Below are 111,196 nucleotides of genomic sequence, written 5' to 3' on the forward strand. Positions count from 1 at the left end.
AGTTCAGCACCGCAACCGACATGGGCGTCTACTTCTGCGACCCCGCCAGCCCCTGGCAGCGAGGATCCAACGAGAACACGAACGGCCTGCTCCGCCAGTACTTCCCCAAGGGCACCGACCTGACCTGCCACACCGCCGAGGACCTGGCCGCCGTCGCAGCCGAACTCAACAGCCGCCCACGCAAAACGCTCGGCTGGGAGACCCCAGCCGAGCGCCTCGCTACGCTTCTAGCAACTGCCAGTTGACCAACCCGTGTTGCGACGACTCCTGGAATTCGCCTACACGGGGGGCGGGGCTTCCGCGCACACTGATGATCATGTGATGGTGCAGGTCACAGGTAAACCCTTCGCGTTCTGTCACACCCCGGCGGCAGACTCGCCTCATGCTCCGCTCCCCCCTCAGCCTGCTCCGTTCCACCCTCCCCGCCCGGCGGGAAGCGCGCAGGATGCTGCTCGGCACGCTGCTGTCCACCGTGGCCCGTGGCCTCACCCTGCCGTTCCTCTTCGTCTACCTGAATGAGGTCCGCGGGCTGTCCGCCACGACCGTGAGCTTCGCCGTGGGCTGGATGGGCGTGCTCACCCTGCTGCTCGCCCCGATCGGCGGCACGCTGATCGACCGGTTCGGCGCGCGCAAGGTGCTGCTGCCCGGTTTCCTGATCGAGGCTGTCGGCACGGGGTCGATCGCGCTGGTCACCGAGCCGTGGCACGCGGTGCTGTCGATGACGGGCGTGGCGCTCGGCGGTGCGGTGCTGTGGTCGGCCGGCAGCACGGTGATGACCAGCCTGACGAGCGAGGGGGAGCGGCAGAAGACGTTCGGGCTGAACTTCACCCTGATCAACCTGGGGATCGGCATCGGCGGCCTGGTCTCCGGTTTCATCGTGGACACCGCGCGCCCCGGCACGTTCGAGCTGGTCTACCTGCTCAGCGGCATCGGCAACCTGGTCCCGATGTTCATCCTGCTGTCCATGCCGCACGTGGGGCACCGGATCGCCAAGGAGGAAGAGGTCAAGGAGTCCGGCGGGTACCTCACGGTGCTGCGGGACCGGCCGTTCCGTCGGCTGATCGTGCTGAGCCTGGTGCTGTCGGTCTGCGGGTACGCGCAGATGGAGATCGGCTTCACGGCCTTCGCCACCAAGGTGTCCGACGTGACGCCGGGCGTGATCGGCGCTTCCTTCGCGGCGAACTCGCTGACCATCGTGACCGTCCAGCTGTTCGTGCTGCGCTGGCTGGAGGGGAAGAGCCGGGCGCTGGGCCTGGCAGGTACCGGCCTGTTGTTCACCGCGTCCTGGGTGGTGCTCGGCGCGACCGGGTTGTCGGCCCCGGCCACCACGGTCGCGATGGCTGGCGTGCTGGCCTGCATGGTCATCTTCTCGCTCGGCGAGACCATGATGTCCCCCGTGATGCCGGCCCTGACGAACGCGCTGGCGAAGCCGGAGCTGCGCGGGCGGTACAACGCGATGGGCTCGATGGTCTTCGGGGTGAGCGGCATCGTCGGCCCGGTGACCGCCGGTCCGCTGATCGGCAACGGGCACGGCGGGGTCTGGGTGGCGCTGGTGATCGGTGGTTCGCTGCTCGCCTCCCTGCTGGCGGTGTCGCTGCGCCGCCTGCTGTCCGACGAGCAGGACGGCCGCCGTGCTCAGGACAGTTCCCCGGAGGGACTGGCTACAGTCGGCGCATGACACGACGCGAGGCGCGCGTCCGGGCTCCGCAGCTGCGGGGCCGGGGCTGGCTGAACACCGGTGGTAAGGAGCTCGGCCTCGCCGACCTCCGCGGCAAGATCGTCCTGCTGGACTTCTGGACGTTCTGCTGCATCAACTGCCTGCACGTCCTGGACGAGCTGCGCCCGCTGGAGGAGAAGTACGCCGACGTGCTCGCCGTGATCGGCGTGCACTCCCCGAAGTTCGAGCACGAGAAGGATCCGGAGGCGCTGGCGGCCGCGACCGAGCGGTACGGTGTCGCGCATCCCGTCCTCGACGACCCCGAGCTGGTCACCTGGCAGAACTACGCTGCCCGGGCCTGGCCGACGCTGGCCGTTGTCGACCCCGAGGGGTACCTGGTCGCGTCGATGGCCGGTGAGGGCCACGCCGAGGGGCTGGACCGGCTGCTGGCCGAGCTGGTCGCCGAGCACGAGGAGAAGGGCACCCTCCACCGGGGTACCGGCCCGTACGTTGCCCCGCCAGCCCCGGAGACCGCGCTGCGCTTCCCGGGCAAGGTGATCGAGCTGCCCGCCTCGCGTACCGGCAGGGAGGCAGCCACGCTGCTCGTCTCCGACTCCGCCAGCCACTCTCTCGTGGAGCTGGCCGCCGACGGGGAGACCGTGCTCCGGCGGATCGGTTCCGGGCAGCGCGGGCGGCTCGACGCGCCTGTGCAGTTCAACGAGCCGCAGGGCCTGTGCCTGCTGCCGGAGCACGAGGCGGGCATCGCTGGCTTCGACGTCGTCGTCGCCGACACGGTGAACCACCTGCTCCGTGGCGTACGGCTGGCTGACGGTGCCGTGACCACCATCGCCGGTACGGGACGGCAGTGGCGGGGCACGCTCGACTACCACGCCCACGACGCCCGGTCCGCCGACCTGTCGTCGCCGTGGGACGTGGCCTGGTACGAGGGCAAGGTCGTCATCGCGATGGCCGGCACGCACACCCTGTGGTGGTACGACCCGGTGAAGCGGACGGCCGGCTGCTACGCGGGTACCACTGTGGAGGCTCTGCGGGACGGCGCGCTCGACCAGGCGTGGTTCGCCCAGCCGTCAGGCCTGTCGGTGAGCCCGGACGGGCGGCGGCTGTGGCTGGCGGACTCGGAGACGTCCGCGCTCCGGTACATCGAGGGCGGCGTGCTGCACACCGCCGTCGGGCAGGGGCTCTTCGACTTCGGGCACGTGGACGGGCCTGCCGCCGAGGCGCTCTTCCAGCATCCGCTCGGCGTGGCCGCGCTGCCGGACGGCACGGTGGCCGTGGCCGACACGTACAACGGCGCGGTCCGGCAGTACGACCCGGTGTCGGGGACGGTCCGCACGCTCGCCGTCGACCTGGCGGAGCCGAGCGATGTGCTCCTTCTCGGTGACGAGCTGGTCGTGGTCGAGTCGGCCGCGCACCGGCTGGTCCGGCCGCTGGTCGGCGGGCTGGAGGTGTCCGGCTCCCGGCTGAGGGTCGAGCGCCCGGTCACCGAGCTGGCCCCGGGCGAGGTGGAGCTGCGGATCGTGTTCGAGCCGGCTCCCGGCCAGAAGCTCGACGAGACCTATGGCCCGTCGACCCGCCTCGACGTCTCCGCCTCACCGACTGAGCTGCTGCTGGAGGGCAGCGGCGTCACGACGGACCTGACCCGCCGGCTCGTCCTCGCAGAGGGCACCGGCGTGCTCCAGGTGGTCGCCCAGGCCGCGACCTGCGATGCCGAGGCGGAGAACCCGGCCTGCCACCTGACCCGCCAGGACTGGGGCGTCCCGATCAGCGTGGCCCCGGGAGGCGCGACGACGCTCACCCTGGTACTAAGGGGCCTTGATTAAGATCTTGATCTTGATCTGAGGCGAGGTGGGTCGGCACACGTTGCGGGAGAAACCTACGGTTCCGTAACCTGGCAAGGTGACGACGACCCAGGTCAGTGGGCAGCGTGAGCTGTACATCTTCCCCAAGCCGCGAGCCCGTGGCTGGCTGCACGTCTATGCGTTCGGCGTGGCGATCGTGTGCGGGATCGTGCTGTCCTCGCTGGCCGCCGCGCGGCCGGGCTGGGCGCCGTTCGTGTCCACTGTGATCTACTGCGTCACGATCTGCGGGCTGTTCGGGGTCAGCGCGCTCTATCACCGCCGCTGGTGGACACACCGGGGCTGGAAGATGATGCGCCGGCTCGACCACTCCATGATCTTCGTGTTCATCGCCGGCACGTACACGCCGTTCAGTGTGCTGCTGCTCCCGGCGGACACCGCGAAGGTGATCCTGTCGGTCGTCTGGGGCGGTGCCCTGGGCGGCGTGGCGCTGAAGATGGCCTGGCCGAACTCGCCGCGCTGGCTGGCCGTCCCGTTGTACATCGCGCTCGGCTGGGTGGCGGTGTTCGCGCTGCCGGCGTTCCTGACGGCCGGCGGGGTGACCCTGCTCGTGCTGCTCGCGGTGGGCGGCGTGGCCTACAGCGTCGGCGGCGTGCTGTACGCGGTGAAGCGGCCGAACCCGTGGCCGGAGACCTTCGGGCACCACGAGTTCTTCCACGCGTGCACCCTTGTGGCCGCGCTCTGCCACTACATCGCCGTCTACTTCGCCCTGTACGCCTAGGCTGGAGGGCATGACGCGCCTGCTCGTCCTCCTCCGGCACGCGAAGGCCGAAGAGCCGTACAACGGCCAGCCGGACAAACAGCGCCCGCTGACGGCCAGGGGCCTGGCCGACGCCACGGCGGCCGGTGCGTGGCTGGCGAGCCAGGATCTCGTACCGGAGCTGGTGCTCTGCTCAGCCGCCCGCCGGACGAAGCAGACCTGGGAGCAGGCCTCGGCGGCGTTGCCCGGGGCCGGCGAGGTCCGGCATCTCGACGAGCTGTACGGCGCGGGCCCGCTGGAGCTGCTGGAGCTCGTCCGGGCCGCCGATCCCCGGATCGGCACGCTTCTCGTGGTCGGGCACAACCCGACGATGGAGCTGATGGCGGCGCTGCTGGACCCGGAGCGGGGCGGCCGGATGAAGACCGCCCAGCTCAGCGTGCACTCCCAGGCTGGTACGTGGGACGGGCTCGCCGCGCGTTCCGCTCCGCAGGTCGCCTCGCACGTGGCGCGAGGGTAGGGACTGCTCAGCCCATCGACTTCTGGCCGTCGAGGGCCTCACGGATGATGTCGGCGTGCCCCGCGTGCTGCGAGATCTCGGCGATCAGGTGCAGGATGGTCCGCCGCGCCGACCAGCGGGCACCGGGCTCGAACCACGGCGCCGCCGGGAGCGGCTGCGAGGCGTCCAGGTCCGTCGTCGCGATGATCTCGTCGGTGCGCCGGGCGACCTCCTCGTACCAGGACAGCATGCCTTCCAGGCTCTCGCCGTCGAGCAGCTGGAACTGGAGTGCCCAGGACGCGTAGTCCGGCTCGCCGGTCTCCGGGCCCTCGAGGATGAAGCGGACCCAGTCCAGCTCGCCGTGGATCACGTGCTTGACCAGGCCGGCCAGGGTCAGCTCGCTGACGGTCGTGCGGCGGGTGGCCTGCTCGTCGGTGAGGCCCTGCACGGTGTGCCGGAGGAAGTGCCGGTGCTTGTTGATCGTCTCCAGCAGGTCGGCGCGCTCGACGCTGAGGGTAGCCCGGGTGAGGGTGGCGGTGGCGGTCATGACGGCCTTCTTTCTGTCCGGCTCGGCTTGATGACCTCACGCTATCGGCCATTCCGGCCAGTTCCTGACCTCAATCCGGCCGCGGGTGCGAAAAAGCCCGGACCGTTTCCGATCCGGGCTTCCTCTTCGGTACCTGTGTCAGTGACCTTGACCGCCGGCACCTGGTCCGTGACCTGCTGGCAGGGCCTAGAAGGCGTCCTCCGGCAGGTCCATCAGGTCGAGGTTCGCGTTCTCGATGATCTTGCGGTCGCCGGTCAGGCGGGGCAGGATCTCGCGGGCGAAGAACCGGGCCGCGGCGACCTTGCCCAGGTAGAAGGCGTCGTCCGGGGTCTCGGTGAGCTTGACCAGCGCGATCTCGGCCTGCCGCTGGAGCAGCCAGCCGACGATGAGGTCACCGACGGCCAGGAGTACCCGGCGGGAGTGCAGGCCGACCTTGTACAGCTCGCGGGCGTCCTCACGGGAGCCGGCCAGGTACGAGCCGACCACCGCGACCATGCCCTGCACGTCACCGGCGGCCTTGGCCAGGGCGGCGCGCTCTTCCTTGAGCTGGCCGTTGGCGGCGGCTGCTTCCAGGTACGCCTGGATCTCGCCGGCCACGGTGGCCAGGGCGACGCCGCCGTCCTTGACGACCTTGCGGAAGATCAGGTCGAGGGACTGGATGGCGGTGGTGCCCTCGTACAGGGTGTCGATCTTCGAGTCGCGGACGTACTGCTCCAGGGGGTAGTCCTGGAGGAAGCCGGAGCCGCCGAAGATCTGGAGCGACTCGTGGCCGAGCAGCTCGTAGGCCCGCTCGGAGCCGCAGCCCTTGACCAGCGGGAGGAGGAGGTCGTTGACCCGGGCGGCCAGCTCGGCTGCCTCGGCGTCGCCGGTCTCCTCGGCCAGCTTGGCCTTGTCCTGCCACTGCGCGGTGTAGAAGACCAGGGCGCGCAGGCCCTCGGCGTACGCCTTCTGCATCATCAGCGAGCGGCGGACGTCGGGGTGGTTGGTGATGACGACCCGCGGCGCGTCCTTGGCCGGGTTGGTCAGGTCAGCACCCTGGACACGCTGCTTGGCGTAGTCGAGGGCGTTGAGGTAACCCGACGACAGGGTCGCGATGGCCTTGGTGCCGACCATCATGCGGGCGTACTCGATGATGAGGAACATCTGGCGGATGCCGTCGTGGATCTCGCCCATCAGCCAGCCCTTGGCCGGGATGGTCTCGCCGAGGGTGAGCTCGCAGGTCGTGGAGACCTTGAGGCCCATCTTGTGCTCGACGTTGGTCACGAAGGCACCGTTGCGCTCGCCCAGCTCGCCGGTGGCCGGGTCGAACTGGTACTTCGGCACGACGAACAGCGACAGGCCCTTGGTACCCGGGCCGCCCTTGCCCTCCACGCCGACCGGGCGGGCCAGGACGTAGTGGATGATGTTGTCGGTCAGGTCGTGCTCACCGGACGTGATGAACCGCTTCACGCCCTCCAGGTGCCACGAGCCGTCGGGCTGCTGGTAGGCCTTCGTCCGGCCGGCGCCGACATCCGAGCCGGCGTCGGGCTCGGTGAGGACCATCGTGGCGCCCCACTGCTTCTCGACGAAGAGCTTGGCCCACTCCTTCTGCTCGTCCGTGCCCTCGCGGAAGAGGGTGTGGGCGAAGCTCGGGCCGGCCGCGTACATCCAGATCGCCGGGTTGGAACCCAGGACCAGCTCGGCGAGCGCCCACCACAGCGAGCGCGGGGCGCTGGTGCCGCCCAGGCCCTCGGGCAGGTCGAGCCGCCAGAACTCGGAGTCCATCATGGCCTTGAAGGACTTCTTGAAGGACTCCGGCAGCTTCGCGGAGTGGGTCGCCGGGTCGTAGACCGGCGGGTTGCGGTCGCCGTCGGTGAAGCTGGCCGCGAGGTCCTCGCGAGCCAGGCGGTCCACCTCGGACAGGATGCTGTGTGCCGTGTCCTTGTCCAGGTCGGCGTAGGGGCCGGTCCCGAGCACGTCGCCCAGGCCGAACACGTCGAAGAGGTTGAACTCGAGGTCTCGCAAGTTGCTCTTGTAATGCGTCATTGGGCCGCGCTCCCGGGACATCGAAATCTTGTTACCTGCCGGTAACTTAAGTATATTACCTGGGAGTAGGTCGTGCCTGGGGCTTTCGGATGTGATGCAGGTCATATTTTAAGCTGCCCAGTGACGGTAAGCCGACACACCGTCACCCATTGACATCGGTGCTCGTTTGGAACTGCAAACGCTAAGACTGAGGTCGATCGGGAGGGCGCGATGTTGACCAGCCTGCTGCGCATTCTGACCGGGCGCTACCGCTATATCGGACGGCACCGGTCCACGCTGTAGTACTTGTACGGGGGACCTGTAGTTCCAGCCTCACCCCTCGCCGCCGGGCGTCACCCGGCGGCGAGTTCCATTTTCCGGGCATCAGCTTTCTTTCCGGAAATCCGATCAGGTGTACGTAGCATGGCCGTGAAGCCATGCCAGGCCTGACGGAGGAGACCCGATGAGCAAGGCGAGGACCAAGGACACCCGGCCGGCCGAGGCGCACGTCGCCGACAGCCACGACCTGATCCGGGTGCACGGGGCGCGCGAGAACAACCTCAAGGACGTCAGTATCGAGCTGCCGAAGCGGCGGCTGACCGTGTTCACCGGGGTGTCCGGCTCCGGGAAGAGCTCACTGGTGTTCGGCACGATCGCCGCGGAGTCGCAGCGGCTGATCAACGAGACGTACAGCGCGTTCGTGCAGGGGTTCATGCCGACGTTGTCGCGGCCGGAGGTGGACGTCCTCGAAGGACTGACGACGGCGATCATCGTCGACCAGGAGCGGATGGGTGCCAACCCGCGCTCGACGGTCGGTACGGCGACGGATGCGAACGCGATGCTGCGGATCCTGTTCAGCAGGCTCGGGACGCCGCACATCGGCTCGCCGAACGCCTACTCGTTCAACGTGCCGTCCGTGCGGGCCAGTGGTTCCGTGACGGTCGAGAAGAGCTCGGGGAAGAAGGCCGAGAAGGTCACCTTCAACCGGCTCGGCGGCATGTGCCCGCGGTGCGAGGGCCGGGGCTCGGTCAACGACATCGACCTGACCCAGCTGTACGACGACAGCAAGTCGCTGAACGAGGGGGCGCTGACGATCCCCGGGTACAGCATGGACGGCTGGTACGGGCGGATCTTCAGCGGTTGCGGGTTCTTCGACCCGGACAAGCCGATCCGCAGGTTCACCAAGAAGGAACTGCACGACCTGCTGTACAAGGAGCCGACGAAGATCAAGGTCGACGGGATCAACCTGACATACGAGGGCCTGATCCCGAAGCTGCAGAAGTCGATGCTGTCGAAGGACATCGACGCGCTCCAGCCGCACATCCGGGCCTTCGTCGAGCGGGTGGCCACGTTCACGACCTGCCCGGAGTGCGAGGGTACCCGGCTGACGGAGGCGGCCAGGTCCTCGAAGATCAAGGGTGTCAGCATCGCGGACGCCTGTGCCATGCAGATCAGTGACCTGGCGGCGTGGGTGGGCGGGCTCAAGGAGCCGTCCGTGGCGCCGCTGCTGGAGGCGTTGAAGGCGACGCTGGACTCGTTCGTGGAGATCGGCCTGGGGTACCTGTCGCTGAGCCGCCCCTCCGGCACGCTGTCCGGCGGCGAGGCGCAGCGGACGAAGATGATCCGGCACCTCGGGTCCTCGCTGACCGACACGACGTACGTGTTCGACGAGCCGACGATCGGGCTCCACCCGCACGACATCCAGCGCATGAACGACCTGCTGCTCCGGCTGCGCGACAAGGGCAACACGGTGCTGGTGGTCGAGCACAAGCCCGAGATGATCGCGATCGCCGACCACGTGGTCGACCTCGGCCCGGGTGCCGGTACGGCCGGCGGGACGGTCTGCTTCGAGGGCACAGTGGACGGTCTGCGCGGCAGCAGGACCGTCACCGGGCGCCACCTCGACGACCGGTCGGTGGTGAAGGAGAAGGTCCGGACCCCGGACGGCAGCCTCCAGATCCGTGGCGCGAAGTCCAACAACCTCCAGGACGTGGACGTCGACATCCCGCTCGGCGTGCTGGTGGTCGTGACCGGTGTCGCCGGGTCGGGGAAGAGTTCCCTGATCCACAGCTCGATCCCGGCCGGCGCGGGTGTCGTGTCGATCGACCAGAGCGGCATCCGGGGCTCGCGGCGAAGCAACCCGGCGACCTACACGGGCCTGCTGGAGCCGATCCGTAAGGCCTTCGCGAAGGCCAACGGCGTGAAGCCCGCCCTGTTCAGCGCGAACTCGGAGGGCGCGTGCCCCGGCTGCAACGGGGCCGGCGTGATCTACACCGACCTCGGCATGATGGCCGGGGTCACCAGCACGTGCGAGGAGTGCGAGGGCAAGCGCTTCGACGCCTCGGTGCTGGAGTACCACCTGGGCGGCAAGGACATCAGCGAGGTACTGGCCATGCCGGTCACCGAGGCGCTGGAGTTCTTCAAGGACGGCGAGGCCAGGACCCCGGCCGCGCACACCATCCTCGGCAGGCTCGCCGACGTCGGGCTCGGGTACATCAGCCTGGGGCAGCCGCTCACGACGCTGTCCGGCGGCGAGCGGCAGCGGCTCAAGCTGGCGACGGAGATGGCGGAGAAGGGCGGGGTCTACGTCCTCGACGAGCCGACGGCCGGGCTGCACCTGGCCGACGTCGAGCAGCTGCTCGGGCTGCTCGACCGGCTGGTCGACTCCGGCAAGTCGGTGATCGTGATCGAGCACCACCAGGCGGTCATGGCGCACGCCGACTGGATCATCGACCTCGGGCCGGGGGCCGGGCACGACGGCGGGCGGGTCGTCTTCGAGGGGACTCCGGCCGACCTGGTCGCCGGGCGCTCGACACTGACGGGCAAGCACCTGGCGGAGTACGTCGGGGACTAGTTCTCCCCGACGGCCCAGGACGGGGTGGCCGGCTCGACCGGCGGGCGGGTAGCGGTGTACTCGAGCAGCACCATGGCGATGTCGTCATCGAGTACACCGTGGACCCAGTCGAGCAGGGCGCTCTCCAGCGAGGCCAGGCCGTCGCCGACCGTGCCGTGCCCGAGCAGGCCCCAGGCGCGCTCCTGGATCGGGAAGAACTCGCCGGCCCGGCGGGCCTCGGTCAGGCCGTCGGTGTAGAGCAGCAGCCGGTCACCGGGCTCCAGGCGTTCCACCCGGGGCGGCGGGGTCGGCATGAAGCCCAGCGGCGGGGCCGGGGCTGGCGGGTCGAGCGGGATGACCTTGCCCCGGCGGAGCAGCAGCGGCGGCGGGTGGCCGCAGTTGACCACGGTCAGCGTCCCGCCCCGCTCCTCGATCACGGCCGCGGTGACGAAGTCCTCGTAGCCGACGGAGCGCGACACCGCCCGGTCGAGGTCGGCGACGACGGCCCGCAGGTCGGCGCGCTCGTAGGCCACGTGCCGGTACGAGCCGAGGACGCCGCTGGCGAGGCGGACGGCTTCGAGGCCCTTGCCGCGCACGTCGCCGATCAGCAGGCGGGTGCCGTAGGGGGTGTCGAGAGCCTCGTACAGGTCACCGCCGATGTCGGCCTCGGCGCTGGCGGAGACGTACCGGCCGGCGATCGCCAGGTTGCCGGCCTGCCCGCCGATCGGGCGCAGCACGGCCTGCTGGGCCACCGAGGCCAGGTGCGTGAGGGTCGCGAGGTGTTCGAGCTGGTGGCTGCGGAGCTTGGCGACCCCGATCGCGATGGCGGTACTGGCCGCCACAGCGACCAGCTGGAGCACGATCGCGAGGGTCCAGCCGTCGGAGTGGGCGAACGCGAACGCCAGCCCGGCCAGGATGCTCGTGGCGCCAGCGCACAGCACCGAGCGCCACGGCACGAAGGCCGCCGCCAGGAGTGGCGGGAGGGCGAGCAGGCCGAGATAGTTCGGCCGCCCGCCACCGTCGGCGATCTCCAGCCCGATGATCAGAAAAAGCAGCACAAACGCCGCACCCAGACCGGCACGTGACTCCGGTCTGGGTGTACGACGGCGCTGTTGCTGGGCCATGACCTCTCCGGGGCGATGACGACTGTCTCAGCATGCCTCGCGGAAGCGGGCACCGGGAGAGCTTTCCGGTCAGACCCGTCCGCCGTTCAGCCCAAAATCTCCCACTTGGCGGCCTTGATGACACCCTGAGATGCCGGCGCGATGGCCTGGAAGGCCCCCGCGGAGAGGTCGAGGCACCGGCTGCCGGAGTACGGGCCGCGGTCGTTGATGCGGACGATCACCGACTTGCCGTTGGCGGGGTTGGTCACCCGGACCTGGGTACCGAACTTGAGCGTCCGGTGCGCCGCGGTCATCGCGCTCGCGTTGAAGATCTCGCCGCTGGCGGTGCGCTGGCCGTCGAAGCCGTCGCCGTTGCCGTAGTTGGAGATCTCGCAGACCCCGGCGCCGGTCACATTGGACGGTACCGGCGCGGCGGGCTTGGTGGTCTTCGGCGGTGCCGGGGGCCTCGTGGTGGCCGGCGGCGGAGGCGGCGTCGTGGGAGCCGCTGACGGGCTGGCGCTCGGCGACGCGGAGGGCGAGGGGGAAGCCGAGGGGCTGGCCGACGGCGAGGGGCTGGCGCTCGGCCGTACCGCGCGGTCGGCGCGGTCGGAGACATCCCGGGTGAGGGAGGTGTTCCTGGTGTCCGGGGCGCTCAACTGGACCGAGGCGTAACCGACGCCGGCCAGGATGCCGAGGACAGCTGCTCCGGCGATGATCGGGATCTTCCGCGACCGGGCTGCCGGTGCCCTGTGGGTGGCCGGTCCGCTGATCGCGCCAGCCGCACTGTCGTGACTATCGGGTGTTGCGGGAGTTTCTTCGGGGGTAGCGTCTTCTACGGCTTGGTTGCCGGACAAGAGCGAACCCTTTCTCTAGGCGACAGGACAGGCTGGTGCCGGCAGGGCAGGCACGGGCCAACGGGGACCGTAGGCAGACGGGACCCAGATACTCAACTCGGATTGCCATGATTTGGTAGCGATGTCGGGTTATTCAGTCGACTGAGCCCCCTGACGCCTCGGATGATCGGCCCAAAATTTACTACTTATGGTTGTCTTTAGTGCACAATCTGCAACGTGCGGGAAAGACGGCTGTACAGGACCTTCGCGGTTACCGGTGCTTCTGCGCTTCTTCTCACCGGGGTCTCCGCCTCGGCTGCCGAGGACGGGGGCGGCCCGCTGGCGCGGTACAACATCGATGTCGCCCGGACCACTGCGGACGGTGCGGCGATCGCGGTGCCGGACTCCAGCGGACGCGGTCATGACCTGTGGGTGAAGACCTCCGGCGGCGGGGAGCTGACCGTGCTGCGCGACGGCGGCCGCCCCAGGCTCCGCTTCCCAGACCCCTGCGACGACCAGGAGGAGGACTGCCCGCACGCCATCCTCCAGGGCGCGAACGCCGCGGAACTCAATCCCGGTTCGGAACGGCTGCGCTACGGCGCGACGGTCCGGATGACGGAGGACGAGACGTCGGAGGGTTCCAACATCCTGCAGAAGGGTTACTCGATGCAGGGAAGCCAGTACAAGCTTCAGGTCGACGGCGCGGAGGGCAAGCCGAGTTGCGTCCTCGTCGGGCACGGCCCGATCTGGCTCGTGCTGTCGCGGGCCGGTATCGCGGACGGCGCATGGCACACCGTGGAATGCGCACGTGACGGCCGCGTCCTGACCATCAGCGTGGACGGCAGGGAAACGGGCCGGATCGCCGTGCCGTCGAGCCTCTCCATCGAGAACAACGAGCCCCTGCGCCTGGGCGGCAAGGGCACAGCCCCGAACAACGACCAGTATTTCGGCGAGCTGTCCGAGGCGTTCGTCGCTATCGGGTAGTCAGCTTCCGGTGCTCCAGGTCCGCCAGCTGCGGTAAGAACGCGAAGGCGTCGGGCCGCGCTGGCCCTGGTAGCGGGAGCCGTAGACCTCGGAGCCGTACGGGTGCTCGGCCGGCGAGGACAGCCGGAAGATGCACAGCTGGCCGATCTTCATGCCCGGCCAGAGCTTGATCGGCAGGTTCGCGACGTTCGACAGCTCCAGGGTCACGTGACCGGAGAAGCCCGGGTCGATGAAGCCGGCCGTCGAGTGGGTGAGCAGGCCCAGCCGGCCGAGGCTCGACTTGCCCTCCAGCCGCCCGGCCAGGTCGTCGGGCAGCGTGACCGTCTCCAGCGTGCTGGCCAGCACGAACTCGCCCGGGTGCAGCACGAACGGCTTCCCGTCCTCCACCTCGACCAGCTCGGTCAGCTCGTCCTGCTGGATCGCCGGGTCGATGTGGGTGTACTTGTGGTTGTTGAACACCCGGAACAGGCGGTCCAGCCGCACGTCGATGCTCGACGGCTGGACGAGGGCCGGCTCGAACGGATCAAGGCCCAGGCGGCCCGACTTGAGCTCGGATACCAGGTCGCGGTCGGAGAGCAGCATGGCAGTCAGGGTAGCCCGCCCTGATGGTCGAACACGTGTTCGATATGATGCCGGGATGGCAACGTGGTCCCAGTTCGCCGAGTCCGAGCCGCTGCTGGCCGCTTCGATCCAGGCGCTGATGCATCAGTACGGGCCGGGGATGGCCTATCTCGCCACCGTCCGCCCCGACGGCGGCCCCCGGCTGCACCCCGTCTCCCCGGTCATCGCCGGCGACGGGCTGTACTGCTTTCTCGTCGACTCCCCGAAACGCCGCGACCTCGAACGCGACGGGCGCTACGCCCTGCACAGCTACCCCTCGGAGGAGGTCGACGACGAGGCGTACCTGACGGGGCTCGCGATCCCCGTCCCGCCCGGGCCCGAGCGCGACCGGATCGCCGCGGCGTATTCGGCGGCGCCCCAGGCCGGCTGGAAGCTGTTCGAGTTCACTGTCGAGACTGCGATGCACGCCCGGTACCAGCGGGGGTGGCCGCCGGAGTACCAGACGTGGCGGGTGCCGGCCGGCATGGTCGTGGCGGATCGGGTACAGTAGAGCCCGCTTGGCGTATGTTCTTCGGCGCCGTTCGCGGGTGTAGCTCAATGGTAGAGTTTCTGCTTCCCAAGCAGACGGCGCGGGTTCGATTCCCGTCACCCGCTCTTCCGCTCGAAACGTGAGAACCGGTCCTGGTCAGGGCCGGTTTTTTTATTTGCGTACCCATCCGCCGTCGCTGATCGTGAGCTGCGGCTCCAGCCACGGCAGGTAGCGGTACTCCAGAGCGAGCTTCGCGGCGCGGGCTGTGCGCGGCCAGCCGGCCCGGCTCACGGGCTCACCGGTCACGTGGTCGGGGTGGTCGTAGCAGACGGTGTGGACGCGCCGAAGGCTGGGCATCGCCTGGAAAAGGTGCACGACCGCGCGGAAGTGGTACCAGCGGAGGATCGCCGTCGCCGTCGTGGGCGCACCGAGGCGGGCTGCGATCAGCGGGGCGGCGAACAGCGCATTGTCCACAGTGTTCTGTGAGCGGTCCTCGATGACGAGGTCAGTGTCGGGTACTCCGGCTTCGCGGAGCGCGGCGGCGTGCGCCCGAGCCTCGTTGTGCCCGGCCAGCGTCCGGCTCTCGCCTCCAGTGAGGACGATGGCCGGGACGAGACCCGAGTGGTAGAGCCGGGCGGCGTGCACGACCGGGTCCGCCTGCCGGTTACCGAAGACGATCGCGAAGTCGGCCGGGCCCTCGGCTGGGGTCGCAGCGTCGAGGGCCCGCGTGATGGCAGCGTCAGTGGTCACGTCACCGGCTGCGTGACAGAAGCTCGGCGAGGCCGTTCGGGTACAGCGGGAGGTGCGGGCCGAAGGAACTCAGCGGCTTCCACGAGACCGGTGAGCCGTCGTCGGACACGACACCGACCTCGTCCCGCTCGTACAGCGACGCGTCGGCGAGGCGGCAGCCGAACACGAAGACGACCTCGTGGCCTTCCACGCCGTCCCGGTCGAAGATGTTCTCCAGGACGCCGAGCAGCGTGACGTCGGCCAGCTCGGCGCCGATCTCCTCGTTCAGCTCACGGTGCACGGCCTCCAGCGCCGTCTCGCCGTACTCGATGCCACCGCCGAGGGGACGGCAGAAGGTGTGGCCGTTGCTCCGGTACGAGTACTGGAAGACCAGCACGTCCTCGCCGCGCATGGGCACGGCGAGGGCGACCGGGCGAATCCTGCTCAGCTTCATGCCGGGCTCATGGACGGGCCGACAACGGCGTTGAGTACGTCATCCAAGGTCACTATCCCCAGTGGACTGCCGGCGTCACCCACCAGCACGATGTGCCGGTGATCCCGGCGCATCGACAAGAGTAGGTCGGCGAGCGTCCGCGTGGGGGGCACCGTGGGCAGCGGGCGGAGCATCGGCGGCTGAGACGTACCGAGGACGTCCTTGACGTGCACGAAACCGAGCACCCGCCCGCCGTCCACCACCGGGAAGCGCGAGCGCCTGGCCCGGGTGGCCAGAGCCTCCAGCTCGGCGGCTGTGATGCCGGGGCGGACGGTGACGACCTGCGACCAGGTACGCATCGCGTCGGCTGCGGTCCGCTGGTGCAGGGCCAGCGCGCCGGTGATCCGGGCGTGTTCCTCCTCGTCGAGCAGGCCCTCTGTCCGTGACTCGGCGACCAGGCCAGCCAGTTCCTCAGCGGTGTAGATCGTCTTCACCTCGTCGGTGGTCTCGATCCGCCACAGCCGCAGCACCTGCTTCGCCGCCCATTTCAGCGCGATCAGCAGCGGCTTGAACGCCGTGCAGAACGCCAGCATCGGCGGCCCCAGCCACAGCACGGCCTGCTCCGGCCCGGCGAGCGTGATGTTCTTCGGCACCATCTCGCCCAGCACCGTGTGCAGGAAGACGATCACGGCGAGCGCGATGATCAGCGCGACCGGATGCACCATCGCCCCGGGCAGCTTCGCCGCCTCGAACACCGGCTCCAGCAGGTGCGCCAGCGCCGGCTCCGCGATGGCGCCCAGGCCGAGAGAGCAGATGGTGATACCGAGCTGAGCGCCCGCGATCATCAGCGGGAGCTGACGCATCGCGGCGAGCGCGCCCCTGGCCCGGCGTGACTCGGCGGCCAGCGGCTCGATGAGCGTGGCCCGCGAGGCGATCAGCGCGAACTCCGCGCCGACGAAGAACGCGTTGCCGAGCAGCAGCACGATCGTGACCAGCAGGCTCATGACTCGGCGTCCTCGTCGGCGGACGGCGGGGCAACGACCTTGACCTGCTCGATCCGGTGCTTGTCCATGTCGGTGACCGTGAACTCCCAGCCCTCGTGCTCGACCCGCTCGCCGACCTCCGGGATGTGGCCGAGCTGGGCGAGCAGGAAACCGGCCAGGGTCTCGTACGGGCCCTCCGGCAGCGTGAAGCCGGTCTGCTCCAGCACCTCGTCCTCGCGGAGCACGCCGGAGACGGTCTCACTGACGACCGGGGCGGCCAGCTCGCGGCGGTCGTGCTCGTCGACGATCTCGCCGACCAGTTCCTCCACGAGGTCCTCGATGGTGACGACACCGTCGGTGCCGCCGTACTCGTCGATGACGATCGCGAGGTCGGAACCGCCGCGCCGCAGGGCTTCCAGCACGTTGTCGAGGTCGAGGGACTCCGGGACGAAGACGGGCTCCTTGGCGACGGCCCGGACCCGCACGCGTACCCGTTCGTCCGGGTCCACGGACAGCGCGTCGTTGACCGTGGCCACCCCGATCACCTGGTCGAGGGTGTCCACATAGATCGGGAAACGGCTGCGGCCCGTCTCCCGTACCAGCTTGATCAGGTCTGCGACCCTCGCGTCGGCGGGCAGGGCCACGACGTCGACGCGGGGCGTCATCGCCTCGGCCGCGCGCTTGTCGCCGAACCGGATCGTCCGGCGCAGCAGCGCTGCCGTCTCGGCGTCCATCGCGCCGGCCTTCGCCGACATGGCTGCCAGCAGGCCCAGCTCCTCGGGAGAGCGCGCGCTGGCCAGTTCTTCCTGGGGCTCGATGCCGAGCCGGCGGACCAGCCAGTTCGCCGAGCCGTTCAGCAGCTTGATCAGCCAGCCGAAGAACGTGGAGAACGCGCGCTGCCCGTTGGCAGTGGCCCGCGCGATCGGCATCGGCCTGGCCAGCGCGGCGTTCTTCGGCACGAGCTCGCCGAACAGCATCGAGAACAGGGTCGCGATGCCCAGGGCGACACCTGTCGCGAAGCCCTCGCTCTTGATGACCGGGGCCAGCAGGCTCGCGATGGCGGGCTTGGCCAGATACCCGCTGAGCAGTGCCGTCAGCGTGATGCCGAGCTGGGCGCCAGACAGCTGGAACGACAGGGTGCGCAGGGCTTTCTGGACGGTACCCGACCGGCGGTCACCGGCGGCCACCTGCTGATCGATGGCGGCCCGGTCCACGGTGACCAGGGAGAACTCCGCGGCGACAAAAAAGGCAGAAGCAGCCGTCAGCAGCACGAACACCGCCAACGGCAATAGATCACTCACTGTGATAATCACCCCTCGGCCGCCCATCTTACTGGGCTGGCTGGGGTTGGACGGGCTGGCTGGGCTAGCTGGGGTTGGATGGGCTGGCCGCTTCAGCAGGTTCCCTTTGCGCTCCGGCCCAGGGGGCCTCCGCGCAAAGCGAACCGCGGCCAGCCCATCCAACCCGTGCCCGGGCGCCGTTACCCTTGCGACGTCTGCCGGCGCTTCACGGTCAGACCAGTAGCGAGCGGTCAGCCCCGTAGCGGGGCACCGCAGAGGCGAATACGGACAGTTACGTACAGGCGAAGGCGGGCTTTACTTCGTGACGACGAAGGTCTGGGCCGCCGACTCCGTGATCGTGGTGCCGTTGATCGTGAACAGCCGGAGGGTGTGCTCGCCGGCCGGGAGTACCCCGTCCGTCCGGCCCACCATCCGGCAGCCCTTGAGGTCGGTGAGCGCGGCGTAGTCGAGCTTGCCCCGGGCCGCGCTGACCTTCTTGTTCGCGTCCATCGTCAGCTGCTCGGCGTCGATCGCCACGATGTACTGCCCGACCGGCCCGGTGACGGCCCACTCGATGTCGTCACCGGACGGGACCTGCTTCTCGCGGACGTGGACGGCCAGCTTGTCGCAGCTGGCCTCCGGCGCCCAGTTCCGGCCGGCCTTGAGCCAGAGCACGGCACCGATGCCGAGCAGCAGCAGGGCGAACATGATGACGTACTTCGGCTTGCGCAGCCGGGACCAGATCATGAGGCCGGTGCCCCCTCGGACGGCTTGATCGAGCGGAGCAGGACGGTCGCCACGTCCACGACCTCGACGGCCTCGGCAGCCTCACCGGCGGCCTTCTTGCCGGTCACGCCGTCGCCGAGCATCGTGAAGCAGAACGGGCAGCCGACGGCGATGGTCTGCGCGCCGGTGCCGATGGCTTCCTCGACCCGGTCGACGTTGATCCGCTTGCCGATCGTCTCTTCCATGAACATCCGGGCGCCGCCGGCCCCGCAGCAGAACGAGCGCTCCGAGTTACGCGGCATCTCGGTGAGCGGGGCGATCGAGCCCAGCACCTCGCGCGGCGGGGCGAAGACCCGGTTGTGCCGGCCGAGGTAGCACGGGTCGTGGTAGGTGAGCCCGCCCTCGATCGGGACGACCGGGGTGAGCTTGCCGGTGGAGACGAGGTGGCTGAGCAGCTCGGTGTGGTGGACGACCTCGTACTTGCCGCCCAGCTCCGGGTACTCGTTGCCGATCGTGTTGAAGCAGTGCGGGCAGGTGGCGACGATCTTCTTGACGCCGGCCTCGTTGAGCGTCTCGACGTTCTGCTGGGCGAGCATCTGGTACAGGAACTCGTTGCCGATCCGGCGGGCCGGGTCACCCGTGCAGCCCTCGCCGTTGCCGAGGATCGCGAAGGACACGCCGGCCTCGTGGAGCAGGGTCGCTACGGCGCGGGTCGTCTTCTTGGCCTTGTCCTCCAGCGCGCCGGCGCAGCCGACCCAGAAGAGGTACTCGAACTCGGTCTCGCCGTCGACGCGGGGTACCTCGAAGTCGAGGCCCTTCGTCCAGTCCTCGCGGGAGTTGGGGTTGGCGCCCCACGGGTTGCCCTTGTTCTCCAGGTTCTTGAGCATGACGCCGGCTTCGCTGGGGAAGTTCGACTCGATCATGACCTGGTACCGGCGCATGTCGACGATGTGGTCGACGTGCTCGATGTCGACGGGGCACTGCTCGACGCACGCGCCGCACGTGGTGCACGACCACAGCACGTCGGGGTCGATCACGCCCATGACGTCCTCGCCGCCGATCAGCGGGCGGTCGGCCTCGGCGAGCGCGAGCACGTTGACGCCTGCCAGCTGTTCGGCGGTGCCCTGCTCCTCGCCCATCAGGTCCTTGCCGCCGCCGGCCAGCAGGTACGGAGCCTTGGCGTACGCGTGGTCGCGGAGGGAGGTGATGAGCAGCTTCGGGGACAGCGGCTTGCCGGTGTTCCAGGCGGGGCACTGCGACTGGCAGCGGCCGCACTCGGTACAGGTGGAGAAGTCGAGCAGGCCCTTCCAGGTGAAGTCCTCGACCCGGCCGACGCCGAACAGGTCCTTCTCCGGGTCTGCCTCCTCGAAGTCGAGGACCTTGCCGCCGGACATGACGGGCTTGAGCGCGCCGAGCGCGACGCCGCCGTCGGCCTTCTTCTTGAAGAAGATGTTGAAGAACGCGGCGAACCGGTGCCAGGCCACGCCCATCGTCAGGTTCTTCGAGATGACGATGAAGAAGATCCACGACACCAGGAGCTTGATCAGCGCGATGATCGTGACCATCGTCAGCGCGCCCTTGGACGGCAGGATCGCGCCGAGGCCGTGGGAGATCGGCGCGGACCAGGTCGGGTACGGGAAGTGGCCTGCCGCGTCCTTGAAGCCACGGATCAGCAGGATGCAGACGCCGATCATGGTGATGGTGAACTCGACGTAGTACGCCTGGCCCATCGCCGAGCCACGGAACCGCGACTGGGCCTTGCGCCGGTTGACCTGGCGGACCACGGTCAGGGCGACGATGCAGATGATCAGGGCGGTCGCGATGAACTCCATCGCCAGCCCGTACGGAGCCCAGCCGCCGATGATCGGCAGCTCGAACTCGGGGTTGACCACCTCGCCCATCGCCTCGGCCACCGTGAAGGCGAGCGAGAAGAAGCCGACGAAGACGAACCAGTGTGCGACGCCGATCCACGTCCACTTGAGCATCCTGGTGTGCCCGAGGGTCTCGCGCAGCGTCGTGGCGACGCGCTGCGGGATCGAGTCCGTCCTGGTCGGATCGGGCTGGCCGAGCCTGACGATCTTGATCATCGACCCGACGGCGCGGGCGAACATCACGATTGCCACCACGGTCACGCCAATCGCGATACTCGTGGCCACGATCTGTACGGCACCCATCGCCCCACACCCTCCTCGCCTTGTTACTAGCGAGTAATGTTACGTCCTCCGCAGTCACCATAGCCGCCGCCCGGCCGTTAATTTCTCCGGACGCTCCCACCGGGGGCTGGCTGAGGGGGATCGGCCGTGCGGGTTCACTGTGTGCTGCTGACCGCGGCGCTGGTGCTCATCGGCCCAGCGCCTGCCCTGGCCAGGCCGGATGCCGTCACCGGGCTGGTTTTCCAGGATCTCGACTTCGACGGTGTACGCGACAATGCTGACCCACCGTTACCCGGCCTCACCGTCACCGCCGCCAACCGCGAGGGCCACCGGGTAGCCACGGCGCAGACCGGGCCGGACGGCCGTTTCACGTTCACGGCGCGCGGCCCGCTGCGGGTGCTGTTCGGGCCACCGCCACGCGGGTTCCACCCGGGGCCGCTCGGGCCGGACAACGGCGGTGAGCTGCAGTTCGTCAGCTCCGGTACCGAGATCAGGTACGCGGTGGCCGACCCCGGGACCTTCTGCCAGGGCGGAGCGCCCGTCGCGCGGGCGTGTGCGGGGAAGCCGTGGCTGATCGGGGACGCGGCTGGCAGCCGGTACGCGAAAAGTGAGATCGGGCCCGTCCGCCACCTGGCGTGGGCGGCGGACCGCAAGAAACTGATCAGCGCTTCCCCGGCTTTTCCGGGTCTCGTGCACGAGACCGATCCCGTGACCGGGGTCAGCACGGTGCTGGCCAGGCTGACCGGGCCGGTCGGCGGGCTGGCGGTGACCCCGGAGAACGAGATCTTCGTGATCGAGGGCCGCAGGCTGGTGGTCCTGGGCGCCGGGCAGCCCGCGCGGGTGCCGATCCCCGACCCGGGTTGCGCCGGCGCGAGCCCCCGGCCGGGCAGTATCGCCATCCGGCGGGCGGAAGTGCTGGTCACGATGCTGTGCGGCGGCCTGAACCCGGCCAGCTACGTCTACATCTTCGATCCGGTCACCCGGACCTTCGACAGCACACCGCTGTCCGGCAAGCTCCCGGCGCTGAGCGCGGTGACCAGCCTGCTCGACCGGCCGGAGCTGCCGTCGGTGCCGATGTGCGCCGCCGCTCCGGTGGAGATCGGTAACCGCGTGTGGTGGGACCGGGACGGCGACGGCGTGCAGGACGCCGGAGAGCCCGGCGTACCCGGCCTGACCATCACCCTGCGTAACGGAAACCAGTCGGCGAAGACGCAGACCGACGCCGAGGGCCGGTACCTGTTCAGGGACCGCGACCTGCCCGCCGGGCTGGCCCGGCGCGCCACGTACAAGCTGACGGTCGAGTACACCCCGGCGCTCGCCGGTGCCGGGCTCGCGCCGCGCGGTGTGTCGGGCGGGCAGGCCGACTCGGTCGGAGAGCTGCCGGTACCGGGATTCATCGAGGCCGGCAACGCCCCCTTTGTTCACGTCAAAACTGGGCATTCAGGGCTGGCGATCCATCGGTACGACATCGGCATCGTCCCGCCGGGGCCGACCACGGCACCTGCGCCGGTCCCGACGTCGGCGGTGGAACTGAGCCCGGCGGCCGCAGCGTCCGAGCCGGTACGCCACAAGGAGCCGATCATCCTGACCGTCGGGGCGGCCATGCTGGCCCTCGGCTACCTGGCACTCACCCTCGTCCAGAAACGCCGTCACCCACAGTGATCTGAGCCGTTGTACCTGACAGGTCTTTTGGCCTTCTGCGGATCAGGAGCGACCCGGAATCAGGTGTGAGACATCCATGGATCAGTTCAGCAAGACCGTCCTGCCGGCCGCGGCGGAGTCCAACATCCCCAGCGTCACGCTGACCCGGCACATGCCGGCCTTCCGCCGCTGCGTCCACCCCTCGGACAGCGTCGTGCTGCTGGCGCCCTGCCGCAGGCCCGAGTACTCGCTGACCGGTGACTACCTGCTGTTGCTCACCAGGACGCGGCTGCTGGTGACCCGGCAGTCCCGGCTCTCCGGCAAGGTCACCCTGCACCTGGAGGCGCCGATCAGCGATCTCGACGACGTGGTCTGGCGTACCAACTCCAGCCGCTCGTCCGTCGAGTTCGCCGCCATGATCGGCGACACCCGGCACCGGTTCTGGATCTCCCGGCCGCGCTCCCGGCAGCTGTGGCGGGTCGACGCCCAGTTCAGCGGCCTGTTCCGGCCGGTACCGGTCGCCGCCTGAACCTGCCAGGGCGGCCCTCCGCACAGTCTTTAACCGGATCCTGACACGGCGCGGCGATCATTCCGAACTTTTTCCGGACAGTCGCGTTACAGGAATCGCGTGCCAATCAGGCACCATGAGTCAATGGGTAACGACACTCCAGGTAAAGGACTCGTGCTCGTCGTTGACGACGAGCGGCCGATTGCTGACCTGGTGCGTCTGTACCTGACTCGCGAGGGCTTCGGCGTCCACACCGAGTACGAGGGCGAGGCCGCGCTGGCCGCAGCCCGCCGGATGCGCCCCATCGCCATCGTGCTGGACATCGGCCTGCCCGGGCTCGACGGGCTGGAGATCTGCCGCAGGCTGCGCGAGGACGGCGACTGGACACCCGTCCTGTTCCTCACGGCCCGCGACGACGAGGTCGACCGGGTCGTCGGCCTGGAGCTGGGCGGCGACGACTACATCACCAAGCCGTTCAGCCCGCGTGAGCTGGTCGCCCGGATCCGTACCGTGCTGCGCCGCACCGAGGGCCCGCCGAGCGCCGACAAGGTCCGCCAGGTCGGCACGATCCGGCTCGACAACGAGCAACGGCGCGTCTACTCCGGCGGGCAGGAGATCGCGCTGACCCCGACGGAGTTCGAGCTGCTGTCCCGGCTGATGAGCAGGCCGGGCCGGGTGTTCAGCCGGGAGGAGCTGCTCGCTTCCGTGTGGGGGTACGCGGCGCTGGCCGGCACCCGCACCGTCGACGTGCACGTGGCGCAGGTCCGCGGCAAGCTGGGCGACGCCAGCCCGATCCGTACCGTGCGGGGTGTCGGTTACTCGGTCGAGGCGACCCCACCGGAGCCCGCTGAGCGGTGAGTGAGCGGTGAGGTGGTCGGGATCGGGTCTGACGGCGCGAGCGCTGCTCGCGACGTTCAGCGTTGCCCTCGTCTCGATCCTGATGACCGCCATCGTCGCTATGCCGATCGGGTTGCGCGTGGCGCAGACCGAGGCCAAGAAGGTCCTGATGGCCAAGACCGAGATCGCCATGTCGTTCATCCAGAACGCGCCGATGCCCGGCCAGGGCCAGGGAGCCGGTACCGGCCCGGGAACAGGTGACGGCAGCGGCCCGGGTGTCGGCGGCACGGCACCGGGCACGGGATCGGGCACCGGCCCAGGTACCGGGCAGACCGCGGGGCCCGGCACCCGCCCGGGAGGCGGTCAGAGCCCCCGCCCCGGCGCAGGCCAGGCCACGTCACCCGGAGCGGGCCGTACACCTGGCCCGGCGGCCAGCCCGGGTACGGGTGGGAGTCCCAGCCCTGGCGCTGGGTCCGGCGTCGGCCAGATGCGGGAACGGAACCTGAAGCTGGGCCACCGGCTGCGGCTCACCGGCCTTGAGGTCGTCATGATCACGAACGGCGAGCCGGACACGACGGGCCTGCCGAAGAACATGATCCGCAAGGTGGCCAGCGGCGGGACGGTGGACTGCGAGACCGTCACGTTCCTCGACCGGCGCATGATCGCCGAGGGCCGCCCGCTGGAGACTCCCGGCGACGGGATCATCATCCTGGAGAAGGCCGTCAGCGGTACCTCGCCAGAGGTCTGGGACCGGCTCTGGCTCGCCCTCGTGGCCGGCCTGGCCGCGAGCCTGGTGGCCGGGCTGCTGCTCGCCCGCAGGCAGGCCAAGCCGATCAGCGAGGCAGCCGCCGCCGCCCGGCGGATGTCCGGCGGTGACCGCACGGTCCGCCTGCCGGTCAAGCCGCCGAACGAGGTCGCCGACCTGGCCAGGGCGCTCAACGACCTCGCGGCGGCACTGTCCACAAGCGAGGGGCGGCAGCGCGAGTTCCTGCTGGGCGTCTCCCACGAGCTGCGGACGCCGCTGACGACGATCCGCGGGTACGCCGAGGCGCTGTCGGACGGCGTGATCACCGCCGACGACACCCCGGGCGCCGGCCGGACCATCCTCGGCGAGGCCGACCGGCTCGACCGCCTGGTGTCCGACCTGCTCTCCCTGGCGAGGCTGGAAGCCGCCGACTTCCCGGTGGAACTGGTGGCGGTCGAGCTCGGTTCCCTGATCACGGCGGCGGCGGAGGCCTGGCGGCCCCGGTGCGTCGACGCGGGGCTGGACCTGCGGGTCGAGACGCCCGACAGCCCGGTACTGGTCCGCACCGACCCTGGCCGCCTCCGCCAGGTCGTCGACATCCTGATCTCCAACGCTGTCCGGGCACTGCCGGACGGCGCCCCGCTCGTCCTGGCCGTCCGGCCCGGCACGCTGGAGGTCCGCGACGGCGGGCCGGGGCTGGCCGACGAGGACCTGGCGGTCGCGTTCGAGCAGGGTGTGCTCCAGGAGAAGTACCGCGACGTGCGCCAGACCGGCTCGGGCATCGGGCTGGCGCTGGCCGCCCGGCTGGTCCGCCGGATGGGCGCGGAGATCGAGGCTGGTCACGCGGCCGAGGGCGGCGCACGCTTCACGATCCGGTTCTGACCCTGGCATCAACATGGCCCGTGTACGTACAATTTCTTGTACGTATGTGAGGGGGTGTGGCGTGAAGACGATGACCTACAGCGAGTCACGCAAAAACTATGCGGAAACGCTCAACTCGGTCGTAGAGGATCGGGAAGAGGTCGTCATTACCCGTGCAGGACATGAACCAGTCGTCATCGTGTCCCTGGACGACTACCAGGCACTCAAAGAGCAGGCTTACCTCCTGCGCAGTCCGGCCAACGCCCGCCGTCTCATTGCGGCGATCGACAACCTTGAGCACGGTGGAGGCATCGTCCGGGAGCTGTCGGAGTGAAGCTGGTCTGGGATGAGCGTGCCTGGGACGACTATGTCTGGTGGCAGGAGCAGGACCGCAAGCTTGTCAGGCGGACCAACACTCTGATCAAGGACGTCGAGCGCAACGGCAATGAAGGCATCGGCAAGCCAGAGCCGCTGAAGCATGGCTTTCACGGCTACTGGTCGAGGCGGATCACAGACGAACATCGTCTCGTCTACAAGGTGGAGGGTGACGAGATTCGTATCGCCCAGTGCAGGTACCACTACGAATGAGTACTGAGCCCGCCGCATAGCGACGGGCTCAGATTCAGCAGACAGTACGGTCAGTACACCCTGGATCCGATGAAGTCGGAGTGGTTGTAGCCGGCCGGGTTCGGGAAGTTGCGGGTCTCCGTGTTCCAGGTCTGGGCCCCGGTGCAGGGCGTGAGCCTGGCGTGGGAGCCGGCCGTCGCGCTGGAGAAGGCGACGCACAGGTCGGACCGGCTGGCCGGGTGCAGGCCGGCCGCGTCGAGCGTCCACTTCTGGTTCGCCCCGCCATGGCAGTCCCAGAGGATCACCTTGGTGCCGCTGGCGATGCCGCCCGAGGCGTCGACGCACCGGTCGTGGTTCAGCTCGACGTGCAGCGACGTGCGGGTGGTGTCGTACCAGAAGCCCTGGTTGCGCCCGCCGTGACAGCCCCACGAGAGCAGCTGGGTGGCGTAGCGCGAGTTGTACGCCTCGCTGTCCAGGCACAGCCCGCCCTGCGTGAGCTGCTTGAACTCCATCAGCCCCGGAGTGATCAGGCCGTGGCCGGTGCTGGCCGGGTCGGCGCAGGTCGCGACCTGGAGGCCGGAGTTGTAGAAGGCGCTCATGCACTCGGCGAAGGCGCCGTGGCCACGGGCGTTGGGATGCGCCGACTGCCGGGCGGCGTTCTCGTCGAAGATGTTGCCGTTCTCGATGTACACGCCGAGCGCCCAGGTGTTCTCCGTGCACACCTCGTGACCGTGGAAGAGCCGGCTGGCGTCGAGGTACATGACGCCGGTGTTCATGGCCGCCTTACGCTCGGCGGTCTCGAACATCGGGACGGCCTTGTTCCGGCCGAACGCGGCGTCGGCGAGGTAGATCGTGCAGCCGCCCGCGTACCAGCCGGGGAAGTTCGGGTTGTCCTCGACGTCGGGGCTGATCGGGCTCGGGTACCCCATGAGGGAGATCTTGAAGTCCGACGGCAGGTAGCCGGCGTTGGTCATGGTCTGCTTGATGCTGTTGACCGCCCACTCCACCTCCTGCTGGGTGTGCTCGGCGCGCGTCTTCCACACGTCGGTGTACGTCGGCCAGCACGTGCCCTGGAAGAAGATCCGGCGCTTGACGCAGTCGGTGGCGACCGGCCCGAACTCGATGTTGCCGGCCCCGTTGGCCCCGACGACGACCCAGATCAGCTTGACCCTGGTGTTGCGGGCCTTGATCGCGAGGTTCTCGCCCTGGTTCAGCTCGTTCCACTGGTGCGAGCCCGAGCCGTAGACCAGGTCGGCCGGCGAGCCGCCGGAGCAGGCGATGTTGTACCGCACGTCGACCGGGATGGTCAGCCGCCAGACGGCCTGGTCCCTGGACCGGTCGCACCAGTTGCCCTCCTGGTGGGTACCCGGCTCGTAGTTCCCGGCGCCCTCACCGGAGATCTCGCTGTCCCCCATCGTGAGCACACTGGACTTCCGCTGCTCGATGGGCTTGATCTCCGGGCTGCCGTACAGCGCGGTGGCCTCCGCCGCGCGCTGCTGCTCCAGGTTCGCTGGTAGCGGGGTGATGCCGGGGCGCGCGGGTGCTGCGCTGCCTGGCGCCGCGAGCGCGGCCGCTGCCAGGAAGCCGACCGCGATCGCGGCGAGGGGTGGCTTGAAGCGCATCGACGTACTCCTCTCCACATAGGCGTGTTACCGCACGGTAGTGGCCGCAGAGAGGAATGTGAATACTTCTCAGTATCGATGGCACGGGGATGGCCGTGAACGAAGGAAGGGCACCGGGTGCGCCCGGTGCCCTTCCTCCACTGTGTACCCGCGCTGCGGTTACTTGACGATCTCCCAGAGCGTCTCGTGCTTCGCCCGGAAGAGAAGGGTCTGCTGGCCGGCGGCCGTGGTCACCACGACCTCCAGGTCGGCACCCTTGGCCTGCTGGCTGACGATGCCGGTGATCGCGCCAGCGCCGGGGAGCTCGTTCATGCCGGTCGCGACGACCTCCCAGCCGGCCAGGTAGTTGCCGTCGATGCCGTCGGTGCCGAGCCGGACCGCGTAGACGCTGGTGCGCGCCTCGGCCGGGTACTTCTCGGAGGTCCGGCTGACGGTCACGAAGGCGATCCCGTTGCTGGCCTGGGTCACCGAGCCGACGGAGTACTGGAAGGTACGCTCCCCGTTCCGGTCCGTGTTGAACAGGCTGGTCATGTCCTGGCCGGTGCCGTTGACGAACTGGACCCTGGCCGGAGCGCACCGACTGCTCTGGCACCCCAGGCTGAGGCTCGTGTTGCGGAAGTCGACCTTGTCGATGGCCGTCGGCGGCGCCGGGAAGCCCGCAGGACCGGAGACCTGGCGGAAGGCGCCGTTGTCGTAGCGGTACCCGCGTGCCTGCTTGAACGACCAGGCGCCGTTGGTCGAGTAGTGCCCGAGGATGCTGACCTCGACGGTCCGGGCCGACACCCGCAGGTCCTCGGAGTCCAGCGCCAGTGCCCTGCCGTTCTGGGCCGGGACGACCGGGCCGAGCGTGTTCAGCTTCTTGTCCGCGGTCGGCTTGAGGCCGAGCAGGAAGACGGGGTGGAAGGACCCGGCACCGGTGCAGGTGACCCTGACCAGGATCTCGTCACCCGGCTGCCCGTCGAGCTCGGCGTAGACCGGCGTGCCGAGCACGTAGGTGAAGTCGTCCCAGGTGGTCTGCTTGGCGATCAGCGCGCTGCCGTCCTTGAACGTGTACGGCCCGGCCTTGCAGGTGTCCGTGATCTGCGCGCCGCCCGGCCACACCGGCATCGTGATCGTCGCCGACTTCAGGTCGACGGACCGCGGGTCCGGCGGCGGGACCTGCGATACCGGCGGCTGGGAGCTGGCCGAAGCCGTCGGGGCCGGCTGGGGGGAGTACTCGGGGGTGTTGTCCGGCTCCGGTACAGCAGAAGCAGTGATGTTCTGAGCCGGGGGTGCGTGTGGCTCGCCGGTGTCGAGTGTGGCGAACGCAGCGGCCGGAGCGGCCACCATGATCATGGCCAGCGCGCTCAGGGCGATGTTGCGGACCTTGCGCTGGTGCCGGACGGTGCTCTGCACGGCGGTCATGCCCGCCGGGGTGACCTCTTCGATGCTCTCGCTGCGGAACGCGGCGAACAGGCCGTGCAGCTCGGCTTCCTTGTCGAAGTCAGACATTGTTCTGCTCCTTGTCGATGAGCTGGGCAGCGAGGGCGATGCGCCCCCGGTGCAGCCAGGACTTGACCGTGTTCTCGGTGGACCCGAGCTCGCGGGCGATGTCGCTGATCGGGAGGTCGGCCAGGTAGTGCAGGACGACAGCCTTGCGCTGGTTGCCCGGCAGGGCCTTCAGCGCGTTGGCGAGAGCCACCCGATCGGGGCTGGGCGAGGACACGTGCTCCTCCCGCTGCCCGCGGAGGAAGTTCGTCGCGGTTCTCGCCCGCCGCCAGCGGCTGGTGGCGAGGTTCCACGCGACTTTGCGGACCCAGGCCACCGGGTCCTCGTACTCGGCGATCTTCTTCCACCGGCTGTACGCCCGGCAGAACGCCTCCTGGACAACCTCCTGCGCGTGGCCCATGTCGCCGGTGTAGGCGTAGAGCTGCACGGTCAGGGAGTGGAAGTGAGCCGCGTACAGCTCTTCGAACCCCCGTGCCGCCACCTGAGCCGGTGGCGACTCCTGCACCATCATCTGACGTTGTCTCCCCTGGTCTTCACCGGCGCTCCGCCGGTCGAACGACAGCAACACGCCCTTGCCCGCGGCAGGGTTGCAGTCAGCTAGTTTGAAAAATATGGACGACATCGACCGGCGGATCATCACCGCGCTCAGTGAGGATGCCCGGCAGTCGTACGCGGAGATCGGGGCGCTGGTCGCGCTGTCAGCCCCGGCCGTGAAACGCCGGGTCGACCGGCTGCGGGCCACCGGGGTGGTGAAGGGTTTCACGGCGCTGGTGGACCCGGCGGCGCTCGGCTGGACGACGGAGGCCTTCGTCGAGCTGTTCTGCACGGGGCGGACCACCCCGGCGCAGCTCGCCGAGGCGGTCAAACGGCATCCCGAAGTGGTCGGCGCCTACACGGTGTCCGGTGAGGCCGACGCTCTGGTCCACATCCGGGCTGCGGACATCGCGCACCTGGAGCAGACCCTCGAACGGCTGCGCGGCGAGCAGTTCATCACGCAGACCCGGTCGATGATCGTGCTCAGCCGGCTGGTCGACTCTCTCTAGAACTCTTTACAGGTACATCCCGGTGCGTTCCTCGCCCTGCGGCTTGCGGTGCGGGACGTCGCCCTCGCCGAAGAAGCGCTTCCCGCCGAACTCGCCGTGCAGCCGGTCGTCGAGCTCGTCGGCCAGGCCCATCATCACCTGCACGGCGAGCATGAGGTGGGTGGCCTGGAAGTCGCGGCCGAAGACGGGTACCGAGGCCCAGACGGTGTGGTCGGTGCAGTAGAGCCTGCCGATCGGCATCCGGCGGGTCAGCTCGGCGAGCCGCTCGTGCAGCTTCGCGTCGGGGCTGATCTCGGTGAGGATCGGCGAGTACACGTCGACGACGGCCGGGTTGTCGTGCACGCGGACGAACACCATCGCCGAGCCAGCCCGGACCCCGATCTCGCCCTCCTCGTCGATTTCCAGCTTGTCGGGAGTGGTCTTCAGGAGGGCCGCCACGACGGTACGGACCTTCTCGGCCAATGGCAGGGCGGCGGTGGCTTCGAGGGCCTTGGTCAGCACGCCTTCCTGGGCCGTCGCCGGTACCTCGGGGACGGTCGGGGCTGGCCGGGCGCCGCCCAGCGGGGCCGGGCCGGCTTCGACCTCCCGCCCAGCCTCCCGTGCCGCCTCGATCTCCTCGGCGAGCGGGCGGACGGTGTAGGTGAGGAACGCCGGGTGCGGCGCGCCGTACACGTCCCGCATGGTCCGGCTCAGCAGCCCGGCGAGCTGCTCGGCCTCCTCCGGCTTCGCGTGGAGCCCGAAGTTGGCCCCGGAACCCTCGACGACGCCGGGCGGCGACCAGCCCAGCTCGATCATGTTGCCCACGGCGACCCGGTCGAGGCGGAAGCCCTCGGGGAGGCTGGCGTTGCCCACCGCGTACCCGGCGAGCCCGTCCGGGCCGGTGATCACGTTGATCTCGTAGATGGCCTCCCCGGTACCCGAGGCTGTCGGGTCGAGAGTGAGGTCGAGCCGGACCCCCGCGGGCAGGGTGGGCAGCGCCCGGGCGAGGGCCCGGGTGAACTCCTGCCACGCGGTCGTGACCTTGGCCTTGAGGTCAACGTTGTCAGCGTCGTCGTAGAGCATGGCGACAACCCTAACCGAGCAGTAGCGGGCTGTTCGGCTCCATCCGCCACTGGTACCGGTTGCGCGGGTCCGCCCGGGCGGCACCAGTACGCTCGCAGGCATGGCGAAGAAGGCTCCCGCGAACGATCCCGGTGACCGTGACCTGCGGGTTGGCCCGCCGAAGGACGTCGCGGCCGGTGTGCCGGGCGTCGTGGCCGGCCTGAAGGCCGCGTACGCGGAGATGGGGGTCCGGCGGACGGCGCTGACCCTGGCCCGCGTGAACCAGAAGCACGGATTCGACTGCCCTGGGTGCGCGTGGCCGGAGAGTGGCGGCCACCGGTCCCCGGCGGAGTTCTGTGAGAACGGCGCGAAGGCCGTCGCCGAGGAGGCGACCCTGCGCCGGGTGACGCGGGAGTTCTTCGAGCAGCACTCCCTCGACGACCTGGCCGGCAAGTCGGACTACTGGCTGGGCCAGCAGGGCCGGATCACCCGGCCGATGGTCAAGCGGCCCGGCGCCTCGCACTACACGCCGATCGCGTGGGACGAGGCGTTCAGCCTGCTGGCCTCGGTACTGAACAAGCTTGAAAGCCCTGACCAGGCCGCTTTCTACACGTCGGGCCGGACCAGCAACGAAGCCGCTTTCCTGTACCAGCTCTTCGCCCGGGCCTTTGGCACCAACAATCTGCCGGACTGCTCGAACATGTGCCACGAGTCCTCGGGCAGCGCGCTGAACGCGACGATCGGGATCGGCAAGGGCAGTGTGTCCCTTGAGGACATCCACCGGGCCGGGCTGATCGTGGTCGTCGGGCAGAACCCCGGCACCAACCATCCCCGGATGCTGTCCGCGCTGGAGATCGCGAAGCGGAACGGCGCGAAGATCATTTCGGTGAACCCGCTACCGGAGGCCGGGCTGATCCGCTTCAAGAACCCGCAGCACACGGGCGGCGTGGTGGGCGCGGGCACCGCCCTGTCCGACGTGTACCTCCAGATCAAGGTGGGCGGGGACCTGGCGTTGTTCCAGGCGATCGGGTCGCTGCTGCTGGAGCACGCCGACCGGGAGTTCATCGAGCGGCACACGACCGGTTTCGAGTCCTACGCGGCGAACGTCCGCGAGGTGGACTGGGCGAAGGTCGAGCACGCGACCGGGCTGGGCCGCGCGCAGATCGAGGACGTTGCCCGGATGTTCGCGGAGAGCGAGGCCACGATCGCCTGCTGGGCGATGGGCCTCACGCAGCACAAGGACGCGGTCGCGACGATCCAGGAGGTCGTCAACGTCCAGCTCCTGCGCGGCATGATCGGCAAGCCGGGTGCCGGCCTCTGCCCGGTGCGCGGCCACTCCAACGTCCAGGGCGACCGCACGATGGGCGTCTGGGAGCGGGTGCCGGCCTGGGGTCCGGCTCTGGGCAAGGAGTTCGATTTCCCGGTACCCGCGGAGACCGGCCACGACACTGTGGACACCATCCGGGCGATGCGCGACGGCCGCGTGAAGGTGTTCGTGGGGATGGGCGGCAACTTCGCCTCCGCCACGCCGGACACCGAGCTCACCGAGGCGGCTCTGCGGTCGTGCACCCTGACGGCCCACATCTCGACGAAGCTCAACCGCTCGCACGTGGTGACCGGTGAGACCGCGCTGATCCTGCCCTGCCTGGGCCGTACCGAGGCCGACCCGGCAGGCTTCGTGACCGTCGAGGACTCGATGAGCTGCGTGCACGCCTCGCGGGGACGCCTCAAGCCCGCCTCCGACCTGCTGCTGTCCGAGGTCGCGATCGTGTCCCGGCTCGGGGCGGCCACCCTCGGCGACCACATTCCGTGGCGGGAGTTCGAGCACGACTACCGGGAGGTCAGGGCGCGGATCGCCCGCGTGATCCCCGGCTTCGAGAACTACGAGGAACGGCTCGACGGGGCCGGCTTCACCCTCCCGCACCCGCCGCGCGACTCGCGGTCGTTCAACACGCCGGACGGGCGGGCGCAGTTCACGACGTCACCGATGACGGTCATCGACGTACCGGAGGGGCGGCTGCTGCTCCAGACGCTGCGGAGCCACGACCAGTACAACACCACGATCTACGGGCTCGACGACAGGTACCGGGGCATCAAGGGCGGCAGGCGGGTCGTGTTCGCCCACACGGAGGACCTGGCCTCGTTCGGGGTCGCGGACGGGTCCCTTGTGGACATCGTGTCGGAGTGGCCGGACGGGGAACGGCGAGCCGAGTCGTTCCGGGCCGTCGCGTACCCGACGCCGCGCGGATGCGCAGCCGCGTACTTCCCGGAGGCCAACGTCCTCGTGCCACTGGACTCGGTGGCGACAGGGTCGAACACTCCTACGTCGAAGGCGATCGTGATCCGGCTCGAGGCGCGCTGACCCCTTCGGGTTCCAGGCCGTGTTCGGGTGCCGGCCTGTGCTCGCGTTCTGGGTTTCGGTCTTCAGAGCCAGGCTTGTCCGCGTGCCGGGTCTGGTTCGGCGGATGTGGTGCGGGCCCCCGAGCGGGCAGGTGTGACGCCGATGCTTGCCTTGGCGGGCCGGGGTGCCCGAGGCTGGCGGGAGGGGAACGCGGGGGCTGCTCAGGGTTACCCGGGGTCACGAGGGGTCACCGGGGCCGGTGGCGCCGGGCTGTTCCTGTCAGCGTGGCCGGGAGTGTCCGGCCTGGTCGGGCGTACTTTTCCCGGCCGGTGACAGTACGTGTCACCGGGTGGGTATCAGGCTTCTTCCGACTAGCCGTAGGGAAAAACTTAGGCTAGGCTCGCCTCGCCAGGCGGCCGAAGGAGGTGCAGGTGTCTGAGTCTCTGGCCTCTTTGCTGGGTGGCCGGTCTGGTGCGGTGGACGCGACCATCCCGCCGCTGGCCTTCGCGGCCGGCTGGCTGCTGACCGGCAACTCCATCGGCTGGGGTGCCCTCACGGCACTGGCCGCAGCCGGCGGCGTCGCGCTGTGGCGGCTGCGGCAGGGCGCCAAGCCCCGGGCGGTGCTGATCGGGGCCTTCGCCGTCTGCGTGTCGGCGCTGATCGCCCTGTACACCGGCCGGGCCTCCGACTTCTTCCTCATCCAGATCGCGTCGAACGCGGCCAGCGCGCTCGGCTGGACGATCAGCATCGTGATCCGCTGGCCGCTGCTCGGCGTGATCGCGGGCGCGGCCCTCGGCCAGAAGACCAGGTGGAGGCGGGATCCCGCGCTGCTGCGGGCCTACTCGCGGGCCAGCTGGGTGTGGGTCGGGCAGTACGTGCTGCGGCTGCTGGTGTTCGTGCCACTGTGGGCGGCCGACCAGCTGGTGGCGCTCACGGCCGCCCGGGTGATCCTCACGTGGCCGCTGATCGCGGTGTGCCTGGCCGTGAGCTGGTGGGTACTGCGCAAGGCACTTCCATCCGGGCATCCGGGCATCCGCCATCCGGAACTCCTGGAGGCACCGTGAGCCCTGCCTGTTCGCCACTGATCCCGTGTCCGGCCGGTGCTGAGGAGTCGACGTGACCAACCCGTTCTCGCCCGAGATCATCGCCGCCGTGCAGCGGCACATGAACGCCGATCACGCCGAGGACTCGGTGCTGATCTGCCGGGCGCTGGGCGGCGTGCCCGAGGCGGCAAGGGCCGAGATGACCGGCCTCGACGGCGAGGGCATCGACTTCGAGGTGACCACCGGCGACGCGACCGTCGCGGTCCGGATCCCGTGGGCGCACACCCTCACGGAACGGCCCGAGATCCGCACCGAGGTGACCCGGATGTACCACGAGGCGTGCCGCCAGCTCGGCGTGCCGGCCAGGGGCGAAGGGGAGCACTGAGCTTTCCGGCGGCCATGCGAGCCGGCTGGTCGGACAGAGTCCGGAGCCTTACCGACAAGTTGTCGGGAAAACCTTGACAGGCTGGGGCATACCCCCACAGACTCGGATTACCCCTTCGTAAGGAGCAATCCGATGTTCTCCGCTGATCTGCGCGCCGCGACCTGGTCCGACCACCAGAAGGCCGAAAGCACGGCCTACCTCGAAGCGCTGATGCGCGGCCAGCTCAGCCTCGGGCAGTACGCGGAGATGGTGGCCCAGCACTACTTCGCGTACGTGGTCCTGGAAGAAGCCGCTGCCGTGATGCGCCGCGACCCGGTCGCCAGCGTCTTCGCGGTACCGGAGCTGGACCGGCTTCCCGCGCTCGAAGCCGACCTCGCGTACCTGCTCGGCGACGGCTGGGCCGGCCAGATCACGGCGAGCGCGTCGACGGAGCGGTACTGTGCCCGGCTGCGGGAGGTCTGCTTCGGCTGGCCCGGGGGGTTCGTCGCGCACCACTACACGCGGTACCTCGGGGACCTGTCGGGCGGCCAGTTCATCCGCAAGTCCGTGGCCAGGACCTACGGGCTCACCACCGGCGGCGTGGCCTTCTACGACTTCCCGGAGATCGGCGACCTCAAGGCATTCAAGATCCAGTACCGGGACGCGCTCGACGCCGCGCCGTGGACGGCCGAGGAGCAGCAGCGGATCATCACCGAGACCGCGCTGGCCTACGAGCTGAACACGGACGTGCTGGCCGAGCTCGGTACCGGGCTGCCGGGCAGCGACCTGGCGGCCTAGCCGCCAGAAGTACCAGCAGCCGTATCACCAGAAGCTTCAGCGAGCCGGCGGCACAGTGCGAGCTGTTCCGGTGTGTCGCAGTCGAGCCAGGGCGGCGGATAGGCGGCGCTCCGGATCGTGTTGTGCCGCAAGCCGCTGAGAATCGGCCGGAGTGCCGCGTTCTCGGACGGGGACGCGGAGACCGCTGCACGGAGTGCGGTCACACGCCACACGCCACACAACCACTGCGGATTGCCGTTGTCGTCGGCGTAGATCGCGCCGTCGAATCCGCTGGCGGCCTCCGCCAGTACATCCAAGGATTTTCTGGTCAGGAATGGCTGGTCCACCGCGACGACAGCGACCAGATCGCCGCCCTGGGCATTACTGGGGGAAGTATCTGGGGAAAGCCGGCGCAGGCCGGACTCGATAGCGGCGACGGGGCCGCCCTGCTGCTCAGGGCCGACGATGACCGGGAAAGCGTGCCCGCAGGCAGTCAGGACCCGCTCCAGCAGCGTCCGGCCGCCGACCACCAGCGCGGCCTTGTCCTGGCCCCCCAGCCGCCGGCCCGAGCCACCGGCCAGCACCACCACGGCAGATATCGTTCCCACATGGGCAGGGTGACAGATCGGCGGCCAGTGGTCCGCATCGACAACGGGAAAACCAGCAGGCGGCCAGACACACTCAGCGTCGAGGAACCCCTGGAAATCCGCGTCGACGGCTCCCCGCTCGCCGTCACCATGCGCACACCAGGCGACGACGTCGACCTCGCACACGGATTCCTGCTGACGGAAGGAATCATCACGAGCGGCGCCGACGTGGCGGGCGCGAAACACTGCATGGACACCAATCTCAATGTCCTCGAGGTAAGCCTCCGGGCCGGTGTCCCAGCACCCGTCACCGACCCGACCCGGCATTTCTACATGTCCAGCTCCTGCGGCACCTGCGGAAAGGCCAGCATCGACGCGGTGAGAATCGCTTCCGTGTACCCGGTCGAGAAAGACCAGCTGACCGTCACCCCGGAAACACTGAGCAGCCTCCCCGACCGGCTCCGCGAGCGGCAGAAAGCATTCGACCGCACCGGAGGCCTCCACGCGGCCGGCCTCTTCACCGCCAGCGGTGAACTCCTCTGCGTCCGTGAGGACGTGGGCAGGCACAACGCCGTCGACAAGGTACTGGGCTGGGCGCTCCGCTCCGGCCACGTGCCCCTGACCAGCCACATCCTCATGGTCAGCGGCCGGGCCAGCTTCGAGCTGACCCAGAAGGCCGCGCTCGCCGGCATCCCGCTCCTGGCTGCTGTCTCGGCGCCCAGCACCCTCGCCGTCGACCTCGCGAACGAACTCGGGCTGACCCTCGTGGGATTCCTCCGCGGGACGTCGATGAACGTTTACTCCCGGGCTGATCGGATCGCGGGAGGAGAGGAGTAGGGGTACTGCGGGTTTACCGGGAGCGGTGGCTTGGGAAGTTGCGTGTGAGAGGAAGCGGGAACGCGTGTTAGCGGGCGCCTGAGGAGCCCCGCAGCCGGGCGCGCTGGTCAGTGCCGGAACGACTTTCCGGCCTTGTGGATAACTTTTCCCAGGTCAACGGGAAGCGGCACCAGTTATCCACAGTACAAAATGGACCACTTCCAGCGAACCGAAAACCCCGCCACTCTGGTACCCATGCTTCGAGTCAACCAACCCGGCGAACTACTCGCAGCCGTGCCCTACATGCTCGGCTTCCACCCGTCCGACAGCCTCGTCGTGATCGGCGTGAAGGACGGTCACCTCCAGTTCGCGGCACGAGCCGACCTGCCAGCCTGCGAACACGAAGCACTGGCCAGCCTCGCGGCAGTCACCGCCCGGCAGCATCCCGACACGACGATCCTGATCGGCTACGGCACCGAAGCCGCCGTCACGCCGCGGCTCGCCACGGCACGCGAAGCACTGGCCGGCCGCAAGATCCCCGTACTGGAAGCCCTCCGGCTGACCGACGGCCGCTACTACTCGTACGACTGCCCGGAAGCCAGCTGCTGTCCACCGGAAGGGCGGGTACACGAGCCCGACACGACGGTCGCGGCCGCCGAGGCCACGCTGGCCGGGCAGGTCGCACTCGCCAGCCGGGCGGAGCTGGAGGCAAGCGTCGAGCCAGTACCGGAGCCAGGCATGAAAGAAGCTTCCGGCACTGCGGAGACGCGCATGATCGCCCGGCTCGCCAAACCAGGCGGGCGCAAGGGACTGATCATGGAAGGGGCCGCGCTTCTCGAAGTGGCGCTGAGCCGGTACTACACCGGTGGAACGCTCACCACCGACGAAACGGCCTGGCTGCTCGGGTTGCTCCTGTTCACCGAGATCCGCGACGCGGCCTGGCGCCTCATAGAGCTGCGTCCACAGGATCAGCACCTACCACTCTGGGCCGATGTGACGCGCCGGGCCGAGCGCGGCAGAGGGGCACCGGCGGCGACGCTGCTGGCCTATGCGGCGTACACGGCAGGCCAGGGATCACTAGCGGTCGTGGCGCTCGACCGCGCACTGGCCGACGATCCCGAATACGCCCTGGCGGACCTGCTTGGGCAGGCCATCGCCAGCGGCATTCCGCCCAGGAAACTGCGGACACCGAGGGCACGAAGGATCAAGGGAAAGCGGCGGATCCGGCGGCGCGAAACGCGGGCGTGAGGCGGGACGGTGGTGCGAGGGCAGATGTGAGGAGTGGATGAGGGAGGCATAAGCAGCCGGGCGCTGATTGCCTGGATGAGCGGCTTAACGATGAGCCTGGATAACCAGGGACCGGGCTGGCCTGTGGTGGCGGGACCGTCAGGTGTGGTGGCGGAGGGTGCCATCGGTGTGGGCTGACTGGAGTGATGCCTGGGCTCGCGGGTAGGTGATACCTATCCCGGCGGGTCAGCTGCGGACGCGCCCCAGGCCGGCCGGAGCGCGAAACACAGGGGGAGGAGGGGTGGGGGGNGGGGCCCCTTCCCCCGGCGACATCACATCACCAGCGAACAGCCCACATCACCACGGAAACAAACAAGCCCCAAAACCCCGAACCCTCAACTCACCTAACCTCACCGAGCATCCCCCAAAGCCCCCACAGCCCTCTCATACCTCCCCAGCTCCCGCCGCACCGGCGCCACCACCCGCATCTCCGCGACCCGGTCGACAGCTTCCGCGATCTCTCTCAGGACCCGGTGCCGCACCCGCCTAGCCCCCACCCGCAGCAATGGCCGGGCCAATACATTCACCAGCACCCCGGCAACAAAGCATCCACCAACCAGCCACAATGGATTACGCACCGCCGGTACATCCACATAAATCCAGGCCAAGAACCAGCAGATCCCACCCAGCACACCCAGAGTGAAGAGCCATTGCAGTCCACCGGCCAGCCGCCACCACACTGGCGTACGCTCGACCGGCTCAAAAGAAGAAACCGCACGATCAAGCGCGTCCGGCAGTTCCGCTTCCTCCGACTGGGCTGCCTTCAGTACAGCCTCAGGCCAAGGCGCAGGCATCTCAGCTGCAGCGTCAGCAGCCAATTCCCGCATAGCCAGCGTCGCACTGGCCCGCCGGGCTTTCGAGGGCTCAGGCAAAGAACTCCGCCCAGCTCCTCTTTCTCCCTCTGCTCTCCCTGCCCTCAACCCCAGCCGCTTCAACGGATCACGGCCTCTCACGCGAAACGGCGGCCATCCCACCATTCTCAGCCCACGCCGGTGATAGGACTCCGCCACCGCATGCGCGACCGTCTCAGCTCCCGCCGTAGCCGCAAGCGCAGAATTCAAACGTCGCACCAGAAAATCGTCGACATCCCTGACCGGCCCACCCACCAGGTCGCTCAGTTCAGCCACAACACCGTCGACATCGGCGGCGATCCTGGCCTGTGCCGACCGCTTGGCAGCAACAGCCTTCTCCAGCAACCCGCGCAGCTCCGGCAGTCCGTTCTTGTTCCGCGTAGAAACGGCAATCACCGGAACGCCGGCACCCAGCCCATCGTTCTCCAGCAACCCCCGCAGGTCACCGACAACCCGCCCGACCGCCTCCGAATGGAGAGTGTCCACCTTGTTCAAAGCGACAACTACAACATCCCGATGCTGAGCAAACCGCGCCAGATACTTCTGGTGCAGCACAGTGTCCGCGTATTTCTGCGGATCGAGTACCCACACCACCAGATCAGTCTTTGCCAGCAGTCGCTCGGCTTCTTCTCTGTGCTCGTCTTCCACGGAATCGAAATCGGGCAGATCCAGCAGAATCAAACCACGCAATGCCGCCTGCTCTTCGGCGTCCAGCACGGTCTCCCGTGCGTGCCACACCGGAATTCTCAGCCATTCCAGCAGTTCACCCGAGCCGTCCGGCCCCCACACGACAGCACTGGTTCGCGACGTCGTCGGCCGCCGTACGCCCACATCGGACAACTCCAATCCAGCAATCGCGTTGAACATGCTGGACTTTCCGCTACCCGTAGCCCCGGCCAGCGCCACCACAGTGTGTTCTTTGGACATGTCGAGCCGCTGCCCGGCCCGTTCCAGGAGTTCTTTCGCTCCCGCCAGCCGCTCGTCCGGCACGCGCCCTTCGACCAGGCCACAGAAAGTGCCCAGTGCGGTCAGCCGCGCCGCCAGCTGCGTGGGTCTCGGCCTCGGCTTCATTTTCCGGTACCCCAAGCGAGCCGCGCCTCTTCCACCGCGCCCCCAGCCTTCCGCAGCACCTCGGCCCCCACGACCGGCGATTCCACCACGTACGGCTTCTTCCTCGCCTCGTACAGTTCGCGGATCCGCCGGAGCAGGTCCTCCCGGGCCTTCCCCGCCAGTTGCCGTACGGCCTGGTCCCCGAAGATGGCTTCGAGCAGCTTCTGCCCGACAACCGTCGTGCCGGCCGCCACTCCGATCTCCGCGCCGGTCGGGATGAACGCGGTAGCCGTGAAGACTGCGATCATCACCAGCAGCCCGGTCGCGTTCACCGTGTAGGCAGCCACCCGGGCCATGCCCCGCTTGCTGGCACCTTCCTTGCGTACCAGCTCCAGCACAGTCCCCTGCCAGTCCCGCACCACGCGCTCCGCGTGCGCCGCGGTGACCGGAGCCGGAGCCTGTTCCGACGACAAAAGCCCCCGCAGCTCGTCCTCAGCCTCCGCGGCACCCGCGATGATCATTGCCGCCACGCCGCTGGTCAGCGCCTCCCGCAGCGGCTCGCCGCTCACCGGTTTCCCCGTGAACGCGCCCGTCACCCGGTCACGCCACCGGCCCACCCGGGCCTGCACAGCCCTCAGCAGCTCCCCGGTACCGACGATCTCCTGCCACCGCGCCAGCACCTCGCCGCGCAGCACGGTCCCGGCCTCCACATCGCGCCGGATCCCCTCCACAGCCTCCGCGTAGGCCGCGTCCACCCGGGCGTTCGTCTTCTCGGCGTACGCGAGCTGCCCCCCGGCGGCCACCGCCAGCGCCTCGACCTTCCCAGGTACTGCCCGCAGCGTCCCGTCCAGCGTCCGCCGCACGACGGCCGCCCGCCCCCGGGCATCCAGCGCGAGCTGCGTGAACCACTCCTTGACCGGCCGGACGACGTCCTCGCTCAGCAGCCCGTGGTTGTCCAGCCTGGACTCGGGCAGCGCGAAGAACTGTTCCTCGCCGAGTCCCTTCTCCGCCAGCATTTCCCGCAGGTGCGCGCTCACTTCCTCCATCGCTTCGGCTGGTACGCGGTCGAGCACGATGGCCAGCGCGACGTTCCGCTCCACGGCCTCCCGCAGGAACCCCCACGGAATCGCGTCGGCGTACCGGGCCGCCGTGGTCACGAACAGCCACAGGTCGGCGGCCGCGAACAACTGACCGGCCAGCTGCCGGTTGCTGTCCACCAGCGAGTCGATATCGGGCGCGTCGATGAAGGCGAGCCCGGGCGTGAGCCCCGTCGCCGTGACGAGGTGGATCTGAGCCGCCGGATTCGGCCGCTCGTCCTCGTCCCTGATCGCGCGGAACATGGCCGTGTCCATTCCGGTCGCCCGCGACATGCCCGGCAGGATGTTGATCCCCCGGAACCAGCGGCTGTCCGCAGGGTGGCTGACCAGCACAGGTGCCCGGGTGGTCGGCCGGAGCACACCGGCAGCGCTCACCGGGGCCCGCACCAGGCTGTTGATCAGGGTCGACTTGCCGGCTCCCGTCGAGCCGCCCACCACCACCAGCAACGGCGCGTCCAGCCGCTTCAGCCTCGGCAGCAGGTAGTCGTCCACCTGTTCCCGGAGTGCCCGGGTGCTCTCGGCAGCCTCGCCGGCCCCGTCCACCGGTAGCGGAAACCGGACGTTCCTCAGGACCGCGCGCAACTCTGCCAGCGCCCCGATCAGCGCTTCGGCGTTCTCTGCGGCCCCCGTCACAGCACCCATCTTCCGCGTCGAGATGCAGGTCTGACAGCAGGTTTGACCGAAATCACGGTACTGGATCTTGAAAACTTGCGCCCATGTGACTCAACTCTGGTTTGACAGTCCGCGATCGTCTGGCAATATTGAGCGAGGTCCACTCAACTTGGGAGGCAAGCGAAGATGGCACGTGCGGTCGGTATCGACCTCGGGACGACAAACTCCTGCATGTCTGTGCTGGAGGGCGGCGAGCCCACCGTGATCGCCAACGCGGAAGGGTCGCGGACGACCCCGTCCATCGTGGCGTTCGCGAAGAACGGTGAGGTTCTCGTCGGCGAGGTCGCCAAGCGGCAGGCAGTAACCAACCCGGACCGGACGATCCGGTCCGTGAAGCGGCACGTCGGCACCGACTGGACAGTCGACATCGACGGCAAGCCGTACACCTCGCAGGAGATCTCCGCGCGGGTGCTCATGAAGCTCAAGCGCGACGCCGAGGCGTACCTGGGCGAGCCGGTCACCGACGCGGTGATCACCGTCCCGGCGTACTTCAACGACGCGCAGCGCCAGGCCACCAAGGAGGCCGGTGAGATCGCCGGCTTCAACGTGCTGCGGATCGTCAACGAGCCGACCGCCGCGGCCCTGGCGTACGGCATGGACAAGCACGACGAGGTCATCCTGGTCTTCGACCTGGGCGGCGGCACCTTCGACGTGTCGCTCCTCGAGGTCGGCGACGGCGTGGTCGAGGTCAAGTCCACGGCCGGCGACAACCACCTCGGTGGCGACGACTGGGACGAGCGGATCATCGCTCACCTGATCAAGACCTTCCAGGGTCAGCACGGCATCGACCTGGGCAAGGACAAGATGGCCATGCAGCGGCTCAAGGAAGCCGCGGAGAAGGCCAAGATCGAGCTGTCGGCCACCCCGCAGACCGGCATCAACCTGCCGTACATCACGGCTGGCCCCGACGGCCCGCTGCACCTGGACGTGACCCTGACCCGGGCCGAGTTCCAGCGGATGACGCAGGACCTGCTCGACCGGTGCAAGGCGCCGTTCCACCAGGCGATCAAGGACGCGGGCATCCCGCTGTCCGGCATCGACCACGTGATCCTGGTCGGCGGTTCCACCCGGATGCCCGCCGTGACCGACCTGGTCAAGGAGCTGACCGGCGGCAAGGAGCCCAACAAGGGCGTCAACCCGGACGAGGTCGTCGCCGTCGGCGCAGCCCTGCAGGCCGGTGTGCTCAAGGGTGAGGTGAAGGACGTCCTGCTGCTCGACGTGACCCCGCTGTCGCTGGGCATCGAGACCAAGGGCGGCATCTTCACCAAGCTGATCGAGCGCAACACCACGATCCCGACCAAGCGCTCGGAGATCTTCACGACCGCCGCCGACAACCAGCCGTCGGTGCTGATCCAGGTCTTCCAGGGCGAGCGGGAGATCGCGGCGTACAACAAGGCGCTCGGCACGTTCGAGCTGACCGGCCTGCCGCCGGCCCCGCGGGGCATCCCGCAGGTCGAGGTCACGTTCGACATCGACGCCAACGGCATCGTGAACGTGCACGCCAAGGACCTGGGCACGGGCAAGGAGCAGAAGATGACCATCACCGGCGGCTCCGCGCTGCCGAAGGATGACATCGAGCGCATGATGCGCGACGCCCAGGAGCACGCCGAGGACGACAAGAAGCGCCGCGACGACGCCGAGACCCGTAACCTGGCCGACTCGCTGGTGTTCCAGACCGAGAAGTTCATCGCGGAGAACGGCGACAAGGTCCCCGAGGACAAGAAGTCGGAGATCAACGACGCCCTCGGTGAGCTGCGCGGCGTGCTGGGCGGCACCGACATCGAGGCGATCAAGTCCTCCACCGAGAAGCTGTCGAAGCTCTCGCAGGAGGCCGGCGCCGCGATGTACGCGTCCAGCCAGGCCGCAGGCGAGGCCGGCCCCGGCCAGCAGGCAGGCGGCCCCGGTACCACCGCTCCGGACGCGGACGACGTGGTGGACGCCGAGGTCATCGACGACGAGAAGAAGAAGTGACTGACCGGGAGCAGGAGCCCGTCGTGATTCGCGACAAGCGCAGGGTCTCCGCGGACGGCGCCAAGCCGTCCGCGGGGGCCCCCGCTCCCGTCGAGGAGAGCACAGTGGCACCTGACAACACCGAGAACATCGAGGTCACCGACGAGGCTGGCGAGAACGGCGCTGTCATGCAGGCCGCGCTCGACGAGCTGACCAGGGACCTCCAGCGGGTCACCGCGGAGTACGCGAACTACCGCAAGCGGGTCGACCGTGACCGTGGCGTGGTCGCGGAGCAGGCGACCGGTGCGGTGCTCGCCGCGCTGCTGCCGATCCTCGACGACCTGGACAGGGCCCGTGACCACGGCGACCTCGTCGGCCCGTTCGGCTCGGTCGCCGAGCAGATCACGGGCGCGGTGACGAAGTTCGGGCTGGTGTCCTTCGGCGAGAAGGGCGACCCGTTCGACCCGACCCGGCACGAGGCGGTCGCGCACTTCACCTCGCCCGAGGTGACCGAGCCGACCTGTGTGGATGTGATGCGCCGGGGGTACCTGCTCGGCGAGCGTCTGCTCCGCCCGGCGATGGTGGCCGTGGCCGACCCGGCTGACGCCGAGGGCAACAACGCAGAGTAGATCGGAGGGAGGCGCTCGTTGAGTTCCAAGGACTGGCTGGAGAAGGACTTCTACGCCGTACTCAAGGTGTCGAAGAGCGCCTCCGCCGACGAGATCAAGAAGGCGTACCGTTCGCTTGCCCGTGAGCTGCACCCGGACCACAACCCGGGCAACGCCGAGGCGGAGAACCGGTTCAAGGAGGTCTCCGAGGCCTACGACGTGCTCTCGGACGACGCCAAGCGCAAGGAGTACGACGAGCTGCGGTCGTTGTTCGGCAGCGGGGCGTTCCGCAGCGGTACCGGCGGCCCGCGCGTCCAGCAGCAGGACTTCTCGGGTTTCACTGGCGGTGGCTTCGGTGACCTGTTCGGCAACCTGTTCGGTGGCGGGGCGGCCCGGCGCCGGACGGGTCCAGCGCGTGGCCGGGACGTCGAGGCCGAGCTGCTGCTCGACTTCGACTCGGCTGCCCGGGGCGCGACCCTGCCGCTGACCCTGCGCTCGCCCGGCACGTGCGACGTGTGCCACGGCTCGGGCGCGAAGCCGGGTACGAGCCCCAGGACCTGCCCCACCTGCGGCGGCCGTGGCCTGGTGACCCGGTCGGAGGGCGCGTTCAGCATGGCCGAGCCGTGCCGGGACTGCCAGGGCGTGGGCACGATCGTCGACGAGCCGTGCGTGGAGTGCCACGGCACGGGCGGGGTCACCAAGACCCGCACTCTCAACGTCCGCATCCCGGCCGGCGTGGCCGACGGCCAGCGCATCCGGCTGAAGGAGCGCGGTGAGCCCGGCGAGCGCGGCGGCCCGCCCGGCGACCTGTACGTGCTGATCCGGGTGCAGCCCGACGAGCTGTTCGGCCGCTCTGGTGACGACCTGACCCTGACGGTGCCGGTGACCTTCGCGGAGGCCGCCCTCGGTACCGATCTGCGGGTCCCGACCCTCGACGGCACTGTGACGCTCCGGATGCCGCCGGGTACGCCGAGCGGGCGGACGCTGCGGGTGCGCCGCAAGGGCATCCAGCGCCGTGACGGCTCGGCGGGTGACCTGCTGGTGACCGTGGAGATCGAGGTCCCTGCCGTGCTCAGTGAGGAGGCGCGCAAGGCCCTCGCGGAGTTCTCGGCAGCCACTCCACCGGCTGACCGGGCTACCCTCGATGCGGAGGTGCGTCGCCGTGAGCACTAGCGCCAAGGTGTACATCATCTCGGTCGCCGCGCGGCTGGCCGGGATGCACCCGCAGACCCTCCGGCAGTACGACCGGCTGGGGCTGGTCGAGGCTGGCCGTGCACCTGGCGGCGGCCGCAGGTACAGCGCGCGGGATGTCGACCTGCTCCGTGAGATCCAGCGGCTGAGCCAGGAGGACGGCGTCAACCTGGCGGGCATCAAGCGCATCATCGACCTGGAGAACATGGTCGACGAGCTCCAGCGCCGCCTGGCGGCCACGGAGGCGGCGCTGCTGGACGCCGAGCGGCGGGCCACGGAGCTGGCCGCGCTGCATCCCGGTTTCGCCCGCCGGTCCGTCGTTCCGAGCCAGGAGACCGCACTCGTGGTCTGGCGCCCCCGGAGGTCCCCCGAGGCCCGCTAGACCGTCCCACACACAGCGGCTGCGCACACGCGTGGCCGCTGTGTGCGTTTCCGGGCTTCCTGCGGCGGGTACTCATGAACGGGTACTCATGAAAGATCTTCATGGATCTGCCGCCTGGGGCCTGGCTCCGAGCCTATACTTGGCTGGCGGGCAAAAAGGGCATACTGCCCTAGCCGTTATGGGGGAGAGGCGTTATGGGCGTGTTCGACGACATCAAGAAGAAGGCCGAGGAAATGCTGGGCGGGGCGAAGGACAAAGCGTCCGAAACCCAGGAGAACGTCCAGGATCAGGCCGGCGAGATGCAGGACAAAGCCGGTGGCGCGATGGGCAACATGGCCGACAAGGCCGGAGACGTGATCGACAAGGGCGCCAACATGGTCGATGACAAGACCGGGGGCAAGTACAGCGACCAGATCAACAAGGGCGCCGACACTGCCAAGGACGCCATCAACAAGATGGCTGGCGGCAACAAGTAAACACTGGTGTCCGGCGCGGTGCGCGCGCCGGAACCCGGCCGTTCGTGCCGGGCAACGCCGACGCCGGTTTTCCGTGGCCTCGGCGTCGGGCGGGGCCGCTCTAGGCCTCGCCCGCTTTCTCTTTTTCCTGTTACTAGGTGAGCAGCCGGCGCGGTTTACGCACGAGCCCGCCCTGGCACCACTCGGCGTAGTCGAACAGCTCGGGGTTGCTCATCAGCGCCTGGGCGTTGGCGGCCCAGATCCGCAGGTTCTCGTCCTGCAGGCCCCCGGCCCGGTCGATCAGCTTCTTCAGCTTCCGCTTCGGGTGGGCCCGGAAGTCGGTACGGACCGCGTCGGCGGTGTAGATGTACATGCAGTGCAGCGCGAACCGCCGCGCCGGGCACGCCTGGTCCGCTGCCAGGTCGTACAGCGTGGCGATCAGCGAGTCCTGGGCGACCAGCAGGTCCCAGTCCGGCGGCAGGCCGGCCAGTGCCACGGAGTTGGGGTCGTAGGCCCAGGTGCGCAGCTCGGCGGGACTGGGGTCCACCGGGTTCGCGAAGCCAGCGAACACGGCTTGCTCGTTCACTTCTCCCCCTCGGGTCTACCCTCGCGCGCCGCACCCCATCGCATCGGCGACAACTTAACTGGTAGCCGGCCGCGGATGCCATCCCCCAGACGGTGAAGCTGATGATTCCCTGCTGCGCATTCCCGGCAGTTCAGGAGGTACCGGGGCGCCAGCGGTGATGCCGCGTGCCCGAATCGTTACTCCGGAGCAGTTCCAGCCGGGGCTTCGGCCCGTCGGTCCGGCCGGTCTGCGGTTTCCGGCTGCCCGCCTTGTACTGGTCCGGCCACGTCAGCGGGTACCCCTGCTCGGCGGCGGCGTGCAGTGTCCAGTGTGGATCATAGAGGTGGACCCGGCCGAGGGCGCACAGGTCGGCCCGGCCGGCCAGCAGGATCGAGTTGACGTCGTCGTACGACGAGATGGCGCCGACCGCGATGACCGAAGGCAGCCCGTCGACCGAGTTACGGATCTTGTCCGCGTACGGCGTCTGGTACGAGCGGCCGTATGCCGGGCGCTCCGCGGCCAGCACCTGCCCCGTCGACACGTCGACAGCGTCGGCACCGTGCGCGGCGAAGGCCCGCGCGATCTCGACAGCGTCCTCGGCGTCGTTGCCGCCCGGGTACCAGTCGGTCGCCGAGATGCGGACCGACATCGGCTTACCGGCCGGCCACACCGCGCGGATCGCGTCGAACACCTCCAGCGGGAACTTGAGCCGGTCGGTCCCGTACTCGTCCGTCCGCCGGTTGCTGAGCGGCGACAGGAACGACGACAGCAGGTACCCGTGGGCGCAGTGCAGCTCCAGCAGGTCGAACCCGGCCTCGTCGGCCCGTACCGCCGCCGCCGCGAACTCGTCCCGGATCTCCGCCAGCTGGGCGACCGACAGCTCCTCCGGTACCGGCGACCCCGGCCCGTACGGCAGTGCCGAAGGCCCGACCACCGGCCAGCCGCCCTCGGGCAGCGGCTCGTCCATGCCCTCCCACATGAGCTTCGTCGAGCCCTTGCGCCCGGAGTGGCCCAGCTGCACGCCGGCCGCGGCACCCGACTCGTGGACGAAGGACACGATCCGCCGCCACGCTTCGCGCTGCTCGTCGGTGTAGAGCCCCGTGCAGCCCAGCGTGATCCGGCCGGTCTCCGAGACGCACACCATCTCGGTCATCACCAGCGCGGCCCCGCCCAGCGCCCGCGCGCCGAGGTGGACGAGGTGGAAGTCGGTGGGCATGCCGTCGACCGCCGAGTACATGTCCATCGGCGAGACGATGATCCGGTTCTTGAGTTCCAGGTCGCGCAGCTTGAACGGCCGGAACATCGGCGGCACGTCCGAGGCCTGGACTCTCGCCACGAACTCGGGGTCACGCAGTTTCAGGTTGTCGTACGTGATCCGCCGCGACCGGGTGAGCAGGTTGAACGCGAACTTCAGCGGCGGCTGGCCCACGTAGTCGCCCAGCTCCTCGAACCACGCGAGGCTGGCCTTCGCCGCGCGCTGCGTGGAGATCACGACGGGCCGCCGCTCCGCCTCGTACGCCGGCAGCGCGCGTTCGAGACTGTCCTGCTCGGACAGGCACGCCGCGAGGGCCAGGGCGTCCTCCATCGCGAGCTTCGTACCGGAGCCGATCGAGAAGTGCGCGGTGTGCGCGGCGTCGCCGAGCAGGACGACGTTGCCGTGCCGCCAGGACGTGCACCGCACGGTCGTGAAGTCGATCCACTTCGAGTTGTTGCTGACCAGCTTGTGGCCGCCGATCAGGTCGCCGAAGATCTCGGTGATCCGGGCGATCGCGTTCTCGTCGGTCAGCCCGGCGGCCTCCCAGACGTCCGAGCGCATCTCGATGATGATCGTGGAGCCGGTGCGGTCGTAGGGGTAGGCGTGCGCCTGCATCACCCCGTACCGCGTCTCTTTGATGTCGAACGTGAACGCCTCGAAGACCTTGTCGGTCCCGAGCCAGATGTAGCGGCAGTCGCCCTTCTCGAACGTCGGCCCGAAGGTCTCCGCGTAGAGGCTCCGGGTCGCCGAGTGCACGCCGTCGGCCGCGACGACCAGGTCGTAGTCCTCGTAGTTCCCAGGGAACTCCGTCCGGTGGTGCAGCGTGACGCCGAGTTCCCGGCACCGGTCGACGAGCAGCGCCAGCAGCTTCTTCCGGCTGACGGCGGCGAAACCGTGCCCGCCGGAGGTGACGATCTCGCCCCGGTAGTGCACGTCGATGTCGTCCCACCGGGCGAACTCGCTGGCCAGGGCCTCGTAGAACTGGGGGTCGGCCGTCTCGATCCCGCTCAGGGTCTCGTCGGAGAACACCACGCCGAAGCCGAAGGTGTCGTCGGGGGCGTTGCGCTCCCAGACGGTGATCTCCCTGGACGGGTCGAGCTGCTTGGCGAGCGCGGCGAAGTAGAGCCCGCCGGGGCCGCCGCCGATGACCGCTATACGCACCGGCCCAGGCTATGCTGCCTCTGCGACGGTCGTCAACAGAGCGCAATGCTAAGAGCACGTGGGACCCCTCATGCTGCTATGGCGACATGAGGGGTCCCACGTGCCCGGAGAGAGGAGCCGGAATGCGCAGAGTGCTGGTCACGGGTGGCAACGGCGGCATCGGGCGGGCAGTGTGCCAGGGTTTCCAGGACCAGGGCGACACGGTACTGGCGGCGGACCTCCCCGAGCACGACGTCCGCGACGCCGGGGCCCTGGCGGCGCTCATGGCGGACTTCCGGCCGAACGTGCTCGTGGCCCTGGCCGGCGGTTCGCTGGGCACGCCGCGCGACGAGTACACCCAGGAAGATCTTGATCTTGTACTGGACGTGAACGTCAAGGGCACCCTCAACGCCGTGCGGGAGGCGGCCCGGCACATGACGGCCGGGGACGCGATCGTCACCTGCACCTCGATCGGCGCCCGGCAGCCCTCGCCCGTCACCGGAGCGCCCTATGCCGCGGCCAAGGCGGCGATCGGCGGCCTGACCAGGAAGTTCGCCAGGGATCTCGGCGCGCGGGGCATCCGGGTCAACGCCGTGGCCCCCGGTCTCTTCCTCACCGGGCGGCTCCAGGGCATGTTCGACGACCTGGCCGAGGCCGAGCGCCGTGAGGTCCTCGACGCGATCCCGCTCGGCCGGATGCCGGAGCTGCGCGAGATCGTCGATCCGATTCTTTTCCTCGCCAGTGACGCGGCGTCATACATCACCGGCATCACGCTCGATGTCAACGGGGGCCGCTACCTGCCGTTGTAACGGGTAGGCTGGCCCGCCATGACCAACCGCTTCGACGAGCTGTTCACGCTGGGTAGTGAGGCCATCCTGGCCGGTACACACGAGACGGAGGCCCCGCCGCCCGGCGGTGGCCGCTGGGGCCCCTCGGTGTGCCTGCGCCCCGACCCCGGACTCGCCGCGAGCCTGGCCGCCGCCACGGACGAGGCCCTCCAGTACGCCGGCCCCGGTCACTGGCCGACCGGCAACGAGCTCGCCGCGCACTTCACCCTCCGCGTGATCCACGGACCAGAGCCGATCGACCCGGCCCGCACTGAGCGGATTGGCATCGCCATGCGCAAGGCTGCCGCCGAGCCCATCCGCCTCGCGGTCACCGGCCTGACCCTGACCCCGATCAGCATCATGGCCGCTGCGGAGCCGGTCGGCGACACGGCTGCGCTGTTCAAGGAGGCGCTGGTCGAGGCGCTGGGTTCAGACGGCGAGTTCGAGGCCGGGTTCAACCGCTCGATCTGGTACGCGAACCTCGTGCACTTCGCGGGGCCCATCGCTGACCCGGCCGGCCTGGTGGACTGGGTCGCCGCGCGCCGCGAGTACCCGCTCGGCGTCCTCAACCCGGCCACTGTGGACTACCTGGGCTGGGACTACACCGGTACGCAGTGCGTACCGGTGGTCCTGGCGTCGGCGCCGTTCACTGCTTCCTGAGCGTCGCCTGGACGATCCGGTCGGCCAGAGCCGGCCGGTCCGTCCCCATCTTCGCGGTGTTCACCGAGTAGACGAGCGTCGCGCCCTCCGGGGTCATCGCCACCCCGTTGTTGTACCCGGGCCGGTCACCGCTCTTCCCCCACAGCACGTAGCCGGGTGCCAGTTCGATCCGCGTGATCCCGGCCGCGTGGGTCGCCTTCTGCTGCGACCCGTACACCGGCACGTCCGGCACCCGGGTCAGCTCGGCCTGCTGGGCCGGCTGAAGCAGCTTGCCGCCGAGCAGCGCCCGGATGAACGTCTCCAGGTCCGGCGCCGACGTGATCAGGCTGGCCGCCGACCACTGGAGGCTCGGGTTGGCCGTCGTGACCTCCCGGTACCCGTCAGCAGTCAGCTCGTACCCCGTCGCGTGCCGGCCACGGATGTGCGTCTGCTCGCCCGGCGCGTACGTGTCGCGCAGCTTGAGCGGCTTGATGATCCCGTGCTCGATCGCGTGCGCCCACGGCCTGCCGGTCACCTTCTCGATCACGAGCCCGAGGACGATGTAGTCGGCGTTGCCGTACTTCTGCTGCGTACCCGGCGTGAACAGCTGCGGCTTGGTCAGGTCGAGCTGCGACCCGGCCTCCCAGTGGTCGTACCGGTGCTCGAAGAACCATTCCGGCGTCTTGTGCGGCGTGTCGGCCCCGCTGATCCCGCCCGTGTAGGTGAGCAGGTGCCGGATCGTGACCGGCTCGTAGGAGTCCGGCAGCAGGCCCGGCAGGTAGTGCTGCACCGTCTGCCCCAGATCGATCTTCCCCTGCCCGGCCAGCTGCAACGTGGCCGTGGCGGTGAACAGCTTCGTCATGCTCCCGGCCCGGAACCGGGAGTCCTCCGCGATCCCCCGGCCGGACTCCAGAGACGACACCCCGCCATAGCCCCGGAAGCACCCGTCGCTGCCGGTGTACCGGGCAAGAGCGCCGGTCGCCTCACCGCGCAGATCACTGAGGACGGCGGTCAGCGCGGCGCTGTTCGGGGACGGCGCGCAGCCGGGGCGCGCGGCCGAGGCGGTGGCGGGAAGGGCGAAGGATCCGGCGAGAGTGACGCCGGCGGCGAGTACGGCAATCGTTTTCATGTGTTTGATCGTTGTTCGGAAGCGTCCGCCGCGACATCCGGAAGGCCCCGGAAACTCCCCTCGGGGGTCTCCCTGGGCCACAATGGCCGATGTGGACCTGGAGTACCTACGGGCGAACCCGCATCTGCTGCTGACCTTCCTGGCTCACCAGCGGCTTCGCACCACCCCGGTATCAGGGGGATCGATCTGTACCGCCGAGCGGATCACCCTGGACGACGGGTCCGACCTGCTGCTCAAGACCTGGCCGGGCGGAGTGTCCGCGGCACCGACCCAGGACACGATCCCGCCGCCACCCGGCTTCTTCGCCGCGGAGGCGCGCGGGCTGCGCTGGCTGCGTGAGGCAGCCGGGCACACCCGCCAGCACGGCGCGCGCATCCCCGAGCTGATCGCCGCCACCGACGACCTGCTGCTCATGGAGTGGATCGAGCACGGCCAGCCGACCCTGGCCGCCGCCGAGCGCCTCGGCCACGAGCTGGCCACCACCCACCGGGCAGGCGCCAGCCACTTCGGAGCCGCCGAGGACGGATACCTCGGCTTCCTGCCGCTCGACAACACCCCGGGCGACTCGTGGGCCGACTGGTACCGGGCCCACCGGCTCGCCCCGCTCGTCAGGCTCTCCGTCGACAACGGCGGCCTGACGGCGGAGGAGGGCACGCAGATCGAGCGGATCCGCATCGAGGTACCCGACGAGCCGCCGGCCCGCCTGCACGGCGACCTGTGGCCCGGCAACGTGGTCTGGGGGCTGCGCGACCGGGCCTGGCTGATCGACCCGGCGGCGCACGGCGGGCACCGCGAGACCGACCTGGCCACGCTGCACCTGTTCGGCGGCGCGCCGTACCTGCCACGGATCCTGGAGGCCTACGACGAGACCTGGCCGCTGGAGCCGGGCTGGAAGGAACGCGTGCCCCTCCACCAGCTGTACCTGCTGCTCGCCCACACCGCGCTGTTCGGCTCCCGGTACCGCAGCGCTGTGCTGCGCGCCGCCGGCCACTACCTGTAGCCTCAGCCGCCATGAGGCAGCTACGAGACCTGGCGCTGGGCGTGACCGTGCTCGGCACGGTGGTGATGGGCGTGTATATGCTCGCCGCCGCCGTGACGGCCGACTGGCGCTCGGGCCTGACCTGGCCGCTGGCGACCGCCCTGCTCGGCCCGCTGCTCGGCGCCTGGCTGGCCCGCCGTGGCCTCGGCCGCTGGACGCTGACCGCCTCCCTCGGCCTGACCACGGCCCTCTTCGCCGGCATGAACTACTCCGGTGCCTCGTGGCTGGTCAACCTCAAGGATCTCGGCGTCCCGCACGGGCTGGCCGCCGTCGGCCTGGGCGCGGTGCTGCCCTACGCCGTCGCTCCGCTCGCCAAGACCCGCAGGCCGGCCGCACTCCTGCTGTCGGGCGTGTGGGGTGCCGCGCTGCTGTTCGCGCCGATCGGGATGGCCTACCTCCAGCGGTACACCGGCATCGAGATCTACATCTGGATCGGCCTGGCCGGCTTCCTGGCCAGCCTCGTGCCCGTGCCGTTCAGCTCGCTCGGCAGGCGGCCACGTGACCCCGGCTCCGGCAGCCTCTTCCAGTGGCTCGGCGGGCTGGCCATCCTCGCCATCGTGAGCCCGATCATCCAGCCCCAGTACCCGGTGAAGGCCGCCGAGCTCACCGCCCTCTACGCCGTCCTCGCCGCCCTGGTCGCCTACACCGTCTACGCGTCGCTCCGCGTGGCCGGCCCGGCCCTCGCCGGGGTGCTCGTCACCGGCTTCGTCCTCGTGGGTACCGGCTACGTCCTCACCCGGATCCTGGCGGTCACCGAGTACACGAAGGAGATCAGCCTCCCGTTCGCGGTGGCCGGCCTGGCCGGGGCGCTCGCGGTCGCCGCAGCCCTCCGGCTCTCCGTGCCCGCCCGCCGCTGGGCAGCCATGATCGGCCCGGGGCTGGCCCTGCTCGGCCTGCTCGGCATCCTCGACGTCGGCGGCAAGCCCCGGTTCGCGATGTGGCTGCTCATCGCCGTCGCCATCGGGGCAGGCCTGTCCCTCGGCGCAGGCCTGGCCAGCGTGAACCGCAGCACCGCACTCCTCACCGGCGGCCTGCTCGCCGTCGCCGTCCTCGCCGGCAGCAAGCTCAGCCAGGGCCTCCACGTCCTGGCGGCCCTGACCGAGGGCACGGCCAGCGGCATGGCGAGGCACTGGGTGATCCTCTGCCTGCTCCCGCTGGCAGCGGCGGCCTTCATCGCCTACCGTCAGCCCCGCAGGGCCTGACCGACCAAGGAGACGTGATGGAGCGCATCAACCCCGCAGAGCTGGCCAAGCCGAGCGGCTTCTCGCACGCGGTGGCCGCCGAGGGCCGGTACGTCTTCCTCGCGGGCCAGACCGCCCTCGACGCCGAAGGCAAGATCATTTCTGGCGGGGTGGTCGAGCAGTTCGAGCAGGCCCTCGGCAACCTGCTCACCGCGCTCCGCGCCGCCGGCGGCACCCCGGACCAGCTCGCCAAGGTCACGATCTACATCGTCGACATGGAGGACTACAAGGCCAACGCCGCAGCCATCGGCCAGGTCTGGAAGCGCCTCGCGGGCCGCGACTACCCGGCGGCGGCAGGCATCGGCATCTCCCGCCTCTGGGACATCGAGGCTCTCGTCGAAATCGAAGCCATCGCTGTGGTGCCGACCCGCTGAGAACGAATCTGGACGCTTGCCAGATCCGCCCTCAGCGAGCCACCTCGCCCTAGATCAAGATCAATAGCCAACCCCCACAACCAGAGATCCATCTTGTACTCTGTGGGGCATCCCCGTGATCACGACGGCCGCGAGTCGTTGTCGTGTATCTCGAACGGGGGTTCTCCTTGTCCCGCATGCGGAATGTCTGGCGGATCGGCCTGCCAGCCGCCGTGCTCTGTGGTGCTCTGACCGTCGCGTTCTATTCGCTGCAACGGGCTTTCCCCGACAAGCGCACGAAGGCCAGGAACGCCCACGCCAACAGCAGGCAGGTCTTCGAGCACACAGCCGGAAGTCCACAATGGGCGAAGGCAGAATCCTGGTTCCGGGACAAGTCCGGGCGCACCCTGACCGTCAGCGAAGGCGACCGCATCGCGTTCCTCCACGTCAGCTGGCGATCCCGCGAGGACAAGCCGGCGTGCACCCCCACGATGACCTGGCGGAACCCGCCCGGCTGGCATCTGCTCGCCTGGGGCGGCGGCCCGAGCCTGACGGCCACCACGGAAAGCCAGCTCCCTGACGGCCAAGTCACGCTGGCCCTGCCCCGGACGTCCGGCGTGGACATGGTCGCGGCCTGGCGGCTTTCCCCAGGCGCGGCGAAAGCCCCGTCCAGCCTCGGCACGATCGACCCCGGCTGCTGACCGGCCCCCCGACACCACACCGGCCGCCGTGCCCAACGGGGGGACACAGCGGCCGGTGTGGCTAGTTCCTGCCTACAGAATGGCCCACGGCTGCTGCCAGTTAACCGAGTTCCACAACGCCTTCGGGCCGGAATACTTTCCGGTCTGGGCGGGGCTGATCCTGAACAAGGCGCTGGTGCTGTCGTCGTACTTGTAGAGCAGCACGATGTCAGCCCGCCCGGTCTTCGTGGTGTAGTTCCCGGCCCGGATAGCCCGGGTACCGGCACCCCACACAGCGCCATCCCAGATAGTGCTCAGTTCGGTGAACGTACCGCCGTCGCCAGCGGCCAGTGAGAACACGGTGACGTGCCCCTTGCCGTAGTCGTAGAACAACGTGAGATCGGTCTTTCCATCACCCGCGAAGTTCCCGGCCTGGACGAACTTGGTGCCGCCGCCCCAGTGGGGCGCGTTCCACCGCTGCGCGATCTTGCCGCCATCGAGGGTGAACACGGCGACATGACTCCCGCCGTAGCTGTAGAACAGCGCGAGGTCGGACTTGCCGTCGCCGTTGAAGTCCCCGGCCGTCATCGACTGCGTACCGCCGCCCCACTGCGGGGCATTCCACTGCTGCTTGAACCCGCCAAGCGAGCCGTCGGCGTTGCCGTTGAGCGTGAAGACCGAGACGTGGCTGCCGCCGTAGCTGTAGAACAGCGCCAGGTCAGCCCGGCCGTCGCCGTTGAAGTCGCCGGTCGAGACGTACTTCGTGCCGGTGCCCCAGTACGGAGCCTCCCAGCGCAGCTTCGGCTCGTCGAACTTCCCGGTCGCCTTGTTGAAGGCGAAGGTGTAAAACCCGGCGTAGCCGTTGGTGCGCTGGAAGAGGATGCCGAGTTCCGGAGTGCCGTTGCCGTCGAAGTCCCCGGCGGTGAGGTGCATGGCGGAAGCGTTCCAGCAATACGCCAGCCACGCTGGTTCCAGCGCCGGAGTGATCGTGCCATCGGATCCCTTGTGGAGGAACCATCCCTCCCCGCGAGTCTGGGACTCCCAGGTCAGGAGGTCGTCATGGCCGTCACCGTCGAAGTCGGCCTCGACCTGGCTCGTGTCGGGGGTGAAGCGGACGGGCACCGAGGTGAGGGCTGGGACATAGACGAGCTGGCTCTGCTTCACCGGTGTGACTGGCTGGCCGGGCAGGGTGAGCGTCAGTTCCACAACGTTCATGCCGGGGTAGCCGAAGCGGTGCGTAACCGGCTTCAGCACGCCCTTCACCCACCGGCCGGTCACGGGTGGCAGGTCGATCAGCTCGGTCTCGACCGCGCCATCGCTCCACGTGTACGTCGCCTGGGCCTTGATGCCGCCCCACGACGAGGAGTAGGTGATGTCCTTCCACACGGCCGTCAGCCCGTCCGGCGTATCGGCGGCGGACAGCTCCGGCCCGTTCACCCTGATCTCTGGGTAGCTCTCGTAGGCACCCCGGTCGTGCACGCTTGGACCCGGGTTGCTCTTTCCAGGGTTGCGGATCCGCCGGCGTCCGTCGAAGTCGACAGCGAGCTGCCCCGGCGCGCCGGCGTCAGCGGAGTCCACCAGTTCGATCGGCGTGAAGGACATGCCCTCCCGCTCGGCGATGGTCATGTTCTCGGAGACGTCGGCCGTGCCCTGCCCGGTGGCGCTGTGGAACCCGGCCAGGGTCAGGTAGTCGGTGCCGCCCCAGCGGTAGAGCAGCTTGGTGCCGTCAGCCAGGCCGAACGCCGAGTAATTGATCTTCGTGCTCGCCGTGGCGCCTGCGGCCACCTCGACCACCGGATGGACTGACGCGCCGCCGGCGTACCGGGGCAGGAAGTAGTTGTTCGTGAACCGGGTGTCGGCTGCACCACCCGACACCAGCACTCCGGAGTGCTCGCGCTTCATCGTGTTACTGGTGATTACGGTGCGGACAGCCCCGCTGACGGTCAGCGTCGGGACGGCAGCGGGCTGCCCGGGGCGCCACGAACCCGTCATGAGGTTGGTGGACAGGACGACGTCGCTGGCGCCGGTACCGACAGTCACCGCGTTGTAGAGCCGGCTGCGCTGGATGGTGATCCGGCTCGCGTTCGAGATGTCCAGGACCGAGAAGTCGAAGGCACCGCGCTCGAACAGGAGCGAGTTCGTACCAGCCAGGCTGAGCGAAGCCGGGGCCTTGCTCTCGTCGGCGAACCGGAGCCCGGCGAACTGCACGTCGTGCAGTCCCTGAGCGAACGTGACCTTGTAACCCACCGGCGGGAGGATGTTCACGACGCTCGTCGCCTCGAACCGGATCGGAGCTTCCGGGGTGCCCGACCGGCCGAACGTCAGCCCCTCGCTGTAGATCTCGGACGAGATGTGCACCGTCTGTCCGGGCTGGACGACATCTGCCGCCTTCTGGATCGTGCAGAACGGCCGCCACTGCTCACCGGTACCGGTGTCGGAGCAGTTGCCAGACCTGTTGACGTACAGAATGGGTTCGACGGCCTGCGCGTGTGCCGCAACCGGCGCGAGGCCGGCGGCGAGTACGGCAGCGGCCATCGAGAACCTGAGCGTTCTCATAGCACCTGACCCCGTGAGTACCTGTAAACGCACTGACGATAGGGATCACGGATCACAGGGAGATCACGGAAACGGCACCGGCCGCCGTCCCGGTGCGGGACGACGGCCGGTGTTCGTGCGGCTGGCTACACGCCGGTCTTGATCTGCTCGTTCTCGGCGACTGCCCAGTTGACCCACGGGACGCCGTAGCTGGAGTCCGGGCTGAGCATCATGAGGTTCCACAGCCCGTTGCCGTAGTTGTAGAGCATCACGAAGTCGGAGCGCCCGCCTGGCGTGGAGTAGTTGCCCGCCATGACGAAGCGGGTTCCCGTCCCCCACTGCGCGTTGTTCCAGAGGGTGCCGAGCCCGTTGAGCGTGCTCCCCGCGTCCGTCGCCGTCAGCGAGAACGCGGTGACGTGGCTGTTGCCGTAGTCGTAGAACAGCACGAGGTCGGTCTTCTTGTCGGCGGAGAAGTTGCCCGCCTGGACGAACTTCGTGCCCGCACCCCAGTACGGCGCGTTCCACCGGGTCGTCAGCTTGTCGAGCTTGCCGGAGGTGCCGGGTTCGAGCGTGAAGACCGCGACGTGGCTGCCGCCGTAGGAGTAGAAGAGCGCGAGTTCCGACTTGCCGTCGCCGTTGAAGTCACCGGCCGCGAGCTGCTGGGTGCCGCTGCCCCAGTACGGGGCCTCCCACTGCTGCGTGAAACCGGTCAGCGAGCCGTCGGCGTTGCCGTTGAGCGTGAACACGGCGACCTTGGACGCGTCGTACTGGTAGTACAGCGCCAGGTCGGTCTTCCCGTCGCCGTTGAAGTCGCCGGCGGAGACGTACCTGGTGCCGGTGCCCCAGTACGGGGCATCCCAGCGCAGTACCGGCTGGTCGAACCTGCCGGTGCCGGCGTTGTAGGACAACGTGTAGAACGCGGTGTGCCCGCTGGGCTGTCCGAAGAGGATGCCCAGCTCGGCCTTCCCGTCGCCGTTGAAGTCACCGGCCGTGATCTGCCGGACCCGGCCGTACCACTGCATCCCGCCGGTCCACGCTTCCTTGGTCTCGGTCAGCGCACCGCCCTGCCGCGCCTTCAGCAGCCGGACCTGGAACGCGTTCGGCAGGTCCTCCCAGAGCGCGATGTCGTCACGGCCGTCGCCGTCGAAGTCCGCCTTGAGCTGGCTGCCGTCGGCCTTGTACGGCGACGGGGGTAGCGTCGTGTCAGCCGCCGGGGCGGAGAACTGGCTCATCAGGTTGGTGAAGGGGTACTCGGGGTCCGGAATGCCGTCGATCGAGAACTCGACGCTGGTCTGGTAGAGCCCCGGCACCTGGTACCGGTGCACGGCCCCGGGCATGGCCAGTTCCTGGCTGTTGTGGCCAGCGGCCAGCGGCGGCAGGTCGGCGTGGGTCTTCGACGTGGTGCCGTCGCCCCAGTGGAAGGTGGCTGTGACCCGGGCCGCGCCCCATTCCGCACGGACACGCACTCCGCCCCACTGGCCTGTCATACGGTCGGCGGAACTGACGGGGCCGAAGTTGCCCGTGTTCCACGGCAGGTAGGCGTACCGCTCGACGGCGCCCCGGTCGTGGAAGCTCGGGTCGGCGACGGCCTTGCTCGGGAACCGGAGCCGCTTGTTGCCCCTGATGTCGGTGTCGAGCTGGCCGGGCGCCGTGGCGTCCGCGGAGTCGACCAGCTCGATCGGCAGGTTGTTGCTGGCCCGGGGCACGCTGTCCGACACGTTCTCGGTGAGGTCCGCGGCGCCCTGGCCGGTGGCCGTCTGGAAGGCCGCGATCGTCCCGTAGCTGGTGCCGCCCCAGCTGTACAGGACGGCGGGCTTGTTGTACGTGCCGAACGCGCTGTGGCTGGCCGTCGTGGTGGCGGTGCTCGTTGCGGCCACCTCGACCAGTGGCTTGCTGGGATCCTGCGAGTACGGGCCGAAGTAGTTGTTGGTCAGCCGGGTACCGGTCGACCCTCCGGTGACCAGCACCCCGCCCGGCGAGGCGTGGATCGTGTTGCTGGTGACCGCCGTCCCGGTCGCGCCGTCGAGCACGATGGCCGAGGAGACACCCGCAGGGGTGTACTGGCCGCGCACCCGGTTCGTGGACAGGATCGTGTCGGTGGCCTTGCCGACCCGGATGCCCCGCTCCGCGAAGGTCCGCTGGATGGTGACCCTGCTGCCGTCGGCCACGTCGAGGGGGACGTCGGCGTACGAGCGGTCGAGGGTGACGGACTGGGTGCCCGCGAAGCTGATCGGGTTCGACCCGCCGGCGTGGAGCCCGTTGACCTGCACGTCGTGCAGACCAGGCTCGAACCGCACCGCCGTCCCGCCGGACCCCGCGATGTAGAACGTCATGTACGGCTCGTCGCCGTCCACTGTGAACCTGATCGGCGCCTCAGGCGTGCCCGACCGGGTGAACAGCACGCTCTGGTACGAGGGAATGGTGGATTTGATCCGGACTGTCTGCCCGGGCTGAACCACGTACGCGGCCGACTGGACCTGGCAGAACGGCTGCTCCTGCGTTCCGGGCCCGCCGTCCGCGCAGTTGCTGGCCGTGTTGTCGACGTAGAGGGTGGATCCGGCTGCCTGCGCGTGTGCTGTGGCTGGCACCAGGCCAGTGGCGAGAACGGCAGCGGCCATCGACATTCTGAGTGCTCTCATCGCACCTTCGCCCCGTTGAGTGTCGTGCAAATGAGGCGATGATAGAGATCTCTGATTACATCGCGGTCACGGTAGCGCGAACTACCTGCGAGAACCCGGCCGCGTTTTCCCTGCTGAAAGCCGCAATCCCATCGATCTAGTGTGGACTCTGATCAGGACTGGAGTGCCCCGCCGTCCACATTGAGCCCCTGGCCCGTGACGGCACCGTTGCCCACGCAGTACAGGACGGCGGCCGCCACCTCGTCCACTGTGATCAGCTTGCCGGTCGGCTGCTTGCGGGCGAGGAGCTGGCGGGCTTCCTCCGCCGTCCGGCCCGTCTTCTCGGCGATCCCGGCGACGCTCTGCTCCGTCATCGGCGTGTCCACGTACCCGGGGCACACGGCGTTCACCGTGACGCCCGTCCTCGCCAGCTCGGCGGCCGCCGACCGGACGAGGCCCAGCACCCCGTGCTTGGCAGCCGTGTACGCCGCGATGTAGGGCTCGCCCACCTTGCTCGCCACCGAGGCGATCACGACGATCCGGCCGTGTCCCGCCGCCACCATGCCCGGTACGGCGCGCCGGACGCACCGGAACGGTGCGGTCAGGTTCAGGTCGAGCATGGCCTGCCACTCGTCATCCGTGATCCTGGCGATCGGCGCGGACGAGGCCCCGCCGGCGTTGGCCACCAGGATCTCCACCGGCCCGAAAGCCGCCTCGACCTTGCCGAACACCTCGTCGACGGCTGTCGTGATGTCGGCGGGTACGACGAGCGTCTCCCCGGAGCACAGCGCCGCGGTCTCGGCGAGCTCGCCGGCGTTGCGGGCGGTCAGGGCGACCCGGTGCCCCGCGGCGGAGAGGGCGACGGCGACGGCGCGGCCGATGCCCCGGCCGGCTCCGGTAACCAGACAGGTGGACATCAGCTCACCCTAGAACGTCGGAGTGCTCACCGCGAGGGCTTAGCCGGACAGAGTTGAGTCCGCTACGCTCAACTCATGAATGCCGAGCGCCTGACGACCAAGAGCCGGGAAGTCATCTCCGCGGCGATCACCGACGCCACCCAGCGCGGCCACGCCATCGTCGAGCCGTGGCACCTGCTCCTCGCCCTGCTCGACACCGGCGGCTCCACAGCCCCGGCCCTGCTGCGCGCGGTCGGGGCCAACGGTGCCGACGTGCGCAGGGCTGCCGCGCGGACCCTGGAGCGGATGCCCTCCGCCAGCGGCACGACGATCGCCGAGCCGAGCATGTCCCGCGAGGTGGTCAACGCGCTCAACGCCGCCGAGCACGTCGCCAGCTCCCTCGGCGACGACTACGTCTCCACGGAGCACCTGCTGGCCGGCCTGGCCCAGCTCGGCGGCGACGTCTCGGCGGTGCTCAAGGGCGCAGGCGCAGGTTCCGACCAGCTCATCGAGGCGTTTCCGCAGATCAGGGGCGGTGACCGCCGGGTGACGACCCCCGACCCGGAGCAGACCTTCCAGGCGCTGGAGAAGTACGGCCTCGACCTCACGGCCAAGGCACGCGACGGCAAGGTCGACCCCGTGATCGGCCGCGACGCCGAGATCCGCCGGGTCATCCAGGTGCTGTCCCGGCGGACCAAGAACAATCCGGTACTGATCGGGGAGCCCGGCGTCGGCAAGACGGCGATCGTCGAGGGCCTCGCCCAGCGGATCGTGGCCGGCGACGTCCCCGACAGCCTCAAGGACAAGCGGCTGGTCAGCCTCGACCTGGGCGCGATGGTGGCCGGCGCCTCCTACCGCGGGCAGTTCGAGGAACGGCTCAAGTCCGTGCTGGAGGAGATCAAGGCCAGCGACGGCCAGGTGATCACGTTCCTCGACGAGCTGCACACCGTGGTCGGGGCCGGCAAGGCCGAGGGCTCGATGGACGCCGGCAACATGCTCAAGCCGATGCTGGCGCGCGGCGAGCTGCGCATGGTCGGCGCGACAACGCTGGACGAGTACCGCGAGCACATCGAGAAGGACCCGGCACTCGAGCGCCGGTTCCAGCCGGTGGTGGTAGGGGAGCCCAGCGCCGAGGACACGATCGGCATCCTGCGCGGGCTGAAGGAACGCTACGAGGTCCACCACGGCGTGCGGATCACCGATGCGGCGCTGGTCGCGGCTGCGACGCTGTCCGACAGGTACATCACCGATCGTTTCCTGCCGGACAAGGCCATCGACCTCGTCGACGAGGCGGCGTCCCGGCTGCGGATGGAGATCGACTCGCGCCCGGTCGAGGTGGACGAGATCGAGCGGACGGTCCGGCGGCTGGAGATCGAGGAGATGGCGCTGGAGAAGGAGCCGGACCCGGCCAGCGCCGAGCGGCTCGAACGGCTCCGCCAGGAGCTGGCCGACCGCCGGGAGCAGCTGGCGGTGCTCGGCGACCGCTGGCGCAACGAGAAGGCCCACATCACGGCGATCTCCGAGGCCAAGGAGGAACTGGAGGATCTGCGCATGGCGGCCGACCGGGCCGAGCGCGACTCCGACCTGGGCCGCGCCGCCGAGCTCCGCTACGGCCGCATCCCCGACCTGGAACGCAAGCTCGCCGGGGCCGAGGCGGAACTGGCCAACCTCCAGCGCGGCGGCGCGATGCTGAAGGAGGAGGTGTCACCCGACGACATCGCCGAGGTCATCTCCGCGTGGACGGGCATCCCGGCCGGGCGGATGCTGGAGGGCGAGACCGCCAAGCTGCTGCGCATGGAGGACGAGCTGGCGGGCCGGGTCATCGGCCAGCCGGAGGCCGTGCAGGCGGTCAGCGACGCCGTACGCCGCTCCCGGGCCGGTATCGCCGACCCCGACCGGCCCACCGGCAGCTTCCTCTTCCTCGGCCCGACCGGCGTCGGCAAGACCGAGCTGGCCAAGGCGCTCGCGGCGTTCCTGTTCGACGACGAGCGGGCGATGATCCGCATCGACATGTCCGAGTACGGGGAGAAGCACTCCGTCGCGCGGCTGGTCGGCGCCCCGCCCGGCTACGTCGGGTACGAGCAGGGCGGGCAGCTCACCGAGGCCGTCCGCCGCCGCCCGTACAGCGTGGTCCTGCTGGACGAGGTGGAGAAGGCGCACCAGGACGTGTTCGACATCCTGCTCCAGGTCCTCGACGACGGCAGGCTCACCGACGGCCAGGGCCGCACCGTCGACTTCCGCAACACGATCCTGATCCTCACGTCGAACCTGGGCTCGCACGCGATCGCCGACCCGCTGCTCAGCGAGGAACAGCGCAGGAACGAGGTGATGGCGGCCGTCCGCACCTCGTTCAAGCCCGAGTTCGTGAACCGCCTGGACGACATCGTGGTCTTCCACGCGCTGTCGATGGCCGAGCTGAAGTCGATTGTGGATATCCAGCTCGGCGCGCTGGCCCGCAGGCTCGCCGACCGGCGGCTGACCCTGGAGGTCACCGACGCCGCCCGTACCTGGCTGGCCGAGCACGGTTTCGACCCGCTCTACGGCGCCCGCCCGCTGCGCCGGCTCGTCCAGTCGGCGATCGGCGACCAGCTCGCCCGCAAGCTCCTGGCCGGCGACCTGCGCGACGGCGACACGGTCGAGGTGGACTCCGGGCTCGGCTCCGGAGTGGAAAGGCTGGTCGTCCTGCGGAAGGAGTGACGATCCTTCCCGAGGGGGGTCCAACGGCCTGGCTGTGCGGTTACGGTGCTTGCATGACTGAGTTTCCCGCGTTTCCCGCGCAGCCGGGCCCGGCCCCGAAGGTGCGCCCCGCCGTCGTGACGGTCTCCTCCGCGCTGCTGGTCGCGTTCGTCGCCCTGCTGCTCGTGAACACGGTGGCCGCACTGGTGGGCACGACCGACGCCGTCAACCAGACGATGGAGGACGCCTACAAGGACATCCCGAACGGCGACGCCGCGCTCGACCTGGTGAAGGCGATCCAGGTCGTCTCGCTGATCCTGAACCTGGTGGCGGCGCTCGGCTTCCTCGTTCTCGCCTTCTTCAACCTCAAGGGCTCCAACGGTTCCCGGATCACCACGTGGGTCCTGGCCGGCATCGGTACCCTGTGCTGCGCCTGTGGCATCTTCGGTGCCGCGGCCGGTGGCGGCTTCGGTGGCGACGAGGCTTCGAAGGCCGCCGCTGAGCGGGTCGCCGAGGCGTACCCGTCCTGGTACCAGCCGGTGACGATGGGCGCGATGGTGCTCGGCCTGCTCTGCCTGATCGGCGCGATCATCACGCTGGCGCTCCCCGCAGCCAACGACTACTTCCGCAAGACCCCGCCGGAGCCGCAGTTCATCCCGCCGGGCCAGCAGTTCTAAATATCCCGATCCGGGAAGTACTAGTAAGTAACCAGTGGGCACGCTACCTTGGGGCGTGCCCACTGCTCTTGTCACCGGCGCCACGGCCGGCATCGGCGCCGAGTTCGCCCGGCAGCTCGCGGCCGGCCGGTATGACCTGGTTCTCGTCGCCAGGGACGCGGCCCGGCTGGAGGCGTTCGCGGCAGACCTCAGGGGACAGTACACAGTCGATGTTGAGGTTCTGCCCGCTGACCTGGCATCCGAGCAGGGGCTGACAGTAGTGGCCGACCGGGTCGCACAGGGTGTTGACCTGCTGGTCAACAATGCCGGCATCGGCCTGAACACCGCCTTCACGAAGGTGGACTACGCCGAGGAGCAGCGCCTCCTGCGGCTGAACGTCGAGGCGGTCCTCCGCCTGACCCACGCCGCGCTGCCCGTCATGGTCGAACGCGGCTCCGGAGATGTGATCAACGTTTCGTCCGTGGCCGGCTTCGGCGTGCTGGCGCCCGGCTCGACCTACTCGGCCAGCAAGGCCTGGGTGACCAACTTCAGCCAGTCGATCGCCTTGTCCGTGCGCAAGAGGGGCGTCCGGGTCATGGCGCTGTGCCCGGGCTTCACGCACACCGAGTTCCACGACCGGGCCGGGATCTCGAAGAAGGGCCAGCCGGGCTGGCTGTGGCTGTCCGCAGTCGACGTTGTCCGCGACGGCCTGCGCGACCTGCGCCGGGGCAAACTCGTTTCGATACCGAGCGTGAAGTACAAGTTCTCGGTCCTGCTGCTCCGCCACCTGCCGTCGACTCTCATGTATCGCCTGGCAGGGGACACCCGGGGGAAGGGCCGTCAGGCGGGTACGTAAGCTCGTCACTATGACCGACCGTGACGACCTGCTGAAGCTGATCAAGGATCTGGCCGTCGTGCACGGCAAGGTGGTGTTGTCCTCCGGCCTGGAGTCCGACTACTACCTCGACCTGCGCCGGATCTCCCTGCACTCCGCCGCCGGCCCGCTGGTGGGCAGGGTGCTGCGTGAGCTGACCGCCGACTGGGACTACGACGCCGTCGGCGGCCTGACCCTCGGCGCCGACCCGGTCGCCAGCGCCGTGATGCACGCGCCGGGCCGGCCGGTCGACGCTTTCGTCGTCCGCAAGGAGACCAAGAAGCACGGCATGCAGCAGCGGATCGAGGGCCCGTCGATCAAGGGCCGCCGCGTCCTGATCGTCGAGGACACCTCGACCACCGGCAACAGCCCGATGACCGCCGTCGAGGCCGCCCGCGAGGCAGGCGCCGAAGTGGTGGGTGTTGTGGTGATTGTGGACCGGGGCGCGACGACGGTCCGTGAGGCCGGCTTGCCGTACCGGTTCGCTTACCGCCTGGAAGAGCTGGGCTTGTCCTGATCCGCTGGCACTTGCCCCGGATCGGTGGTTTACGATGTTTCCTGAGAGCTAGGCCGTCAACCTATCGGCTGACAATCGTTAGCCATGACGGTGGGCGTGAGCCGACACACAGGGCCGAGGAGCGCTGCACGTGGCATCCTTCTACGGGAAGCCGCTGATCCGGACTTGTAAATATCTATTCGATTCAATAGTAGTGTTGGAAGGATGAGGTACGTGGGTGCCGCCGTGGCCGAGAAAATGATGCCGAACCTGTCGCCGCTGACCGGTGAGCCGATGGAGCGTGCCGACGCCGAGCGCCTGGCCGGCGTGCTGAAGGCGCTCGCCGACCCGGCCCGGCTGCGGCTGCTGAGCCTGATCCAGTCCTCGCCGGACGGTGAGGCCTGCGTCTGCGACCTGACTGCTCCGCTGGGCCTGAGCCAGCCGACCGTGTCCCACCACCTGCGCATTCTCACCGAGGCTCAGCTCCTCGAGCGTGAGAAGCGGGGCGTGTGGGCCTTCTACCGGCTCGTGCCGTCCGCCATCGGCGCGGTCGCAGAGCTGCTCACCCCGCCGCGCAAGCGTGGCGGCCGCAAGACCCGCTAGCCTGCCTGCGCCCGCCGTCCTGACTGCCCGCACAGCCAGACGGCACCGAGACGCGGCACCACAGCGGCAAGGCAGCAACGCACGACAGTAAGAAGGGGCACCCGTCATCGGGTGCCCCTTCTTTTTCCTACGTGCCGTAGGCCTTGCCGTTGCCGTGCGTTTGCGGCCGGCGACCGTCCGAATAGCTCGGACGTTTCTCTGACAATTCTCAGACGTTCGCCCGGGCCCGCCGCTTCACGACGTAATTCTTGATGGCCTCCACGAAAATGGGGATCATCGAGATGAAGACGATGACGAAAACTGCCGGCAGGATGTAACGGTCGATCTTCTCTGGCGGGATGATGTCGAGGATCTTCTTGGCCAGCAGGTACCCGGCGAGGATGATCCCGTCCGTCCACAGGATGCCGCCGATGATGTTCCACAGCAGGAACTGCCTGGCCGGCATGCCCAGCATCCCGGCGACCGGGTTCAGGAAGGTCCGCACGAACGGGATGAACCTGGCGAGCACGACGGCCTTCGCCGGGCCGAACTTCTGGAAGTAGTACTCGGCCTTCTCGACGTACTCCGGCTTGAACAGCTTCTTGAACAGCCGGCCCTTCGGGTTCTCGAAGAGCTTCTTGCCGTACTTGGCGCCCATGAAGTGCCCGAGCTGGGCGCCGACGATCGCGCAGATCGGCGCGCCGATCAGCAGGCCGGTCAGGGAGATCTTCGTCCCGACGATCTCCATCGCGACCTCGGAGGCCGCGACACCCGCCAGGAAGAGCAGCGAGTCGCCGGGCAGGAAGAACCCGACCAGCAGGCCGGTCTCGGCGAACATGATCGCCCAGACGCCGACCATGGCGAACGGACCCAGCGCCAGCAGCCAGTCCTTGGCGTTCAGCGGGTTGAAGGCGATGCCGTCGAGCACGGTGCGCGCTTTGTCTGCGAGGTTCACGGCACCGAGGCTACCTGGAAGGCCTGTGTGCCTCGCGAGCGCGTGTGACGCCGCTCTCCCCGCGAGGACGGACACCCTGGTCAGGGCAGGGAAAAGCCCCCGGGAGCCAGCTCTCCGGGGGCTTTTCGCCTGGCTGCTTGTGCCGGGCGTTACTTGGCGAGGGTGGTGCCCGTCGACCGCAGGTGCTCGCACGCCTCGGCGACCCGGGCTGCCATGCCGGCCTCGGCCGACTTGCCCCAGGCACGCGGGTCGTACTGCTTCTTGTTGCCGACCTCGCCGTCGACCTTCAGCACGCCGTCGTAGTTGCCGAACATGTGCGCGGCGACGGGCCGGGTGAAGGCGTACTGGGTGTCGGTGTCGATGTTCATCTTCACGACACCGAAGTCCACCGCGTCACGGATCTCGGACAGCAGCGAGCCGGAGCCTCCGTGGAACACCAGGTCGAACGGCTTGTCCTTGCCGTACTTGGCGCCGACGGCCTCCTGGATCTCCTTCAGGATCTCCGGGCGGAGCTTCACGTTGCCCGGCTTGTACACGCCGTGCACGTTGCCGAAGGTCAGGGCGGCCATGTAGCGGCCCTTCTCGCCCACGCCGAGCGCGGCGGCGGTGGCCAGGCCGTCAGCCACGGTCGTGTACAGCTTGTCGTCGATCGCGCCGACGACACCGTCTTCCTCGCCGCCCACGACGCCGATCTCGACCTCGAGGATGATCTTCGCGGCGGCGGCCAGGGCCAGCAGCTCCTCGGCGATCTGCAGGTTCTCGGTCAGCGGCACGGCCGAGCCGTCCCACATGTGCGACTGGAACAGCGGGTTCTCACCCTTGTTCACCCGCTCCTGCGAGATGGCGATCAGCGGCCGGACGAAGCCGTCCAGCTTGTCCTTCGGGCAGTGGTCGGTGTGCAGCGCGATGTTGACGTTGTAGTTCTTCGCGACCTCGTGCGCGTACGCGGCGAACGCGACGCTGCCGGAGACCATGTCCTTCACCGTCGGGCCGGACAGGTACTCGGCGCCACCGGTCGAGACCTGGATGATGCCGTCACTCTCGGCCTCGGCGAACCCGCGCAGCGCGGCGTTCAGGGTCTGCGAGGAACTCACGTTGATCGCGGGGTACGCGAACGCGCCGGTCTTGGCGCGGTCGAGCATCTCGGCGTACACCTCGGGAGAAGCGATGGGCATTACTGCTCCTTTGTCTAGTTTCACACGCGAGACCGCGCTGTCCCTACCCGGAGTATTCCGCAGAGCCGTACGGGCCGTGCGCCCGGCCCGTACGGTGGGATTATGCGAGCCGAAGAAGTACCAGAGGCCGACCTGCTCGAACAGGAGGCCGAACTCGCCCCCGAGCCGGAGGAAGCCGAACCGGTACCGGGCGCCGGGCCGGTGATCGGGCCGGAGACCCCGGAGGCCGACGCTGTCGAGCAGGCCCAGGTGCTACCCGGCGACGAGGACGAGGACTACCGCTAGCCGGAGCGGCCTTACGTGATCTTGGAAAACCGCGCGCAATAAGTACTCGACCTGCCGCGTGTCTTAGTTGCTGACCCACACCAACCCGGTGCGGGAGCAGGACACGAGGGGGAGTGCTGGTGCGCAGACTCGCCGAACCGGAAACCGCGGCACAGGATGACGACAGCCCGCCCGGCCCGGAGGCCATGACCTACGCCGACTTCTACCACGCCAGCTACGGCCGGCTCGCCGCCCAGCTGAGCGCGTACCTGGGTGATCCGGCGGAAGCCGAGGACATCGTCCAGGAGGCGCTGCTGCGCGCCTGGCAGAAGTGGGCCAGCATCGGCCGCTACGAGGACCCGGTGTCGTGGGTCCGCAGAGTGGCGTGGAACCTGGCCACCAGCCGGTGGCGCCGCCTGATCAGCCACAACAACTGGCTGCGGCGCGCGAGCCGCACGGAGCCTTCCACCGGAGCGCTCGGCCCCGACAACGTGGCGCTGATCGCGGCGCTCCGGCAGATCCCCGAGAAGCACCGGCAGGCCGTTGTCCTGCACTACATCGCCGACCTCTCGGTCGCAGACATCGCCTCGGATCTGGGTGTACCGAGGGGAACCGTCCTGTCCTGGCTGTCACGCGGCCGGACCCAGCTCGCCAGCCTGCTCGCCGATGCCTGAAGGAGTGCCAGTGAACGACCAGACCCCGGACGCCGAGCAGGAACTCGCCGTGCTGCCGGCCCTCATGTCCTACCGCGACTCCGCCCCGCTCGGGTTCGCGGCCCCGGCCGTGGCGACCGTCGCCGCCGCCGGTCGCCGCCGTACCCGGCGCAACACGATCGTCGCGGCCGTGGCCGGCCTGGCGATGTTCGGCGGGGTGACGGCGGTACTCGCCAGCCCCGGCGACTCCGGTTCCCTGCCGGCCGGCGCGCCCTCGTCGGCATCCGCACCCAGGCCCCGGCCCTCGGCGAGCGGCGTCTACCAGTGGAACACCAACCCGCCCCAGCCCGTCCCGTCAAGCAGCCAGGGCGCCGGTAGCGATGAGCTGCCCGCGCTGGCCAGCCTCCAGCTGTCGGACGCGGGATCCGGATACACCGTGGTGTACGACTACAGCGGCTCCGGTGAGGACCACCTCAACTACGCCAATCTTGTGTGCAAGCCCATGCAGACCCGTCTCTGGAGGACCACGGGGCGGTCCCTGCGCCAGACGATGGTCACGGCCGGCGGCGAGACGGTGATCGACGAGTACATCGAGGAGTTCAAGCCGGGGAACGCGAAGATCTTCATGGACTACTGGCGCGACTTCGCCGGGAAATGCACCTTCGAACCCGGCTACTTCCTGGACAAGGTCGGCAGCGGGTTCGCCGGGCAGGACTCGGTGATGCTCCGGTGGACGACGCCGTCCGGGACGATGTTCCACGCCCTGATCAAGCAGGGGGACCTGGTCGCGGACCTGGCCTGGAGCGGTGAGCAGGACGCGCTGGCCGGACTGTCGAAGAAGGCGGCGTCGAGGATGTGCGCGGGGACCACGGCCTGCTGAACCGAACGTAGGATCAGGTATGGCCTACAGCCCTGACGAGATCGAGACCCTGGACGAACTCGCCCCGCACGTGCGGCGCGGCAGCCTGGACGGGCTGACTCTCCAGGGTCTCGATCTGACCGGTGTGGACCTCGGCGAGGTCAGCCTGACCGGCACGTTGTTCGTCGGATGCGCGTTCGGCGGGCGGGAGGACGCCGCGGAGCTGATGCGGCGGGGCGCTGACGTCATACCGGTGTTCCCGGACGCGCCGTTCCTCGCCCATCCCGGCCTGCTGTACACAGCGGACGATCTCGCGGACGGGTTCGCGGAGGGCGGATTCGACGGGATGTACGACACCGTCGTGTACCGGCACTTCGTCAAGCAGGGCGGGGCCACACCGGACGTCCGGACCGCGCTCGCCCAGCGGCTGCACGACTCGGGCATCGACAACGCGCTCGGCGAGGCGATGGCCGAGTGGCGCGCGACCAGCGGCGGCCCCGTCGTCGGCGTGATGGGCGGCCACAGCGAGCAGCGCGGCACGAGCGGGTACCTGCTGGCGGCCCGGATCGGGCAGCGGCTCACCCAGCAGGGCTGCCTGATCGTGACGGGCGGCGGGCCGGGCGTGATGGAAGCGGCGAACCTGGGTTCATACCTGGTGGACGGTGACCTCGACCGGGCGATCGCGACACTCGCCACCGCACCGGATTTCCGCGATCACGACCGGTACACCAAAATCGCTTTGGAAGTCAGGGCCCAGAATTCTTCCGTGAGTGGCGGACTGGCCATTCCCACGTGGTTGTACGGTCATGAACCGGCCAACTTGTTCGCCGGGAAGATCGCGAAGTACTTCTCGAACGCGTTGCGCGAAGACGTGATCTTGCGTCTTTCGCGGGGCGGAATCGTGTTCGCGCCAGGTAAGGCCGGAACGGTACAGGAAGTGTTCCAGGCCGCGACCAAGACTTTCTACACGACCGACGGCCCCAGCGGCCCCTTCGTCTTCCTCGACCGTCACTACTGGACAGACGGCGTCGCAGCACCTCAACTGCTCCGCGACCTGCTCGCCAAGTCCCCGGCCGGCGATCTCTCCGGGCTGGTGCACGTCACTGACGACATTGACGAAGCCGTATCGGTGATTACGGCGGGCGCCGTCCCTGTGTGAGATAAGAAGCAGCCCGGCGTCACTGTCGGAACGCCGGGCTGCGAACCGGTCCTGGGGAGGCTCCGGAGTTATATTTGTATCGCCTTGAGCCCCGTGTGCGTTACCGGCCGGCCGGTGGATTCCCCCAGCGCCATCCGCGTGATGCAGGTCTCATCCGTTCGGCCAACGCGGGTACCGGAGAATAAGCGCATGAAGAACCTCATGCCTGAGCCGCCACCCACTCTGCTCGACGTCGAGGAAGCTCCAGCAGCCGCGCTGGCCGCCGCCGCCGATGACCCGGCTGCCGCAGCAGCGCAGTTCCCCGCGTACAGCGCGGCGTGGGCAGCCCTCGCCGACCGGGCATACGCGGCCGGCGACGTCGTCGCCTCCTACGCGTACGCCCGCACCGGCTACCACCGCGGCCTCGACCAGCTCCGCAAGGCCGGCTGGCGCGGCACCGGCCACGTGCCGTGGAACCACGAGCCCAACCAGGGCTTCCTGCGCTGCCTCCACGCCCTCGGCCGGGCGGCCGACGCGATCGGGGAGGTGGAGGAAGCGGCACGCTGCGCCCAGTTCCTCCGCGACTGTGACCCAGCAGCCGGAGATGCGCTAACCGGGTAGGTAGTGCCGACCCGCTGAGCGAAAATCTGAGCTGCGCGAAACAAAAGCCCGTGTACAAACCAGTACACGGGCTTTCGTTTCGCTTGTCAGATTTCCGCTCAGCGGGCCACCGCGCGTTAGATCAAGAGCGTTAGATCAAGATCTTTTGGGTGTACTGGGGGTCAGACGTAGACGGCCCAGGCGGCGCGTTCCATCCACCAGTTGCGGCGTTTGGGGATCTCGCCTGCTACGCCGTCGTCCAGGTACGGGAGCTTGCCGTCCCGGGGGGTGACGCCCACCGCGCGGCCACGGGCGCGGCGGACCTCGATCCGCTGCTTCGGCTTCCGGAACAGGCCCTTCTCTGTGACCGGGACGGCGATGGCCACGTCCAGCAGGCCGTCGTCGGGTACGGCGCCGGGCGACAGGGCCAGGCCGTCGAACGTCGCATAGCCGGCGGCGTTCGCGACGGTCGCGGCAAGGATCGGCTCGTCGCCCGAGGACAGGATGACGTCGTCGACCTCCACCCGGCCCTGCCACGGGACGGCGCGGCCCGCGGCGTCGGCGGTACCGAGCAGCGCACCGTTCACCGTGACCGACCCGGCGTCCGTACGCAGCAGGTCGAGCCGGCGCGTCGTACCCCTGACCACGGCCGCGGCCACCTCCGCCGGATCCTTCGGCAGGCCCAGCAGCTCGACGAGCGGCGAAGCGTCCAGGGGCAGCACGCCGACCGGCGGCAGGTCGGGCACCGTACGGTCCGTGGCGAGCTCGGCGGTGCGCTGGCCGGGCGGGGGCGCGTACCGTTTCACGAGCCGCCGGAGAACGGCCCGGAGCTCACCATCCGTGCTCACGGCGACGATCAGCCGTTTGCCGCCCTCGAACGTCGCGTCGATCTCGGCGTCCGAACTCGCCGTGACCAGCGTCACGTCGGCACCTGCCTCGCGCAGCGCGTCCTGGCAGTGCAGCACCGGCGTCCGCGTACCACAGCCGCCGTCACCGCAGCATCCACCCGCGCCGTCACCCAGCGTGAGAATCACGACCTCGCTCACCCGGGCCCCCTTTCGTTCTCCGTGGGTTAGCCTTTCATCCGCAGCTTGGGCTCTGCCGGGTGGGCCGGGCGCGTGTGAGGAGCGGACACATGTCAGCGATCGTGCTTATCGGCGCACAGTGGGGCGACGAAGGCAAGGGCAAAGTAACCGACATGCTCGGCAGCCGGGTCGACTACGTCGTCAGGTTCTCCGGAGGCAACAACGCCGGGCACACCGTCGTCACACCCGACGGGCAGAAGTACGCCCTGCACCTCCTCCCCTCCGGCGCACTCGCTCCCAACGCGACGATCGTCATCGGCAACGGCGTCGTCATCGACCCGAAGGTGCTGCTCGCGGAGATCGACGGGCTCGCGGAGCGGGGCACCGACCTCACGTCCCGGCTGAAGATCTCTGCCGACGCGCACCTGGTGATGCCGCACCACCGGGCGCTGGACCGGGTCGTGGAGCGCTACCTCGGCTCCGCGAAGATCGGTACCACCGGGCGCGGCATCGGGCCGGCCTACGGCGACAAGGTCGCGCGGATGGGCATCCGGGCCCAGGACCTCCTCGACCCGGGCATCCTGGAGAAGAAGCTCGAACTCGCGCTCCGTGAGAAGAACCAGATCCTCACCAAGGTGTACAACCGCAAGGCGATCGACGCGGCTTCGGTCATCGAGGAGTACCTCGGGTACGCCGAGCGGCTGATCCCGTACATCGTGGACGCCAAGACGCTGCTGTGGGACGCCATCGACCGCGGCGAGGTCGTCCTCCTCGAGGGCGCCCAGGCGACCATGCTCGACATGGACCACGGCACCTACCCGTTCGTCACCTCCTCCAACCCGATCGCGGCAGGCGCGTGCGTCGGGGCCGGCATCCCGCCGACCCGGATCAGCCAGGTCATCGGCGTGATCAAGGCGTACACGACGCGGGTCGGCTCCGGCCCGTTCCCGACGGAGCTGTTCGACGACTACGGGCAGCACCTCCGCAAGACCGGCCACGAGTACGGGACCACGACCGGGCGCGAACGGCGCTGCGGGTGGTTCGACGCGGTGATCGCCCGGTACGCCGTCCGGCTCAACGGCATCACGGACCTGGTCGTCACCAAGCTCGACATCCTCTCGGGGATCGAGCAGGTGCCGATCTGCGTCGGGTACGAGGTCGGCGGGGTCCGCTACACCGACATCCCGATGACGCAGACGGACTTCCACCACGCCAAGCCGGTCTACGAGTACCTGCCCGGCTGGTGGGAGGACATCTCCAAGGCCCGCACCTTCGACGAGCTGCCGGCCAACGCGCAGGCCTACATCCGCCGGATCGAGGAGCTGTGCGGTACCCGGGTCAGCCTGATCGGTGTCGGCCCGGGCCGGGACGAGAACGTGGTCGTGCACGAGCTGCTGCCTGCCCGGTAGGCGAGTACGTAGGTTGTGGTTTCCAGAGCCGCCCGCGCTGATCATTCAGCGCGGGCGGTTTCTTTACGCGGGTGCGTGAGTGGTTGTTTCGTGCACAGCAGCGCCCTGACCTGGGGGCGGTTATCCACAGGGGACGAAGTTATCCACAGGCCGGGTGCCGGGTCGGCCGGTCCCGGGCAGCCTGAAACGCATGGAAACCACGATCGCCGCCGGTCACCTGGCAGCCCAGCAGGACGGCGTCATCACCGCCGCGCAGTGCCGCCAGCTCGGCCTCAGCCCGATCAGGGTCACGCAGCTCTGCCGGAACGGGACGTGGCAGCGCCTGGCCCACGGCGCCTACCTCGTCGCGCCCAGCCGGGCCAGCCGCAGGGCGTTCATCCGCGCCGTCCTGGCCGGATACGGGCCAGGGGCGGCCGTGATGCTCGGGACGGCCGCCGAGCTGCACGGACTGGAAGCGGCGCGGGAAGGGCCGGTGCATGTCGCCATACCGGCGGCGCGGGCCACCCGCAGCCGGCGGCCGGGGGTCGCTAGCTACCAGCGCACGCTGGGCGTGGACGACGTGACCGAGGTGGATGGGATAGCTGCCACGAGTGTGCTCAGGACACTGGCGGATCTGGTGCTCAGCCGAGAACGGCTGTCGGCAGTGGCGCTTGTGGACGGCGCGCTCCACGAGGGAGCACTGCGACATCCGGGCGACCTGGTTCCGTACATCACGGGGCGGCGTGGGGCGCTGGCCGCTAGGAAGTACCTGGCAGAGGCGGACGGGAACGCCGAGTCGCCGCTGGAGACCCGGGTCCGGCTGCGATGTGCCGACGGTGGCGTGCCGCCTGAAGCACTCCAGTACCCGGTCCGCACGGCTGGCGGGCTCATCCTCGGCTACGGAGACCTCGCCTGGCCCCGCGACCGGCTCATCGCCGAGGCGGACGGGGACGAGGCGTACCGGGAGCCGGGGTCACTGGCGCGGGACCGGCGACGGCAGAACGACATGACCAACGCTGGCTGGCGCGTGCTCAGGTTCACGTGGCAGGACACGTTGCGGCCTGGGTACGTGCCGGCGGTGGTCCGGGCTGCGCTGGGGCCTGCGGGGAGCGGGAGAGGCCGGGTGCGGGCCGGGTAGTGGCGACAGGTGGAGTCTGACTTGGGGCGTGCGGCTGTCCAGCTCGAAAGCTGGCGGGCGTGCAGCACCAGGGCGGGCGGGCAGCACAGCACGAATCAGGGGGCGGGGAGGGAGGGGAGGGGGAGGGGGCGGCCCCCCGAGTAGGCTGACCAGAGTGCGCGTACTTGTGATCGGTACCGGCGGCCGCGAACACGCCCTGGTCACCGCCCTCGCCAACGACCCAGCCGTCGCCTCCCTCCACGCAGCCCCCGGCAACCCCGGCATGGCTCTCCTCGCGGAACTCCACCCGGTGGACCCGATGGACCCCGCCGCCGTGGCCGCCCTCGCCACCACCCTCCAGGCCGACCTGGTCGTCGTCGGCCCCGAGGCCCCGCTCGTCGCTGGTGTCGCCGACGCGGTCCGCGCCGCCGGGATCTCCTGCTTCGGCCCGTCCGGCGCAGCCGCCCAGCTTGAGGGTTCGAAGGCGTTCGCCAAGGACGTGATGACCGCGGCCGGTGTCCCCACCGCCCGTGCCTTCACCTGCACCACGCCCGCCGAGGCGGCTGCCGCTCTCGACGAGTTCGGCGCCCCGTACGTCGTCAAGAACGACTCGCTCGCCGCAGGCAAGGGCGTCGTGGTCACGGACGACCGCGACGCGGCTCTCGCGCACGCTGCCGAGTGCGGCCGGGTCGTCATCGAGGAATACCTCGACGGCCCCGAGGTCTCGCTGTTCGTGGTCACGGACGGCAAGGCCGCGCGCCCGCTCCTTCCCGCTCAGGACTTCAAGCGGCTCGCCGACAACGACGAGGGCCCCAACACCGGCGGCATGGGTGCGTACGCACCTCTCGACTGGGCGCCGTCAGATCTCACGCCCACCGTCCTCGACCAGGTCGTCTTCCCGGTACTCCGTGAGATGACCGACCGCGGCACCCCCTTCCAGGGCCTGCTCTACGTGGGCCTGGCGCTCACCTCGAAGGGTGGCCCGAAGGTCATCGAGTTCAACGCCCGGTTCGGCGACCCGGAGACCCAGGTAGTCCTCCCGCTTCTGGAGAACGGCCTGGCGGGCCTCCTGCTGGCCGCCGCGAACGGCACCCTCGACGCCCACCCCGAACTCACCTGGCGTGACGCCGCCGCTGTCACGGTCGTCATCGCTTCGGACGGTTATCCGGCCAAGCCCGTCGCCGGCGACGTCATCACCGGAGCGGACGGCCCCGGCTACATCCACGCCGGTACGAAGCTGACCTCCGAGGGTCTCGTCTCCGCTGGCGGCCGGGTTCTGTGCTGCACGGCGGTGGCCCCGTCGCTCCCCGAGGCCCGCGACGCCGCGTACGCCCTGGTGGACAAGGTCTCCCTCCGTGCATCGCAGCACCGCACCGACATCGCCCGGCCCCGCTAGGTCATGCCTCACTCGAAGATCAACTGGAACCCAGCCCCCCGCGGCCGGTAGGTGATCGCTCCCGTCTCCCGGCCGAGCACCTCACCCCGGCAGCGGGGCGGCACGGCTCCGGCGAGCCACGAGTTCTGGTCCTCGAACTGCCGCCAGACGTACTCGTCGATCGCCTCGGCGTCCAGCACGAGGCAGGAACACCGGTAGACCGCCGCCCCGTCCATCACGGCGGGGAACAGCGGTTTGCGGCAGGTCGCCCCGCACCACAGGAGTTTCCGTAACAGGTGGCCTCCGACCGGGACGGTGGTTGTGGTGTTCATGGGTTCCTCCGGGGTGCTTCTTTGATGAAAGAGGAAAGTTCCCCGCGAGTGAAGTAGTGCGCCGTTGACTGGGTGTTGGTCGGGGCCGCCCGGGCATGGGTGAGAATGGGTTCGTGCAGATCCCGAATGTGCTTGCAGACCGCTACGCCTCCGCTGAGCTGGCCGAACTCTGGTCACCCTCGTACAAGATCGTTCTGGAGCGGCAGCTGTGGCTGTCCGTGCTGCGTGCCCAGCGCGAGCTGGGTGTGGCGATCCCGGACGGCGTGATCGAGGCGTACGAGGCTGTCGTCGAGCACGTGGACCTCGAGTCGATCGCCGCACGCGAGCGTGTGACGAGGCACGACGTGAAGGCTCGGATCGAGGAGTTCTCGGCGCTGGCCGGGCACGAGCACATCCACAAGGGGATGACGTCCCGTGACCTCACGGAGAACGTCGAGCAGCTCCAGATCCTCGCCTCGCTCAAGCTGCTGCGCGGCCGGATCGTGGCGACTCTCGCCCGGCTGGCCGAGCGGGCCGGGGAGTACACGGCGCTGACGATGGTCGGCAGGTCCCACAACGTCGCTGCCCAGGCCACCACGCTCGGGAAGCGGTTCGCCAGCGCCGCGGAAGAACTGCTCATCGCGTACGAGCGGATCAACGACCTCATCTCCCGCTACCCGCTCCGTGGCATCAAGGGCCCGGTCGGTACCGCCGCCGACCAGCTCGACCTGCTCGGCTCCCCCGAGAACCTCGCGGCTCTCGAAGCCAAGGTCGCCGAGCACCTCGGCTTCAACCGCGTCCTCACCTCCGTCGGCCAGGTGTACCCGCGCTCGCTCGACTTCGACGTCCTCTCCGCCCTCGCCCAGGCCGCAGCTGCCCCGTCGTCGCTGGCCACCACGATCCGCCTGATGGCCGGCCAGGAGCTCGTCACCGAGGGCTTCAAGCCGGGCCAGGTCGGCTCGTCGGCGATGCCGCACAAGATGAACACCCGGTCGTGCGAGCGGGTGAACGGCCTGGCCGTCATCGTCCGCGGGTACCTGAGCATGGTCGGCGAGCTGGCCGGCGACCAGTGGAACGAGGGCGACGTGTCGTGCTCGGTCGTCCGCCGGGTCGCGTTGCCGGACGCGTTCTTCGCGCTCGACGGCCTGTTCCAGACGTTCCTGACCGTGCTCCAGGAGTTCGGCGCGTACCCGGCCGTCGTCGAGCGGGAACTCGACCGTTACCTGCCCTTCCTCGCCACCACGAAGATCCTGGTCGCGGCGGTGCAGCGTGGCGTGGGCCGCGAGCAGGTACACGAGGCGATCAAGGAGCACGCGGTCGCCGTGGCGCTCGGCATGCGGGAGAAGGGCTCGGTGGAGAACGACCTGTACGACCGCCTGGCCGCCGACTCCCGGCTGAAGCTGAGCCGGGCCGAGATCGACGCGCTGGTCGCCGACCGGGGTGCCTTCACCGGCGCGGCCGGCGCCCAGGTGGCCGAGGTGCTGAACCGGGTCGGGGCGGTCCTGGCCGCCCACCCCGAGGACGCCGCGTACACCCCCGGCGCCATCCTGTAGCCCGCGTCCCACCCCCGGCCACCGAACGAGCCCCGGGCCACTGCCCGGGGCTCGCCCGTATCCGAACCAGGACATCCCCATCCCCCCACCACCCATGTTCGTTCGTGTTCGATTGTGATATCCGCCATCTCCCAGCCACTCGCCCCCGGTGGGACCTGTGCGAATGCACCCTTCATCCACCCTCGATCCGTGTACTCGCACGCCGCCCGTGACGCAACGTGTGCGAATCGCCCGGGAATCACCACGGTCACTGTGCTGGTCAGCGGCTTGGCCCCTCGGGCGCACCGGTAAGCTCTGAGGCGCTAACGGCTGTGAATTAACGTCAGGAGTGACCCGTGGCTCGCGTCGTAGTCGACGTCATGCTCAAGCCCGAGATCCTCGACCCGCAGGGACAGGCGGTAGCCAACGCGCTGCCCCGTCTGGGCGTCACAGAGGTCTCGTCGGTCCGGATCGGCAAGCGGATCGAGCTGGAGTTCACCGGAGAGCCGGACCTGGACAAGGCCCGGGAGATCGCCGACAAGCTGCTGGCCAACACGGTCATCGAAAGCTTTGAGGTCCGGCTGGAGGAGTCCGCAGACACCGCCAGGACCGCCCAGTGAAAATCGGCGTAGTCACCTTCCCCGGTTCCCTCGACGACGGCGACGCCCGCCGCGCCGCCCGGCTGGCCGGCGCTGAGGCCGTCCAGCTCTGGCACGCGGACTCCTCGCTGCACGACGTCGACGCTGTCGTCCTCCCCGGCGGGTTCTCCTACGGCGACTACCTGCGCTGCGGTGCCATCGCGCGCTTCTCGCCCGTCATGGAGTCGGTCATCGACGCCGCCAGGGGCGGCCTGCCTGTCCTGGGTATCTGCAACGGTTTCCAGGTTCTGTGCGAGGCACACCTGCTGCCCGGCGCGCTGCTCCGCAACGCCCACATGCACTTCCGTAACCGCGACTGGAAGCTCAAGGTCGAGTCCACGTCCACGGCGTGGACGTCCGGCTACACCGAGAGCCAGGAAATCGTCATTCCGGTGAAGAACGGCGAGGGCCGCTACACCGCAGACGAGAAGACCCTGGACATGCTCGAGGCCGAGGGCCGGGTGGTCTTCCGGTACCTCGACGGCAACCCGAACGGTTCCCAGCGCGAGATCGCCGGCATCCGTAACGAGGCCGGCAACGTCGTGGGCCTCATGCCGCACCCGGAGCACGCCGTCGAGGCGCTGACCGGCCCGTTTGGCGGCGGTACCGACGGCCTGGCCATGTTCACGTCCGTCCTGTCGAACCTGGGGGCGAAGGCATGACCACCATCGACACCGTCGAGCTCGCAGAGAAGAACCCTGACGAGGAGCAGCCGTACGCCGAGCTGGGCCTCCAGGCCGACGAGTACGAGCGGATCAAGGAGATCCTCGGCCGCCGCCCGACCCAGTCGGAGCTGGCGATGTACTCGATCATGTGGAGCGAGCACTGCTCCTACAAGTCGTCCAAGGTGCACCTCCGCCAGTTCGGCGAGAAGGCCCCGAAGAGCGACCGCATGCTCGCCGGCATCGGCGAGAACGCCGGCGTCGTGCGGGTCTCCGACACGCTCGCCGTGACGTTCAAGGTCGAGTCGCACAACCACCCGAGCTTCGTCGAGCCCTACCAGGGCGCGGCGACCGGTGTCGGCGGCATCGTCCGTGACATCCTCGCGATGGGTGCCCGGCCGATCGCCGTCATGGACCAGCTCCGGTTCGGTGCTGTCGACCACCCCGACACCACCCGCGTCGTCAACGGCGTCGTGCAGGGTGTCGGCGGCTACGGCAACTGCCTCGGCCTGCCGAACATCGGCGGCGAGACGGTCTTCGACCCCTGCTACCAGGGCAACCCGCTGGTCAACGCGCTCAGCGTCGGCGTGCTTCCCGTCGACCGCCTGCAGAACAAGGCGGCGGCCGGCGTCGGCAACGTCGTGATCCTGATGGGCGCGAAGACCGGCCGCGACGGCATCGGCGGCGTGTCCGTCCTGGCCAGCGCGACCTTCGAGGAGGGTTCCGAGGACTCGCGTCCGGCGGTCCAGGTCGGTGACCCGTTCACCGAGAAGCTCCTCATCGAGTCCTGCCTGGAGCTGTACGACGCTGGCCTGGTCGTCGGCATCCAGGACCTCGGCGGCGCCGGCCTGACCTGCGCGCTGTCGGAGACCTCCTCCGCCGCCGGCCTCGGCATGCGCGCGTACCTGGAGCGTGTCCCGCTCCGCGAGCCCTCGATGCTCCCGCACGAGATCCTGGCGAGCGAGTCCCAGGAGCGCATGCTGCTGATCGTCTCCCCGGAGAACGTGGAGGCCGTCCTGGCCGTCTGCGAGAAGTGGGGCGTGCTGGGTACGGCGATCGGCGAGGTGACCGAGGGCGAGCGCCTGGTGATCTCGTGGAACGAGCACGTCGTGGTGGACTGCCCGCCCGGCAGCCTGGCCGACGACGGCCCGGTGTACGCGCGCCCGCTGCGGGAGCCCGCCGACCTGATCCTGCTCCAGGCCGACCGGGCGGAGACCCTGCCCCGGCCGTCGGACCTGCGGGCCACGCTGCTCACGCTGGTCGCCAGCCCGAACCTGTGCGACAAGGGCTGGATCACCGAGCAGTACGACCGCTACGTCCTCGGCAACACCGTGCTGGCCCAGCCGGAGGACGCCGGCCTGGTCCGCCTGGACGAGGAGTCGAATCTCGGTATCGCGATCGCCACGGACGGCAACGGCCGCTACACCCGGCTGAACCCGTACGAGGGCGCCCGCGCGTCCCTCGCCGAGGCGTACCGCAACGTGGCGGTGACGGGCGCTGAGCCGATCGCGGTCTCCGACTGCCTGAACTTCGGTTCGCCGGAGGACCCGGCCGTCATGTGGCAGTTCGCCGAGGCTGTGCGCGGCCTGGCCGACGGCTGCCAGGAGCTGGGTATCCCGGTGACGGGCGGCAACGTCAGCTTCTACAACCAGACCGGCACGGTCGCCATCAACCCGACTCCGGTGGTCGCCGTCCTCGGCATCCACGAGGACGTCACCACCCGCACGCCGATGGGCTTCGCCGAAGCAGGGCACACCATCGCCCTCCTCGGTGAGACCCGCGAGGAACTCTCGGGTTCCGAGTGGGCCTGGGTCGAGCACGGTCACCTCGGCGGCCAGCCGCCCAAGATCGACCTGGGGCACGAGAAGAAGCTCGCGGACGTTCTCCGCGCCGCCGACCTCGTCTCCGCGCACGACCTCTCCGACGGCGGCCTCGCTCAGGCCCTGACGGAGTCCGTCCTCCGCCGTGGCATCGGCGCGACCGTCACCCTCACCGGTGACGCGTTCGTGGCGCTGTTCAGCGAGTCGGCTGGCCGGGTGCTCGTCACGGTCAAGGACGTCGACGCCCTGCGCGCCGCTGCCGGTGACATCCCCGTCACCGTTCTCGGCACCACGGGTGGTGACAAGCTCACCGTCGAGGGCCAGTTCGAGATTCCGCTGACCGAGCTCGCCGAGGCCCACCAGGGCACGCTCGGCAAGCTGTACGGCTAAGGGAGACCGATGGCCGCTTCGCCGTTCAGCCAGCCCGGTAGCGGGGTCCGTTTCGACTGGGGGCTGGGCGGCGCGGCCGAGCTTGGCCGGGTTTGCTCGGTTTTGGTAGTGGTGGACGTGCTGTCGTTCACCACTTCCGTGAGCGTGGCGGTGTCCCGGGGGATGCGGGTGTACCCGTTCCCCTGGGACGACGCGTCCGCGCAGCAGTTCGCCCGCCGGATGGGCGCCACGATCGCCACCGGCCGTACCAAGGCCACTCCGGCGCACCCGTGGTCGCTCTCTCCGGCGGCCCTGGCCAGCGCACCGCCCGTCCGTGACCTGGTCCTGCCCTCTCCCAACGGATCGGCGATCTCCGCCGCCGCTGGTGCGAGTGGCGTTCCCGTCGTCGCGGGCTGCCTGCGTAACGCCGCGGCGGTGGCCCGCTGGCTGCTCCGGCAGGGCTACGGCACCGCTGACCGTCCCATCGGCGTGATCGCCGCCGGCGAACGCTGGCCCGACGCCACCCTCCGCCCCTCGGTGGAGGACCTGCTCGGCGCCGCAGCGATCCTGGATGGCCTGGTGACGGCGGAAGGCGGCCTCTCCCTGGAAGCCGCCGTCGCCCTTGCCGCCTACTCCGCGCTGCCTGACGTCCCGACCGCCATCCGGGGCTCGATCTCCGCAGGTCAGCTCCGTGACATGGGCTTCCCGCGTGATGTCGACATCGCCGCCGAGCTCAACGTCACCGACGTGGTCCCGATCATCCGCCACGACGCCTTCATCCCCGCGGTCTAGGCAACCGCCGGAGCTGGCGCCCGGCGTTCCCGCAACACCACCAGTGCCACCACCAGCGCCAGAGCCATCACCCCGGCCCCCACCTGGAACGCCAGCCGGTATCCCTCGGCCAGTGCCTCCACGCGCCCGGCGTCCGTCAGTTCGGCTGTCCGCCCGGCGGCCACTGTGGCCAGCACGGCCACCCCGATCGCGCCGCCGATCTGCTGGGTCGTGTTGGCCAGCCCCGACGCGATCCCCGAGTCCTCGGCGGACACTCCGGACATCGCCAGTCCTGCCATCGCGGGCAGGGTCAGCCCGCCCCCGATGCCCAGCAGCACCAGGGCCGGCAGAACATCTTGAACATAAGACCCCTCATCCGGTACCCGCGTGAGCAGCCCATACCCAGCCACCAGCGCCACCAGCCCGCCCACCAGCACCGCGCGCGTCCCGTACCGCCCGATCAGCCGGGCGGCCATCCCGAGCGCGACCGCCCCGATCGCCACCGTGATCGGCAGGAACGCCAGCCCGGTACCGAGCGGCCCGTACCCGAGCACGTCCTGCAGGTAGAGCCCCAGCAGGTACTGGAACGCGAGCATCGCGCCGATCACGAGTACCTGCACCAGGTTCGCCCCCGTCACCTCCCGCGACCGGAACACCCGCAGCGGCAGCAGCGGCCGGGCGGTCCTGGCCTGCCGTACGACGAACCCGGTCAGGAGCACGGCGGCCGCCCCGCCCGGCATCAGCACCTCACCCGTCACGATCGCGTACACCGCGAGCATCATCCCGCCGGTCACCAGCAGCGCGCCCAGCCCGTCGGCCCCGGCCCGCAGCCCGGCGCCCGTGTCGCCATCCACCCATCGCAGGGCGGCCAGGAGCACACCCAGCCCCAGCGGCAGGTTCACGAAGAAGATCCAGTGCCAGCTGACCAGCTCGGTGAGTACCCCGCCGCCCAGGACACCCACCGAGGCACCGGCCGCGCCCACGAAGCTGTACACCCCGATGGCCTTGGCCTGCGCACCTGGCTCGGGGAACATCGTGACGATCATGCCCAGCACCACGGCGGACGTCATCGCCCCACCGGCCCCCTGGAGGAACCGGGCCGCGACCAGCATCTCCTGGCTCCCCGACAGCCCAGCCAGCACGGAGGCCGCCACGAACACCACCAGCCCCGACACGAACATCCGCTTCCGCCCGAGCAGATCCCCCAGCCGCCCGAACAACAGCAGCAGCCCGCCGAACGCGATCAGGTAGGCGTTGACCACCCACGCCAGACCACCCGGCGTGAACCCGAGATCCCGCTGGATGGCCGGCAACGCGACGTTGCTGATCGTCCCGTCCAAAATGATCATCATCTGCCCTGCGGCGAGTACCGCCAGCGACAACCAGCGCGACTTCATGGCCCTGACCTCCAAAGGTGCACGACTTGTTACTGGGGCCATGCTCTGTGACCATTGGTGCTCGCGATAAGGAGGCACTTTCATGTTGCAGGGGAACACTGATGTGTCTGTCCAGGCCGGCCCCGGTGAGGCCTGCACGATCAGTGAGGTGGTTAACAGGGTCGCCAGCAAGTGGGCGATCGGGGTACTCGTCGCCGTGGCCCCGGGCCCGATCCGCTTCACCGAGCTGGAACGCGAGATGAAGGGCATCAGCCGCCGGATGCTGACCCTGACCCTGCGCAACCTCGAACGCGACGGCCTGCTGCACCGCGAGGTCTATCCGACCGTCCCGCCGAAGGTCGAGTACACCCTGACCCCGATGGCCGCCAGGCTGCACCAGCACCTGCGCGGCCTGGTCGACTGGGCGGCGGACCACCGCACGGACGTGGCGGCCGCCCGCCTCCTCTTCGACGCCCAGCACTGAGAAGGGCCCCGTCTCAACCCGAGACGGGGCCCTTCTCACACAACTACTCGCTAGTCGTCCAGCCAGTCCAGCGGCCGCCGCTCCTGCTGGCGCGGCTGCTGCTGCCCGTGCCCGCCGTACTGCTGCGGCTGCTGCCCACCTTGCGGCGGGTACTGCGCGGTCTGCGGCCCGCCGAACTGCCGGGTCTGGTCGGCGTACGGATCCACCGGCGGCTGGTACTGCCGGGTCGCCTCACCCTGACCGGCCTGCCCGTAGGCGTCGGCGCCCGGCCGGAACTGCTGGGTCGGAGCGGCCTGCTGCGGCGGGGCACCGTACGGGTCAGCCGGAGCGCCGTACTGGTCGGTCCGCCCGTACCCACCCGGCTGGTACCCGTACGGATCGTCGGTGACCAGCGGGCCCTGGTGCATCATGGTCGGCGCGTCGTCAGCCGGGGGCATCGGCCGCGCGCCACCAGCCCCGCCGTACACGGTCGGCTTCGGCGCGACAGGCTCGTCGTCCTCCTCCTTGCCCTTGCGGAGCAGGAAGAAGATCGCGAGGCCGCCACCGCCGACCAGCAGGATGCCGAGGCCGATCAGGATCCAGGTCAGCGCACCCAGCCCGCCGTCACCGGTACCGGTCTTCGTGCCGCTGTTCCCAGCGACAGCGCTGTCCTGCGGCTGCGGAGCGGCAGACGTCGCCGCCGGCGCGGAACTGGCCGGAGCCGAGGGAGTCGCGCTGGCCTTGACGTCGATCGCGAGGTTGAGGCCGGCCAGCGGCACCCCGCCGGGCACGTTGGACTTGATGGTGGTCTTGGGCGGCGTTCCGGCCTTCGTGATCAGGATCGTCAGCGTGCCGGCCTTGAACCCGTTCGGGTCCCTCGCCGGGACGGTGAACTTGCCGTCCTCACCGGTCGCGACCTGGTTGGTCTGCCCGGCCGAGTCGGTGACCTTCACCGTCGCACCGCTGACCGGCTCGGCGGTCGTGAGGGTCTGCACCATCCCGGACACCGAGGGCACCCCGGGCGCCGCGGTCGGCGACGCCGGCGGCGCCGCGCCCTTCACGTCGACGTTGAACCCCTGCTCACCGGTGACGGTGAAGCCGGCAGCGCTGGCGTTGACGGTGGCGGGCAGGTTGGTGCTCGGCGTGCCCTGCGGCGAGCCGACCATGAACTGCACGACGGCCTTGCCGTCCTTGGGGAGCACCGCGATCTGGCAGGTAGCGGTCTTGCCCTGGTCGGCAAGCGAACAGGTGAAGCCCGGCGAGGACTGCGCGCCGTCGGAGAACTGCGCGTTGGACGGCAGCTGCACGGCGAGCTTGACGCTGGGAGCGGGCTTATCGGAGGTGTTCTCCACCGTGATCCGGACAGCCTTCGTCTGACCGGCCTCGATCGACACCGTCCCCGGGTCAACGTTGACCTTGAGGGTGTCGGCCGCCAGCGCGGGGCTCGCGCCAAAGGCCAGCATCCCGGCGACCATCGCGCCGACGACGCCGAACCGCGCCACTCGCATTGCTGGGTGGGTCACTACCGCCTCCTGGTCTTGCCTGACCGTGCATTACCACCGTCGTGCACTATACGGCGGAGCGGGCTGGCAAGCTCATGCGCGCCAGAGACTATGGTCGGTTCATGCCCGTTCATAACCCGAATCCGGCGGCCAGTGAGAAGATCGCCACTCGCGAATACCTCGCGGAGCTGGCGAGACGGGCTCCCGGCCGCACGGTGGAGGTCCGGGTACCTCCCTATGGTGCCGTCCAGTGCATCGAGGGCCCCCGTCACACCAGGGGTACTCCGCCCAACGTCGTCGAGACCGACCCGGCGACGTGGCTGGCCCTGGCGCGCGGCGAGCTTTCGTGGGCGGCGGCTGTCGAGTCCGGCTCGGTCCGCGCGAGCGGTTCGCGTGCCGATCTGTCGCCATACCTCCCGCTCGCCGATCGTTAACCTGATCACACCGCCGCGCTTCGCCTCGGGTACGCGGAGAATTCGTTTTCGACATAAGTCGCAGATGCGGACAAACGGCAGCGGGCAATAAGCCCGAATTATGGCACTCGATCACTGGCGCCCGCCCCTTGTGACCGGCTATGGTCAGGGGCGGAAATCGGGGAAACGGCGGCCGTCTGCGCAGCACACGGCCTCGCGTAGACTCCAGAGCTGACGGCTTATTCCCATCTCCCGCAAGGAGTGGCACGTGCCCCGAGGCGACGGGCTTCTGACCCATGACCTCGACCCCCAGGAACGAGGCCCGCAGGACGCCTGCGGCGTCTTCGGTGTCTGGGCACCTGGCGAAGAGGTCGCCAAGCTGAGCTACTTCGGTCTGTACGCCCTCCAGCACCGTGGCCAGGAGGCTGCGGGCATCGCGGTGAGCGACGGTTCCGGGGTCACCGTGTACAAGGACGTCGGCCTGGTCTCCCAGGTGTTCGACGAGTCGACTCTGGGCAGCCTGCACGGCCATCTGGCCATCGGCCACGCCCGTTACTCCACCTCCGGCGACTCGACCTGGGAGAACGCCCAGCCCACCCTGCGGTCCACCGCTGGTGGCACGACGATCGCCCTCGCGCACAACGGCAACCTGGTCAACAAGGCCGAGCTGGCCGAGCGCGCGGCGCAGGTCAGCACCGGCGAGCTGGGCACCAGCGACACCGGCAGCCTGGCCACCCTGCTGGCCGGCCACCCGGACCTGTCGGTCGAGGCGGCGGCCATGAAGGTCCTGCCGACCGTCAAGGGCGCGTTCAGCCTGGTCTTCATGGACGAGAACACGCTGTACGCCGCCCGCGACCCCCAGGGCGTCCGCCCGCTGGTCCTCGGCCGCCTCGAGCGCGGCTGGGTGGTGGCCAGCGAGAAGTCGGCCCTGGACATCGTCGGCGCGAGTTTCGTCCGCGAGATCGAGCCGGGCGAGCTGGTCGCGATCGACGAGGAGGGGCTGCGCTCGGAGCGCTTCGCCAGCCCCGACCCGAAGGGCTGCCTGTTCGAGTACGTCTACCTGGCCCGCCCCGACGCCACGATCGCCGGCCGCAATGTCTACCAGACCCGGGTCGGGATCGGCGAGCAGCTGGCCCGCGAGTTCCCGGTCGAGGCTGACCTGGTCATCCCGTCGCCAGAGTCGGGTACGCCGGCGGCGATCGGCTACGCCCGCGAGTCGGGCATCCCCTACGGCGTCGGCCTCGTCAAGAACGCCTACGTCGGCCGCACGTTCATCCAGCCGTCCCAGACGCTGCGCCAGCTGGGCATCCGCCTCAAGCTGAACCCGCTGCCCGACGTGGTACGCGGCAAGCGGATCATCGTCGTCGACGACTCGATCGTCCGGGGCAACACGCAGCGCGCGATCGTCCGGATGCTCCGGGAGGCCGGCGCGGTCGAGGTGCACGTCCGGATCGCGTCCCCGCCGGTGAAGTGGCCGTGCTTCTACGGCATCGACTTCGCCACCCGCGCGGAGCTGGTCGCCAACGGCCTCGACAACGACGGCATCCGGCATTCGATCGGCGCGGACTCCCTCGGGTACGTCTCGCTGGACGGCCTGATCAAGGCGACGGAGCAGCCGAAGAACCGGCTGTGCCGCGCGTGCTTCGACGGGGAGTACCCGATCGAGCTGCCGGAGCGCAGCCTGCTGGGCAAGCACCTGCTCGAGGGCCTGGGCAAGCGCCTGGACAACGAGGAAACACAGCCAGTGGCCGCCACAGGCCTTGCTAGGGGAGAGTCATGACCCACGTGACCGAGGACGCGAAGTTGATTCGTGAGCCGTGGAGCGGCGGTAAGCGCCGCAGCCCGTCCTACGCGGATGCCGGGGTCTCGATCACGGCCGGCGAGGAGGCCGTCGAGCTGCTCAAGTCGAAGGTCCGCAAGACCTACCGGCCAGAGGTGGTCGGCGGGATCGGCGGCTTCGCTGGCCTGTTCCGGCTGGATGTCGGCAAGTACAAGCAGCCGCTGCTGGCCTCGTCGACGGACGGCGTGGGCACGAAGCTGGTGATCGCGCAGCAGATGGGCATCCACGACACGGTCGGCATCGACCTGGTCGCCATGATCGTGGACGACCTGGTGGCGTGTGGCGCCGAGCCGCTGTTCATGCAGGACTACATCGCGTGCGGCGAGGTCGTCCCGGCCAAGATCGCAGAGATCGCCGGCGGCATGGCCGACGGCTGCCGGTACGCGGGCTGTTCCCTGGTCGGCGGCGAGATCGCCGAGCACCCGGGCGTGATGCGTCCCGACGAGTACGACATCTCGGGCACCGCCGTCGGTGTCGTGGACGCCGACAAGGTCCTCGGCCCGGAGCGGGTCCAGCTCGGCGACACCGTGATCGCGATGCGCTCCTCCGGCCTGCACTCCAACGGGTACTCGCTGGTCCGCCACGTCCTCCAGGGCGTAGCCCGGATGCGCCTGGACTCCGTCGTCGAGGAACTGGGCAACCAGCGCACCCTCGGCGAGGAACTCCTCACCCCGACCCGGATCTACGCGAAGGACTGCCTGGAGCTCATCCAGGAGTGCGACGTCCGCGCCTTCGCCCACATCACCGGCGGCGGCATCCCCGGCAACCTCGACCGGGTCCTCCCGGCCACGATGGACGCCGTGGTCGACCGCTCCACCTGGCGCCCGCAGCCGATCTTCGAGCTGGTGCACGCCAAGGGCAAGATCGAGATGGCCGAGATGGAGCGCACCTTCAACATGGGTGCCGGCATGATGGCCGTGGTCTCCGCCGAGGACACCGACCGTGCCCTGGCCCTGCTCACCGCTCGCGGCGTCGAGTCCTGGGCCGTCGGCGAGGTCATCGAGGGCTCCGGCGTGGTCCAGATGATGGGCGACTACACCCGAGGTTAGGGTGGGGCACCTCCCAGACCAAGAACGGCCGCCCACGTACAACACCGGTACGAGGGCGGCCGTTCCGCTTGTCATTCTCGCCCTGGAAGGCGCCACTTCACGTCTGATCAAAACCAGAACCACAGATCAAACCCGTGATTTTGTACGAGGCACCGGAGTCCCCACCTCAACCAAGCACCACAGCCGTCCAGCCCGTCGTGACAGCCCGGACCAAGCCAACGTTCTGGCAGCACTGCAGCCCCGCCTCGCAGGCGGTACAAAATCGCGTTCTTGATCTTTGCTCTTGATCTAACGCGAAGTGGCCCTGGACAGGGCCTCACAACCTAAGCAGCATCCGGGTGTTCCCCAGGGTGTTTGGCTTGACCCGTTCCAGGTCGAGGAACTCCGCGACGCCCTCGTCGTGTGAGCGCAGCATCTCGGCGTACACCTCGGCGTCGACCGGTGTGTTCTCGATCGTCTGGAAGCCCAGCCGCCCGAAGAACTCGACCTCGAAGGTCAGCACGAAGACACGGCGGATACCGAGTTCGCGGGCGGTGTCGAGCAGCCCGGTGACAAGGCGGCGGCCGACCCCGGAGCCAGCGGCCGACGGATCGACGGCCACGGTACGGATCTCGGCGAGGTCCCGCCACAGGACGTGCAGCGCACCGCAGCCGACGACCTCGTTGTCGCGGGCGGCGACCCGGAATTCCTGCACAGCCTCGTAGAGCGTGACTGCCGCCTTGCTGAGCAGCCGGCGGTCCGGCACGTACATGTCGACGAGCCGTTTGATGCCGGGCACGTCCGCTGTCCGTGCCCGGCGGATCTCTATACCGCCAGCCGTATTGTCATGCACACTCGCATGCTACCTCGCACAGAACTGACGACGGAGCGCACCGTCCCGGCTGGACGGCGCGCTCACGCGTGGTGTTCTGGTAGGTCAGCGACTACTTGTGTGGTGGTGCTGAGCCCAGGGATCGTCGTCATCCTCTTCGAGGTAGTCGTCGTGATCCCCGGCTGGCTTCGCTTCCCCGCCGGACAGTTCGCGCTGCAAAGCCGCGAGGTCCGTATTGGGGGAGGAGTACTTCAGCTCCCGGGCCACTTTCGTCTGCTTGGCCTTAGCACGGCCGCGCCCCATGGCCGACCCCCTCGCACAGATAACGGGGCGGCCCCTGAGAGGCGGGCCCCGAAGACGTCAGGTATCACTCGTGCTGACCACCTTACAGCGCCGAGCGGATATGCAAAATCTCGCCCCACCGGGGCGCGCCTTGCAACCCGGGTGAAAGCTCCGTTTTTGTCCAGCACTGCCCGGCTCGCCGAGGGGATGCAAGACATCACACCTGGGAAAAGTAACCAGATGACCGAGGAAACCGAAGGTCAGAGGTTGAGCAGCTGCCGCAACCCGCCCGTCACCCGTTCCTCGCCGGCCCGTCCGCCACCCGTCGGAGAACGATCATCCGCGATCGGCTGGCCGGCCTGTCCCTGGCCACCTGTGACCCACCGGCCACGGCTGGCGCCCGGCCGTCAGACCGCCCCGTCAGATCGCCGGCGCTCACCACGGAACAGAACGCTGCCCGCGAGCGAAGAACCCGCCGGCTCGGGCGCTGGCTCAGCCCCGGTCCGGCGGGTTCTCCCCGCACCGTGCGTGCATAAACACCCAGTGCCCGCTGCCGTACCCCAGGCGGGCACGGCAACGGCAACGGGACGCGTCCTACGGCAGCAGGATCGTCCGGAGGCGGCCGCAGTCGGCCATCCGGCGCTCGGCGAGCTGGTCGGCGGCGAGGGCCGGCGGGATGCTCTCGGTGTCGGCCAGCTCGAGGATCTGCTTGGTCGTGTCGTAGATCTTCGTGGCCCGGGCCTTGGCCCGCTCGAAGTTGAAGCCGCTGATCTCGTCGGCCACCTGGATCACGCCACCCGAGTTCACCAGGTAGTCGGGGGCGTAGAGGATGCCGGAGTCCGCGAGGAGCTTCTCGACGCCGGGGTGCGCGAGCTGGTTGTTGGCCGCGCCGACCACGATCTTGGCGGTGAGCACCGGGACGGTGTCGTCGTTGAGGGCGCCACCGAGGGCGCACGGCGCGTAGATGTCCAGCGGCGTCGTGATCAGCGACATCGTGTCGTCGACGACCTCGACCTGCGGGTACGCGGCCTTCACCCACTCCAGGGCCGGGGCGTACACGTCGGTGGCCACCACCGAGGCGCCGTCGTCGATCAGGTGCTTGACCAGGTACTTGCCGACCTTGCCCAGCCCGGCCACGCCGACCGTCCGGCCAGCCAGCGACGGCGTGCCCCACCTGTGCTCGGCCGCGGCGCGCATGCCCTGGAAGACACCCCAGGCGGTGAGGATGGACGAGTCGCCAGCCCCGCCGTGCTCGACGGAGCGGCCGGTGACGAAGCTGGTCTCCTTGGCGATGACGTCCATGTCCTGCACGTAGGTGCCGACGTCGCACGCCGTGTAGTACCGGCCGCGCAGCGACTCCACGAACCGGCCGTAGGCGCGCAGCAGTGCCTCCGACTTCACGGTGCCCGGGTCACCCCAGATGACGGCCTTCCCGCCACCGAGGTCGAGGCCGGCCAGCGCGTTCTTGTACGCCATGCCCCTGCTCAGCTCCAGCACGTCGTGCAGGGCGTCTTCCTCGCTGGCGTACGGGTAGAACCGGGTGCCACCCAGCGCGGGGCCCAGGGCCGTGGAGTAGATCGCGATGATGGCCTTGAGCCCGGACTGCTTGTCCTGGCAGAACACGACCTGCTCGTGCCCGGTGTCGGCGGTGAATACGCCCATCCCAAACTCCTGTGTTTGAGCGGCCCTCTTGAGGCCGTCCCGACGATCCCGGCGGGGTGGTGCCGGGTACCAGCGACACTAGACCGCGCGAGGAAACCGGTGCCTTGCCGCCCGCTGGGTCCCACTCCATGCGACGATCGGGCGCGTGTCGTCTCCGTTTGCCTCCTTTCTCCGGGTGTACGAGCCGCTCGCGGCCTTCGACCGTGAACGTCAGCGCTACTGGCGCGGCTACGCGAAGTCCGGCCGGGCGGTCTCCCCGGTCGTGGGCGCCGCGCGGCAGCGGGCCCTGATCCTCGACGCGCTCGGTGCCGGCTGGTCCGGCCTGCCGGACGAGGACGAGGCGTACCTGATGTGGCGGGAGGAGCCGGAGCTCAGCCCGCCGCTGATCTGCCCGTGGAGCCTGCGGGTCCGGGTGGCGGAGGCCGCCCTCGAAGCCCGCGACGGGGTACCGCCGCAGCTCGCCGACGCCTTCGTCCCCCCGGCCCTCGCCGACGCCTCCGAGGCGGCTCTCGCTGGCTGGCGCGCGTCGATGACGAGCCCGGACGCCGGCGTACCCCGGCTGCACGAGCAGGCGGTCATGTGGCTGGTACCGATCCGCTGGTTCGTGTTCTTCGACGGCTCCGAGCGTGAGCTGAACCTGGCTCCGGAGCGCTCGGTCCGGTTCCGTACCCCGATCTCGCTGGCCCGGCGGCGGGGCCACCGCGCGCTGAGCGTGCTCCGGAGGTCCCTTCCGGACGGTCCTGTCACGAGTGAGCTCGCGGAGACGGTCCGGTGGCTGGAGGAGTTCCACCCGGGTTCAGTGCTCGAACTGGACTATGGCGGCCTCGCCGGCCTGATGCCGGACGAGAAACTGATGGCAGACAAGTCGGCCGAACTGGCCGCGTCGGGCATCGCCGCGATGTCGGAAGGGGACCTCGACGGGGCCGGTTCCGCCTATGAGCAGCTGGTCGAGTTCTGGCGCGAGACACAACTGTTAGAGCGCTGTAACTAATTCGTGACCATCGAAGAGGGACATAGGCGGATAAATTACCCATTTATCGACCGTCCGGCCAGAGGGCTTCAACCGTTCGGGCCATGTCCGACATCGTGGACAGGCCGGACGATGGAACGGCGTTGGCCGGCGGGACCCCGGCTACGTTTGAGAGCACTTGTGGAGGAGTGACCGATGGCATCTCGTACTCACGAGCCCGAGCCGCTGCTCACCCCGGCTGAGGTCGCGTCGATGTTCCGTGTCGACCCGAAGACCGTCACCCGGTGGGCCAAGGCCGGCAAGCTGAGCGCAATCCGCACGCTTGGCGGACACCGCCGTTACCGTGAGTCAGAGGTTCGGGCCCTGCTGCAGGGACAGATCCCTCAGCAGCGCCAGGGCGAGTAAGGCGTCCGTGCTCCAGACCCCCTAATCCCTGGAGCACGAGCAAGGGCGTGGCCGTAGCCTGTTTACGGTCCCGCCCTTTTTGCTGTCCGCACCCAAGTTCTCCCGCTCGCAGCAGAACCCGTCGTCATCCACCCCCTGATTGGCTTGATTGGCAGTCATGACTGAGCAGAACGTGCCCTCCTCGTACCCTCCAGCTCAGCCCGCCGCCCCATACCCGGCCCCGCCCGCGCCTGAGCACCCGGCCCAGCAGGCTCAGCCTGCCCAGCCCGCCCCGCAGGCCTACCCGGCCCAGCCTGCCCCGCCGCCCGCCTACCCGGCGGCACCGGCCCAGCAGCTTCCGCCGGCCGGCTACGCGGCCCCGCAGCCCGGGTATCCAGCGACGCAGGCTCAGCAGCTCCAGCAGGCTCCGCAGCCCGGGTACGGGATGAACTACCCCGCGCCCCCGCTCGGCCCCCTGCACGGCCCGTGGGGCCCGCCACCGCCGCCTAAGCCGAGCCGGGCACCGCTGGTGCTGTCGATCCTCGCCCTCGTCCTCGCCGTGCTGTGCGCCGGCGGTGGCGTGGCGCTCACCGGCGTCAAGATCTCCGAAGACAACAAGGCGCTGCCGGACTCCGCGCTGTACCTGGCAGGCGTCGACCCGAAGGCCAGGGACGCCGCTGTCACGGAGCTGCTGAACCGGCGGTCGAAGGCCGTGCTGGACAAGAACAAGGACGCCTTCCTCGCCGACGTCGACGCCTCGCAGCCGGAGCTGGTGAAGAAGCAGACCAGCCAGTTCGAGAACCTGACGAAGCTGCCGTTCGACTCGTTCACGTACACGCTGGAGAAGGCGCGTTACGACCTGGTCAAGCAGAAGGACCTGACGGCCAGGTACCGCAGGATCGTCGTGGTGCCCGGCGTGAGCACCAAGTTCAGGATCAAGGGCATGAACGAGGAGCTGGAGACGGCGACCCCGTACGCGCCGATCTTCGGCCGGACGGCCGCGGGCAAGTGGGTGCTGGCCGGCGAGGCCGTCAACGACGACGTGGACGCGACCATTCCGTTCGGCATCGGTACCCAGCCGTGGCAGGGTGACCCGATCGCGGTCCGGACCAGCGAGAACGCCGTGCTCGTCTACTCGCCCGGCGACGAGGCGAAGTCCGGCGAGTGGATCGGGATGCTCGAGGACTCGATCCGCGAGGTGAAGAAGGTCCGCCCGGACAAGTGGAACGGCAAGGTCTACGCGATCGCCGTCCGGGACGCGAAGCTCTTCAACGAGTACAAGGGCGTGGATCCGGCGAAGGCCGTCGCGTTCGCGACCACCCGCTGGGACCGGGTCTCCGGCTGGTCGTCGGCCCCGAAGGACACCAAGCGGGCCGGCTCGCTGTTCATGATGAACCCGCGCCAGCTCGACCGGGACTCCGACGACACCAAGCGGACCTTCGTCCACGAGATCGCGCACATCGCGATGGACCCGTTCGACCACGAGGGCGAGGCCCCGCGCTGGCTGATCGAGGGCTTCGCCGAGTGGGTGGAGTACGGCGCGAAGGTCGACGTGCGGTACAAGAAGTCCTTCGTGGACAAGTACCTGCGCGGCAAGGACCTGTCGAAGCTGCCGGACAGCGCGACGTTCTACAGGGACGAGGGCGAGAACTACGCCCTGGGCGCAGCGGCCGTCGAGCTGATCGCCGAGACGTACGGCAAGCAGAAGCTGCTGGCCTTCTACGAGTGGTTCGGCACGAACAAGACCGAGGACGACAAGCCGGAGACGCAGGAGAAGGCCTTCAAGGAGGTACTCGGCACGACGATGGCCGACTTCACCGTCAAGTGGCGCAAGGCCATCCTCGACGAGGCCATCCCGTAACAGTCAGCAGGAGCAAAGCCGCTCGGGGAGATTCCCCGGGCGGCTTTTTCATGTACTGAGCATGCCGGCGAGGCCGGCCGTCAGGCGGTCGTAGCCCTCGCGGCACAGTTCGTCGAGCCCGGGCCCGTCCTGGTTGGCGTGCCACGCGCACACGGCCGCCTGGGCCGACCCGATCGCCGCCGTCGCGAGCAGGCGCGGGAAGAAGTCGTTGGGCCCCTGCCCGCTGTGCTTGGCCGCGTACTCGGCCACGATGTCGGTCAGCTCGGTGAACACCGCGTAGTACGAGACGAGCAGGCTGGGCTGTTCCTGCATGAGGTCGAGCCGGACGCTGATCTGCCGGGTCTGCTCCGGCTCGGAGAAGGTCAGCGCCTCCAGCGCGTTGCGTACCGCCTCGATGGCCGGCTCGGTGGCTGGCCGGGCCTCGAAGGCCTCCCGGAGCCTGCCTCCGACGTTGTGCGCGACGTCGCCGAAGAGCACGTGCTGCTTCGAGGAGAAGTACCGGAAAAAGGTCCTGAGCGCGACGTCGGCGGCTGCCGCGATGTCCTCGACCGTGGTCTGCTCGTAGCCCTGCTCGGCGAAGAGCCGCAGCGCGGCGGCCTCGAGTGCCGCCCGGGTCTCCTGCTTCTTGCGTTCCCGCCGCCCCACCGGAACTGCCACCGTCGTCATGCTCACATTCTGTCACGGCCGGTCATGTGGCACCATGTGTCATGTGGCACGGCGTGTCACTTCACTGGGATTCCGGAGTGAGGAGACGAGGATGTTCGCAGCGATCGGGCGCGGGGTGACCCGCAGGCCATGGCTGGTGATCGCCGGCTGGCTGCTGGCCGCCCTGGCGATCATGGCCGCGGCCCCGAGCCTGAAGTCCGTGACCAACTCGGACCAGAGCGCGTTCCTGCCCTCGACCACCGAGTCGGCGAAGGCCACCGAGGTCGCGCGGGCCGCCGGGTTCACGAAGGGCGCCACCGCCGTGATCCACCTCCAGCGGGCCGACGGCGGCACGCTGACGCCAGCGGACCTCGGCCAGGTCGGCCAGCTGGCCCAGAAGCTCAACCAGGACAAGCCCGACGCCGTCGTCGGCGCACTCTTCGACCCGAAGCAGCTCGTCGCGCCGAACGGCAAGGGCGCGCTGATCGCGGTGCAGTTCGAGGGCGCGGCGCGCGAACCCCGGGTACACGATGCTGTGGACAAGATCCGCTCCCAGCTGGACGTGCCGGGCCTGAAAGCCGGCATGACCGGCGAGGCGGCCATCGACGTGGACAACACGAAGGCGATGGCGGACGCCGAGAAGATCGTCACGATCGCCACCCTGGGCCTGATCGTGGTGCTGCTCCTGCTGATCTTCCGCAGCCCGATCGCCGCCGTCCTGCCGCTGGTCTCCGTCGGCCTGGTCTACGGCATCTCGCAGGCGCTCGTCGCGATCTCAGCGAAGCTGTTCAGCTTCGAGATCGGCACTGAGGTGCAGACTCTGCTCACTGTTGTGCTGTTCGGCATCGGCACCGACTACATCCTGTTCCTCCTTTTCCGGTACCGGGAGAGGCTCCGCGCCGGTGACTCCCCACGTGAGGCGATCGTCGCGGCGGTCGACCGGGTCGGCGAGGCGATCTCTTCGGCGGCTCTCGCGGTGATCGCGGCGTTCGGCGCGCTCGTCCTGGCCCTGCTCGGCTTCTTCACCACGCTCGGCCCGGCGCTGGCGATCGGCGTGTTCGTGATGCTGCTGGCCGCGCTGACCCTGGTGCCCGCGATCATCTCCGTCCTCGGGCCGCGCATCTTCTGGCCGGTGAGGACCGAGCCGGACACCGCCGGGCACCCCGCCTTCGCCCGGCTCGGCCGGTTCGTCGCCCGCCGTCCGCTGGCCGCCGTGCTCGGATCGCTGGCCTTCCTCATCGGACTGTCGGCCGGGGTCTTCGGGTACCAGGCCACCTACGACCCGCTCGCCCAGCTGCCGGCCAAGATGGAGGCCACGACGGCGTTCAAGGACCTCGGGAAGAACTTCCCGGCCGGCGTCATGAGCCCCAGCCAGGCGTACCTGAAGTCGGACACCCCGCTCACCCCCGAGCAGGTCCAGGCGTTCGCGCTCAGGGTCGGCGGGCACCCGGCCGTCGCCACGCCGATGCAGCCGCAGCTCTCGGCGGACGGGAAGGTGGCTCAGGTACCGCTGATCCTCAAGGAGGCCCCGTACTCGGCGAAGGCACTCGACGCCGTCGAGGGGTTGCGCGACGCGGCCCACGAGGCGGCCCCGGCGGGCACGACGGCGTACCTGGGCGGCATGACCAGCGGCTTCGCCGACATCCGTGACATCACCAACCGGGACCTCAGCGTGATCTTCCCGGTCGCAGGGCTGCTGTTCCTGCTGATCCTCGGCGGGCTGCTCCGCGCGGCCGTCGCCCCGCTGTACCTGGTCGGCATGGTGGTGCTCGGCTTCGCGGCCACCCTCGGCGCCGCGGTGTTCCTGTTCCAGGGCGCGCTCGGCAACGCTGGCCTGATGTTCATGCTGCCGATCATCATGTACCTCTTCGTGACGGCGATCGGCACCGACTACAACATCCTGATCACCGCCCGGATCCGTGAGGAACTGCGCGAGGGCCGGGACGCCCGCGAGGCCGCCGAGCTGGCCGTCGAGCACGCCGGCCCGTCGATCGCGGCTGCGGCGGTGATCCTCGCCGGTACCTTCGGCTCGCTGCTCATCTCCGGCGTGTCCTTCTTCGCGCAGATGGGCTTCGCGGTGACGCTCGGGATCGCGCTGGTCGCGTTCGTGGTGTCCCTCGTCCTGGTACCGGCGGCCACGGTGCTGCTGTCCCGCTCGTCCTGGTGGCCGGGTCTGCGGCAGGCGAAGTCCCCGGCTCCGTCCACCCAGGAATCCGTCACCGTCTGACCGGATCGGGACCCGCGTCCACATGACGCGGGTCCCAATTTTTTCCTCACGCAACGTTCCCACCCCAGCCGCCGTGACCGGGGTAAGCTCACCGACAGCGACAGCTTCGCTACCGGTGGGGGAGGCCGATGCGAGCAAACCTGCTGGGGACGCTCGCTGTCCTCCTGGTGCTCCTGGTGATGGTCGTCGGCCTGCCGGTCCTCAACCAGGCCATCCCGGCCGAGCGCCCGGTCGCTGTCGGCGCGGCGATCGACATCGGCCACGGCGTGCGGCTCGTCCCGCCACCGGGCGCCGCGATGGACACCACCCGTACGCTGCCGAAACAGGGCGTCCTCTTCCTCGTCCTCCACGGCCTGGACTTCAGGGCCGAGGTCAAGGCGACGTCGCAGTCCCTGGAGGACTCGGCCCGCAGGCTGCGCGGCCGGATCCAGGGCCAGCGCGGGGTGCAGCTGGCTGGCGATCCCCGCGAGGTCGTGACGGCCTCCGGCGTCCCCGGCCTGCGTGGCGCCTTCTCCGCGACCGGCGGGGACGGCCTCTACGCCGTGTACCAGCGAGACAATCTGGCCGTGCAGATCACCGTGAGTGGCGCGTCCCTCCCGGACCAGGTGACCGCCGTGGAGACGAGCATGGCGGGGATGGTGTTCCCGTGACCCGGCAGGTGAAGGCATGACCGCAGCCGTCCGGCCGATGCCGAGCGGCCAGCGCCGCGTCACCTGGCGCACCCCGGCCCTCTGGCTCACCATCGCGGCCCTCACCTACGGGCTGTGGAAGGTCACCAGCGTCGTCTACCCGGCCTTCGTGACCTACCCGCACGCCGCCTGGCTGGCGATCGTCCTCTTCGGGCTGTACGCGGTCCCCTTCGTTCTCCTCTTCGCAGGCCTCGACTATCTCGAACGCGAGCCGATCAGCCTGACGGCGACCGCGATGGCCTGGGGCGGGCTCGCGGCGACAGCGGTGTCAGCCGTCAGCGGCAAGGCGCTCAAGGACATCGTCGCCAAGCTCATCTCGCCGGAGTTCTCCGACGTCTGGTCCAAGGCGATCGTCGCGCCCACCGTCGAGGAGCCAGCCAAGCTCCTCGGCATCATCGTGATCGTGCTGCTGGCGAAAGGCCAGGTCAACAGCGTGCTCGACGGGGTGGTCTACGGGGCGTTCGCCGGCATCGGCTTCCAGCTCGTCGAGAATTTCCTGTACGCGATGCGCGCGGTGGCCGTGGCAGGCAACGGAGACTCCCTCCCGCCCGTCATCGCCACCTTCGTCGTCCGCGGGTTCCTCAGCGGGCTGTGGAGTCACACGATGTTCACGGCGCTCGCCGGGGCAGGCATCGGGTACGCGCTGGTGGCCGTCAGCAGGCCCTGGTGGCGCCGGATCGGCATCGCGCTGCTCGCCTTCGCCGGAGCCTGGCTGCTGCACTTCGTGTGGAACTCCCCGCTCCTGATCAACGGCTTCGGTACCGGGCTCCTCGGCGTCGTCGCCGTCCTCATCGTCAAGGGCCTGCCCGGCCTGCTGCTCGTCGCCGCGATGGTCAACACGGCCCGGCGCAGCGAGGCCGCCTACTACTCGGCGACCCTGGCCGGCCTCGACGACCCGGGCCTGTGCACGACCGGCGAGATCCGTACCCTCTGCCACGCCCGCAGCCGTGCCGCCGCCCGCCGGCACGCCAAGGCCCGGGGCGGCTTCAAGGCGGCGATCCTGGTCCGCAGGCTCCAGTACGCCCAGGCCCGGCTGGCCGTCGCGCTCAGCAGGGCTGCTGGCTCGCCGGCCGGGACGGTGTACGACCACTTGTCCGCCCGGTTCCGTGACCCGGCGATCGCGGTGGAACGCCGCGAACAGGAGGTCCGTACCCTGCGCGGCAAGCTGCTCGGCCTCGGCATCTCCGACGCGGCGGCCCCCGTGCACCACAAGGGCGTGCACTGGACCCGGCTGGCGCTGACCACTGTCCTCGTCATCGCGGGTTCCGTGCTGCTCGCCGTCATCATCCGCCGCCTGGGCGGCAGCTGACACTCTGCCCTAGTCTGGGGCCATGCTGGAACGCTTCGTGGTGATCGGGGCCGGGACGATGGGCGCGGGCATCGCGTACGTCGCCGCGGGCGCCGGGTACGTCGTCGACCTCGTCGAGCTGGACGCCGAGCGCGGCCGGGCCGCACTGGCCGGCCTGCACGCGCTCTGGGACAAGGCGGTGGCCCGTGGCAAGCTCGACGCCGCCCAGGCCGCCAGCGCCAAGGACCGGCTGACCCTGCGCGGCTCGCTGCGGGAGGTGTCGCCGGAGCCGGACGTGCTCGTCGAAGCGGTACCAGAAAAGCTCGAACTGAAGCGGCAGGTCCTGGAGGCCGCGGCGGCCCTGCGCCCCCGCCTGCTGGCCAGCAACACCTCCTCGATCGCGATCGGCAGCCTCGCTGCGAACCTCCCGGAGCCGGCCTCCTTCCTCGGCCTGCACTTCTTCAACCCGGTGTTCGCGATGCCGCTGCTGGAGATCGTGGTCGGCGACCAGACCTCCGACGAGGCGCGGGCCCACGCGCTCGACGTCGCCGGCCGGCTCGGCAAGGACCCGGTCGTGGTCCGGGACATGCCCGGCTTCGCGACCTCCCGCCTCGGCGTGATGCTCGGCCTGGAAGCGATCCGGATGCTGGAGGACGGCGTCGCCTCCGCCGCCGACATCGACAAGGCCATGAAGCTCGGCTACAAGCACCCGATGGGCCCGCTCGAACTGACCGACGTCGTCGGCCTCGACGTGCGCCTCGACATCGCCCGCACCCTCCAGGCCGCGTACGGCGACCGGTTCGCCCCGCCGGAGCTGCTGGTGAAGATGGTCGCGGAGGGCAGGCTCGGCAAGAAGACCGGCGAAGGGTTCCACACGTGGCCAGCCTCCTGATCGACGAGCGCCCCGACCGGCTGGTCGTCACGCTCGACCGGCCGGAGAAGCGCAACGCCATCGACGCCGACCTGGTCGCCGAGCTGCACGCCGTGTGCGCGGAGCTGGAGGCCAAACCCAAGCTGCTCCTGCTCACCGGCGGGGCCGACGGCATCTTCGCCGGCGGCGCCGACATCGCCCAGCTCCGCGAACGCCGCAGGGCCGACGCGCTCGCCGCGATCAACCAGGGTCTGTTCGCCCGCATCCTCAAGCTGCCCCTGCCGACCATCGCGGCCGTCGACGGCCCGGCGCTCGGCGGCGGCGCGGAACTCTCGTATGCCTGCGACCTGCGCATCTGCACCGACCGCGCGTTCTTCGGCCAGCCTGAGGCCCGGCTGGGCATCCTCGCCGGAGCCGGCGCCACGTACCGGCTGCCCCGCCTGATCGGCGAGGGCCTGGCCAAGGACCTGCTGTTCACCGGCCGCCGCATGGCAGCCGACGAGGCACTCCGCTCGGGCCTGGTCTCCCGGGTCGTTGCGCCCTCGGAGCTCCTGGCCACGGCACACGGCATCCTCGACGAGATCGCCAAGTCCTCGATGCTCGCCCTGCGCCTGACCAAGCTCGCCGTGGACGCCCCAGAGGGCGCGCACCCGCACATCGAGCTGGCCAGCCAGGCCGTCCTGTTCGAGGACGAGGAGAAGTACCAGCGCATGACGGCGTTCCTGGAGAGGAAGAAATCATGATCCCCGAGTCCATCGCCGTCAGCCCCGGCGGTTCCTTAGCCGACCGGATGGGCATCGAGCTGCTCGAACTCAGCGCGGACAAGGTCGTCGGCCGGATGCCGGTCGAGGGCAACACCCAGCCGTACGGCGTACTGCACGGCGGCGCGTCTGCCGTCCTGGCCGAGACCCTGGGCTCGATCGGCTCGGCGATCTACGCGGCCGACACCGGCGGCATCGCCCTCGGCATCGAGCTGTCGGCCACCCACCACCGCTCGGCGCGCACCGGCTACGTGACCGGCGTCGCCACCCCGATCCACCTCGGGCGGACCCTTGCCACGTACGAGATCGTGATCAGCGACGAGGGCGGCCGGCGCATCTGCACCTCCCGCCTGACCTGCGCGATCCGCCCGAATCCGCAGGGCGGCTGACCGGCGGGACCACCGGCGGGAATGCCCGTGCCACTACTGACGGGTCCACGTCCCTCACTTGACGCAGCTTAGTAGTCTGCGACCTGATGACGATCCCGGCGAGCGCTTCGGACGAGATCGGCGACTGCCTGCACGCTGTGCTCACGGCCGGGGTCGCCGGTGATCTCGACGCTGCCATGCGCACGCTCGACCGGGTCCTCGTCAGCCACGGCCCCTGGGTCGCCTACGACATCGCCGGCGCCGTGGTCGCCGAGATGCTCGGCGAGGTCCGCCCGGTCGGCGGCATGGAGTTCTGGAGCCTCGACTTCCCCGGCATCGAGCGAGCCAGTTACGACGTGCGCTGGGCGGCCCGCTTCATCAGCGCCCACGCGAACGCCCAGGAGGACACCGCGCACGCGCTGTTCGCCGCGGCCATCGCCGAAGGCGAGCTGAGTGCCTGCCTGGGCACCCTGCTCAGCTCCGCCGCCGCGACCCTCCGCCAGCCCCTGTAACCCTTTTCCTTGTACTACGCGGCAGCGAGCACGACCACTCCGCCCAGCACCACGGCGGCCCCCAGCAGTCTCCGCACCGGATTAGGCTCGCGCAGCAGCAGCCAGCCCAGCACGCTGCCAACCACAATGGACAGTTCCCGTGCGGGCGCCACGAGACTCACGGGCGCGTAGCGGTAGGCGTACAGGACGAGGATGTACGCGAGCGGCGACAGCCCCGCGATCACCAGCACCTCACGCTTGTGGGCGCGCCACACCTCCCGCACCTTCTGCTTGTTCCGCACCGTGTACGGCGTCAGGTACACCATCCGCACCAGGTTGCTGGCCCAGTCGAAGAAGAGCGGTGCGATCGCGAGCGGCCCGACAGCCTGCGCGTCGAAAATCGTGTACCCGGCGATCAGCACCCCCGTGGCCACCCCGTACCCGAGGCTCGCCACGTTCACGTTCTTCCCGCTCCAGCTCACGATGAGGATGCCTGCGACGACAGCCCCGGCCCCGGCCAGCGCGAACCAGCCCGGCCGTTCCCCGAGCACCACGACGGCGACGACGACCGACAACAGCGGCCCGGTACCGCGCGCCAGCGGATACACCACGGACAGGTCGCCAACGGCGTACCCGCGCTGGAGCACCACGAAGTACGCCAGGTGGATGACGGAGCTGGCCAGGATCACCCCGGCGACGGCCCAGTTCAGCTTGATGTCGACGAAGAACAGCAGCGGCGCGTACAGCACGGTGGACACCACAGTGGACAACCACAGCAGCCCGGGCCCGGCGGTACCGGCCCGCTTCGCGGCGAGGTTCCACCCCGCATGGCAGAAGGCTGCGGCTACGACGAGCGCGATGGCGGCGGGAGGCACCGGCAGAGCCTACTCCCGCCGCCACCCCTAATTGATCTTGCATACCTCCGGGTGGACAATGGGGGAAAGACGTAGGAGGTGCGTTATGTCCACCGCCGTCATGACCCGATGGACCGTCGAGCTGACCTTCGACGAGGACCCGGACCACACCATCGCCACCGCCACGCTCCGCATCCCGAACGGCCAGCAGTTCACCAGCCGCGGCCACGCCCGCCGCCACCCGAAGGACCGCCCGGCCGCCACGATCGGCGAGGAACTGGCCGGCGCCCGCGCCCTCTCGGCCCTGGCCCACGACCTGCTCGAGTACTCGGCCACCGAAGTCGAACACAACGCCCGCCGCGGCCCCGGCCGCTGATCTTCGCGCCGGCTCGGGGCCGCCCAACCTCGTGAGGCCCCGAGCAGCAGCGTGCCCTCTTAACGGTTATGGGTTGGTGAAAATACCGTGCGTTCCGATTCGCCGCCAGACCACATGAGCCTTGCCCTGCTGCACCTCCGGGCCGTACTGCCAGGTCGCCCGGCCATCTCCGGCCCATGTCATCTCCCAGACATGTTCAGTTCCCTGTACACGCTTGACTCGCAGGCCGGGCCGGCACGGCCGGCCTGCGTCCAGATCCTCGACGAAGTGCCGGACGGCCTTCAGGAATTTTTCCCGGTCTTTGGCAGAGAGCTTGTCGAAATCGCGGGCGAATCGATCGGCGGACTCGTATGTAGGGCTCACTGATCCCCCGAGACGCGGCGCTCCAATGCACCGAGAAAGTCCTCGCCGGAGGCGTACACCTCGGAGCGACCCTCAGCTAGATCAAGCTCTGCCTCACGCTCTCCTGCCTGCCACCCACTCGTCCAGAACCAAAGCTGGTCCCTGGGTATGGATGCGCTGGGCGTCAGCACCAAACGGCCATCCTCGACAGTGAGAAGCACTTGGTCGCCGACGTCGAGGTGCAGTTCCTTGCGGAACTGTTCCGGGATCGTGAACTGCCCCTTGGCTCGCAGTGTGGCGGTTACCGCCTCGTTCGTGATCTCACCGGTGCTGCCGTGTCCGATGCGCATGAGAGACCTCCACCGTCAGACTTTCCTACTATCCTACGCGGCCACCAGTGATCTGATCTCATAGTCGGACGGCCGTTTGCTAGGTCTAATATCCGACAGATCCTGCCTTGCGCCCCCGTATCGGGACAGGTAGACCTGAACATCAGCGAACCAAGGAGGGGACGAATGACGGAATACACGATCCTGATCGAACGAGCAGATGACGGGGGCTACGGAGCCTGGTGTCCGGACCTGCCTGGTTGCGTGGCTCTCGGCGACACGTACGACGAGTGTGTGGACGAGATGCGTTCGGCGATGACATTTCATCTGGAGGTCATGCGTGAACACAACGAGCCGATCCCGGTTTCTACCACCGTAGGCGCGGCACTCATCGTCATCTGACAGGCGGGACAAAGCAAAACGCCGACCGGCGTAAGCCTGGTCGGCGAGTGCTCAGCCCGGCGAAGGGCCTGGTGCCCAGGGGCGGGGTCGAACCGCCGACCTTCCGATTTTCAGTCGGACGCTCGTACCAACTGAGCTACCTGGGCCGGGAAAAAGCTAAGCGGTCCTGACGGGACTTGAACCCGCGACCTCCGCCTTGACAGGGCGGCGAGCACTCCAACTGCTCCACAGGACCTTGCTGGTGTTGCTGTCTTGCTGGGTCGTACTCTACAAGCTTCGCTTGCGTACCCCCAACGGGATTCGAACCCGTGCTACCGCCTTGAAAGGGCGGCGTCCTGGGCCACTAGACGATGGGGGCCAGTCCGCAAATTCTCGCACATGGTGCTCAACTCGCGTCTTGCCCCCGTGCCTGGGCCTCGGTGAAGGCTTGGAAAGCATACGTGATGCCCCGAGCGCCTGCCAAATCCGGGGTACCCCTCCGCGAGCCCCAGCCCGATCAGGGCATCGGTATCAATGTCACACGGCTCTTGAGCAGCGGAAATATCCGTCGGCACGCGGCGAGCGTTCCGGAGCGGTCCCCGCCGGCGTCGTGGAGCAGGATGATCGCGCCCGGCCCGGTCTGGCCAGCGACGACGTTGTAGATCGCGTCGGGGCCGGGTTTGCGCCAGTCGTTGGTGTCGACGGCCCAGTGCAGGGAGCGCATGCCGAGCGAGGTGGCGACGGCGACGACGCGGGGGGTCCAGTTGCCGCCGGGCTGGCGGAAGTACTTGACCCTGGTGCCGGGCACGGCGGCCGCGATGGCCTGGTTGGTCCGGGTCAGGTTGGCCCGGATGGCGTCCTCGGCCTGGCTGCCGAGGTTGAGTTCGTGGCCCCAGCTGTGGCTGCACAGGGTGTGCCCGTCGGCGGCGATGGCGCGTACCAGGTTCGGATAGGCCTGGACCTCGGTGCCCACCATGCAGAACGTCGCCTTGATCCCGTGCTGTCTGAGCAGGGCGAGGATCTGCGGTGTCCAGGTCGGGCTCGGCCCGTCGTCGAAGGTGAGGGCGACGTCGGCTGTGCCGGTGACCCGGTGGGTACCCATCGGGCCGTTTCCGGTGGAGCCTGCCGGGGTGCCCGAGCCTGCCGGTACCGGGATGCTGGCCGGCAGCCGGTGCGCGTCGGCTCCCGTGATCGCCGCCGGTGCGCTGGAGGCGAGCGGGGCTGCCCACTTCGGACTGTCCCCGTCGGAGCATCCGGCGAGCGCGAGGCACCCGGCTACCAGGACAAGGAGCAGTTTCCGCACGCCAGCACCCCCGCGTCCAGAGTTCGTGTGAGTGCTTGTCAGCCTAACGGGCCGGTGATCCGTTCGGCGGCGAGCCGTCCGGAGACCAGGACCATCGGCACGCCGACGCCGGGCTGGGTGCCTGCTCCGGTGAGGACGACGTTCTGGAGCCCGGGTACCAGATTGGACGGACGGAACGGGCCGGTCTGCCCGAACGTGTGGGCGAGGCTGAACGGCGTCCCGGCTGGCGCGTCCCAGTCGGCCGGCGTGACCACGTGTGACACCTCGATCTCCGCGCCGAAGTCGAGGTACCCGCGGGCTTCGAGGGTGGCGACCAGCTCGGAGGCGTACCGGCGGCCTTCGAGCCCGCGCCACTGCCGCTGCCCGAGGTGCGGGGCCGGGGCGAGGACGTAGTACGCCTGCTTGCCTGCCGGGGCGAGGGACGGGTCCGTCCTGGTCGGGTTGGTGACCAGGAGGGAGGGGTCGCTCATCAGCTCGCCGCGCTTGATGATCTGGTCGAAGGTACCTTCCCAGGCCTGCCCGAAGTGCAGGTTGTGGTGGGCGATCTTCGAGTACTCCGCCCGCGAGCCGACGTGCAGCAGCACGCAGGACGGCGAGTAGCGCAGCCGCCGCCGGACCGGCCTGCCGAGCAGCGCGTAGGCGTGGGCGAGGTCCGGGTTCAGCACGACGACGTCGGCGGGGATCCGGGTCCCGTCGGCCAGGACGACGCCCGTCGCCCGGTCGCCCGACATGGCGACGGAGGCGACCTCGGCGTCGTACAGGAAGGAAATGCCGTGTTTGGCACCTGCCCTGGCCAGGGCGTCTGGCAGCGCGTGCATGCCGCCCTTGGGGAAGTAGACGCCGGCCACGCAGTCCAGATAGGAGATCACCGTGTAGATCGCGAGCGCGTCGGACGGCGCGAGCCCGGCGTAGAGCGACTGGAAGGAGAACATCCGAGAAGTGCGCGGATCGCGCAGGAACTGGCCGACCTTGGTCCCCAGCCGCCGGAATCCGCCCATCGCGACCAGCTTGACCAGGCTCGACGTCGCCAGGTCCAGCGGGGAGTCCAGGTTGCGGTCGATGAAGTCCCGCATCTCCAGTTCGAAGATCTTCTTCGTGTACTCGGCGAAGCGCAGATACCCGTCGGCCTCCCGGGCCCCGCACACCCGGCTCACCTCCGCGGCCATCCTGGCCGTGTCGGTGTGCACGTCGAGCGTCGACCCGTCCGGGAAGTGGCCACGGTAGGCCGGGTCGAGCCGGACCAGCTCCAGCCAGTCCTCCAGCCGCTCGCCGACCGCGCCGAGCGTGTCGGCGATCAGGTCGGGCGCGGTGAGCACGGTCGGCCCGGTGTCGAACTCGTACCCGGCCAGGCTCAGCCGCCCGGCCTTCCCGCCGGGGCCCGGCCCCTTCTCGACCACGGTGACCTGCCGGCCGGCCCCGGCGAGCCGCAGGGCACACGCCAGCCCGCCCAGGCCGGCCCCGACGACAACGACGTGTTCGGTAGGCCCGGTTACTCTGCGCACACGAATACCGTAGGCGGCAGGGGGTGGGGATGAACGCAGGGCTGGCCGAGGCGTACGAGCGCTGTCGGATACTTCACCGTACGCACGGCCGCAGTTACTACCTGGCCACGCGCCTGCTCCCGGCCTGGAAACGCCGTCACGTGCACGCGCTCTACGGCTTCACCCGCTCGGCGGACGAGATCGTCGACGCGCTCGACGGCACGCCACCCGCCGTACGCGCGGCCCGGCTCGCCGCGTGGGGTGACGCGCTCATGGCGGGCCTCGACGGCGCACCGGTCGCCGATCCGCTGCTTCCCGCTGTGATTCACACCATCTCCGTCTTCGGCCTCGACCGTGCCGACTTCGAGCTCTTCCTCCGCAGCATGGCGATGGATCTCACAGTCGCCTCGTACGACTCGTACAACGACGTTCTCGGCTACATGGACGGCTCGGCGGCCGTGATCGGCACGATGATGCTCCCGCTGCTCGGCGCGGCGGACCCGGCAGCCGCGCGCGAGCCGGCCCGGCAGCTCGGGATCGCCTTCCAGCTCACCAACTTCGTCCGGGACGTGGCGGAGGACCTGGGCCGTGGCCGCCTGTACCTGCCGATGGAAGACCTGTCCCGTTTCGGGGTCAGCCCGGCCTGCCTGCGGGCCGCCGCCGCCTCCGGTACCAGCCCGGAGCCGGTGCGTGAGCTGATCCGGTACGAGGTGGCCCGGGCGCGGGAACACTACGCGCTCGCCGAGCCGGGCATCGCGATGCTCCAGCCGAGCTCGCGGGCGTGTATCCGGGGTGCGAAGGCGCTCTATGCCGGGATCCTCGACGAGGTGGCCCGCTCGGGGTACAACGTTTTCGCCGCGCGGGCCCGGGTACCCCTCGGGCGGAGGTGGCGGCTGGCGTGCGGTGCGCTGGTCGCCGAGGCCGTCAAGCGCTGAGCGACTGTCTCCTGTAGGTACACGTTGAGCTGGTCTTTTGGCATGTAGGCACAGCGTCGCGTGCCAATCTGCCAGGTGGCAGTTCGCGGCCTTCCCAAGGGCTTCCTGCCGTGCACATACTTGGCTTAGTAATCGTTCATGGTCGATTTGATGATCGCTTGGAGGGCCGGGCGATGACGACTGTCTACTACGACCGGGGTGGCATCAGGATCACCGAGCGCTGCATGGAACTCCACGGCCAGTGCTATCCCCTCGCCGAGCTGAGCAGGATCGAGGTGTCACCGCCGTCCGGGGTGCTCGCCTTCCTCCGGATCCGCCGGGTCTGGGAGCTGTGGGCCGAGCATCGGGGCGTGGTCACGCTGATCTTCACCAGCCGCAGTGAGCGGATCTTCGGGCAGGTGCGCAGGGCGCTGATGCGGGCGAGGGAGGCCCGGCCGCCCCAGCACGTCTGAACCTGTTGGCATCGATGTGCCAGGTGGCTGTCCGCCACCTGGCACATGTATTACCATCTATGCGTCGGCTGGCACTCTTTTCGCGTCGATCGGGTGGGAGCATGAGCGGCGGCACGGGGCGCGGTCTGAGCGTTCGGCGCAGGAGGCTGCGGTTCGAGCTCAAGCGCTCCCGCGACGAGGCCGGGCTGACCCAGGAGCAGGTCGCCCAGGAGATGGACTGGTCACCGTCCAAAGTGATCAGGATCGAGGCCGGCGCTGTCGGGATCTCCACCAACGACCTCAAGGCGCTCCTGCGGCTGTACGGCGTGGACAACCCGGCCCGGATCGCCGAGCTGACCGAGCTGGCCCGCCTGACCCGGCAGCGCCAGCCGTGGTGGGCGCCGTACAAGGAGCACATCGATCCGCGTTACGCGGAGTACATCGGCTACGAGATGGACGCGGCGGTGATCTACCAGTCGCATCCGTACACGATTCCCGGGCTGCTGCACACCGAGGAGTACACGCGGGTCGTGATCGCCGACGGCGGCCCGGCCGACCTGACGGAGGAGGTCGCCGAGATCCTGGTCGAGGTCCGGCTGCGCCGCCAGCGTGAGGTGCTGGAGCGGCCGAAGCCGCCGGCCTTCCATCTGGTGCTCGGCGAGGCGGCACTGCGCATCCTGGTCGGCGGTCAGCAGGTGATGCGCAACCAGCTCACGTACCTGCTGGACGTGGCGCGCCGCCCCGAGGTCACTCTGCAGATCGTCCCGTTCTCCGCCGGGGCGTACGCCGGGCTGATCGGCCCGTTCACCATCCTCGAGTTCGCGGATCCGATCGACGACGACGTCGCCTACCTCGAAGGGTCGGAGGCCGGCCTGATCCGCGACTCCCCGGAGCAGCTGAGCGGCTACCGGCAGGCCTTCGACCAGGTCGTCGGCCGCGCGTTGTCCCCGGCGGACTCCGCTGGCTTCGTCGCCACGATCCGGGAAGAACTTTCCTCACTTGAGACGTAGGTCACACGGCGTGATAGAAGCTATCCGTGCACGCCACTGGTGATCCCTTGAGGAGGAACGGCATGGAAATTGTGGATATCGCAACTGCGGCCTGGCGGACCAGCTCCCGGTGCATGTCGAACAGTCAGTGCGTCGAGGTCGCCATGCTCACGGCAAGTGTCGCGGTGCGAGACTCCACCCAGCCGGACGGCGCGATCCTGACCTTCCCGGCCGCCGACTGGAACGCTTTTGCCACACACGGCCCGGCCGTCCTCGCAGCTGGGCACCACAGGGAGCACTGAACACCGCCGCGCCGTCGTACCCTGATACCGACAGTCATCTATCCCTCAATGGCTGCTGGCGGTGACGAGTGCGACGGCGCAGACTCCGATTCGAGCTCCGCAGGGCGCGGGACGAGGCAGGCCTGACCCAGGACCAGGTCTGCCACGCGCTCGCCTGGCCCAGGGCCCGCCTGATCCGGATGGAGGCCGGGGCGGCCAGCGTCTCCAGTGTGGACATGCGGGCGCTGATCAGGCTGTACGGCCTGCCGGGCACCGAGCGCGCCGAGCTGCTGACCCGCCTGGCCGCCGAGGCCCGGCAGCGCAGCGACTGGTGGAGCGTGCACCGGGACCTGCTGCCCCCGTCGACGCTCGACTACTTCGGGTACGAGGCGGAGTCTTCCGTCCTCCGCCAGTTCCACCCGTACCAGGTGCCCGT

General features: G+C 69.3%; 111 protein-coding genes and 4 tRNA genes (1 of these 115 cut by a window edge). 73 read left to right on the top strand and 42 right to left on the bottom strand.

The features are described 5' to 3' along the window. From A3G1_RS0110855 to A3G1_RS0110875, 5 genes are all read left to right on the top strand, one after another. Positions 1 to 245: IS30 family transposase (locus tag A3G1_RS0110855; RefSeq protein ID WP_018349499.1), on the top strand; the 245-nt coding region annotated here is incomplete at its 5' end. Between the two features lie 137 nt (positions 246 to 382). Continuing rightward, positions 383 to 1,678 carry an MFS transporter gene (locus A3G1_RS34265; protein WP_245563476.1) on the top strand — a complete coding sequence of 432 codons (1,296 nt, stop codon included), beginning with the start codon at positions 383 to 385 and terminating at the stop codon, positions 1,676 to 1,678. After that, on the top strand, positions 1,675 to 3,498 hold the full coding sequence (locus A3G1_RS0110865) for an NHL domain-containing thioredoxin family protein (protein ID WP_018349501.1): 1,824 nt from the start codon (positions 1,675 to 1,677) through the stop codon (positions 3,496 to 3,498). Before A3G1_RS34265 ends, A3G1_RS0110865 begins: the two co-directional genes overlap by 4 nt. A gap of 76 nt (positions 3,499 to 3,574) precedes the next feature. Then, a complete protein-coding gene (gene trhA / locus A3G1_RS0110870; RefSeq protein WP_018349502.1) occupies positions 3,575 to 4,255 on the top strand; it encodes a PAQR family membrane homeostasis protein TrhA in 681 nt (226 codons plus the stop codon). Between the two features lie 10 nt (positions 4,256 to 4,265). Next, positions 4,266 to 4,751, top strand: coding sequence for a SixA phosphatase family protein (locus A3G1_RS0110875; protein WP_018349503.1), 486 nt, complete (start codon positions 4,266 to 4,268; stop codon positions 4,749 to 4,751). Between the two features lie 7 nt (positions 4,752 to 4,758). On the opposite strand, the gene A3G1_RS0110880 is transcribed toward A3G1_RS0110875, so the two are convergent. Next, entirely contained in the window at positions 4,759 to 5,277 is a 519-nt protein-coding gene (locus tag A3G1_RS0110880; protein WP_018349504.1) for a DinB family protein, read from the bottom strand. Positions 5,278 to 5,463: 186 nt separating this feature from the next. Further along, the gene (locus A3G1_RS0110885; RefSeq protein WP_018349505.1) at positions 5,464 to 7,302 is read right to left on the bottom strand and encodes an acyl-CoA dehydrogenase; all 1,839 of its coding nucleotides are present in this window, start codon (positions 7,300 to 7,302) and stop codon (positions 5,464 to 5,466) included. A 442-nt stretch (positions 7,303 to 7,744) separates the two neighbouring features. On the opposite strand from A3G1_RS0110885, the gene A3G1_RS0110890 reads away from it, so the two are divergent. After that, positions 7,745 to 10,135, top strand: coding sequence for an ATP-binding cassette domain-containing protein (locus tag A3G1_RS0110890; protein ID WP_018349506.1), 2,391 nt, complete (start codon positions 7,745 to 7,747; stop codon positions 10,133 to 10,135). Here A3G1_RS0110890 and A3G1_RS0110895 read toward each other — a convergent pair. Both A3G1_RS0110895 and A3G1_RS41725 read right to left on the bottom strand, forming a co-directional pair. Then, a complete protein-coding gene (locus A3G1_RS0110895) occupies positions 10,132 to 11,238 on the bottom strand; it encodes a PP2C family protein-serine/threonine phosphatase (RefSeq protein ID WP_026212017.1) in 1,107 nt (368 codons plus the stop codon). The genes A3G1_RS0110890 and A3G1_RS0110895 overlap by 4 nt on opposite strands. A gap of 86 nt (positions 11,239 to 11,324) precedes the next feature. Next, positions 11,325 to 11,630, bottom strand: a complete 306-nt coding sequence (locus A3G1_RS41725) for a septal ring lytic transglycosylase RlpA family protein (protein ID WP_018349508.1) — start codon at positions 11,628 to 11,630, stop codon at positions 11,325 to 11,327. Between the two features lie 82 nt (positions 11,631 to 11,712). On the opposite strand from A3G1_RS41725, the gene A3G1_RS41730 reads away from it, so the two are divergent. Beyond that, on the top strand, positions 11,713 to 11,889 hold the full coding sequence (locus A3G1_RS41730) for a hypothetical protein (RefSeq protein WP_245563477.1): 177 nt from the start codon (positions 11,713 to 11,715) through the stop codon (positions 11,887 to 11,889). Positions 11,890 to 12,287: 398 nt separating this feature from the next. Then, complete coding sequence (locus tag A3G1_RS34270; RefSeq protein WP_018349510.1) at positions 12,288 to 13,034, top strand: laminin G domain-containing protein; 747 nt, start codon at positions 12,288 to 12,290, stop codon at positions 13,032 to 13,034. On the opposite strand, the gene dcd is transcribed toward A3G1_RS34270, so the two are convergent. Further along, a complete protein-coding gene (gene dcd / locus A3G1_RS0110915; protein ID WP_018349511.1) occupies positions 13,035 to 13,616 on the bottom strand; it encodes a dCTP deaminase in 582 nt (193 codons plus the stop codon). It abuts the gene before it with no gap. Between the two features lie 55 nt (positions 13,617 to 13,671). On the opposite strand from dcd, the gene A3G1_RS0110920 reads away from it, so the two are divergent. Then, entirely contained in the window at positions 13,672 to 14,145 is a 474-nt protein-coding gene (locus A3G1_RS0110920) for a pyridoxamine 5'-phosphate oxidase family protein (RefSeq protein ID WP_018349512.1), read from the top strand. Between the two features lie 33 nt (positions 14,146 to 14,178). Continuing rightward, positions 14,179 to 14,249: transfer RNA gene (locus A3G1_RS0110925), tRNA-Gly, on the top strand. Between the two features lie 46 nt (positions 14,250 to 14,295). On the opposite strand, the gene A3G1_RS38420 is transcribed toward A3G1_RS0110925, so the two are convergent. The 6 genes from A3G1_RS38420 to A3G1_RS0110955 form a co-directional block, all read right to left on the bottom strand. After that, the gene (locus tag A3G1_RS38420; protein ID WP_018349513.1) at positions 14,296 to 14,874 is read right to left on the bottom strand and encodes a YdcF family protein; all 579 of its coding nucleotides are present in this window, start codon (positions 14,872 to 14,874) and stop codon (positions 14,296 to 14,298) included. 1 nt (position 14,875) lies between these two features. Further along, the gene (locus A3G1_RS0110935; protein ID WP_018349514.1) at positions 14,876 to 15,307 is read right to left on the bottom strand and encodes an NUDIX hydrolase; all 432 of its coding nucleotides are present in this window, start codon (positions 15,305 to 15,307) and stop codon (positions 14,876 to 14,878) included. Next, a complete protein-coding gene (locus A3G1_RS0110940) occupies positions 15,304 to 16,290 on the bottom strand; it encodes a hemolysin family protein (protein WP_018349515.1) in 987 nt (328 codons plus the stop codon). Before A3G1_RS0110940 ends, A3G1_RS0110935 begins: the two co-directional genes overlap by 4 nt. Beyond that, complete coding sequence (locus A3G1_RS0110945; RefSeq protein WP_211216281.1) at positions 16,287 to 17,597, bottom strand: hemolysin family protein; 1,311 nt, start codon at positions 17,595 to 17,597, stop codon at positions 16,287 to 16,289. The genes A3G1_RS0110940 and A3G1_RS0110945 overlap by 4 nt, the downstream gene beginning before the upstream one ends. 267 nt (positions 17,598 to 17,864) lie before the next feature. Further along, entirely contained in the window at positions 17,865 to 18,296 is a 432-nt protein-coding gene (locus A3G1_RS0110950) for a hypothetical protein (protein WP_018349517.1), read from the bottom strand. Then, complete coding sequence (locus A3G1_RS0110955; protein ID WP_018349518.1) at positions 18,293 to 20,449, bottom strand: (Fe-S)-binding protein; 2,157 nt, start codon at positions 20,447 to 20,449, stop codon at positions 18,293 to 18,295. Before A3G1_RS0110955 ends, A3G1_RS0110950 begins: the two co-directional genes overlap by 4 nt. A 126-nt stretch (positions 20,450 to 20,575) precedes the next feature. Here A3G1_RS0110955 and A3G1_RS41380 point away from each other — a divergent pair, with 126 nt between their 5' ends. The 6 genes from A3G1_RS41380 to A3G1_RS0110985 all read left to right on the top strand — a co-directional run bounded on the left by A3G1_RS41380 (position 20,576) and on the right by A3G1_RS0110985 (position 25,608). After that, on the top strand, positions 20,576 to 22,090 hold the full coding sequence (locus tag A3G1_RS41380) for an SdrD B-like domain-containing protein (protein ID WP_157641056.1): 1,515 nt from the start codon (positions 20,576 to 20,578) through the stop codon (positions 22,088 to 22,090). 76 nt (positions 22,091 to 22,166) lie between these two features. Next, a complete protein-coding gene (locus tag A3G1_RS0110965; RefSeq protein ID WP_018349519.1) occupies positions 22,167 to 22,598 on the top strand; it encodes a hypothetical protein in 432 nt (143 codons plus the stop codon). Positions 22,599 to 22,721: 123 nt separating this feature from the next. Then, positions 22,722 to 23,435: a response regulator transcription factor gene (locus tag A3G1_RS0110970; RefSeq protein WP_026212022.1), complete on the top strand. Its 714-nt coding sequence runs from the start codon at positions 22,722 to 22,724 to the stop codon at positions 23,433 to 23,435. A gap of 7 nt (positions 23,436 to 23,442) precedes the next feature. After that, the gene (locus tag A3G1_RS34280) at positions 23,443 to 25,041 is read left to right on the top strand and encodes a sensor histidine kinase (RefSeq protein ID WP_018349521.1); all 1,599 of its coding nucleotides are present in this window, start codon (positions 23,443 to 23,445) and stop codon (positions 25,039 to 25,041) included. A 70-nt stretch (positions 25,042 to 25,111) separates the two neighbouring features. After that, the gene (locus tag A3G1_RS0110980; RefSeq protein ID WP_245563482.1) at positions 25,112 to 25,354 is read left to right on the top strand and encodes a type II toxin-antitoxin system Phd/YefM family antitoxin; all 243 of its coding nucleotides are present in this window, start codon (positions 25,112 to 25,114) and stop codon (positions 25,352 to 25,354) included. Then, a complete protein-coding gene (locus A3G1_RS0110985) occupies positions 25,351 to 25,608 on the top strand; it encodes a Txe/YoeB family addiction module toxin (protein WP_018349523.1) in 258 nt (85 codons plus the stop codon). Before A3G1_RS0110980 ends, A3G1_RS0110985 begins: the two co-directional genes overlap by 4 nt. Before the next feature lie 50 nt (positions 25,609 to 25,658). Here the strand turns inward: A3G1_RS0110985 and A3G1_RS0110990 are convergent, their stop codons facing one another. The 3 genes from A3G1_RS0110990 to A3G1_RS0111000 form a co-directional block, all read right to left on the bottom strand. Next, positions 25,659 to 27,209 (bottom strand): ricin-type beta-trefoil lectin domain protein, encoded by a 1,551-nt coding sequence (locus A3G1_RS0110990; RefSeq protein ID WP_018349524.1) that lies wholly within the window; start codon positions 27,207 to 27,209, stop codon positions 25,659 to 25,661. 159 nt (positions 27,210 to 27,368) lie between these two features. Then, a complete protein-coding gene (locus A3G1_RS0110995; protein WP_026212024.1) occupies positions 27,369 to 28,700 on the bottom strand; it encodes a hypothetical protein in 1,332 nt (443 codons plus the stop codon). Beyond that, positions 28,693 to 29,208 (bottom strand): SigE family RNA polymerase sigma factor, encoded by a 516-nt coding sequence (locus A3G1_RS0111000; RefSeq protein WP_018349525.1) that lies wholly within the window; start codon positions 29,206 to 29,208, stop codon positions 28,693 to 28,695. Before A3G1_RS0111000 ends, A3G1_RS0110995 begins: the two co-directional genes overlap by 8 nt. Before the next feature lie 100 nt (positions 29,209 to 29,308). Here A3G1_RS0111000 and A3G1_RS0111005 point away from each other — a divergent pair, with 100 nt between their 5' ends. Beyond that, complete coding sequence (locus A3G1_RS0111005; protein ID WP_018349526.1) at positions 29,309 to 29,740, top strand: Lrp/AsnC family transcriptional regulator; 432 nt, start codon at positions 29,309 to 29,311, stop codon at positions 29,738 to 29,740. Between the two features lie 6 nt (positions 29,741 to 29,746). Here the strand turns inward: A3G1_RS0111005 and A3G1_RS0111010 are convergent, their stop codons facing one another. After that, positions 29,747 to 30,802: a T3SS (YopN, CesT) and YbjN peptide-binding chaperone 1 gene (locus tag A3G1_RS0111010; protein WP_018349527.1), complete on the bottom strand. Its 1,056-nt coding sequence runs from the start codon at positions 30,800 to 30,802 to the stop codon at positions 29,747 to 29,749. Between the two features lie 100 nt (positions 30,803 to 30,902). Here A3G1_RS0111010 and A3G1_RS0111015 point away from each other — a divergent pair, with 100 nt between their 5' ends. The 4 genes from A3G1_RS0111015 to A3G1_RS0111030 all read left to right on the top strand — a co-directional run bounded on the left by A3G1_RS0111015 (position 30,903) and on the right by A3G1_RS0111030 (position 35,327). Continuing rightward, positions 30,903 to 33,143 carry an FdhF/YdeP family oxidoreductase gene (locus tag A3G1_RS0111015; protein ID WP_018349528.1) on the top strand — a complete coding sequence of 747 codons (2,241 nt, stop codon included), beginning with the start codon at positions 30,903 to 30,905 and terminating at the stop codon, positions 33,141 to 33,143. Positions 33,144 to 33,553: 410 nt separating this feature from the next. Next, on the top strand, positions 33,554 to 34,186 hold the full coding sequence (locus tag A3G1_RS0111020) for a DUF3159 domain-containing protein (RefSeq protein ID WP_245563478.1): 633 nt from the start codon (positions 33,554 to 33,556) through the stop codon (positions 34,184 to 34,186). A gap of 52 nt (positions 34,187 to 34,238) precedes the next feature. Beyond that, complete coding sequence (locus A3G1_RS0111025; RefSeq protein ID WP_018349530.1) at positions 34,239 to 34,550, top strand: DUF2470 domain-containing protein; 312 nt, start codon at positions 34,239 to 34,241, stop codon at positions 34,548 to 34,550. 132 nt (positions 34,551 to 34,682) lie between these two features. Next, positions 34,683 to 35,327: a biliverdin-producing heme oxygenase gene (locus A3G1_RS0111030; RefSeq protein ID WP_018349531.1), complete on the top strand. Its 645-nt coding sequence runs from the start codon at positions 34,683 to 34,685 to the stop codon at positions 35,325 to 35,327. Here A3G1_RS0111030 and mobA read toward each other — a convergent pair. Beyond that, positions 35,324 to 35,896 (bottom strand): molybdenum cofactor guanylyltransferase, encoded by a 573-nt coding sequence (gene mobA, locus A3G1_RS34285; RefSeq protein WP_018349532.1) that lies wholly within the window; start codon positions 35,894 to 35,896, stop codon positions 35,324 to 35,326. The two genes, A3G1_RS0111030 and mobA, sit on opposite strands and share 4 nt — an antisense overlap. An 18-nt stretch (positions 35,897 to 35,914) precedes the next feature. Between mobA and fdhD the strand changes: the two genes are divergently transcribed. Both fdhD and A3G1_RS0111050 read left to right on the top strand, forming a co-directional pair. Next, positions 35,915 to 36,730 (top strand): formate dehydrogenase accessory sulfurtransferase FdhD, encoded by an 816-nt coding sequence (gene fdhD, locus A3G1_RS34290; protein WP_040478106.1) that lies wholly within the window; start codon positions 35,915 to 35,917, stop codon positions 36,728 to 36,730. Positions 36,731 to 36,964: 234 nt separating this feature from the next. Continuing rightward, a complete protein-coding gene (locus A3G1_RS0111050; RefSeq protein ID WP_040478107.1) occupies positions 36,965 to 37,957 on the top strand; it encodes a DUF4192 domain-containing protein in 993 nt (330 codons plus the stop codon). Between the two features lie 389 nt (positions 37,958 to 38,346). Here the strand turns inward: A3G1_RS0111050 and A3G1_RS39550 are convergent, their stop codons facing one another. Both A3G1_RS39550 and A3G1_RS0111060 read right to left on the bottom strand, forming a co-directional pair. Then, entirely contained in the window at positions 38,347 to 39,837 is a 1,491-nt protein-coding gene (locus A3G1_RS39550; RefSeq protein ID WP_245563479.1) for a GTPase, read from the bottom strand. Positions 39,838 to 39,914: 77 nt separating this feature from the next. Beyond that, positions 39,915 to 41,636: a dynamin family protein gene (locus A3G1_RS0111060; RefSeq protein ID WP_018349536.1), complete on the bottom strand. Its 1,722-nt coding sequence runs from the start codon at positions 41,634 to 41,636 to the stop codon at positions 39,915 to 39,917. Between the two features lie 156 nt (positions 41,637 to 41,792). Between A3G1_RS0111060 and dnaK the strand changes: the two genes are divergently transcribed. The 5 genes from dnaK to A3G1_RS41735 all read left to right on the top strand — a co-directional run bounded on the left by dnaK (position 41,793) and on the right by A3G1_RS41735 (position 46,273). Next, positions 41,793 to 43,637, top strand: a complete 1,845-nt coding sequence (gene dnaK / locus A3G1_RS0111065) for a molecular chaperone DnaK (protein ID WP_018349537.1) — start codon at positions 41,793 to 41,795, stop codon at positions 43,635 to 43,637. Positions 43,638 to 43,765: 128 nt separating this feature from the next. Beyond that, a complete protein-coding gene (gene grpE, locus A3G1_RS0111070; RefSeq protein ID WP_425411381.1) occupies positions 43,766 to 44,245 on the top strand; it encodes a nucleotide exchange factor GrpE in 480 nt (159 codons plus the stop codon). 18 nt (positions 44,246 to 44,263) lie between these two features. Further along, complete coding sequence (dnaJ, locus tag A3G1_RS0111075; RefSeq protein ID WP_018349539.1) at positions 44,264 to 45,397, top strand: molecular chaperone DnaJ; 1,134 nt, start codon at positions 44,264 to 44,266, stop codon at positions 45,395 to 45,397. Next, a complete protein-coding gene (locus A3G1_RS0111080; RefSeq protein ID WP_026212028.1) occupies positions 45,369 to 45,797 on the top strand; it encodes a heat shock protein transcriptional repressor HspR in 429 nt (142 codons plus the stop codon). Before dnaJ ends, A3G1_RS0111080 begins: the two co-directional genes overlap by 29 nt. 194 nt (positions 45,798 to 45,991) lie before the next feature. Continuing rightward, entirely contained in the window at positions 45,992 to 46,273 is a 282-nt protein-coding gene (locus A3G1_RS41735; RefSeq protein WP_018349541.1) for an antitoxin, read from the top strand. 133 nt (positions 46,274 to 46,406) lie between these two features. Here A3G1_RS41735 and A3G1_RS0111090 read toward each other — a convergent pair whose 3' ends face one another. Further along, positions 46,407 to 46,838, bottom strand: coding sequence for a hypothetical protein (locus tag A3G1_RS0111090; RefSeq protein WP_018349542.1), 432 nt, complete (start codon positions 46,836 to 46,838; stop codon positions 46,407 to 46,409). 130 nt (positions 46,839 to 46,968) lie between these two features. Continuing rightward, a complete protein-coding gene (locus A3G1_RS0111095; RefSeq protein WP_018349543.1) occupies positions 46,969 to 49,233 on the bottom strand; it encodes a bifunctional salicylyl-CoA 5-hydroxylase/oxidoreductase in 2,265 nt (754 codons plus the stop codon). A 122-nt stretch (positions 49,234 to 49,355) separates the two neighbouring features. Here A3G1_RS0111095 and A3G1_RS0111100 point away from each other — a divergent pair, with 122 nt between their 5' ends. Further along, a complete protein-coding gene (locus tag A3G1_RS0111100; protein ID WP_018349544.1) occupies positions 49,356 to 50,021 on the top strand; it encodes an SDR family NAD(P)-dependent oxidoreductase in 666 nt (221 codons plus the stop codon). Between the two features lie 18 nt (positions 50,022 to 50,039). Further along, a complete protein-coding gene (locus A3G1_RS34295; RefSeq protein ID WP_018349545.1) occupies positions 50,040 to 50,699 on the top strand; it encodes a hypothetical protein in 660 nt (219 codons plus the stop codon). Here the strand turns inward: A3G1_RS34295 and A3G1_RS34300 are convergent. Continuing rightward, positions 50,686 to 51,807, bottom strand: coding sequence for a serine hydrolase domain-containing protein (locus A3G1_RS34300; RefSeq protein WP_018349546.1), 1,122 nt, complete (start codon positions 51,805 to 51,807; stop codon positions 50,686 to 50,688). The two genes, A3G1_RS34295 and A3G1_RS34300, sit on opposite strands and share 14 nt — an antisense overlap. 91 nt (positions 51,808 to 51,898) lie before the next feature. On the opposite strand from A3G1_RS34300, the gene A3G1_RS0111115 reads away from it, so the two are divergent. From A3G1_RS0111115 to A3G1_RS0111130, 4 genes are all read left to right on the top strand, one after another. Further along, on the top strand, positions 51,899 to 52,807 hold the full coding sequence (locus A3G1_RS0111115) for a fructosamine kinase family protein (RefSeq protein WP_026212030.1): 909 nt from the start codon (positions 51,899 to 51,901) through the stop codon (positions 52,805 to 52,807). An 11-nt stretch (positions 52,808 to 52,818) separates the two neighbouring features. Beyond that, positions 52,819 to 54,048 carry a hypothetical protein gene (locus A3G1_RS0111120; protein WP_157641058.1) on the top strand — a complete coding sequence of 410 codons (1,230 nt, stop codon included), beginning with the start codon at positions 52,819 to 52,821 and terminating at the stop codon, positions 54,046 to 54,048. 17 nt (positions 54,049 to 54,065) lie between these two features. Then, positions 54,066 to 54,461 carry a RidA family protein gene (locus A3G1_RS0111125; RefSeq protein WP_018349549.1) on the top strand — a complete coding sequence of 132 codons (396 nt, stop codon included), beginning with the start codon at positions 54,066 to 54,068 and terminating at the stop codon, positions 54,459 to 54,461. A gap of 176 nt (positions 54,462 to 54,637) precedes the next feature. Beyond that, a complete protein-coding gene (locus A3G1_RS0111130; protein WP_018349550.1) occupies positions 54,638 to 55,141 on the top strand; it encodes a hypothetical protein in 504 nt (167 codons plus the stop codon). Between the two features lie 72 nt (positions 55,142 to 55,213). Here A3G1_RS0111130 and A3G1_RS0111135 read toward each other — a convergent pair whose 3' ends face one another. The 3 genes from A3G1_RS0111135 to A3G1_RS0111145 form a co-directional block, all read right to left on the bottom strand. Continuing rightward, on the bottom strand, positions 55,214 to 57,676 hold the full coding sequence (locus A3G1_RS0111135) for an FG-GAP-like repeat-containing protein (RefSeq protein ID WP_083936862.1): 2,463 nt from the start codon (positions 57,674 to 57,676) through the stop codon (positions 55,214 to 55,216). Positions 57,677 to 57,801: 125 nt separating this feature from the next. Then, positions 57,802 to 60,294, bottom strand: coding sequence for an FG-GAP repeat domain-containing protein (locus A3G1_RS0111140; protein ID WP_083936863.1), 2,493 nt, complete (start codon positions 60,292 to 60,294; stop codon positions 57,802 to 57,804). 152 nt (positions 60,295 to 60,446) lie between these two features. Further along, on the bottom strand, positions 60,447 to 61,190 hold the full coding sequence (locus A3G1_RS0111145) for an SDR family NAD(P)-dependent oxidoreductase (protein ID WP_018349551.1): 744 nt from the start codon (positions 61,188 to 61,190) through the stop codon (positions 60,447 to 60,449). Between the two features lie 75 nt (positions 61,191 to 61,265). Between A3G1_RS0111145 and clpB the strand changes: the two genes are divergently transcribed. From clpB to A3G1_RS0111170, 5 genes are all read left to right on the top strand, one after another. Further along, positions 61,266 to 63,866, top strand: a complete 2,601-nt coding sequence (clpB, locus tag A3G1_RS0111150; protein ID WP_018349552.1) for an ATP-dependent chaperone ClpB — start codon at positions 61,266 to 61,268, stop codon at positions 63,864 to 63,866. 53 nt (positions 63,867 to 63,919) lie between these two features. Next, positions 63,920 to 64,522, top strand: a complete 603-nt coding sequence (locus tag A3G1_RS34305; protein ID WP_157641059.1) for a hypothetical protein — start codon at positions 63,920 to 63,922, stop codon at positions 64,520 to 64,522. 55 nt (positions 64,523 to 64,577) lie between these two features. Continuing rightward, positions 64,578 to 65,357, top strand: a complete 780-nt coding sequence (locus A3G1_RS0111160; protein ID WP_018349554.1) for an SDR family NAD(P)-dependent oxidoreductase — start codon at positions 64,578 to 64,580, stop codon at positions 65,355 to 65,357. A gap of 10 nt (positions 65,358 to 65,367) precedes the next feature. Further along, positions 65,368 to 65,892 (top strand): orotate phosphoribosyltransferase, encoded by a 525-nt coding sequence (pyrE, locus tag A3G1_RS0111165; protein WP_018349555.1) that lies wholly within the window; start codon positions 65,368 to 65,370, stop codon positions 65,890 to 65,892. Between the two features lie 204 nt (positions 65,893 to 66,096). After that, on the top strand, positions 66,097 to 66,474 hold the full coding sequence (locus tag A3G1_RS0111170) for an ArsR/SmtB family transcription factor (RefSeq protein ID WP_026212033.1): 378 nt from the start codon (positions 66,097 to 66,099) through the stop codon (positions 66,472 to 66,474). A gap of 208 nt (positions 66,475 to 66,682) precedes the next feature. Here the strand turns inward: A3G1_RS0111170 and A3G1_RS0111175 are convergent, their stop codons facing one another. Together A3G1_RS0111175 and fbaA are read right to left on the bottom strand one after the other, a co-directional pair. Next, entirely contained in the window at positions 66,683 to 67,408 is a 726-nt protein-coding gene (locus A3G1_RS0111175; protein ID WP_018349557.1) for a VTT domain-containing protein, read from the bottom strand. A gap of 149 nt (positions 67,409 to 67,557) precedes the next feature. Beyond that, on the bottom strand, positions 67,558 to 68,583 hold the full coding sequence (fbaA, locus tag A3G1_RS0111180; protein ID WP_018349558.1) for a class II fructose-bisphosphate aldolase: 1,026 nt from the start codon (positions 68,581 to 68,583) through the stop codon (positions 67,558 to 67,560). A 102-nt stretch (positions 68,584 to 68,685) separates the two neighbouring features. Between fbaA and A3G1_RS0111185 the strand changes: the two genes are divergently transcribed. The 5 genes from A3G1_RS0111185 (at position 68,686) to A3G1_RS0111205 (ending at position 72,118) form a co-directional block, all read left to right on the top strand. Beyond that, on the top strand, positions 68,686 to 68,868 hold the full coding sequence (locus A3G1_RS0111185; protein ID WP_018349559.1) for a hypothetical protein: 183 nt from the start codon (positions 68,686 to 68,688) through the stop codon (positions 68,866 to 68,868). Positions 68,869 to 68,987: 119 nt separating this feature from the next. Next, on the top strand, positions 68,988 to 69,521 hold the full coding sequence (locus A3G1_RS0111190; RefSeq protein ID WP_245563480.1) for an RNA polymerase sigma factor: 534 nt from the start codon (positions 68,988 to 68,990) through the stop codon (positions 69,519 to 69,521). Positions 69,522 to 69,531: 10 nt separating this feature from the next. Then, positions 69,532 to 70,380, top strand: a complete 849-nt coding sequence (locus tag A3G1_RS0111195; protein WP_018349561.1) for a hypothetical protein — start codon at positions 69,532 to 69,534, stop codon at positions 70,378 to 70,380. Positions 70,381 to 70,399: 19 nt separating this feature from the next. Beyond that, positions 70,400 to 71,518, top strand: a complete 1,119-nt coding sequence (locus A3G1_RS0111200; protein ID WP_018349562.1) for an LOG family protein — start codon at positions 70,400 to 70,402, stop codon at positions 71,516 to 71,518. Positions 71,519 to 71,707: 189 nt separating this feature from the next. After that, positions 71,708 to 72,118, top strand: a complete 411-nt coding sequence (locus tag A3G1_RS0111205; RefSeq protein ID WP_018349563.1) for a DUF3151 domain-containing protein — start codon at positions 71,708 to 71,710, stop codon at positions 72,116 to 72,118. 161 nt (positions 72,119 to 72,279) lie between these two features. On the opposite strand, the gene A3G1_RS0111210 is transcribed toward A3G1_RS0111205, so the two are convergent. After that, positions 72,280 to 73,143, bottom strand: coding sequence for a diacylglycerol kinase family protein (locus A3G1_RS0111210; RefSeq protein WP_018349564.1), 864 nt, complete (start codon positions 73,141 to 73,143; stop codon positions 72,280 to 72,282). 89 nt (positions 73,144 to 73,232) lie between these two features. Between A3G1_RS0111210 and A3G1_RS0111215 the strand changes: the two genes are divergently transcribed. The 3 genes from A3G1_RS0111215 to purD all read left to right on the top strand — a co-directional run bounded on the left by A3G1_RS0111215 (position 73,233) and on the right by purD (position 77,023). Beyond that, positions 73,233 to 74,531, top strand: a complete 1,299-nt coding sequence (locus A3G1_RS0111215; protein ID WP_018349565.1) for an adenylosuccinate synthase — start codon at positions 73,233 to 73,235, stop codon at positions 74,529 to 74,531. Between the two features lie 190 nt (positions 74,532 to 74,721). Beyond that, positions 74,722 to 75,648 (top strand): type IV toxin-antitoxin system AbiEi family antitoxin domain-containing protein, encoded by a 927-nt coding sequence (locus A3G1_RS34310; protein ID WP_018349566.1) that lies wholly within the window; start codon positions 74,722 to 74,724, stop codon positions 75,646 to 75,648. Between the two features lie 154 nt (positions 75,649 to 75,802). Next, complete coding sequence (purD, locus tag A3G1_RS0111225) at positions 75,803 to 77,023, top strand: phosphoribosylamine--glycine ligase (RefSeq protein WP_026212035.1); 1,221 nt, start codon at positions 75,803 to 75,805, stop codon at positions 77,021 to 77,023. Positions 77,024 to 77,031: 8 nt separating this feature from the next. Here the strand turns inward: purD and A3G1_RS0111230 are convergent, their stop codons facing one another. Continuing rightward, positions 77,032 to 77,334: a hypothetical protein gene (locus tag A3G1_RS0111230; protein ID WP_018349568.1), complete on the bottom strand. Its 303-nt coding sequence runs from the start codon at positions 77,332 to 77,334 to the stop codon at positions 77,032 to 77,034. A 95-nt stretch (positions 77,335 to 77,429) separates the two neighbouring features. Between A3G1_RS0111230 and purB the strand changes: the two genes are divergently transcribed. From purB to A3G1_RS0111255, 5 genes are all read left to right on the top strand, one after another. Further along, a complete protein-coding gene (gene purB, locus A3G1_RS0111235) occupies positions 77,430 to 78,866 on the top strand; it encodes an adenylosuccinate lyase (protein WP_018349569.1) in 1,437 nt (478 codons plus the stop codon). Between the two features lie 335 nt (positions 78,867 to 79,201). Then, positions 79,202 to 79,465 (top strand): phosphoribosylformylglycinamidine synthase subunit PurS, encoded by a 264-nt coding sequence (gene purS, locus A3G1_RS0111240; protein WP_026212037.1) that lies wholly within the window; start codon positions 79,202 to 79,204, stop codon positions 79,463 to 79,465. Further along, positions 79,462 to 80,145 carry a phosphoribosylformylglycinamidine synthase subunit PurQ gene (purQ, locus tag A3G1_RS0111245; RefSeq protein WP_018349571.1) on the top strand — a complete coding sequence of 228 codons (684 nt, stop codon included), beginning with the start codon at positions 79,462 to 79,464 and terminating at the stop codon, positions 80,143 to 80,145. Before purS ends, purQ begins: the two co-directional genes overlap by 4 nt. Next, entirely contained in the window at positions 80,142 to 82,355 is a 2,214-nt protein-coding gene (gene purL, locus A3G1_RS34315) for a phosphoribosylformylglycinamidine synthase subunit PurL (RefSeq protein ID WP_018349572.1), read from the top strand. Before purQ ends, purL begins: the two co-directional genes overlap by 4 nt. Before the next feature lie 9 nt (positions 82,356 to 82,364). Next, a complete protein-coding gene (locus A3G1_RS0111255) occupies positions 82,365 to 83,126 on the top strand; it encodes a 2-phosphosulfolactate phosphatase (RefSeq protein ID WP_026212038.1) in 762 nt (253 codons plus the stop codon). Here the strand turns inward: A3G1_RS0111255 and A3G1_RS0111260 are convergent. Next, positions 83,123 to 84,502, bottom strand: a complete 1,380-nt coding sequence (locus A3G1_RS0111260; protein ID WP_018349574.1) for an MFS transporter — start codon at positions 84,500 to 84,502, stop codon at positions 83,123 to 83,125. The two genes, A3G1_RS0111255 and A3G1_RS0111260, sit on opposite strands and share 4 nt — an antisense overlap. 148 nt (positions 84,503 to 84,650) lie before the next feature. Between A3G1_RS0111260 and A3G1_RS0111265 the strand changes: the two genes are divergently transcribed. After that, a complete protein-coding gene (locus A3G1_RS0111265; protein ID WP_281167833.1) occupies positions 84,651 to 84,965 on the top strand; it encodes a winged helix-turn-helix transcriptional regulator in 315 nt (104 codons plus the stop codon). Positions 84,966 to 85,015: 50 nt separating this feature from the next. Here A3G1_RS0111265 and A3G1_RS0111270 read toward each other — a convergent pair whose 3' ends face one another. Beyond that, a complete protein-coding gene (locus tag A3G1_RS0111270) occupies positions 85,016 to 86,467 on the bottom strand; it encodes a peptidase associated/transthyretin-like domain-containing protein (protein WP_157641061.1) in 1,452 nt (483 codons plus the stop codon). A gap of 101 nt (positions 86,468 to 86,568) precedes the next feature. On the opposite strand from A3G1_RS0111270, the gene A3G1_RS39555 reads away from it, so the two are divergent. The 3 genes from A3G1_RS39555 (at position 86,569) to purM (ending at position 89,748) form a co-directional block, all read left to right on the top strand. Then, positions 86,569 to 86,880 (top strand): sterol carrier family protein, encoded by a 312-nt coding sequence (locus A3G1_RS39555; protein WP_083936870.1) that lies wholly within the window; start codon positions 86,569 to 86,571, stop codon positions 86,878 to 86,880. A 247-nt stretch (positions 86,881 to 87,127) separates the two neighbouring features. After that, entirely contained in the window at positions 87,128 to 88,639 is a 1,512-nt protein-coding gene (gene purF / locus A3G1_RS0111275) for an amidophosphoribosyltransferase (RefSeq protein WP_018349577.1), read from the top strand. Next, complete coding sequence (gene purM / locus A3G1_RS0111280) at positions 88,636 to 89,748, top strand: phosphoribosylformylglycinamidine cyclo-ligase (RefSeq protein ID WP_018349578.1); 1,113 nt, start codon at positions 88,636 to 88,638, stop codon at positions 89,746 to 89,748. Before purF ends, purM begins: the two co-directional genes overlap by 4 nt. A gap of 316 nt (positions 89,749 to 90,064) precedes the next feature. Here the strand turns inward: purM and A3G1_RS0111285 are convergent, their stop codons facing one another. The 3 genes from A3G1_RS0111285 to A3G1_RS0111290 all read right to left on the bottom strand — a co-directional run bounded on the left by A3G1_RS0111285 (position 90,065) and on the right by A3G1_RS0111290 (position 92,503). Continuing rightward, complete coding sequence (locus A3G1_RS0111285) at positions 90,065 to 90,580, bottom strand: amino-acid N-acetyltransferase (RefSeq protein WP_026212040.1); 516 nt, start codon at positions 90,578 to 90,580, stop codon at positions 90,065 to 90,067. 84 nt (positions 90,581 to 90,664) lie between these two features. Next, positions 90,665 to 90,862, bottom strand: coding sequence for a DUF3073 domain-containing protein (locus A3G1_RS39560; RefSeq protein ID WP_083936864.1), 198 nt, complete (start codon positions 90,860 to 90,862; stop codon positions 90,665 to 90,667). A gap of 573 nt (positions 90,863 to 91,435) precedes the next feature. After that, positions 91,436 to 92,503, bottom strand: a complete 1,068-nt coding sequence (locus tag A3G1_RS0111290) for a Glu/Leu/Phe/Val family dehydrogenase (protein ID WP_018349580.1) — start codon at positions 92,501 to 92,503, stop codon at positions 91,436 to 91,438. 145 nt (positions 92,504 to 92,648) lie between these two features. On the opposite strand from A3G1_RS0111290, the gene A3G1_RS0111295 reads away from it, so the two are divergent. The 3 genes from A3G1_RS0111295 to A3G1_RS40480 all read left to right on the top strand — a co-directional run bounded on the left by A3G1_RS0111295 (position 92,649) and on the right by A3G1_RS40480 (position 95,718). Next, on the top strand, positions 92,649 to 93,494 hold the full coding sequence (locus A3G1_RS0111295) for a DUF8083 family protein (protein ID WP_026212041.1): 846 nt from the start codon (positions 92,649 to 92,651) through the stop codon (positions 93,492 to 93,494). A gap of 174 nt (positions 93,495 to 93,668) precedes the next feature. Next, a complete protein-coding gene (locus tag A3G1_RS0111300; protein WP_018349582.1) occupies positions 93,669 to 93,878 on the top strand; it encodes a BldC family transcriptional regulator in 210 nt (69 codons plus the stop codon). Between the two features lie 157 nt (positions 93,879 to 94,035). After that, a complete protein-coding gene (locus A3G1_RS40480; protein WP_018349583.1) occupies positions 94,036 to 95,718 on the top strand; it encodes a gluzincin family metallopeptidase in 1,683 nt (560 codons plus the stop codon). Between the two features lie 48 nt (positions 95,719 to 95,766). Here the strand turns inward: A3G1_RS40480 and A3G1_RS38425 are convergent, their stop codons facing one another. Then, entirely contained in the window at positions 95,767 to 96,384 is a 618-nt protein-coding gene (locus A3G1_RS38425) for an acyl-CoA-like ligand-binding transcription factor (RefSeq protein ID WP_018349584.1), read from the bottom strand. Positions 96,385 to 96,475: 91 nt separating this feature from the next. On the opposite strand from A3G1_RS38425, the gene A3G1_RS0111315 reads away from it, so the two are divergent. The 7 genes from A3G1_RS0111315 (at position 96,476) to A3G1_RS0111345 (ending at position 103,079) form a co-directional block, all read left to right on the top strand. Beyond that, positions 96,476 to 98,590, top strand: coding sequence for an MMPL family transporter (locus A3G1_RS0111315; RefSeq protein ID WP_018349585.1), 2,115 nt, complete (start codon positions 96,476 to 96,478; stop codon positions 98,588 to 98,590). Between the two features lie 128 nt (positions 98,591 to 98,718). Then, complete coding sequence (locus tag A3G1_RS0111320) at positions 98,719 to 99,240, top strand: hypothetical protein (RefSeq protein WP_018349586.1); 522 nt, start codon at positions 98,719 to 98,721, stop codon at positions 99,238 to 99,240. A gap of 16 nt (positions 99,241 to 99,256) precedes the next feature. After that, positions 99,257 to 100,588, top strand: coding sequence for a PrsW family intramembrane metalloprotease (locus A3G1_RS0111325; protein ID WP_018349587.1), 1,332 nt, complete (start codon positions 99,257 to 99,259; stop codon positions 100,586 to 100,588). 22 nt (positions 100,589 to 100,610) lie between these two features. Further along, positions 100,611 to 101,459, top strand: coding sequence for a 3-hydroxyacyl-CoA dehydrogenase family protein (locus A3G1_RS0111330; RefSeq protein WP_018349588.1), 849 nt, complete (start codon positions 100,611 to 100,613; stop codon positions 101,457 to 101,459). Next, positions 101,444 to 102,181 carry an enoyl-CoA hydratase/isomerase family protein gene (locus tag A3G1_RS0111335; RefSeq protein WP_018349589.1) on the top strand — a complete coding sequence of 246 codons (738 nt, stop codon included), beginning with the start codon at positions 101,444 to 101,446 and terminating at the stop codon, positions 102,179 to 102,181. The genes A3G1_RS0111330 and A3G1_RS0111335 overlap by 16 nt, the downstream gene beginning before the upstream one ends. Beyond that, entirely contained in the window at positions 102,178 to 102,588 is a 411-nt protein-coding gene (locus A3G1_RS0111340; protein WP_018349590.1) for a hotdog fold thioesterase, read from the top strand. Before A3G1_RS0111335 ends, A3G1_RS0111340 begins: the two co-directional genes overlap by 4 nt. 86 nt (positions 102,589 to 102,674) lie before the next feature. Continuing rightward, positions 102,675 to 103,079: a hypothetical protein gene (locus A3G1_RS0111345; RefSeq protein WP_018349591.1), complete on the top strand. Its 405-nt coding sequence runs from the start codon at positions 102,675 to 102,677 to the stop codon at positions 103,077 to 103,079. Positions 103,080 to 103,093: 14 nt separating this feature from the next. Here the strand turns inward: A3G1_RS0111345 and A3G1_RS0111350 are convergent, their stop codons facing one another. Then, positions 103,094 to 103,933 (bottom strand): EamA family transporter, encoded by an 840-nt coding sequence (locus tag A3G1_RS0111350; RefSeq protein ID WP_018349592.1) that lies wholly within the window; start codon positions 103,931 to 103,933, stop codon positions 103,094 to 103,096. A gap of 85 nt (positions 103,934 to 104,018) precedes the next feature. On the opposite strand from A3G1_RS0111350, the gene A3G1_RS0111355 reads away from it, so the two are divergent. After that, complete coding sequence (locus A3G1_RS0111355) at positions 104,019 to 104,288, top strand: dsRBD fold-containing protein (RefSeq protein ID WP_018349593.1); 270 nt, start codon at positions 104,019 to 104,021, stop codon at positions 104,286 to 104,288. Between the two features lie 66 nt (positions 104,289 to 104,354). On the opposite strand, the gene A3G1_RS41390 is transcribed toward A3G1_RS0111355, so the two are convergent. Further along, complete coding sequence (locus tag A3G1_RS41390) at positions 104,355 to 104,651, bottom strand: hypothetical protein (RefSeq protein WP_211216282.1); 297 nt, start codon at positions 104,649 to 104,651, stop codon at positions 104,355 to 104,357. Then, positions 104,648 to 104,980, bottom strand: a complete 333-nt coding sequence (locus tag A3G1_RS0111365) for an AbrB/MazE/SpoVT family DNA-binding domain-containing protein (protein ID WP_018349595.1) — start codon at positions 104,978 to 104,980, stop codon at positions 104,648 to 104,650. The genes A3G1_RS41390 and A3G1_RS0111365 overlap by 4 nt, the downstream gene beginning before the upstream one ends. A 165-nt stretch (positions 104,981 to 105,145) precedes the next feature. Between A3G1_RS0111365 and A3G1_RS0111370 the strand changes: the two genes are divergently transcribed. After that, on the top strand, positions 105,146 to 105,361 hold the full coding sequence (locus A3G1_RS0111370) for a type II toxin-antitoxin system HicB family antitoxin (protein WP_018349596.1): 216 nt from the start codon (positions 105,146 to 105,148) through the stop codon (positions 105,359 to 105,361). 69 nt (positions 105,362 to 105,430) lie between these two features. Here the strand turns inward: A3G1_RS0111370 and A3G1_RS0111375 are convergent. From A3G1_RS0111375 to crtI, 5 genes are all read right to left on the bottom strand, one after another. Continuing rightward, positions 105,431 to 105,507 (bottom strand) — tRNA-Phe (locus A3G1_RS0111375). 15 nt (positions 105,508 to 105,522) lie between these two features. Beyond that, positions 105,523 to 105,596, bottom strand: a tRNA-Asp gene (locus tag A3G1_RS0111380). Positions 105,597 to 105,646: 50 nt separating this feature from the next. Beyond that, positions 105,647 to 105,719 (bottom strand) — tRNA-Glu (locus A3G1_RS0111385). 138 nt (positions 105,720 to 105,857) lie between these two features. Continuing rightward, positions 105,858 to 106,643 (bottom strand): polysaccharide deacetylase family protein, encoded by a 786-nt coding sequence (locus tag A3G1_RS0111390; RefSeq protein WP_018349597.1) that lies wholly within the window; start codon positions 106,641 to 106,643, stop codon positions 105,858 to 105,860. 38 nt (positions 106,644 to 106,681) lie between these two features. Further along, positions 106,682 to 108,145: a phytoene desaturase family protein gene (crtI, locus tag A3G1_RS0111395; protein WP_018349598.1), complete on the bottom strand. Its 1,464-nt coding sequence runs from the start codon at positions 108,143 to 108,145 to the stop codon at positions 106,682 to 106,684. Between the two features lie 29 nt (positions 108,146 to 108,174). Here crtI and A3G1_RS0111400 point away from each other — a divergent pair, with 29 nt between their 5' ends. The 5 genes from A3G1_RS0111400 to A3G1_RS0111420 all read left to right on the top strand — a co-directional run. Next, positions 108,175 to 109,059, top strand: a complete 885-nt coding sequence (locus A3G1_RS0111400; RefSeq protein ID WP_026212044.1) for a phytoene/squalene synthase family protein — start codon at positions 108,175 to 108,177, stop codon at positions 109,057 to 109,059. 173 nt (positions 109,060 to 109,232) lie between these two features. Continuing rightward, a complete protein-coding gene (locus A3G1_RS0111405) occupies positions 109,233 to 109,511 on the top strand; it encodes a DUF6232 family protein (protein ID WP_018349600.1) in 279 nt (92 codons plus the stop codon). A 101-nt stretch (positions 109,512 to 109,612) separates the two neighbouring features. Next, the gene (locus A3G1_RS0111410) at positions 109,613 to 110,500 is read left to right on the top strand and encodes a helix-turn-helix domain-containing protein (RefSeq protein WP_018349601.1); all 888 of its coding nucleotides are present in this window, start codon (positions 109,613 to 109,615) and stop codon (positions 110,498 to 110,500) included. Between the two features lie 62 nt (positions 110,501 to 110,562). Then, complete coding sequence (locus A3G1_RS34325) at positions 110,563 to 110,781, top strand: DUF397 domain-containing protein (RefSeq protein ID WP_018349602.1); 219 nt, start codon at positions 110,563 to 110,565, stop codon at positions 110,779 to 110,781. A 68-nt stretch (positions 110,782 to 110,849) separates the two neighbouring features. Continuing rightward, a protein-coding gene (locus A3G1_RS0111420; RefSeq protein ID WP_026212045.1) for a helix-turn-helix domain-containing protein crosses the window boundary here: on the top strand, positions 110,850 to 111,196 show its start. Its footprint extends 496 nt past the window's final position; the window shows 347 of its 843 coding nt (coding positions 1-347); it begins with the start codon at positions 110,850 to 110,852; its stop codon lies beyond the right edge, outside the window.

The organism is Longispora albida DSM 44784 (assembly GCF_000379825.1).
In the GTDB taxonomy this organism is placed as follows: Bacteria; Actinomycetota; Actinomycetes; order Mycobacteriales; family Micromonosporaceae; genus Longispora; species Longispora albida.

Excerpts from the sequence above, each read along its gene's own strand:
- A3G1_RS34265 (WP_245563476.1), top strand. The coding sequence starts at position 383 with ATGCTCCGCTCCCCCCTCAGCCTGCTCCGTTCCACCCTCCCCGCCCGG.
- A3G1_RS0110865 (WP_018349501.1), top strand. The coding sequence starts at position 1,675 with ATGACACGACGCGAGGCGCGCGTCCGGGCTCCGCAGCTGCGGGGCCGG.
- A3G1_RS0110875 (WP_018349503.1), top strand. The coding sequence starts at position 4,266 with ATGACGCGCCTGCTCGTCCTCCTCCGGCACGCGAAGGCCGAAGAGCCG.
- A3G1_RS0110880 (WP_018349504.1), bottom strand. The coding sequence starts at position 5,277 with ATGACCGCCACCGCCACCCTCACCCGGGCTACCCTCAGCGTCGAGCGC.
- A3G1_RS0110885 (WP_018349505.1), bottom strand. The coding sequence starts at position 7,302 with ATGACGCATTACAAGAGCAACTTGCGAGACCTCGAGTTCAACCTCTTC.
- A3G1_RS0110890 (WP_018349506.1), top strand. The coding sequence starts at position 7,745 with ATGAGCAAGGCGAGGACCAAGGACACCCGGCCGGCCGAGGCGCACGTC.
- A3G1_RS0110895 (WP_026212017.1), bottom strand. The coding sequence starts at position 11,238 with ATGGCCCAGCAACAGCGCCGTCGTACACCCAGACCGGAGTCACGTGCC.
- dcd (WP_018349511.1), bottom strand. The coding sequence starts at position 13,616 with ATGCTGCTCTCCGACCGCGACCTGGTATCCGAGCTCAAGTCGGGCCGC.
- A3G1_RS0110920 (WP_018349512.1), top strand. The coding sequence starts at position 13,672 with ATGGCAACGTGGTCCCAGTTCGCCGAGTCCGAGCCGCTGCTGGCCGCT.
- A3G1_RS0110935 (WP_018349514.1), bottom strand. The coding sequence starts at position 15,307 with ATGAAGCTGAGCAGGATTCGCCCGGTCGCCCTCGCCGTGCCCATGCGC.
- A3G1_RS0110940 (WP_018349515.1), bottom strand. The coding sequence starts at position 16,290 with ATGAGCCTGCTGGTCACGATCGTGCTGCTGCTCGGCAACGCGTTCTTC.
- A3G1_RS0110945 (WP_211216281.1), bottom strand. The coding sequence starts at position 17,597 with ATGGGCGGCCGAGGGGTGATTATCACAGTGAGTGATCTATTGCCGTTG.
- A3G1_RS0110950 (WP_018349517.1), bottom strand. The coding sequence starts at position 18,296 with ATGATCTGGTCCCGGCTGCGCAAGCCGAAGTACGTCATCATGTTCGCC.
- A3G1_RS0110955 (WP_018349518.1), bottom strand. The coding sequence starts at position 20,449 with ATGGGTGCCGTACAGATCGTGGCCACGAGTATCGCGATTGGCGTGACC.
- A3G1_RS0110965 (WP_018349519.1), top strand. The coding sequence starts at position 22,167 with ATGGATCAGTTCAGCAAGACCGTCCTGCCGGCCGCGGCGGAGTCCAAC.
- A3G1_RS0110970 (WP_026212022.1), top strand. The coding sequence starts at position 22,722 with ATGGGTAACGACACTCCAGGTAAAGGACTCGTGCTCGTCGTTGACGAC.
- A3G1_RS0110980 (WP_245563482.1), top strand. The coding sequence starts at position 25,112 with ATGACCTACAGCGAGTCACGCAAAAACTATGCGGAAACGCTCAACTCG.
- A3G1_RS0110990 (WP_018349524.1), bottom strand. The coding sequence starts at position 27,209 with ATGCGCTTCAAGCCACCCCTCGCCGCGATCGCGGTCGGCTTCCTGGCA.
- A3G1_RS0110995 (WP_026212024.1), bottom strand. The coding sequence starts at position 28,700 with ATGTCTGACTTCGACAAGGAAGCCGAGCTGCACGGCCTGTTCGCCGCG.
- A3G1_RS0111000 (WP_018349525.1), bottom strand. The coding sequence starts at position 29,208 with ATGATGGTGCAGGAGTCGCCACCGGCTCAGGTGGCGGCACGGGGGTTC.
- A3G1_RS0111005 (WP_018349526.1), top strand. The coding sequence starts at position 29,309 with ATGGACGACATCGACCGGCGGATCATCACCGCGCTCAGTGAGGATGCC.
- A3G1_RS0111010 (WP_018349527.1), bottom strand. The coding sequence starts at position 30,802 with ATGCTCTACGACGACGCTGACAACGTTGACCTCAAGGCCAAGGTCACG.
- A3G1_RS0111015 (WP_018349528.1), top strand. The coding sequence starts at position 30,903 with ATGGCGAAGAAGGCTCCCGCGAACGATCCCGGTGACCGTGACCTGCGG.
- A3G1_RS0111030 (WP_018349531.1), top strand. The coding sequence starts at position 34,683 with ATGTTCTCCGCTGATCTGCGCGCCGCGACCTGGTCCGACCACCAGAAG.
- fdhD (WP_040478106.1), top strand. The coding sequence starts at position 35,915 with ATGGGCAGGGTGACAGATCGGCGGCCAGTGGTCCGCATCGACAACGGG.
- A3G1_RS0111050 (WP_040478107.1), top strand. The coding sequence starts at position 36,965 with ATGCTTCGAGTCAACCAACCCGGCGAACTACTCGCAGCCGTGCCCTAC.
- A3G1_RS0111060 (WP_018349536.1), bottom strand. The coding sequence starts at position 41,636 with ATGGGTGCTGTGACGGGGGCCGCAGAGAACGCCGAAGCGCTGATCGGG.
- dnaK (WP_018349537.1), top strand. The coding sequence starts at position 41,793 with ATGGCACGTGCGGTCGGTATCGACCTCGGGACGACAAACTCCTGCATG.
- A3G1_RS0111080 (WP_026212028.1), top strand. The coding sequence starts at position 45,369 with ATGCGGAGGTGCGTCGCCGTGAGCACTAGCGCCAAGGTGTACATCATC.
- A3G1_RS41735 (WP_018349541.1), top strand. The coding sequence starts at position 45,992 with ATGGGCGTGTTCGACGACATCAAGAAGAAGGCCGAGGAAATGCTGGGC.
- A3G1_RS0111100 (WP_018349544.1), top strand. The coding sequence starts at position 49,356 with ATGCGCAGAGTGCTGGTCACGGGTGGCAACGGCGGCATCGGGCGGGCA.
- A3G1_RS34295 (WP_018349545.1), top strand. The coding sequence starts at position 50,040 with ATGACCAACCGCTTCGACGAGCTGTTCACGCTGGGTAGTGAGGCCATC.
- A3G1_RS34300 (WP_018349546.1), bottom strand. The coding sequence starts at position 51,807 with ATGAAAACGATTGCCGTACTCGCCGCCGGCGTCACTCTCGCCGGATCC.
- A3G1_RS0111120 (WP_157641058.1), top strand. The coding sequence starts at position 52,819 with ATGAGGCAGCTACGAGACCTGGCGCTGGGCGTGACCGTGCTCGGCACG.
- A3G1_RS0111125 (WP_018349549.1), top strand. The coding sequence starts at position 54,066 with ATGGAGCGCATCAACCCCGCAGAGCTGGCCAAGCCGAGCGGCTTCTCG.
- A3G1_RS0111130 (WP_018349550.1), top strand. The coding sequence starts at position 54,638 with ATGCGGAATGTCTGGCGGATCGGCCTGCCAGCCGCCGTGCTCTGTGGT.
- A3G1_RS0111135 (WP_083936862.1), bottom strand. The coding sequence starts at position 57,676 with ATGAGAACGCTCAGGTTCTCGATGGCCGCTGCCGTACTCGCCGCCGGC.
- A3G1_RS0111140 (WP_083936863.1), bottom strand. The coding sequence starts at position 60,294 with ATGAGAGCACTCAGAATGTCGATGGCCGCTGCCGTTCTCGCCACTGGC.
- A3G1_RS0111145 (WP_018349551.1), bottom strand. The coding sequence starts at position 61,190 with ATGTCCACCTGTCTGGTTACCGGAGCCGGCCGGGGCATCGGCCGCGCC.
- clpB (WP_018349552.1), top strand. The coding sequence starts at position 61,266 with ATGAATGCCGAGCGCCTGACGACCAAGAGCCGGGAAGTCATCTCCGCG.
- A3G1_RS34305 (WP_157641059.1), top strand. The coding sequence starts at position 63,920 with ATGACTGAGTTTCCCGCGTTTCCCGCGCAGCCGGGCCCGGCCCCGAAG.
- pyrE (WP_018349555.1), top strand. The coding sequence starts at position 65,368 with ATGACCGACCGTGACGACCTGCTGAAGCTGATCAAGGATCTGGCCGTC.
- A3G1_RS0111170 (WP_026212033.1), top strand. The coding sequence starts at position 66,097 with ATGAGGTACGTGGGTGCCGCCGTGGCCGAGAAAATGATGCCGAACCTG.
- fbaA (WP_018349558.1), bottom strand. The coding sequence starts at position 68,583 with ATGCCCATCGCTTCTCCCGAGGTGTACGCCGAGATGCTCGACCGCGCC.
- A3G1_RS0111185 (WP_018349559.1), top strand. The coding sequence starts at position 68,686 with ATGCGAGCCGAAGAAGTACCAGAGGCCGACCTGCTCGAACAGGAGGCC.
- A3G1_RS0111200 (WP_018349562.1), top strand. The coding sequence starts at position 70,400 with ATGGCCTACAGCCCTGACGAGATCGAGACCCTGGACGAACTCGCCCCG.
- A3G1_RS0111205 (WP_018349563.1), top strand. The coding sequence starts at position 71,708 with ATGAAGAACCTCATGCCTGAGCCGCCACCCACTCTGCTCGACGTCGAG.
- A3G1_RS0111215 (WP_018349565.1), top strand. The coding sequence starts at position 73,233 with ATGTCAGCGATCGTGCTTATCGGCGCACAGTGGGGCGACGAAGGCAAG.
- A3G1_RS34310 (WP_018349566.1), top strand. The coding sequence starts at position 74,722 with ATGGAAACCACGATCGCCGCCGGTCACCTGGCAGCCCAGCAGGACGGC.
- A3G1_RS0111230 (WP_018349568.1), bottom strand. The coding sequence starts at position 77,334 with ATGAACACCACAACCACCGTCCCGGTCGGAGGCCACCTGTTACGGAAA.
- purB (WP_018349569.1), top strand. The coding sequence starts at position 77,430 with ATGGGTGAGAATGGGTTCGTGCAGATCCCGAATGTGCTTGCAGACCGC.
- purL (WP_018349572.1), top strand. The coding sequence starts at position 80,142 with ATGACCACCATCGACACCGTCGAGCTCGCAGAGAAGAACCCTGACGAG.
- A3G1_RS0111255 (WP_026212038.1), top strand. The coding sequence starts at position 82,365 with ATGGCCGCTTCGCCGTTCAGCCAGCCCGGTAGCGGGGTCCGTTTCGAC.
- A3G1_RS0111260 (WP_018349574.1), bottom strand. The coding sequence starts at position 84,502 with ATGAAGTCGCGCTGGTTGTCGCTGGCGGTACTCGCCGCAGGGCAGATG.
- A3G1_RS39555 (WP_083936870.1), top strand. The coding sequence starts at position 86,569 with ATGCCCGTTCATAACCCGAATCCGGCGGCCAGTGAGAAGATCGCCACT.
- purM (WP_018349578.1), top strand. The coding sequence starts at position 88,636 with ATGACCCACGTGACCGAGGACGCGAAGTTGATTCGTGAGCCGTGGAGC.
- A3G1_RS39560 (WP_083936864.1), bottom strand. The coding sequence starts at position 90,862 with ATGGGGCGCGGCCGTGCTAAGGCCAAGCAGACGAAAGTGGCCCGGGAG.
- A3G1_RS0111290 (WP_018349580.1), bottom strand. The coding sequence starts at position 92,503 with ATGGGCGTATTCACCGCCGACACCGGGCACGAGCAGGTCGTGTTCTGC.
- A3G1_RS0111300 (WP_018349582.1), top strand. The coding sequence starts at position 93,669 with ATGGCATCTCGTACTCACGAGCCCGAGCCGCTGCTCACCCCGGCTGAG.
- A3G1_RS40480 (WP_018349583.1), top strand. The coding sequence starts at position 94,036 with ATGACTGAGCAGAACGTGCCCTCCTCGTACCCTCCAGCTCAGCCCGCC.
- A3G1_RS38425 (WP_018349584.1), bottom strand. The coding sequence starts at position 96,384 with ATGACGACGGTGGCAGTTCCGGTGGGGCGGCGGGAACGCAAGAAGCAG.
- A3G1_RS0111315 (WP_018349585.1), top strand. The coding sequence starts at position 96,476 with ATGTTCGCAGCGATCGGGCGCGGGGTGACCCGCAGGCCATGGCTGGTG.
- A3G1_RS0111320 (WP_018349586.1), top strand. The coding sequence starts at position 98,719 with ATGCGAGCAAACCTGCTGGGGACGCTCGCTGTCCTCCTGGTGCTCCTG.
- A3G1_RS0111325 (WP_018349587.1), top strand. The coding sequence starts at position 99,257 with ATGACCGCAGCCGTCCGGCCGATGCCGAGCGGCCAGCGCCGCGTCACC.
- A3G1_RS0111330 (WP_018349588.1), top strand. The coding sequence starts at position 100,611 with ATGCTGGAACGCTTCGTGGTGATCGGGGCCGGGACGATGGGCGCGGGC.
- A3G1_RS0111340 (WP_018349590.1), top strand. The coding sequence starts at position 102,178 with ATGATCCCCGAGTCCATCGCCGTCAGCCCCGGCGGTTCCTTAGCCGAC.
- A3G1_RS0111345 (WP_018349591.1), top strand. The coding sequence starts at position 102,675 with ATGACGATCCCGGCGAGCGCTTCGGACGAGATCGGCGACTGCCTGCAC.
- A3G1_RS0111355 (WP_018349593.1), top strand. The coding sequence starts at position 104,019 with ATGTCCACCGCCGTCATGACCCGATGGACCGTCGAGCTGACCTTCGAC.
- A3G1_RS0111365 (WP_018349595.1), bottom strand. The coding sequence starts at position 104,980 with ATGCGCATCGGACACGGCAGCACCGGTGAGATCACGAACGAGGCGGTA.
- A3G1_RS0111370 (WP_018349596.1), top strand. The coding sequence starts at position 105,146 with ATGACGGAATACACGATCCTGATCGAACGAGCAGATGACGGGGGCTAC.
- A3G1_RS0111400 (WP_026212044.1), top strand. The coding sequence starts at position 108,175 with ATGAACGCAGGGCTGGCCGAGGCGTACGAGCGCTGTCGGATACTTCAC.
- A3G1_RS0111405 (WP_018349600.1), top strand. The coding sequence starts at position 109,233 with ATGACGACTGTCTACTACGACCGGGGTGGCATCAGGATCACCGAGCGC.
- A3G1_RS0111410 (WP_018349601.1), top strand. The coding sequence starts at position 109,613 with ATGAGCGGCGGCACGGGGCGCGGTCTGAGCGTTCGGCGCAGGAGGCTG.
- A3G1_RS34325 (WP_018349602.1), top strand. The coding sequence starts at position 110,563 with ATGGAAATTGTGGATATCGCAACTGCGGCCTGGCGGACCAGCTCCCGG.